This is a genomic window from Stenotrophomonas sp. YJH_SMC_105-26, from assembly GCF_059368915.1.
Genome location: NZ_JCAFSD010000003.1, coordinates 1 through 115,343 on the forward strand (window position 1 = coordinate 1; position 115,343 = coordinate 115,343).

Below are 115,343 nucleotides of genomic sequence, written 5' to 3' on the forward strand. Positions count from 1 at the left end.
CGCCAAGGAGATCAAGGGCCTGATCGACGACTCGGTCGGCAAGGTCAACGACGGCTCGGCGCTGGTGCACAAGGCCGGCGCGACCATGGGCGAGATCGTCGCCTCGGTGCAGCGCGTGACCGACATCATGGCCGAGATCTCTGCGGCCTCGCAGGAACAGTCGGCGGGCATCGAGCAGGTCAACCAGACCGTGGTGCAGATGGACGAAACCACCCAGCAGAATGCTGCGTTGGTGGAAGAAGCCACTGCTGCGGCACGCGCAATGGAGGACCAGGCCGGCCAGCTGGCTGACGCCGTGGCGATCTTCCGCCTCGACAACCAGGTGTCCGCCGCAGTGAAGGCCGTGGCCGCGCGCGCGGAGCCGGCCCGTATCACCACCGTGGCACGCCCGCAGCCGACCAGCACGCCCGCTCCGGTCCGCCGCAGCAGCAACGCCAGCACCTTCGCCGCCAGCGACAGCGACTGGCAGGAATTCTGAGACCCACCCGCGGCGGCTGCGGCCGCCGCCTCTGCCGATGGACACGTCCCCCGTGCAAAGTCCTACCCCCATCGTCACCGGCCCGCGCGAATTCGAGTTCGCCGACCGCGATTTCCGCCGCGTCTGCGACCTGATCTACCAGCGCGTGGGCATCGCCCTCGCGCCGGCAAAGCGCGACATGGTCTATGGCCGCCTGTCGCGCCGCCTGCGCACGCTGGGCATGCGCAGCTTCCAGCAGTACCTGGACCATCTGGAGCAGGAAGATGGTGACGAATGGCAGGCGTTCACCAACGCGCTGACCACCAACCTGACCTCGTTCTTCCGCGAACCGCATCACTTCGACAAGCTGCGCGAGGAACTCCAACAGCGCTCCAGCCGCGCCCCACTGCTGCTGTGGTCGTGCGCGGCGTCCACCGGCGAAGAGCCCTACTCGATGGCGATCACCGCCTGCGAGGCCTTCGGCACGTTGAAGCCGCCGGTACGCATCATTGCCACCGACGTCGATACCCAGGTGCTGGCCACCGCCGGCCGCGGCGTCTACAACATCGATCGCGTCGCCAGCCTCGATCCGGACCTGCGCCGCCGCTACTTCCAGCGCGGCAGCGGCCCCAACGAGGGCCAGTGCCGCGTGCTGCCGGCGCTGCGCGAACTGATCGAGTTCCGCCCATTGAACCTGCTCGCCCCGCGCTACGACGTCGGCGGCCCGTTCGACGCGCTGTTCTGCCGCAACGTGATGATCTACTTCGACAAGCCGACCCAGCGCGCCATCCTCGGTCGCCTGGTCCAGCACCTGGCCGATGACGGCCTGCTCTACACCGGCCATTCGGAGAACTACCTGCACGCCGCCGACCTGATCCAGCCCTGCGGCCGCACCCTGTACCGCCGTGCGGCAAAGGCCGGCGCATGAATGCCTCGCTGCGTACCGACGATGTGATGCGCTACCAGGATGCGCGCTTCCAGACCATCGCCGCCAAGCTGCTGCCGACCCAGTACCTGGTGGTCGATGACACCACTGCGCTGACCACCACGCTGGGCTCCTGCGTGGCGGCCTGCCTGCGCGACCCGGTGCTGAAGATCGGCGGCATGAACCACTTCCTGCTGCCGGAGGGCAACGCCGGTGACGGCGCACCCGCACGCTACGGCAGCTATGCGATGGAACTGCTGATCAACGACATGCTCAAGCGGGGCGCCCACCGCAAGCGCATCGAAGCCAAGGTGTTCGGCGGCGCCAACGTGCTCAAGGGCTTCACCAGCAATCCAGTGGGCACCCGCAACGCCGAGTTCGTGCGCCAGTACCTGCAGGCCGAGCACATCCCGATCATCGCCGAGGACCTGTGCGGCATCCATCCGCGCAAGATCTGGTTCTTCGCCGACACCGGCCGCGTGGTGGTGCAGCGCCTGCCGCATGCGCATGAGGCCGAAGTGGCCGCCACCGAATCGGCGGTGCGTGCGCGCCTGTCCAAGGCGCCGGTCACCGGTGGCGTGGAGCTGTTCGAATGACCTTTACCGGCAACGCCCCCTGCCGGGTGCTGATCGTCGACGACTCTGCCGTCGTGCGCCAGATGCTCACCGAGATCCTGTCCAGCGATCCCGCCATCGACGTGGTCGGCACCGCCGCCGACCCGCTGCTGGCCCGTGAAAAGATCAAGCGACTGGCCCCGGACGTGATCACCCTGGACGTGGAAATGCCGCGCATGGACGGGCTGGCGTTCCTGGAAAACCTGATGCGCCTGCACCCGTTGCCGGTGGTGATGATCTCCTCGCTCACCGAGCGCGGCGCCGACACCACCCTGCAGGCACTGGCGCTGGGCGCCGTGGATTTCGTGTCCAAGCCGAAGTTGGACGTGGCCCGCGGCCTGCAGGGCTACGCCGACGAGATCATCGCCAAGGTCAAGATGGCGGCGCGCTCGCGGGTACGTCCGCTGGTGCGCGCCGCCGCGCCGAAGCTCATGCTGGACGCCGCGCCCGCGATACGCCCGGCCGCGCCGCAGTTCCGCACCACCGACCGGCTGATCGCGATCGGTTCCTCGGCGGGCGGCACCGAAGCGCTGCGCGTGGTGCTGGAAGGCATGCCTGCCGACGCGCCCGCCGTGGTGATGACCCAGCACCTGCCGGCCAGCTTCAGCAGTGCCTTCGCCGAACGCCTGGACCGCCACTCGGCGATGGCGGTACGTGAGGCCAGCGACGGCGAAGCGGTGCTGCCCGGCCACGCCTACCTGCCGCCGGGCGGCAAGCACCTGCGGATCATCCGCGACGGTGCGCGCTGGCGCTGCCGCGTCGACGATGGCCCGGCAGTGAACCGCCACAAGCCGGCAGTGGACGTGCTGTTCCGTTCGGTCGCGCAGAACGCCGGTGGCAACGCCATCGGCGCCATCCTCACCGGCATGGGCGATGACGGTGCACGCGGCCTGCTGGAAATGCGCCAGGCCGGCGCGCCGACGTTGGTGCAGGACGAGGCCACCAGCGTGGTCTGGGGCATGCCGGGTGCCGCGTTCAAGCTGGGCGCGGCCGAGGAACAGGTGCCACTGGAGCGGATCGCCGAGCGGCTGCTCGCCCTCGCCCGCGGCTGACAGGCCCCTGTAGAGCCGAGCCCACGCTCGGCTCTGCACCCTGCTGGACACCTCCAAGAGACGTCAGGCTCCATTGCCGATCCGCCGCCAGCACTTTCGACCATTGATGTTTCAACGACGCTGATCGAGGTTTGATCCTGCCGCAAGCCATGCGCGCCAAACGGGAGGCCCGCAGGACACCGACTTGGAGCGCGGCTGGAGCGGGTCGTATAGTCAGGTATCGCACAGCAATGGAACGCCGATGAACGTTACCCCGCAAGGCCGCGCTGCTCGGGTACGCAGGGAGGGAGGTCCGGATAGCGGGCAATACCCACTGCGCAACCTGTCGCATTTGCCCGGATGCGGCGCCGTCGTTCGTGATGAGACCGCATGTTCCAGGGATCAAGGAAAATCCTGCAGCGACATGGACCGCTCATGCTGAAAGTTCTCCCGACCCTTGCTCACGTTGCGTTGATCGCCTCGATCACACTGGCCGTTCCGGGCTGCAACAAGGAACGCTCATACCCGGTCTATCGCGAGAATCCTGCACCCAGGGATGCGCTGCCTATTGTGATTCGGGTCCACGATGCACCCGTGGATGTCCCCGTTCCTTCGGTCTTTGTCACGTATGAGATAGACCCACTCTGTCTCCCTCCGGTCAACAATTGGGAGGGGGTGCAGTACGAGCCGAACCAGCACAAGGTTGAGCTTCAGGCACAGCGCCTCAGTGCCACTGAATTCAGCAGTGTTGTATTCAACGATGGCATGGAAGTTGCCGACTATTACGGTCGCGGCCCGTGCACTTGGACGCCCGTGCTCGTGGAAGCTTCATTCGCCTTCATCATCGATGATCGCCCTATCCAAGCAACCGCATGGACTTCATTCACAAAGCTTGAAACCGAGAAACTCGCTACTACCTACGTACATCGCGCCTTGCGCCCCATGACTTCAGGGGGATCGCCAGAGTGGACGCCTACCGAGCCTTCGACTTGGTACGAGAAGATGCCTCAAGATAAGCGAAAGGATTACTTCCCAATCGAAATCTCCACACGGACTGAAGGAACAGCCCAATGAATCCTGGAGCAAATGCAGCCCTCTCAGATCATGTCTACAAGGATCCGCTCCCTGCGCCCAAGGCCATTGTTACCATTGCCGGGACGGAATATCGTGTATTGGCCAGCCTAAACTCCGCCACCGGCTACCAAGGCGTCAAGAGTCAACGCACAACTCGGCGATGCCCTCGCACTCACCAAGCAGGCGATCGATCTGGCTAAAGAGAATGGGTATGGTCCGGTGTACGTCACCGGCCACTCGCTGGGCGGCGCGCTCGCCCAGATCACTGCACACCACTACAACCTCCCCGGCGACGCATTCAATCCTTACGGTGCTGCCGGGCTGGCGTATCGCCTTCCTGAGGGCCAGCCGGCCAACGCGGCGCCCTTCACCAACCATGTGATGGCAGGCGACCTGGTCAGTGCGGGCGGTCCTCATTACGGCAAGGTCGAGATGTATGCGCTGCCCAGGGAACTGGAGGTCCTGCGCAACGCCGAGCACGGCCAGCGCATCGCCTCGCTTGGAACACCTGGGATGAAAAGCGGCCATGTCATGTCCGCCGCGGTGGCGGTCCAGTTGGGCGACTCCCATCGATTGGTTCATTTCCTTGATCGCGTGACCGACAAGGGCCCGGTGCCGTCTGTACTGGACAATCCCCTGGCCCGGATCACGGATCCCGAAGACCTGCGCAGGATTGCCGACTACCGCAGTGATGTTCATCAGTTGCGCGCAGGCGCGACCGTGCTTGTCGGCGGCGGACCTGGCCTGCTGCGCGACGGGGTCAATTACCTGCGCGGTATTGAGGAAGCCGGTGCATATGCCCGCCGCGAGGCTGAAGCGGAGCAGCGGGCCCGGAATGCGCTCAGGCCGGGGGAGCAGCTGATCCAGGATGCAACCGACAAGGGCTCGCCCTCTCTCGGCAATCCCGGCTTCTCTCCCAGGAGTCCATTGCAGGAGAGCATTGAGTCAACCTTGGACAAGGCAGGCTTGGATCCCAGGAAGGAAGGCCATCCAGACCATGTGCTCTACCAGCAGATCCGCGATGGTGTATCCGCCGTGGATGCCAGGCACGGGCGCAGCTTCGATGAAACCAGTGAGCGCATGACGGCCAGCCTGCTTGCGACGGCCAAGAGCAGCGGCCTCGAACGCGTTGATCATGTGGTCCTGGGCAGTCCACCCAGCGATGGCTCGGGCCCTCGCCTGTTCGTTGTGCAGGGAGCACCGGGCAATCCGGCACACCTGCGGGCGTCGGTTCCGATCAGCGAGGCAATCAATACGCCGGTGGAGCAGTCGATCGCCAAGGCCGAACAGATTGCGCAGGCACAGCAGGTCGGTCAGCAAGACCACGTCCAGGAGCAGACCCGAACCGCGATGCGCATGGGCTAGGCCACCTGGCCGGGCACAATAGAAACCCGGCTTTCACCGGAGGTTCTTCGTTTCAACGGGTTGCCGGCCAGCGGCCGGCACTACCATGCGTCGTCCGCTCACAAAAAAACCCCCGGCGCGAGCCGGGGGTTTTCAGTTACCGCATCAGGCAGCGACCGTCTTGGCCACGTCCTGGTATTCCTCGATCTGGTCGAAGTTCATGTAGCGGTAGATCTCCGCACCATTGGCGTTGATCACGCCGATGTCCGCCATGTACTCCTCCTTGGTCGGGATGCGGCCCAGGCGCGAGCAGATCGCCGCCAGTTCGGCCGAGCCCAGGTACACGTTGGTGTTGCGGCCCAGGCGGTTCGGGAAGTTGCGGGTCGAGGTCGACATCGCGGTGGAGCCTTCGCGAATCTGCGCCTGGTTGCCCATGCACAGCGAGCAGCCCGGCATTTCCATGCGCGCGCCGGTAGCGCCGAAGGTGCCGTACACGCCTTCCTTGGTCAGCTCCGAAGCATCCATCTTGGTCGGCGGGGCCACCCACAGGCGGGTCGGCAGGTCACGCTTGCCTTCCAGCAGCTTGGCAGCGGCGCGGAAGTGACCGATGTTGGTCATGCACGAACCGATGAACACTTCGTCGATCTTGGCGCCGGCCACTTCGGACAGGGTCTTCACGTCGTCCGGGTCGTTCGGGCAGGCCACGATCGGCTCGTGGATGTCGGCCAGGTCGATCTCGATGACGGCGGCGTACTCGGCGTCGGCATCCGGCTCCAGCAGCTGCGGGTTGGCCAGCCAAGCTTCCATCTTCTCGATGCGACGCTGCAGCGAACGCGGGTCCTGGTAACCCTCGGCAATCATCCACTTCAGCAGGGTGATGTTGCTGGTCAGGTACTCGATGATCGGTTCCTTGTTCAGGCGCACCGAGCAACCGGCCGCCGAACGCTCGGCCGAGGCATCGGACAGTTCGAACGCCTGCTCGACCTTCAGCTCCGGTAGGCCTTCGATTTCCAGGATGCGACCGGAGAAGATGTTCTTCTTGCCAGCCTTGGCCACGGTCAGCAGGCCCGACTTGATCGCGTACAGCGGGATCGCGTTGACCAGGTCACGCAGGGTCACGCCCGGCTGCATCTTGCCCTTGAAGCGCACCAGCACCGACTCCGGCATGTCCAGCGGCATCACGCCGGTGGCCGCGGCGAAGGCGACCAGGCCCGAACCGGCCGGGAACGAAATACCCACCGGGAAACGGGTGTGCGAGTCACCACCGGTGCCGACGGTGTCCGGCAGCAGCATGCGGTTGAGCCAGCTGTGGATCACGCCGTCGCCCGGGCGCAGCGAGACGCCGCCACGGGTGGAGATGAACTCCGGCAGGGTGTGGTGGGTCTTCACGTCCACCGGCTTCGGGTACGCGGCGGTATGGCAGAACGACTGCATCACCAGGTCGGCCGAGAAGCCCAGGCACGCCAGGTCCTTCAGCTCGTCGCGGGTCATCGGGCCGGTGGTGTCCTGCGAGCCCACCGAGGTCATCTTCGGTTCGCAGTAGGTGCCCGGGCGCATGCCCTGGCCTTCCGGCAGGCCACAGGCGCGGCCGACCATCTTCTGCGCCAGCGAGAAGCCCTTGCCGGTGTCGACCGGCTGCACCGGCAGGCGGAACAGATCGGTCGGGGCCAGGCCCAGCGCTTCGCGCGCCTTGCCGGTCAGGCCACGGCCGATGATCAGCGGAATGCGGCCACCGGCACGCACTTCGTCGAACAGCACGTCGGACTTGACCTGGAACTCGGCGATCACCTCGCCGTTCTTCAGCGCCTTGCCTTCATACGGACGCAGCTCGACCACATCGCCGTGTTCCATCTTCGACACGTCCAGCTCGATCGGCAGCGCGCCGGCATCTTCCATGGTGTTGTAGAAGATCGGGGCGATCTTCGAACCCAGGCAGACGCCACCGGCGCGCTTGTTCGGGATGAACGGAATGTCATCGCCGGTCCACCACAGCACGCTGTTGGTGGCCGACTTGCGCGAGGAACCGGTGCCGACCACGTCGCCGACGTAGGCGACCAGATGGCCCTTGTCCTTCAGGTCGAGGATCTGCTGGATCGGGCCGCGCTTGCCGTCTTCTTCCGGGGTGAACGGCGCGTCGTCGCGCTTGTTCTTCAGCATCGCCAGGGCGTGCATCGGAATGTCCGGGCGGGTGGTCGCGTCCGGTGCCGGCGACAGGTCGTCGGTGTTGGTCTCGCCCGGCACCTTGAACACGGTGACGGTCAGGCTCTGCGGCACTTCCGGATTGCTGGTGAACCACTCGGCATCGGCCCAGCTCTGCAGCACGGCCTGGGCGTTGGCGTTGCCGGCCTTGGCCTTTTCCTGCACGTCATGGAACGCATCGAACACCAGCAGGGTCTTCTTCAGGCCGTTGGCGGCGATGGTGCCGACGCTGGCGTCGTCCAGCAACTGCACCAGCGGGGCGACGTTGTAACCGCCGAGCATGGTGCCCAGCAGTTCGGTGGCGCGCTCGCGGCTGATCAGCGGGTTCTGCTCGCTGCCCAGGGCGATCGCCGCCAGGTAAGAGGCCTTGACCTTGGCCGCGTCATCGACACCGGCCGGCACGCGATGGGTCAGCAGGTCGAGCAGGAACTCGGCCTCGCCCTGCGGCGGGTTCTTCAGCAGTTCGATGACATCGGCCGTCTGCTGCGCGCTCAGCGGCAGCGGCGGGATGCCAAGCGCAGCGCGCTCGGCGACGTGGTGGCGGTAGGCTTCCAACATGACAACTCCCGGGTAATGCGTAGGTTGAAATAACAAAGTGGGCTCAGGCGTGCGGCACGATCAGCTTCAGGCCCTTGAAGTAGTCGCGGTAAAACGTGTCGTTCCAGGTGATCAGGCCGTCACACTGCAGCAGTGCGTGGGCGCCGACCATGAATTCGTCCAGGCTGCGGCGGCTGCCGCCGCGCTGGCGATGACGGCGGTGCATCTCGCCGGCGCGCAGCGCCGACTTGGCTTCCATCGGGTTGAAGTGCACGCCCATTTCTTCCAGCGCTTCGAGCACCTCGGCGCCGCCGCGCAGCGATGCGCAGACCTCGGCCAGGGTCGCGCCACAGACCACCACGCGGCCACCGACCAGGCTCTGCCGGAGGATGGCTTCCACGGCATCGGCCTGCGGACCATTGCTGAGCAGCTCGACCAGCACCGGTGAATCGACGGCGATCATCACGGCTTATTCCTCGTCACGCACCGCGCGTACCGCTGCGTCGGACGATTCGAAGCCGTCCAGCGCAAACTTGCCGCGCGCCCGTGAAATGGCATCGTCAACACTCTTGCGCAGGATGATGCGGCTGCCGTCCAGCTCGACCTTCAGCAGCGTGCCCTTGGTCAGGCCGAGGGCATCACGCACCGCCTTGGGCAGGGTGATCTGTCCGCGTTCTGCAACAGTGGCTTCCATCGGTAGGCCCTCCAGAGTATGCACAAATTATACATACTTCCCCGGGCATACTTCCACCCTGAACAGGACCGGCGCCCCGCCAGCCCTTGCCTTGCAAAGGATCGGCCACAAACGTGACATACGCCATACACCTTCCCCTGTAGTCTGGAACCGATGCCGCAGGCCGGGACCCGGCCCGGATGAATCCATTCAGTCTGAGGTTCATACTGGGACGACCGGGGACGTCAGGCCCGCGGCGACCGCAAGCAGGCCCGCCCATGCGCGGGCCACTGCAAGCCATCCGCAAGAAGGAGTTACCCCGCATGAGCGATTCGTTCTCCACCCGCAGCCAGCTGAACGTCGGCGGCAAGACCTACGACTACTTCAGCCTGCCCACGCTGGGCCAGCGCTTCGATATCTCCCACCTGCCCTACTCGATGAAGATCCTGCTGGAGAACCTGCTCCGGCACGAGGACGGCGGTATCACCGTCGGCAAGGACCACATCGAAGCCGTGGCCCGCTGGAACCCGGCGGCCGAGCCGGACACCGAGATCGCCTTCATGCCGGCGCGCGTGGTCCTGCAGGACTTCACCGGCGTGCCCTGCGTGGTCGACCTGGCCGCGATGCGCGACGCGGTCGTCAAGCTGGGCGGCTCGCCGGAGCAGATCAACCCGCAGATCCCCTCCGAACTGGTCATCGACCACTCGGTGCAGGTCGATGTGTTCGGCAAGCCGGACGCGCTCGACCTCAACGGCAAGATCGAGTTCCAGCGCAACCAGGAACGCTACGGCTTCCTGCGCTGGGGCCAGAAGGCCTTCGACAACTTCAAGGTGGTGCCGCCGAACACCGGCATCGTCCACCAGGTGAACCTGGAGAACCTGGCCCGCGTAGTGATGACCGCCGACAAGGACGGCAAGGCGGTCGCCTACCCCGATACCGTGTTCGGTACCGACAGCCACACCACCATGATCAACGGCATCGGCGTGCTTGGCTGGGGCGTGGGCGGCATCGAAGCCGAGGCCGCCATGCTCGGCCAACCGTCGTCGATGCTGATTCCGCAGGTGGTCGGCTTCAAGCTGACCGGCAAGCTGCCCGAGGGTGCCACCGCTACGGACCTGGTGCTGACCGTCACCCAGATGCTGCGCAAGCTGGGCGTCGTCGGCAAGTTCGTCGAGTTCTACGGTGACGGCCTGCAGCACCTGCCGCTGGCCGACCGTGCCACCATCGGCAACATGGCCCCGGAGTACGGCGCCACCTGCGGCATCTTCCCGATCGACGCCGAATCGCTGAACTACCTGCGCCTGTCCGGCCGCAGCGAAGAGCAGATCGACCTGGTCGAAGCCTATGCCAAGGCACAGGGCCTGTGGCACGAACCGGGCAGCCCGCATGCCCAGTACAGCACCACGCTGGAACTGGACATGGGCACGGTGAAGCCGTCGCTGGCCGGCCCGAAGCGTCCGCAGGACCGCGTGCTGCTGGAGGACGTGCAGAAGAACTACCGCGAAGCACTGGTTGGCATGACCAGCAACCGCGACAAGCGCAGTGATGATGTTTCCTCGTTCGTCAATGAAGGCGGCGGCGCGGCGGTCGGCAACGAGCAGCTGGCCAAGGGCTTCGCCGACATCGAGATCGAAGGCCGCAAGGTGCGGCTGAAGGATGGCGCGGTGGTCATCGCCGCCATCACCTCCTGCACCAACACCTCCAACCCGGCGGTGATGATCGGTGCCGGCCTGCTGGCCCGCAATGCGGCCGCCAAGGGCCTGAACCGCCAGCCGTGGGTGAAGACCTCGCTCGGGCCGGGCTCGCGCGTGGTCACGGACTACCTGGAAAAGGCCGGCGTGCTGAAGGAGCTGGAGAAGATCGGCTTCTACGTGGTCGGCTACGGCTGCACCACCTGCATCGGCAACTCCGGCCCGCTGCCGACCGAAGTCAGCGCCGGCATCGCCACCGGCGACCTGGTGGTCACCTCGGTGCTGTCGGGCAACCGCAACTTCGAGGGTCGCGTGCACCCCGAAGTGAAGATGAACTACCTGGCAAGCCCGCCGCTGGTGGTGGCCTATGCCATCGCCGGCACCACCGACATCGACCTGACCACCCAGCCGCTGGGCACCGGCAGCGATGGCCAGCCGGTGTTCCTGCGCGACATCTGGCCGAGCAACAAGGAAATCGGCGATGTCATCGCCGCCACCATCGGCCCGGAGATGTTCAAGCAGAACTACGCCGACGTGTTCAAGGGCGACACCCGCTGGAACACCATCGCCTCGCCGGACGGCAACCTGTACGCGTGGAGCGATGCCTCCACCTACATCAAGAACCCGCCGTACTTCGATGGCATGACCATGCAGACCGGCAGCATCGACGACGTGCACGGCGCACGCGTGATGGGCCTGTTCGGCGATTCGATCACCACCGACCACATCTCCCCGGCCGGCAACATCAAGAAGGACTCGCCGGCGGGCCGCTTCCTGCAGGAACGCGGCGTGCAGCCGGCCGACTTCAACAGCTACGGCAGCCGCCGCGGCAACGACGACGTCATGGTCCGCGGCACCTTCGCCAACATCCGCATCAAGAACCTGATGTTCGGTGGCGAGGAAGGCGGCAACACCCTGTACTACCCCGCCGGTGGTGGCCAGCCGGAGAAGCTGGCGATCTACGATGCGGCCATGAAGTACAAGGCCGACAAGGTGCCGCTGGTGGTGCTGGCCGGCAAGGAATACGGCACCGGTTCGTCGCGCGACTGGGCGGCCAAGGGCACCCTGCTGCTGGGGGTGAAGGCGGTCATCGCCGAAAGCTTCGAGCGCATCCACCGCTCCAACCTGGTCGGCATGGGCGTGCTGCCGCTGCAGTTCCGCAAAGGCGAGAACGCGCAGAGCCTGGGCCTGGACGGCTCGGAAGTGATCGACATCACCGGCCTGCAGGACGGTGCCAGCAAGCGCGCCACGGTCACCGCGACCAAGGCCGATGGCACGAAGAAGACCTTCGAGGTCTCGGTGATGCTGCTGACCCCGAAGGAAGTCGAGTACTTCCGTCATGGCGGCCTGCTGCAGTACGTGCTGCGCCAGCTGGCAGCCAAGTAACGGAAAAGGGCCGGATCCTTGCGGGTCCGGCCCTTTCCGTCTGCGATGCCCCCCCTGTAGAGCCGAGCCTGCGCTCGTCTGCTTCTGCGCCAACAGCAGCCGAGCGTGGGCTCGGCTCTACAGAGGCGCTCAGCGGCGGGGTGCGTCCGGGTCGGTGCGCAGCGCCTTCAGCAGGCCCCACATGTAGAACGCCAGGGTGAACGAGAACGGCAGGCCACACAGCACCACCGCCGTCTGCATCGCACTGAAATTGCCCGCCAGCAGCAGGCCGACGCTGGCCACGGTAATGCCGGCCGCCCAGAACACGCGCAGCCAGATCGGCGCGTCATGGCCGTCTTCCACACCATCGTCAACGCGACGGGTGCACAGGTTGGCGATCATCAGCGTGCCCGAGTCGACCGGGGTCAGGAACAGCACGAAGCCGATCACCACTGCGGCACCGGCCACGTACGGCGCGCCGGGCAGGTATTCCAGCAGCTTGAACAGCGTCATCGCCGCATCGTGCTGGGCCACCTCACCCAGGATCGCCTGGCCGTGGTTGAGCACCAGGTCGATGGCGGTGTTGCCGAAGATCGACAGCCAGGCCAGGGTGAAGCCGAGCGGGATCAGCAGCACGCCCATGATCACTTCGCGGATGGTGCGGCCGCGCGAGATGCGCGCCACGAAAAGGCCGACGAACGGCGCCCAGGCGATCCACCAGGCCCAGTAGAACAGCGTCCACGAGCCCATCCACTCACGGCCCTTCGGGTCGTTGAGGTACATGTCGAAGCTCTTGCGCACGAACGCGCCAAGGTAATCGCCGGTGTTCTGGATCAGGCCGTCGAACAGGTGCAGGGTCGGGCCGGTGACCAGCACGAACAGCAGCAGGCCACACAGCAGGCGCACGTTGAGGTTGGACAGCCAGGCAATGCCCTTTTCCACACCGGCGACCACGCCGATGGTGGCCACCACCATCATCACCAGCACGATGGCCACCAGCACCTGCGGCGTATCCGGGATGTGGAACAGGTAGACCAGGCCGGACTGCACCACCAGCGCGCCGATGCCGAGGTTGGTCACCATCGAGATCAGCGTGGCCAGGATGCCGAAACCATCGACCATGTCGCCGATGCGGCCGTGGATGCGCTCACCGAAGATCGGGTACAGGGCCGAGCGCAGCGCCAGCGGCAGGTCGCGGCGGTACGCGAAGTAGCCCAGCGCCACGCCGACCAGCGCGTACAGCGCCCAGCCGTGCAGGCCCCAGTGCAGGAAGGTCAGCACCATCGCTTCGCGGCCGGCGGCCACGGTCCCGCCGGGTTGCCCGGGCGGATGCAGGAAATGGTCCAGCGGCTCGTAGGCACCGTAGTACAGCAGCGCGATGCCGATGCCGGCCGAGAACAGCATCGAGACCCAGGCAACGTAGCCAAACGCCGGTGACTCCTCGTTGTGGCCCAGGCGGATGCGGCCATACGGCGAGAACGCCAGCCACAGCACGAAGCCCAGGCACAGCACGATCAGCAGCATGTACCACCAGCCGAACGCGGCCGACACCTCGGCCTGCGCCCATTGCAGCCAGTGCTCGCTGCCTTCGGGATAGAGAACGGTGAGCAGCCCGAGGATGCCGATCGACACCGAGGAGCTGAGAAAGACAAAACGGTTCAAGCGCAGGGGCGAACGCTTGGGATGAGCCAGGGAAGACATGGGATCGTCTCATCAGTCCGGGGGAGCACATGGGCGGGGCCGGACCGGTAAACCGGGCCCATGGCGTGGGGCGCGAGCGCATCCTAGGGTTTATTGATTGAACGTTCAATCAATAAAAAGCATAATGGCGGGCAGCCGATCCTTCGGGTCGCAATCCGTGGAGAGACAATGCCGAAGAAAGGCGTGGAACCGGTACGGCGCGAACAGCTGATCCGGGCCACTTTCCAGACCATCGACGAGATCGGCATGGCCGACGCGACCGTCGCCACCATCGCGAAGAAGGCAGGGCTGTCCAGCGGCATCGTCGCCCACTACTTTGGCGACAAGGACGGCCTGCTCAATGCTGCAATGCGGCAGATCCTGCGCGAACTGAAGGACGCCGTCGCCCGCTACCGCGCCGAGGCCAGCGATGACCCCCGCGAGCAGTTGCGTGCCATCGTCGATGGCAACTTCGACGACAGCCAGATCAACGGTACGGCAATGCGCGTCTGGCTCACGTTCTGGGCCGCCAGCATGCACCAGCCGGAACTGGCCCGGCTGCAGCGCGCCAACGACCAGCGCCTGTTCTCCAACCTGTGCCACCAGTTCAACCGCCTGCTGCCCCACCCGCAGGCCCGCCTGGCCGCCCGTGGCCTGGCCGCGATGATCGACGGCCTGTGGCTGCGTGGCAGCCTGGTCGGCGGCCAGTTCAACGCCGACAAGTCGCGGCGCATCGCCTACGGCTACATCGACTTCCAGTTGCAGGCTGCCGCGCTATAAGCGCTTCAGCACCCGCCCCCTTCCAAGGAGTACGCCCCATGACCACCCTGCCCGTCCAACAGCTCTACATCCACGGCCAGCGCGTCGATGCCACCAGCGGCAAGACCTTCAAGACCGTCAACCCGGCCACCGGTGAGGTGATCGCCGAAGTGCAGGTTGCCAGCCAGGCCGACGTCGAGCGCGCCGTGCAGAGCGCGGCCGAAGGCCAGAAGGTGTGGGCCGCGATGACGGCCATGGAGCGCTCGCGCATCCTGCGCCGCGCCGTCGAGCTCCTGCGCGAGCGCAACGACGAACTGGCCCACCTGGAAACCCTGGACACCGGCAAGGCGCTGGCCGAGACCACCACCGTGGACATCGTCACCGGCGCCGACGTGGTCGAGTACTACGCTGGCCTGGCCACCGCCATCGAAGGCATCCAGCTGCCGCTGCGCGAATCGAGCTTCTTCTACACCCGCCGCGAACCGCTGGGCGTGGTGGCCGGCATCGGCGCCTGGAACTACCCGATCCAGATCGCCATGTGGAAGTCGGCCCCGGCCCTGGCCGCCGGCAATGCGATGGTGTTCAAGCCGTCCGAAGTGACCCCGTTGACCGCGATCCGGCTGGCCGAGATCTACACCGAAGCCGGCGTGCCGGCCGGCGTGTTCAACGTCGTGCAGGGCCCGGGCCGCGAGATCGGGCAGTGGCTGACCGAGCACCCGGTGATCGAGAAGATTTCCTTCACCGGCGGCGTCGCCACCGGCAAGAAGGTCATGGCCAGCGCGGCGTCCTCGTCGCTGAAGGAAGTGACCATGGAGCTGGGCGGCAAGTCGCCGCTGGTGATCTGCGATGACGCCGATCTGGACCGCGCCGCCGACATCGCGGTGATGGCCAACTTCTTCAGCTCCGGCCAGGTCTGCACCAACGGCACCCGAGTGTTCGTGCCGCGCAGCATGCTGGCCGCGTTCGAGGCCGCCGTTGTCGAGCGCGTCAAGCGCATCCGCATCGGCGACCCGATGGCCGCCGAGACCAACTTCGGCCCGCTGACCAGCTTCCCGCACATGGAAAACGTGCTGCGCTACATCGAAAGCGGCAAGGCCGAAGGCGCCCGCCTGCTGACCGGCGGCGGCCGTGCCACCGAAGGCGCGCTGGCCAATGGCGCGTACGTGCTGCCGACCGTGTTCTCCGACTGCCGCGATGACATGACGATTGTCCGGGAAGAGATCTTCGGGCCGGTGATGAGCATCCTCGCCTACGACGACGAAGACGAAGTGGTGCGTCGTGCCAACGACACCACCTTCGGCCTCGCCGCCGGCGTGGTCAGCAAGGACGTCAGCCGCGCCCACCGCATCATCCACCGCCTGGAAGCCGGCATCTGCTGGATCAACACCTGGGGCGAATCGCCGGCCGAAATGCCCGTCGGTGGCTACAAGGAATCCGGCGTCGGCCGCGAGAACGGCATCTCGACCCTCGGCCACTACACCCGCATCAAGTCGGTGCAGGTCGAGCTGGGCGACTACGCCAGCGTGTTCTGACCGGCGCGCCGCCAGCACGCCCCATCGTCCGGCCACCGCGCCGATCCGACATCCCGCCGGGACGCCTGCATGCAGCGCGCCCCGGCCTGCAGGAGACACCCATGAGCACCCACAACGAGTACGACTACATCATCATCGGCGCCGGTTCGGCCGGCAACGTGCTGGCTACCCGCCTCACCGAAGATGCCGATGTCAGCGTGCTGCTGCTGGAAGCCGGTGGCCCGGACTACCGGCTCGACTTCCGTACCCAGATGCCGGCGGCACTGGCCTTCCCACTGCAGGGCAAGCGCTACAACTGGGCGTACAAGACCGATCCGGAGCCCTTCATGAACAACCGCCGCATGGACTGCGGCCGCGGCAAGGGCCTGGGCGGCTCGTCGCTGATCAACGGCATGTGCTACATCCGCGGCAACGCGATGGACTATGACAACTGGGCCAGCATGCCGGGCCTGGAAGACTGGACCTACCTGGACTGCCTGCCCTACTTCCGCAAGGCCGAAACCCGTGATATCGGCCCCAATGACTACCACGGTGGCGACGGCCCGCTGCGCGTTACCACGCCGAAGGCCGGCAACAACGAGCTGTTCGCTGCGATGGTCGAAGCCGGCGTGCAGGCCGGCTACCCGCGCACCGACGACCTCAACGGCTACCAGCAGGAAGGTTTCGGCCCGATGGACCGCACGGTGACCCCGAAGGGCCGTCGTTCCAGCACCGCCCGCGGCTACCTGGACCTGGCCAAGCCGCGCCCGAACCTGACCATCGTCACCCACGCGCTGACCGACCGCATTCTGTTCTCGGGCAAGCGCGCCGTGGGCGTGCAGTGGCTGCACAGCGACCAGCCGCAGCGCGCCACCGCCCGCCGCGAAGTGCTGCTGTGCGGCGGCGCCATCGCCTCGCCGCAGATCCTGCAGCGCTCGGGCGTCGGCCCGGCCGACCTGCTGCGCAGCCTGGACATCGACCTGGTGCACCACCTGCCGGGCGTCGGCGCCAACCTGCAGGACCACCTTGAGATGTACCTGCAGTACGAGTGCAAGAAGCCGGTGTCGCTGGCGCCGGCACTGAAGCTGTACAACCAGCCGGCGATCGGTGCCGAGTGGCTGTTCCTGGGCACCGGCATCGGCGCCAGCAACCAGTTCGAGGCCGGTGGCTTCATCCGCAGCGACGCCGAATTCGACTGGCCGAACCTGCAGTACCACTTCCTGCCGGTGGCGATCAATTACAACGGCTCCAACCCGATCAAGGCGCACAGCTTCCAGATGCACGTCGGTTCGATGCGCTCACCCAGCCGCGGCCGCATCCACGTGCGCTCGAAGGACCCGCGCGAACATCCGAGCATCCTGTTCAACTACATGTCGCACGACCAGGACTGGCGCGAGTTCCGTGCGGCGATCCGCATCACCCGCGAGATCTTCGCGCAGCCGGCGCTGGCCCCGTACAGCGGCCGCGAGATCTCGCCGGGAAGCGCGCTGCAGACCGACGCGCAGATCGATGCGTTCGTGCGCGAGCACGCCGAGACTGCCTATCACCCGTCGTGCTCGAACAAGATGGGCCATGCCGACGATCCGATGGCGGTGGTCGATGGCCAGGGCCGCGTACACGGGCTGGAAGGCCTGCGCATCGTCGATGCCTCGATCATGCCGCAGGTGGTGACCGGCAACCTCAACGCGCCGACCATCATGATGGCCGAGAAGCTGGCCGACGTGATCCGCGGCCGCACCCCGCTCGCCCGTAGCACCGCGCCGTACTACAAGGCCAACGGCGCACCCGTTCGCAAGCAGGGTTGACGCAGCCGGCCCGCTTGGGGCCACGGTAGTGCCGGCCGCTGGCCGGCATCCATCGTATGGTCCGTCCAGCGCAGATGCCGGCCAGCGGCCAGCACTACCCAGCAAGGGGCCCTTCGGGGCCTCTTCGCGTTTTCCCTACGGCGGGGTATGCTGCAATGACCGGCCGTTGTCGATACGCTCAGGGCCGGACCTAATACATCACGATTCCTGGAGGGGGAATATGAGTCTGGATCGTCCCTGGCTGCAGAGCTATCCGAAAGGCGTTCCCGCCGAGATCGACGTCAACGAGTTCCATTCGGTAGCTTCGGTCTTCGACGCTTCCGTCGCGAAATTCCGCGACCGTCCCGCCTACTCCAGCTTCGGCAAGGTCCTCACCTACGGCGAGACCGACGCGCTGGTCGAACAGTTCGCGGCCTACCTGCTCGGTGAGCTCAAGCTCAAGAAGGGTGACCGCGTCGCCCTGATGATGCCCAACTGCCTGCAGTACCCGGTGGCCACCTTCGGCGTGCTGCGCGCCGGCCTGACCGTGGTCAACGTCAACCCGCTGTACACCGCCCGCGAGCTCAAGCACCAGCTGGTCGATGCCGGCGTGACCGCGCTGGTGGTGGTCGACAACTTCGGCGACACCGTCGAGCAGGTCATCGCCGATACGCCGGTCAAGCATGTGGTCACCACCGGCCTGGGCGACCTGCTCGGCGCCAAGGGCGTGATCGTCAACTTCGTGCTGAAGTACATCAAGAAGATGGTGCCCAACTACCATCTCAAGGGCGCGGTGCGCTTCCGCCAGGCGCTCAAGCTCGGCAGCCGCCACAGCCTGCCCAAGGTCGAGATCGACCACGACGACATCGCGTTCCTGCAGTACACCGGCGGCACCACCGGCGTGGCCAAGGGCGCGATGCTGACCAACCGCAACCTGATTGCCAACATGCAGCAGGCCTCGGCCTGGATCAGTGCGTCCGGCATCGAGATGGGCAAGGAGTGGATCATCACCGCCCTGCCGCTGTACCACATCTTCGCGCTGACCGCGAACGGCCTGGTCTTCATGAAGTTCGGTGGCTGCAATCACCTGATCACCAACCCGCGCGACATGAAGGGCTTCGTCAAGGAGCTCAAGTCGGTACGTTTCACTGCCATCACCGGCGTCAACACGCTGTTCAACGGCCTGCTCAACACCCCCGGTTTCGACACGGTCGACTTCTCCTCGCTGAAGGTCACCCTGGGCGGCGGCATGGCGGTGCAGCGCGCCGTCGCCGAGCGCTGGAAGAAGGTCACCGGCGTGACCCTGGTCGAGGCCTATGGCCTGACCGAGACCTCGCCGGCAGCCTGCATCAACCCGCTTACCCTGACCGAGTACAACGGCTCGATCGGCCTGCCGATCCCCTCCACCGATGCCTGCATCAAGGATGACAACAGTGCCATCCTGCCGCTGGGCGAGGTCGGCGAGCTCTGCATCAAGGGCCCGCAGGTGATGAAGGGCTACTGGCAGCGCCCGGAGGAAACGGCCAAGGCCATCGACGCGGACGGCTGGCTGCATACCGGCGACATGGCCAAGATGGACGAACACGGCTTCTTCTACATCGTCGACCGCAAGAAGGACATGATCCTGGTGTCCGGCTTCAACGTGTACCCGAACGAAGTCGAGGACGTGATCGCGATGATGCCGGGCGTGCTGGAAGTGGCCGCAGTCGGCGTCCCGGACGACAAGTCCGGCGAGGTGGTGAAGGTGGTCATCGTGAAGAAGGACCCGAACCTGACCGCCGAAATGGTCAAGGAGCATGCCCGGGCCAACCTGACCGGCTACAAGCACCCCAAAATCGTTGAATTCCGAAAGGAGCTGCCGAAGACCAACGTCGGCAAGATCCTCCGTCGCGAACTCCGCGATACGCCCGCCCAGTAAGGGTTTGCGGCAATCTGGACAGTGCAGGGCCCGGGGCGGAAACGTCCCGGGCCCTTTCGCATGCGACGCTGCTGAGGCGGTGTAGCATCGCCGCGTGTGTGGACCGTTCGGCCCGCCGGCCACCCACCTGACACTGCGGGCCGCATGCCGAGGACCCTTCCATGAGTACCATCGAAAAGCTGCCTTCAAGCGGCTCACCGTTCGCCACCATCCGTACCGAAGACAGCGCCGACGGCGCTGCCCACTGGCTGTTCATGCACGCCGATGCCGCCACCGGGATCCGTCCCTGCTGCCGCAAGGACATGCTCGACGAAATGTGGAGCTACATGGCGGCCATCACCCGCAGCCCTGCCGAACGCCACAACGGGACATTGCGGCATTTCGTGCTGGCCTCCGATGCCGTCGCCTACAACCTGGGCGGCGACCTGGACCTGTTCACCCGCCTGATCCGCGAAGGCAACCGCGACCTCCTGCTGAACTACGCCCAGCGCTGCGTGGAGGGCGTGCACCACCTGCACACCGGGTTCGGCGGCGACGTCCGTTCGATCGCGCTGATCCAGGGTGACGCCCTCGGCGGCGGCCTGGAAATGGCCCTGGCCTGCCACACCATCGTCGCCGAGGAAGGCAGCGGACTGGGCCTGCCGGAGGTGCTGTTCGGCCTGTTCCCGGGCATGGGTGCGTACTCCTTCCTGTGCCGGCGCGTGTCCCCCCACCTGGCCGAGAAGATCATCCTCGACGGCCGGGTCTACAGCGCCGAGGAGATGCACGCGATGGGCGTGGTCGACGTGCTGGTGAAGAAGGGCGAAGGCCGGGCGGCGGTGGAGGAACTGATCCGCCAGCAGCAGCGCACGCCGCAGTCCTATCTGGCGATGAACGCCGCACGCGCCATCGCCCAGCCGGTCAGCTACGACGAACTGCTGGAGATCACCAAGGTATGGGTCGATTCCGCCCTCGCACTCGGCGACCGCTCGCTGCGCACCATGGATCGCCTGATCAAGGCCCAGACCCGTCGCGCCAGTCTCGACGCGGCCTGATTCCTCCCCTCCCCCAGGATGGGTTCAAGCCCGGCTGGCCACCGGGCTTTTTTTGGGTTCACGCCACGCCTCAGCGCGCTTCACCATCATCGGCGGCGCCGCGCATGCGGCGTTCGGCCCGCGCGTCCAGCGCGCGCCGACCTTCCTTGATCGCCTCCTGCAGGATGCCCAGGCGCTGACGCCATTCGGTCTTGAGCTGCCAGTCGGCCATCCGCATCAGCTCGCCGGCACGGTTGGACGCGCGCATCAGGCCGAGGTTGCTGGCCACGCCCTTGATCGCGTGGGATTGTTCGCGGAACACATCCCACTGCGTGGCCTCGCCGGCCTGCTCGGCCTTGCCCATGCAGCTCGCCACGTCCTCCAGGCACTGGCGGATGAACTCACGTTCGAAGCCCTCGCCCATGCCCAGCGAGGCCAGTTCGTCCAGCACGCTGCTGTCGAGCACGCCATCCTGCAGCGGCGCCGCCGGTCGCACCACCGGTGCGGCCATGGTCTTCAGCTGGGCATTGCTGGCGATCTCGGCCAGCGTATCGAGCAGGCGCACCGCAACGACGGGCTTGGCCAGGAAGGCATGTGCGCCGGCCTGGGTACAGCGCTGGATCGCCTCGGGCGTTACATCTGCACTCAGTACCAGTACCGGCGTGCGCGGACCGCCGCCGGCCTGCATCACCCGCAGTTCCTTGAGCATGTCCAGCCCGCTCATGCCCGGCATGTGCAGATCGACGATGACCGCGTCGAACTCGCTGTCGGCCAGCGCATCCAGCACCGCCTCACCGCCGTCCACGCACAGCACGCGATGGCCGGCCTTCTGCAGCAGGCGCTGCAGGACCATGCGGTTGGCCTCGTGGTCGTCGGCCACCAGGATCTGCATGCTGCGCACGCGGGCGCGATGGCGCAGGAACGGATCGGCAAAAGCGATCACGTTGCCGCCCGGGCCCGCGTCTTCGTCGCCGCTCAGGCTCGGCACCGCGCCCGGCACCTGCGGCTGCGGCGGCGCGAACGGCAGCTCGACCCAGAAGTGGCTGCCGCGCGGCGGGTTTTCCAGATAGCCGATGTCACCGTCCATCGCCTCGACCAGGCCCTTGGCGATGGTCGTGCCCAGCCCCGTCCCCTCGTGGCGGCGCGCCATGCTGACATCGGCCTGCTCGAACGCGTCGAACAGCCGTGCACGCATGGCAGGTGGCACGCCGATGCCGGTGTCGAGGATGTCGAAGCGCAACCGCACCGCCCCGCTGGCGTCGGCCTGCACCACGCCGACACGTATCTCGACCCGGCCATGGTCGGTGAACTTGACCGCGTTGCCGGCCAGGTTCAGCAGGATCTGCCGCAGGTGCCCGACATCGCCGCGCACGCGTGGCGGCACACCATCGGCCACCTTCACCCGGTAATCCAGCCGTTTGGCCTTGGCCTGTGGCAACAGGATCAGACCGATCGCCTGGATCACGTCGGCCACGGCGAAGTCCTCGGCCACCACGCGCAGCTTGCCGGCCTCGATGGCCGAGATGTCCAGCACTTCCTCCACCAGTGCCAGCAGGCTGCGCGACGACGCCTGGATGGTGTTGAGGCACTCGCGCTGCTCGTCATCCAGGCGCGTGGTGGCCAGCACTTCGGTCATGCCGTTGAGACCGTTCAACGGCGTGCGGAACTCATGGCTCATGTTGGCCAGGAACCGGCTCTTGGCCTCGCTGGCGCGGCGCGCCTCGGCCATCGCTTCGGTCAGCTGCCGCAGCAATGTCGAGAAGTACAGCGGCACCGCTGCCAGGCCCAGCCAGAGGCCGATGGCCAGGCGGAAATTCTGTTGCCAGTAAGGCGTCAGCATCACGGTGCAGCCGAAGCTCACCATCGCCATGGCCACCGCCACGTACAGATAGTGGTTGCCAAAGCGCATGCCATTGCCGACCGTCACCCACATCACCACGATGTAGACCCAGGCCAGCGGCTCACCCATCTGCACCATGCCGGCAGCAATGAGGCCGTAGTCAGCCAGCATGCCCAGCACGCGGCGGGGATCGGAACGCGCCGGCCGCCACAGCAGCCAGCCGAACAGCAACAGTGACAGGCTCAGGCCGGTCAGCACGATCGCCAGCACACCGACGTACTGGGTATGCGGCAGATCGTGGCGCGGTGCCGGCAACAGTACGTAGGCCAGGATCAGGCTGATCAGCACGATGCGGACGATCTGCTGGCCGTGCTCGCTGTCCTGGCGCTGGGACAGGCGCAGCCGCAGCTGCGACAACAGGCGTTTCACGCGCCCAGCCCCGGGCGCGCGGACGCCATCGAATGCTCGGCGCAGATCTGGTCGAGCTGTTCGCGGCCGCGCAGCAGCGCGTCCACGCATCGGGGATCGAACAGGCGGCCACGCTGGGCGTAGAGATAAGCCAGGGTGGCTTCCATGGTCCATGCTTCCTTGTACGGACGGGGCGAAATCAGGGCGTCGAAGACATCGGCGACGGCCACGATGCGCGCTTCCAGCGGAATCGCGTCGCCGACCAGCCCATCGGGATAGCCACTGCCGTCGTAGCGCTCATGATGACGCAGTGCGATCAACGCGCCAACCTGGATGAAGCGATTCTGGCTGCCGCTCAGCAGTTCATGGCCAATCCGCGGGTGCCGGCGCATGATCGCCAGCTCTTCCTCGTTGAGCTTGCCCTGCTTGAGCAGCACCGCATCGGGAATGGCGATCTTGCCCATGTCATGCAGCGGCGCAGCCATTTCGATCAGGCGCACCTCCTCTTCGGGCAGCCCGAGCTGTTCGGCGATCAGTCCGGCCACGCGCGCCATGCGCTCCAGGTAGGCGCTGGTGCCGGCATCACGGAACTCGATCGCGCGTGCCAGCCGCGACAGCGTCTCGCGCTCGCGCTCTTCGACCTCATGCATGCTGGCCAGCAGGCGCTGCTCCAGCGACAGCGCCCGCTGCTTCACGTTCTCGGTCTGCTGGCGCAGCTGCAGCAGGTTGTAGCAGCGCGCACGCAGCTCGCGCGGGCGGATCGGCTTGACCAGGAAGTCGATGACGCCTGCTTCCAGTGCCGCTTGCCGGATCGGCTCGTCACCGACCACGGTGATCAGGATCACCGGAATGTCACGGTGCTTGGGCAGGCGACGGAAACGACGGGCGAATTCCAGCCCATCCATCTCCGGCATGCGGTAATCGAGCAGCAGCAGGTCGACCGGATGGGCTTCGCACCAGGCCAATGCGGTCAGCGGGTCTCCGAAGTCATACACGCTCAGTTCCGGCGCGATGTCTTCGATGACGTGACGCAGCATCGTCCGGGCCGAAGTCTGGTCGTCAACGATGACGATGTTCAACGCGTACTCTGCCTGGTTTCTCGACCACGCTGGATCATCAGCAGGCGAGGATACTCTGCCGCTGCGAACGCTCGCACCCTGCATCGGCCTGACTCCCGTGTCATGCGTCCCGATTCATGATCGTCATCACAATGTGAAGCGGACTCCCCACACCGTGCCCTCCCCCTGGCGCCGATCAAGCCATAACAGGCGTCAAGGTAGTGCAATTACGATACGCCGAGTGCGGGACGCGTCAATCGCGCCGTCTCGTTTCGGGACGGCGCGCACAATCGGGAGTCAAAAAGGCGACTTACTGCTCCGGACGCATGTACGGGAACAGCAGTACATCGCGGATCGAGCTGCTGCCGGTCAGCAGCATCACCAGGCGATCCACGCCGATGCCGAGGCCGCCGGTCGGTGCCATGCCGTACTCCAGCGCACGGATGTAGTCGGCGTCGTAGTGCATGGCCTCGTCATCGCCACCTTCCTTCGCCGCCACCTGGGCCTGGAAGCGCTGGGCCTGGTCTTCCGGATCGTTCAGCTCGGAGAAGCCGTTGGCCAGCTCCTTGCCGTTGACGAACAGCTCGAAGCGGTCGGTGTAGCCCGGGTCATTGTCGTTGGCACGGGCCAGCGGCGAGACCTCCACCGGATGGTCGGTGATGAAGGTCGGCTGGATCAGGGTGTGCTCGACGGTGGCCTCGAAGATCTCCAGCAGCAGCTTGCCCCAGCCGTAGGACGGCTTGACGCGGATCTTCAGGCGCTCGCAATGGCGCAGCAGCGCGTCGCGGTCGGTGCAGTCCGCCGCAGAGATTTCCGGGTTGTGGTGGCGCACCGCCTCGTCCATGCGCCAGCGGCGGAATGCCGGGCCCAGGTCGATCTTCGCGCCGTCCCATTCGACCTCGGTGCCACCGTTGACGGCCTTGGCCACGTCACGGATCACGCCTTCGGTCAGGTCCATGATCTCGTTGTACGTGGCATAGGCCTCGTACAGCTCCATCATGGTGAATTCCGGGTTGTGGCGGGTGCTGACGCCTTCATTGCGGAAGTTGCGGTTGATCTCGTACACGCGCTCAAGGCCACCCACGGTCAGGCGCTTGAGGTACAGCTCCGGCGCCACGCGCAGGTACAGGTCCAGGTCCAGCGCATTGTGGTGGGTGGTGAACGGCTTGGCCGCCGCGCCGCCGGGGATGTAATGCATCATCGGCGTCTCGACTTCCAGGAAGTCGCGGTTGTCCAGCCACGCGCGCATGGCGCGGATGATCTTCGAGCGCTTGATGAACACCGCGCGCGACTCCGGGGTCACGATCAGGTCGACGTAACGCTGGCGGTAACGCTGCTCGACGTCGGCCAGGCCATGCCACTTGTCCGGCAGCGGGCGCAGCGACTTGGTCAGCAGGCGGATCGATTCGGCCTTGACCGACAGCTCGCCGGTCTTGGTACGGGTCAGGCCGCCTTCGACGGCGATGATGTCGCCCACGTCCCAGCCCTTGAAGGCGGTATAGGCATCGCCCAGCACCGCGCCCTGCAGGAACAGCTGGATGCGGCCGGACTCGTCCTGGATCTGCGCGAAGCTGGCCTTGCCCATGATGCGCTTGGCCATCAGGCGGCCCGCCATCTTCACCTGGCGGCCGTTGCCTTCCAGGGCCTCGGCGGTCCAGGTTTCGGCATCTGCGAATTCTTCCTGCAGGCGGCCGGCGAAGTCCTCGCGACGGAAGTCGTTCGGGTACGCGATGCCCTGCCCACGCAGCGCTTTGAGTTTCTCACGGCGCTCGGCGATCAACTTGTTTTCGTCGACGGGGGGGGTATCGGTAGCTTCGCTCATGGATCTGCGGGAATCGTGTAGTGAGGGGGGATGCAGCGCCCGGCACAGCCGGTTGCCCAGCATACCAAAACCGCCCAGCCCCAGCCCTGGGCCGGGCCCGCCCCGGTAGCCGCCAACCTTGGTTGGCGCCGTGCGTGTCGACCAAGGTCGACACCTACCGGGCGGATCGGCCGGCCCTGCTCCGCCGCTACCTGTTGCCGGGGAACGCCTGGCGCAACTCATCCACCAGCACCCGCTGGTTCTCCGAATAGTCCACCGGCACCGACACCAGGTGCACCCCGCCCTCGTTGAAGGCCGCTTCCAGGGTCGGGATGAACTGCTCGATGGCCGTCACCTCGTGGCCCTTGCAGCCATAGGCCTCGGCGTACTTCACGAAATCGGGGTTGCTGAAGGTCATGCCGTAGTCGGTGAATCCGTCCACGGCCTGCTTCCAGCGGATCATGCCGTAGGCACCGTCGTTGAGGATCAGCACCACCAGGTTCAGGCCCAGCCGGCGGGCCGTCTCCAGCTCCTGGCTGTTCATCATGAAGCCGCCGTCGCCGCACACCGCCAGCACCCGCCGCTGCGGATACAGGATCGAGGCCATGATCGCCGACGGCAGGCCCGCGCCCATCGTCGCCAGCGCGTTGTCCAGCAGCAGCGTGTTGGCCACCTGGGTGCGGTAGTTGCGCGCGAACCAGATCTTGTACATGCCGTTGTCCAGCGCCACGATGCCATCCGGCGGCATCACCTGGCGCACGTCGTGCACCAGCCGCTGCGGGGTGAACCCGGCCTCTTCGGCCCGGTCGGCCAGGTGCTCGAGGATGGTCGCGCGCAGCGGCAGCAGCGCAGCGGCATCCGGCACCGCGCCCTCGATGCGGTCGGCCAGCTGGGTCAGCGAACGACCGATATCGCCGATCACCTCCACCTGCGGGAAATACACCTGTTCCACCGCCGCCTGCGAGTACCCGATATGGATCACCGTCGGCCCACCCGGGCGCATCACGAATGGCGGCTTCTCGGTGACCTCGTGGCCGATGGTCACGATCACGTCGGCCTGGTCGATCGCCATGTGCACGTAATCGCGCTCGGTCAGCGCCGCGGTGCCCATGTACAGGCCTGAACCACCGGCCACCGCGCCCTTGCCCATCTGCGTGGTGAAGAACGGGATGCCGGCGCGCAGCACGAACGCGGACAGCGCGTCGCTGGACTGCGGCCGCGAGGCCGCCGAAGCGATCATCAGCAGCGGCCGCTTTGCATTGCGGATGAGCTCTGCTGCCCGATCCAGCGCCTCCGGGCTGGCAATGGGACGGTCCACCGCGTGCGGCGGAATCAGCGCCACGCCCTCGACCTCATCGGCAGCAATGTCTTCGGGCAGCTCCAGCAACACCGGGCCCGGGCGCTCTTCCTGGGCGACACGGAACGCCTCGCGGACGATGGTCGGAATGGTGCGTGCCGAGACGATCTGCCGCGCCTGTTTGGTCAGCGGCTTCATCGTGCCGACGATGTCGACGATCTGGAAGCGCGCCTGCTTGCTGGCGACGATGCCCTTCTGGCCGGTGATCATGATCACCGGCCACGCACCCAGCAGCGCATAGGCGGCGCCGGTGGTGAAGTTGAGCGCGCCCGGGCCGAGCGTGGCCAGGCATACGCCCGGCTTGCCGGTCAGGCGGCCGTAAGTGGCCGCCATGAACACCGCCGCCTGTTCGTGGCGGGTGATGACCAGTTCGATGCTGGAATGGCGGAGCGACTCGACCACGTCGAGGTTTTCTTCGCCGGGAATGCCGAAAATGCGCTCGACGCCTTCGTTCTCAAGTGCGGCGACGAGCAGATCTGAACCCTTGGACATCGGATGCCGTCCTTTGTGCTGGACTGATGGTGGATCGTTGCAGGAAGGATGAGAGCCGCGCGTCAATGCTTGTCGAACCACACTGTCTGCGCGTTGACGAATTCACGGATGCCGAAGTGCGAGAGCTCGCGGCCGAAGCCGCTCTTCTTCACACCGCCGATCGGCACGCGAGGGTCGGAAGCGGAGAAGCCGTTGACGAACACACCGCCGGTCTGCAGCCGGCGCGCCAGCTGCATGGCCCGCGCGCGGTCACCGGTCCACAGGTTGCCGCTGAGGCCGAACTCGCTCTGGTTGGCCAGTTCCACCGCGTGGTCGGCATCGCGGGCGCGGCTGATCGAGGCCACCGGCCCGAACGTTTCCGTGTCAAAGGCCTGCATGCCCGGCTCCACGTCCGCCAGCACGGTGGGCGCATAGAACGCGCCCGGACGATCGAGCTGATGGCCGCCGACGAGCAGCTTCGCGCCTGCGTCCACCGAGGCGCGCACCTGCGCGTCCAACTGTTCCAGCAGGTCCTGGCGTGCCATCGGACCAATGCGATTGCCCGCTTCACGGCCATCACCGATGGTCAGCGCCTGCACTTTCTGGCAGAACTGCGCCACGAAGCGGTCGTACACCGCGTCTTCAACGATGATGCGCTTGCCGGCAATGCAGACCTGCCCGGTGTTCTGGAAGCGCGAGGTCACCGCCGCATCGACGGCCGCATCCAGGTCAGCGTCAGCCAGCACGATGAACGGATCCGAGCCGCCCAGTTCCAGCACCACCTTCTTCAGCGCCTGCCCGGCCTGGGCAGCGATGCTGCGGCCTGCGGCCACGCTGCCGGTCAGGGTGACGGCGGCGATGCGGTCATCGGAGATCGCACGGCTGGTACCCTCGCGGCTGATGTTGGCGGCGATGAAGGTGCCTTCCGGCAGCCCGGCATCACGCCAGGCGGCATCGAGCAGCTGCGCGGTGCCGACGATGTTCTCGGCCGGCTTCAGCAGGAAGCCGTTGCCGCCCATCAGGATCGGTACCGCCGCGCGCATCACCTGCCAGTACGGGAAATTCCACGGCATGATGCCCAGCACCACGCCCAGCGGCAGGTAGGACACGTAAGCCTTGTCGTCGGGCACCTGGGTCGGCTCGTCGCGCAGGAACTGCGCACCGTGGTCGGCGTACCAGTCGCACAGCACGGCACACTTCTCGATCTCGGCCAGTGCTTCGGCCTGCACCTTGCCCATCTCGGTGGTAGCCAGCGCGGCCAGCTTTTCACGGTCACGGCGTAGCACCGCGGCCATCGCACGCAGTACGTCTGAGCGCTGTTCGAGGCTCTTGACGCTCCAGGCCGCAAAGCCGACCTGGCCGCGATCCAGGATTGTTTCCAGCTCGGCGTCGGTAGCGAAGGGATGGCTGGCGATCTGCTGGCCGGTAGCCGGATCGCGGGAAATGGCGGTGGTGGGGGCAGCGGACATGCAGGTCTCCTGGTGTCTCGACGACGGGCGGCGGCCCGTCTCCTGCACAGGAATGTGGACCCGATTGGCGGAGGCAACAAGGCGTCTGCTTATCCTGTGACCTGCACTTACCTGTCTGAATGGGGGCTCTTGCAGGGCTGCGCCCTGCACCCGCAGAGGCAACGGCAACAGCCGAAGCAGCAGCAACAGCGGGCTATCTGTGGGATGGCGAGGTGGGTCCGGTTGCCGGAGACGCCGTAAACCCGTCCTTGGGGGCTTGGCCGCGGCATCCATGCCGCGGACACTCCCGCAACCGGACCCACCCCGCCTTCGACGGTTTTCCGCGATCTGTCGGGGCGGCGCTCTGCGTTGCTGTTGGTAGATGTCGACCTTGGTCGACACAGTAGACCCACGCCATCCGTGGATGACTCATTCGATATCTGAGAGAAAAATCGTGTCGACCAAGGTCGACACCTACCAACAGCCGCGCGGAACAAAGCCGCAGTTGCCAACAGCCGCGTGAACCTGTCGAAGGTGGGGCGGTGTCGGCGTGCGGGGTGTCAGCCGCATGGATGCGGCTGCCAAGCCTACACGGACGTACTTGCGGCGTCCCCGCACGCCGACACCGCCCCGCCGAACCACGGAACATAGCTCTGGCTCTGGCTTTGGCCGTTGCATTGAGCAGGTGCAGGGCTGCAAGCCCTGCCGAACACCCCTACTTTCGCGGCAGGTAAGTCACCAGGGAAAGGTCATGCCGGCTCTCCGGCACCAGCGCCACGTACTGCAGGTCCAGCAACCCGCGCGTGGGATGGTTCAGCTTCTTCGCCCCTTCATCGAACCGACGCACGTCGTGCTCCGGCCACCACTGGCGGAACTCCTCGCTGTGCGCCGCGATGTCCTCCACCAGCGCCAGGAACGGCGCCTTGTCCGGCGCCTGCGCCATCGCCGCACGGAAGCCTGCCAGCAGGCCGCGGGTCATTTCTTCCCAGTTGAGGATCAGCGTGCGGTACGGCGGGTACAGGAACATCAGCCGCAGCGTGTTGCGCTCATGCGGCGCCAGTTGGCTGTAGTCCACGAACAGATCGGCGATGGCCGGGTTCCAGGCCAGGATGTCGAAGCGGGTGTTGCGCACATAGGCCGGGATCGGCTGCATCGCCTCCACCAGCTGGCGCAAGCCGTCGGTCACGCTCTCGTCCGGTGATTCCAGCGGCACGCCGTAGCCGGACAGCGCGAACGCGTAGGCGCGTTCGTCGTCGCTCATGCGCAGCACCTGCGCCAGGCGCTCCAGAACCTCGGGCGAGGCGCGCACTTCACGGCCCTGCTCGATCCAGGTGTACCAGCTGACGCTCACCCCGATCGCCAGCGCGACTTCCTCGCGCTTCAGGCCCGGGGTACGCCGGCGCCCGGCCGGCAGGCCGAGCGTGGCAGGATCGACACGGGCGCGGCAGGCCTTGAGAAAGCCGCCGAGTTCCTTGCGTTCACTTTCGCTGCGCATCATCGCTACCGCCGTACCCGTTGTAGCGTCGAGCCATGCTCGACGCATCTGCTACTGCGCCAACAGCAGCCGAGCATGGGCTCGGCCCCACATCGGAAGCGTGATCAGCCACCCTCGGCGTTGCGCACGAGGGTGACGATATCCGCGCAGGCGCGCCGATCAGGCATCGACGCGCTTGGAGCCCACGGCCAGGCCGGCCTTCAGGCTGGCCTCGACGAACTCGTCCAGGTCGCCATCCAGCACCTTCTGCGTGTCCGACCGTTCGATGCCGGTGCGCAGGTCCTTGATGCGGCTCTGGTCGAGCACGTAGTTGCGGATCTGGCTGCCCCAGCCGATGTCGGACTTGGTGGCTTCCACCGCGTCCTTCTCGGCGTTGCGCTTCTGGATCTCCAGTTCATACAGCTTGGCGGCCAGCATCTTCATCGCGTTGTCGCGGTTCTGGTGCTGGCTGCGGCCGGTCTGGCAGGCCACGACGATGTTGGTCGGGATGTGGGTGATACGCACCGCCGACTCGGTCTTGTTCACGTGCTGGCCACCGGCACCGGACGAACGGTACACGTCGGTACGCAGGTCGGCCGGGTTGATGGTGATGTCGATGTTGTCGTCGATTTCCGGCGACACGAACACCGAGGTGAAGCTGGTGTGGCGGCGGTTGTCCGAGTCGAACGGCGACTTGCGCACCAGGCGGTGCACGCCGGTCTCGGTCTTCAGCCAGCCATAGGCATAGTCGCCTTCCACGCGCAGCGTGGCCGACTTGATGCCAGCAACGTCGCCGCCGGAGACTTCCATCAGCTCGGTCTTCCAGCCACGCGATTCACACCAGCGCAGGTACATGCGCAGCAGGATCTCGGCCCAGTCCTGGGCTTCGGTACCACCGGCACCGGCCTGGATGTCGACGAACGCGGCCGCATTGTCCATCTCGCCGGAGAACATGCGCTGGAACTCCAGCTTCTCCACGTGGGCCTGGTGCTTGTCCAGGTCGGCGACCACGGCCAGGGCGGTGTCCTCGTCCTGCTCGGACTCGGCCAGCTCCAGCAGCTCGGTGGCGTCGTTCAGGCCATCCAGCACCGAGGCGATGCCGCCCACGGTCTTTTCCAGGCTGGAACGCTCGCGGCCCAGGTTCTGGGCGTATTCGGCGTTGTTCCAGACGTCGGGGCTTTCCAGCTCCCGCGTTACTTCTTCAAGACGCTCTTTCTTGGCGTCGTAGTCAAAGATACCCCCGAAGCGACAGCACGCGATCGGTCAGATCGGTGATGCGCTGGCGGACAGGATTCAGTTCGATCATGTCGGCGGTTATGCATTCAAAAGATGACTGGTAATGATACCGCAGGCTGCGGGTGCCCGGAATGAGGGCCTCACCCTGCCCCCAGCGCCTGCCGCAGCAGCGGCAGCTGGCGCCGGCTGCACGGCACTTTCGCCCCGTCGGCCATGTGCAGCAGGGCCTCGCCACCGTCCAGCGGCTCGATCGAGCGCAGCTGGCCCCGATGGATCAGCCAGCTGCGGTGCGGGCGCAGGAACTCGCCCGGGTCGAGCCGCTGCTCCAGCACCGCCATGGTGATCCGCAGCGGATAGTCGTGGCCGCGTACCCGCAGGTTCACATAGTTCCCCGCGGCCTGGGCATACTCCACGTCCGCCGTGGCGACCAGGAACTCCTTGCCCAGCTTGCGCACCAGGAAGTGCTGGGGGCGCTCGACCGGCTCCACCGGCGGGCCGACGTCCGGCTCGGCCAGCAGGCTCGCCTCGCCCTGCCTGCGCCGGCCGAACCAGCTGGCAAAGTGCTCCAGTGCCACGAACATCGCAAACGTGCGTACATCCTTCAGGTATTCGTAGGCAAAACGCTCCAGCCAGCCGGCATCATCCTGGTAGCGATGGCCCAGCGACCCGTAGGCCAGGTGCCGCAGCAGCACCATCCCCACCACGTGCAGCAGCGACCAGCCGACGCTGGCCAGCAGATACAGCGGCAATCGCCGCTTCCAGGTATCGGCATGCAGCGGCCAGCGCTCGCAGCCCCACCACAGCAGCGGCAGGGTCAACAGGACCAGGCCGAGGCTGCTGAACTCCCAGATCATCGGCTCCCACAGCCCGAGATCGCCGCCGCGGCGACTGGCGTCCATCACTTCCACCAGCGCATTGGTCACTGCCGAGGCCGACAGGATCGCCGCCCATACCAGCAGCCGGGTTGAAGTACGCCAGCGCGATGGTCGGCCCTGAGTCATTGCTGCATCCATGTCGTTGCGGTGCTCCAGCCTGCCTCAAGGGACAAAGGGTAGCGGCTCCATTGATCCCACCACCCCCGCCATTGGTCACTGCGTCGGTTCCAGCGGCCCCTTGCCAGTCGCCGCACGGACCGGGCGGCGTCACCTTGGCTCGACTCTCCGGCACACCACCACCATGACCCGACGCTACGACATCGACGCCCTGCGCGTGTTCGCCTTCGCCCTGCTGATCCTCTACCACACCGCCATGGCCTACGTGGACGACTGGGGCTTTCACCTCAAGAGCGTGCATACCGCCGAATGGCTGCAGTGGCCGATGCTGTTCGTCAACCGCTGGCGGATGTCGCTGCTGTTCCTGATCTCGGGTATCGCCATCGCGCTGATGCGGCCGGAAGGCAGGTTGCTGCGCTTCGCCGGCCTGCGCACCTGGCGGCTGCTGCTGCCGCTGCTGTTCGGCATGTTCGTGATCGTGCCGATCCAGCCCTATTGCGAAGGCGTGGCCAACGGCCACGTGGCACCCGGCTTCGGCCAGTTCCTGCTGCGCTACTGGCAGGTGCGGCCGTGGCCGGAAGGCAGCTTCGCCGGCTGGCAGTACGGCATCACCTGGAACCACCTGTGGTACCTGGCCTATCTGTGGAACTACACGCTGGCCTTGGCCCTGTTGATGCCATTGCTGGGAACGGCGGTGGTTCGCCGCGCGATGGCGCTCTGCGCAGCATCGCCGATGCTGCTGATCGGCCTTCCGTCCGCCCTGCTGCTGGCCTGGGTGATCTGGCTGGAGCCGATCTACCCGTCCACCAATGCCCTGCTCGGCGACTGGTACCAGCACGCGAAGTACGCGACGGTGTTCCTGGCCGGCTACCTGCTGGGTCGTGAACCGGTGTTCTGGGAGCGCGTGGTCGCCCTGCGCCGCACCACGCTATGGCTGGCGCTGGCTGCCGTCGGCTGGTATCTGGGGTTGCGCATCCTCGGCCAGGTATTGCCCGCCGATTCCCCGCTGCGGCAATGGCCCGAACCGTTCTGGGACCTGCAGGGCCGGGCCAGCCAGTCGCTTTACGTATGGACCGCGCTGCTGGCCATCCTCGGCTGGGGAAAGGTCTTCCTCGGTCGCCCGTTCCGCTGGCTGCCGTACTGCACCGAGGCGATCTATCCCTGGTACATGCTGCACCAGAGCCTGATCATCGTGCTGTTGTTCTGGCTCAAGCCACTTCAGTTGGGCCCGTGGATGGAACCGGCCCTGCTGCTGGCCGGTACTGTCGGCGGCTGCCTGCTGATCCATGAGTTGCTGATCCGTCGCGTGCGTTGGCTGCGGCCCCTGTTCGGCCTGCGTGCGAATCCGCCGGCGGCGCCAATGGCGCGCACCGCAGTAGTGTAGAGCCGAGCCCGCGCTCGGCTGCTTCTGCCATGAGCCGAGCGCAGGCTCGGCTCTACATTGAGGCAGTCGAGCCAGCTCGACTCTACACGGGTGCCCGAGCGATCAACGCACCTCGAACTCGCCCACCAGCACGGTTTCGGCGCGATCCTTCAGCCGCATCGTCACCATCTGGTCCTTCTGCTTGGCCGTGCCCCAATGGGTGGTCAGGCGCAGCATCAGCGTCGTCGCACCGGTCACCAGCTGCTGGCGACTGCCGAAATAGTTCGCCTCGACCTTGTACTTGCCCGGCTTGGCGTTGCGCAGCGAGAACTGCTCGGGGCCATAGCCGCCGGTGAAGTCCTGCGACATCCGCCCGCCCTGGTAGGTCTGGCGGTTGCCGTAGTAGGCACGCTCGCCGTTCGGGTCGGTCACCCACAGGTCCATGTCGCTGTTGTCGGCATCCCACGACAGCACCACGCGCAGGTCCAGCGGCATCGCCTGCAGCAGGCGCGGGTCGATGCTGGTGGTGTCCAGCCGGGGCGCGCTGCGCGCCACCAGGTTGGTCAGCTCATCCAATGCGATCAGGGCGATGCCATCGAAGCGGCTGTCCCACGGCCGCACCACCACTTGGTACAGCGGCGCCAGCGCCTGCTGCGGCTTGCCGGCCGCTGCCAGCGCCAGGCCCAGGTCGCGGAAGCTCTGCGGTTCTTCCTGGCCCATCGCCAGCACCTGCTCGAACACCGGCACCGCCAGTGCCGGGGCATCAGCCTGCATCAGCCGGTAGCCGAGCACGCGCAGCAGATGCCGGTTGTCCAGATCCATCTCGGCCAGGTTCGACAGTACCCGCAGTGCCAGTTCGCGCTGGCCCTGCTCCAGCAGCAGGTCGGCCACATCGAGGAAGAACGCGCTGCTGTCGGCGTGGGCATCGCGCTCGGCCAGATAGCGGTCGTAGAGTTGCGACGGCGGGCCCTCGCGCAGGCGCCGGGCGATGGCCGAGTCCGGCTGCCAGGCCGCCAGCTGGATGCCGAGTTGGCCGTCGTTGGCGGCAGCAGATGCGTCGGCGAACCCACCGGTGACCGCGATCGCATCCAGCGCCTTGCTCGATGCAGGTGCGGAGCGGCGCGCGCGTGCGCTGCTGGCTTCCATGCGCTGCTCGGCGGCGGCCATCGGTGCCGGGGCGGGTGGTGCCGCCGGGGCCGGCGCGGCGAGCATCGCCACCGGCGCTGATTCCATCGCGTAGTCCGCGGAGGCCACTTCCAGTGCCCCGCCCTTTGCCTGCGGCGGCATTCCCTTCGGCCAGCTGCGGTTCCACCACTGCTGGCGCTCCTTCCAGCGTGCCGCCACCTCATCCAGGCGCTGGCGATCAGCAGCGGCGCGATCTCTTACCTGCACTGCGAACCTGGCGTCGTACTCGGCGCGCAGCGTGCCCGAAGGGCGGATCGCATAGCGCAGGTAGTCCTCCAGTGTCTCCAGCACGATCAGCGAGGTATCCGGCCCGACCAGGCCAAACTGCTGCGACAGGCGCTGCATGGCCTCGCGGTTGCCGCGGCGGTCGGCGGCCAGCTGCTGCAGGCGCGCCTGCGCCCACAGGCCGGCCAGCAGTTCGCCGTCATCGCTTTTCTGCGTGGCCGGCAGTGCCTGCCATTCGCCGCCACCCACGCGCACCCGCATCGGCACGCCGTCGGCCGCCAGTCGTGCATGCAGCCACAACCAGCCCTGGGCTTCACTGCGACGATCGATCACCACGTCCTGCACGCCGCGCCCTGCATCGACCTGCACATCCAGCGGCGACGACAGCAGCTCACGGGCGGCCAATTCGACATCCTTCCCCAGCGCTACGAAGCGACCACCATGCGCTTCGCTCCAGCCACGCAGTCGCACGGCATCGGTGCGCGCGCCGGCGCTGCTGACCGCAAACAGGCGTTGATCCGGCGCCATCGCCGGCAGCTGTTCCGGCCCATAGGTCAGCAGGCCATCGCTGAACAGCAGGTATTCCTTCACGCTCGATTGCGGCTGCCACTGCGCCAGCGCGCTGGCACCGTCCGGGCGCACGGCCTGCAGGGCTGCGCGCAGCTCGCTCCAGTTGCCGGCGCGGATGCGGAATCGACGCACCGGCTCGGCGCGATCCCGCAGTACGGTCAACGCCACGCTGCCGTCACCCAGCGCAGCGAAATAGCGATCCAGCAGGGCGAACTCACGCGAGCGATCGCGCTGTCCCGCCGATCCGGAGCCGTCCCACAGCAGGCCGATCTCGCTGGGCAACGTGCGCGGCATACTGCTGGCTTCCACCGGCAACTGTGCCAGCAGGTAGTGCCCATCCTGCCAGTGCGCCACCTGGACCTGCGCCTGACGTGCTGCCGGCAGGTTCCACTGCAGCTGCTGCGGCAACTGCGCGCCCTTGCCCTGCCACAGCAGTTGGCCCGCGCTGATGCGGAAGGGTGCCGTACCTGCAGTGGTCGCGCCGGGTGTCTGCAGTTTCAGTTCAACCGAGGCCGCGCCGGCGGCGAACTGCAGCGGCAGCGTCCACTGCCAGCCTTGGCCGGCGAAGGCCAACGGCTCGCGAATCACCAGCTCCACGCGCCGGCTGCCACCAGCCGGCAGCGGGTAGATGCGCAGCCGGAACTGGTTGCCGGCGGTCTGTTCCAGCAGGCCCGGGTCGACCCCGCGACGGGCGATCTCCTCGAACACCTGGCGGCCGCGATCCTTGGGCACCGGCACCGCGTCACGCATCTCGCCGTTGATATCCAGCGCGAAGCCGCTGATCTGCTGACCGTCGGCCAGCGGGAACTGCAGCTCGCCCTCCAGCACGCGCCGGTTCGGGTTGTGGAATTCCAGTGTGATCCGGGTCTGGGCGATGCCGGCCTGGACTTCGCCTTCGATGCGGGCGTGTCGCAGCTGCACCGCCTGCTCGGCGGCCGGGGCAATCAGCAGAGGCATGCTGGCCTGCGGCCGGGAGATCGGCGGCGACTGCGCGCCAGCGGGCCAGGCCGCGAGGGCCAGCAACAACACAGTGCAGCAACGGACGAAGACCATGAGCGGACTCCAGTGGGATCGTGAACCTTTGAACGCACCAGCAACCGTAATGGGGTTGGCGCCCCCAAAAAGGGGACGGAGGGGATTAAGTCGCAAGTGGCAAACAAGGCACAAGCGACTTAATCCCCTCCGTCCCCTTTTTTCATGCGGGCAGGCAGTGCTCCACGATCAGCTGGATGGCGCTGCCGCCGCGATAGTCGTCGCAGGCGAGGCGATAGGCGAGATGCACATGGCGACCGGGCGCGTTGCCGTGCCAGCCGCCGAAGTGGATCGCGTTGATGGTGCCGGGCACGCCCGGCAGGCGCAGCTCCAGCTTCAGGTGACGCTCCTTCAGCACGCGCCAGTTGGCCACTTCGAAGTGGCCGTCGAACAGCGGCTCGGGGAAGCCCTGGCCCCATGGGCCTGCCAGACGCAGCGCATCGGCATGGCGATGATCGAGTTCGTTGGCGGCCAGCTCACCGTCGCTGAGGACCTGCTGCTGCAGTGCCGCCGGATCGAGCATTTCCAGCACCACGGCGACGAAGGCGGCCTTGAAGTCGTCGACGTGGTCACGCCGCAGGCTGAGCCCGGCCGCCATGGCGTGGCCGCCGAAGCGTTCGATCAGGCCCGGATGGCGCGCGTCGACCAGCGCCAGGGCGTCACGGATGTGCAGGCCGGGAATCGAGCGCGCCGAGCCACGCAGGGTGTCGGCGCCCGGTTCGGCCGGGGCAAAGGCGATCACCGGGCGATGCAGGCGATCCTTCATCTTCGATGCGACCAGGCCAACCACGCCCGGATGCCAGTCGGCATCGAACAGGCAGGCCGCCACCGGTCGCTGCCCCGACATGTCGAGCACCACGCGGGTCAACGCCTGCTCGGCATCGTCGGTCATCGACTGCTGCACGGCGCGCCGTTCCGAATTGATCTGCTCCAGCGTCTGCGCGATCTCGCGCGCCTGGCGCGGGTCTTCGGTCAGCAGCAGCGCGATGCCCAGCGCCATGTCTTCCAGCCGGCCCGCGGCATTCAGGCGCGGGCCGAGCGCGAAGCCGATGTCGGTGGCTGTGAGCCGCGCGGCATCACGGCCGCTGGCTTCGATCAGCGCACGCAGGCCGACACAGCCCTGCCCCGCGCGCAGACGCCGCAGGCCCGCGCTGACCAGTGCCCGGTTGTTCGGATCCAGCGCCACCAGGTCGGCGACGGTGCCGACCGCCACCAGGTCCAGCAGCGTGGTCAGGTCCGGCCCCTTGCCATCGGCGAAGACGCCGGCCTCGCGCATGTGCCGGCGCAGCGCCATCAGCACGTAGAAGATCACGCCGACGCCGGCCAGCGACTTGCTGGGGAAGGCATCACCGTCGAGATTGGGATCGACGATGACATCGGCCGGCGGCAGCTGCGGCCCGGGTAGGTGATGGTCGGTGACCAGCACCTGCCAGCCCCGCGCCTTGGCCGCGATCACGCCCGCATGGCAGGCGATGCCGTGGTCGACCGTGACCAGCAGGTCCGGCTGCAGCTCGGCCAGCTCCTCCACCAGAGAAGGTGACAGGCCGTAGCCGTGCACCATTCGGTTCGGCACCGCGTGGAAGACATGCTGCGCGCCGAGCATGCGCAGGCCACGCACGCCGACCGCACAGGCGGTGGCGCCATCGCAATCGAAATCGCCGACCACCAGGATGCGCTTGTCATTGGCGATGGCCTCGATCAGCAGGCCCACCGCATCATCGATGCCGGTCAGCAGCTCGGGGGCGTGCAGATTGCCCAGTTTCGGCTGCGCCAACTCCGGTGTACCCGCGCCCCGGTTGGCATAGAGACGCGCCAGCAGCGGCAGCGTGCCCTCCGGCCAGCTGCCGGGCGCAACCGCATCGCGGCGGCGGATCGTCGGCGTATCAGGGAATGGCTGCACAGCATCGGCGGCAAGGGACATCGGCATCGCCGGGTTGCGGAAGACATCCCCATGATAGCGCGGGGTCGGATCTCTCTGCCCGCAGGAGGCTCCCCCCCTGATCGCGAGCATTTGGAATCTGCCAGCATATCTTCCATGCTTGTCGGCCCTGAAATGGACTTCAACGCATGCATCGCACGCTCCTTCCCGCGCTGCTGGGCCTCGCCCTGGCCCCGGCCGCCCACGCCGCCACGCCCGAACCGAAGGCCGGCGTGCAGTTCCAGCACAACGACTGGTCGCTGGCCTGTGACAGCACCCGCACCTGCCGCGCCGCCGGCTACAGCCCGGAAGAACCCGGCAATCTGCTCAGCCTGATGCTGGAACGCGCGGGCGGCCCGGCTACGAAGGTGCTCGCGCGGCTGCGCAATGGCGAGGATGGCGAAAGCCCGACGCCGACCGGGGCGCTGCGCCTGCGCCTGAACGGCAAGGACCTGGGCCCGGTGCACGACACCGGCGACGGGGACAACGTGTTGTTGCAGCAGGCACAGACCGATGCACTGGTCGCCGCACTGCCGCGCCAGGCACGCATCGAGATCATCGACGGCAAGGGCAAGGCGTGGCCGATCTCCGACAGCGGCGCAGCGGCCGTACTGCTGAAGATGGACGAGGCCCAGGGCCGGCTGGGCACGCCCGGTGCGCTGGTGCGGCGTGGCGACAAGCCCGAAGCGAGCGTGCCTGCGGCATTACCGGTGCCAGTGATCATGCGCGGCACGCTGGTGGCACCGCGCGCCTCGGACGCGGCGCTGGCCAAGGCAACGGGCCTGCGCAAGGCACTGATCGCCAGCCTGCCGAAGCCGGATGAGTGCGGCCGCCTGAGCGATGGCGGGACAGATGAGATCGAGATCCAGCGACTGGACGCCCAGCATGTACTGGCAAGCACCAGTTGCTTCGTGGGTGCCTACAACATGAGCAACGCCTACTGGGTGGTGCGAGACAAATCGCCGTACCAGGCGACCTTTGTCACCAACCTGGCCGAAGATTTTGACCGCGATGACGCTACGCTGCGAGGCCGCTCCCGAGGCCGCGGTGTCGGCGATTGCATCTCCGCCAATGACTGGGTGTGGGACGGGGAGCGCTTCGTGAAGAGCAGCGATTTCACGACGGGCCAGTGTCGCAATATGCTCGGCGGGCACTGGACACTGCCGACGGTGGTCAGCGAGGTCCGTTGAGGCGCCGCTACCTGCGGTAGTGCCGGCCGCTGGTCGGCAACCCCGACAAACCCTGGGGGTCAGAGCCGTTTTCCGATGGAAAACGGATCCGACCCCGATCGGTCGACCCCGATCAATCGTGAAGCTGCCGCGGCTTCTTCCAGAACTGCCAGCGCTGGCCGCGGTCCAGCTGGAACTGCAGGCCGTCCTCGAAATCGAGCACCAGCCGCTGCAGCTCGCCACGCTTGAGCGCGGCCAGCAGCGGCCGGATTGCATCATTGCCGAGCTGCTGCAGCGAACGCAGCTGGCGCAGGTCGACCAGTGCATCCACCGCCTGTTCGCCATCCACGGCTACGCCAGCCGCCAGGGCCAGGCCCTGCAGCAGGGCATCGCGGCTGCGCACCTGTGCGTGCGGCGTGCTGACCGACACCGGCATCACGCCACCGCCCCAGAACCACAGCGAATTGATCGGCTGTTGTCCCTGAGCGGCGCGCTGCTGGTTCCAGGAATGGTTGTGCAGCAGTACCTGCGCTTCGGTCATCAGCGCCCGCCAGCGACGGCCGCCCTCGCCCTCCGGCAGATGCGAGAACAGGTCATCGCCCAGCACCTCGTCCGGACTATTGAAGTCCGGCAGCACCAGGTCGATTGGAAGCCGCAGGTACCAGCGCGACGGGTCCGGTGCGTCAAGCACGAACCCGGCATCGGCAAACAAGGGCTGCAGCACCGGCAGCAGGGCCAGGCTGTCGGCCAGCGTCGGCCGCAGGGTTTCGCCGTAGGCCATCATCCGCGCGCCATGCATGTCCGGCACCATGCAGGCCGGATCGGCACGCAGCCAGCTGGCGCCGGCCGCATCGCCGACGTCGCGCTGGCGGGTCAACGCGGCCACCGGCCAGTGCGGCGCGGCAACCGCGAAATGGCGCGTCAGCTGCGCGCGTTCGCCCGGCGCGACCTGCACGGTCGTGGCACGGCCGAGCGCACGTGCCACATCGTCCGGCAACGCAGCCGCGGCAAAGCGGCTGCGGGCCGGCAACAGCAGGGTCGCCGTTGCCACCGTGTCAGTCCACGTAGCTGACGCTGACGATCTCGTACTCGCGCTGGCCGGCCGGGGCGTCGATCACGATCGAATCGCCTTCCAGCTTGCCGATCATCGCGCGCGCCACCGGCGAGGAAATCGCGATCAGGCCCAGCTTGATGTCCGCTTCCAGGTCACCGACGATCTGGTACTTCTTCTCTTCGTCGGTTTCCACGTCGGCCAGCGTCACGCTGGCGCCGAACACCACCTTGGAGCCGGCGTTGAGCTTGCTCACGTCGATGATCTCGGCGTGCGACAGCTCGCCTTCCAGCTGCTTGATGCGGCCTTCGATGAAGCCCTGTTCCTCGCGCGCGGCGTGGTACTCGGCGTTCTCCTTCAGGTCGCCATGCTCACGCGCTTCGGCGATGGCGGCGATCACCTTCGGGCGCTTGACCGACTTCAGGTGATCCAGTTCGTCGCGCAGCTTCTGCGCGCCCTTCATGGTGATGGGGGCTCTCATGCATTCAACTCCTTGTGCAGCTCCTGCAGCGACCAGACGGGACCGGTGCCGCGGAATTCCAGTGAATCCACCAGCGCCTTGGCGCCGGCAATGGTGGTCGAGTAGGTGACGCGATGCTGCAGCGCCTCGCGACGGATCGAGAACGAGTCGTTGATCGCCGAACGACCTTCGGTCGTGTTGACGATGTAGACGATCTCGCCGTTCTTGATCGAGTCGACGATGTGCGGACGGCCTTCGACCACCTTGTTGATGATCTCGCAGTCCATGCCGTGCTGCTGCAGCCAGGCGGCGGTGCCACGGGTGGCGACCAGGCTGTAGCCGCGCGCCAGCAGCGCCTTGGCCACCGGCAGCACGCGCTTCTTGTCCGGATCACGCACCGAGACGAAGGCCTTGCCAACCGGCGGGGCCTTGATGCCGCCGGCTTCCTGCGCCCGCGCGAAGGCGGCGTTGAAGGTGCGGCCCACGCCCATCACCTCACCGGTGGAGCGCATCTCCGGCCCGAGGATCGGGTCGACGCCCTGGAACTTGGCGAACGGGAAGATCGCTTCCTTCACCGAGTAGTAGTCCGGCACGATTTCCTTGGTCGCGCCCTGCTCGGCCAGCGTCTTGCCGGCCATGCAGCGGGCGGCGATCTTGGCCAGCGGCATGCCGGTGGCCTTGGACACGAACGGCACGGTGCGCGAGGCACGCGGGTTCACTTCCAGCAGGTAGATGGTGTCGGCACCCTCGTCGCTGGTCTGGATCGCGAACTGGGTGTTCATCAGGCCGACCACGTTCAGGGCCTTGGCCAGCTCCACCACCTGGCGGCGCAGCTCGGCCTGGGTTTCAGCCGACAGCGAGTACGGCGGCAGCGAGCACGAGGAATCGCCCGAGTGCACGCCGGCTTCTTCGATGTGCTCCATCACGCCACCGATCAGGACGTTGCCCTGGGCATCGGCAATGATGTCGACGTCGCACTCCACGGCGTTGTCGAGGAAGCGGTCCAGCAGCACCGGCGAATCGTTGGACACCTTCACCGCGTCGCGCACGTAGCGGGCCAGGTCGGCTTCGCCGTAGACGATTTCCATCGCACGGCCGCCCAGCACGTAGCTCGGGCGCACCACCAGCGGGTAGCCGATCTCGCGGGCCAGCAGCAGGGCTTCCTGGTCGTTGCGGGCGATGCGGTTCGGCGGCTGCTTCAGGCCCAGCGTGTCGACCAGCTGCTGGAAGCGCTCGCGGTCTTCGGCCAGGTCGATCGAGTCCGGGCTGGTGCCGATCACCGGCACGCCATTGGCTTCCAGCGCGCGCGCCAGCTTCAGCGGGGTCTGGCCGCCGTACTGCACGATCACGCCCTTCGGCTGTTCCAGTTCGACGATCTCCAGCACGTCTTCCAGGGTCAGCGGTTCGAAGTACAGGCGGTCGGAGGTGTCGTAGTCGGTCGACACGGTTTCCGGGTTGCAGTTGACCATGATGGTTTCATAGCCATCCTCGCGCAGCGCCAGTGCGGCGTGCACGCAGCAGTAGTCGAACTCGATGCCCTGGCCGATGCGGTTCGGGCCACCGCCCAGGATCATGATCTTGTCGCGGTTGCTCGGCGCGGCCTCGCACTCGTCCTCGTAGGTCGAGTACAGGTAGGCGGTGCCGGTGGAGAATTCACCGGCGCAGGAGTCCACGCGCTTGTAGACCGGGCGCACCTTGTGCGCACGACGCAGCGCGCGGATGGCGGCTTCATTGGTGCCGGTCAGCTGCGCCAGGCGCGCATCGGAGAAGCCAGCACGCTTCAGCTTGCGCAGGCGTGCGGCGTCCAGCGCGTCGATGCCACCGGCAGCGACTTCGCCTTCTGCAGCGATGATTTCCTCGATCTGGTCCAGGAACCAGTGGTCGATGAACGACAGTGCGTAGATCTCTTCCACGCTCATGCCGGCGCGGAACGCGTCGGCGACGAAGAACAGGCGCTCCGGGCCCGGCGCCTTCAACTCGCGACGCAGGGTCTGCAGGTCGTCTTCGTTGGCCAGGTCCAGGCCGGTCGGGTCGAAGCCGACCTTGCCGGTTTCCAGGCCACGCAGGGCCTTCTGCACCGACTCCTGGAAGGTACGGCCCATCGCCATCACCTCGCCCACCGACTTCATCTGGGTGGTCAGGCGGGCGTCGGCGGCCGGGAACTTCTCGAAGGCGAAGCGCGGGATCTTGGTGACGACATAGTCGATCGACGGTTCGAACGAGGCCGGGGTCAGGCCACCGGTGATTTCGTTCTTCAGTTCGTCCAGGGTGTAACCCACGGCCAGCTTGGCGGCGACCTTGGCGATCGGGAAGCCGGTGGCCTTGGAGGCCAGCGCCGAGGAACGCGACACGCGCGGGTTCATCTCGATGACGACCACGCGGCCGGTCTTCGGGTTGATGCCGAACTGCACGTTCGAGCCACCGGTATCGACGCCGATCTTGCGCAGCACGGCGATGGAGGCATCGCGCAGGCGCTGGTATTCCTTGTCGGTGAGGGTCTGCGCCGGCGCCACGGTGATCGAGTCACCGGTGTGCACGCCCATCGGGTCAAGGTTTTCGATCGAGCAGACGATGATGCAGTTGTCCGCGGTATCGCGGACCACTTCCATCTCGAATTCCTTCCAGCCCAGCACCGACTCTTCCACCAGCACCTCGGTGGTCGGCGACAGTTCCAGGCCGCGGCTGACGATCTCGACCAGCTCTTCGCGGTTGTAGGCGATGCCGCCACCGCTGCCGCCCAGGGTGAAGCTGGGGCGGATGATGGTCGGGTAGCCGACGCGGGTCTGGATCTCCAGCGCTTCGTCCAGGGTGTGGGCGACGGCGGCGGTCGGGCATTCCAGGCCGATCTCACCCATGGCCACGCGGAACAGCTCGCGGTCTTCGGCCATGCGGATCGCTTCGCGCTTGGCGCCGATCAGTTCGACGTTGTACTTCTCCAGCACGCCGTTGTCGGCCAGGTCCAGCGCGCAGTTCAGCGCGGTCTGGCCACCCATGGTCGGCAGCAGCGCATCGGGCTTTTCCTTGGCGATGATCTTCTCGACCGTCTGCCAGTTGATCGGCTCGATGTAGACGGCGTCGGCCATCTCCGGGTCGGTCATGATCGTGGCCGGGTTGCTGTTGACCAGCACCACGCGGTAACCCTCGTCACGCAGGGCCTTGCAGGCCTGGGCGCCGGAGTAGTCGAACTCGCAGGCCTGGCCGATGACGATCGGGCCAGCACCGATGATGAGGATGGTCTTGAGGTCAGTGCGCTTGGGCATTTTCTTCTCTAAGTCAGTACAGCGTGACAAGGGGGAGTGATCGCACGCTGTCGATCAGGAATCTTGATCCGCAGCGCCGCGCCGGGGGCAGCAGCGATGCGGGGTTTACGGTCCATCGCGACGCCACCGGGGGGCCGGCGGCGTACTGATCACGCCTTGGCCTGCTCCATCAGCACCACGAAGCGGTCGAACAGCGGACCGACATCGGTCGGGCCCGGCGACGCTTCCGGGTGGCCCTGGAACGAGAACGCCGGCACGTCGGTGCGGGCGACACCCTGGTTGGTGCCGTCGAACAGCGAACGGTGGGTCACGCGCAGGGTCGGCGGCAGGGTCGCTTCATCGATCGCGAAGCCGTGGTTCTGCGAGGTGATCATCACCCGGCCGCTGTCCAGGTCCTGCACCGGGTGATTGGCACCATGGTGGCCATGGCCCATCTTCATGGTCTGCGCGCCCGAGGCCAGGCCCAGCAGCTGGTGGCCCAGGCAGATGCCGAAGGTCGGGATCTTCACATCGATGAAGGTCTTGATCGCTTCGATGGCGTAGTCACACGGCTCCGGGTCACCCGGGCCGTTGGACAGGAACACGCCGTCCGGCTTCAGGGCCAGCACTTCGGCGGCCGGGGTCTGCGCCGGTACCACGGTCACTTCGCAGCCACGCTCGGCCAGCATGCGCAGGATGTTGGTCTTCACGCCGAAGTCGTAGGCCACGACCTTGAACCGGGCCGGCACGCTGACGAAAGCGTTGGCATCCAGGTCCAGCTGGCCCTCGGTCCAGGTGTAGGTCTTCTCGGTAGTGACGACCTTGGCCAGATCCATGCCCTTCAGCCCCGGGAACTTGCGGGCGGCTTCCAGTGCCTTTTCCACGTCGATGTCGCCGGCCATCAGCGCACCGTTCTGCGCGCCCTTCTCGCGCAGGATGCGGGTCAGCTTGCGGGTGTCGATGCCGGCGATGGCGACCACGCCACGCTGGATCAGCCAGTCCTGCAGCGACACCTGGCTGCGCCAGTTGCTGGGGCGGCGCGGAACGTCGCGCACGATCAGGCCGGCCGACCACACCTTGGACGCTTCGTTGTCCTGGTCGGTCATGCCGGTGTTACCGATATGCGGATAGGTCAGCGTGACCATCTGCCGGGCGTAGGACGGGTCGGTCAGCACTTCCTGGTAGCCGGTCATGGCGGTGTTGAACACCACCTCACCGACGGACAGGCCGGGCGCGCCTACGGATTCGCCCTCGAATACGGTGCCGTCTTCGAGGACGAGGATTGCGGCTTGGGTCACGGGAATCTCACTTTGGCTACCGAGGGGGCTGCCGAAGTCACGCCTGCGCTTCACGGAAATCCGGTTGCAAAAAAGCGCGGACGTACGGTCTGGGACCGGTCCGGCTTTCGTGATTCGGCGAGTGCGAATTGTAGCGCTGCCGGGGCGCTCGCGCCAGCGGTTATCGCGCTTCGGCGATTGCGCATTCATTTCAATCCGATGGCGTATGCGGGCCGGAGGCGGGGTCGGATCCATTTCCCGAATGGGAAAGGCTCTGACCCCAGGCGCCCTCGGATGGGGTCAGAGCCCTTTCCGCAGGAAAGGGATCCGACCCCAGGAATCAGCCCGCCCTACTGCAGCAGATCCCTTACCCGGTAGCTGCCCGGCGCCCGCCCCTGCAGCTGGCGGGCGGCGAACAGGGCGCCGCGGGCGAAGATGTCGCGGTTGGTGGCCCGATGCACCAGCTCGATGCGCTCGCCCAGACCGGTGAACTGCACCAGGTGCTCGCCCACGATGTCACCGGCACGCAGGCTGGCGTAGTGCGGCTCCGCCCCGCCCCGTTGCGCGGCCGCGCCCAGGGTCAGCGCGGTGCCCGATGGCGCATCCTTCTTCTGGGTGTGGTGCGATTCGACGATGTCGCAGTCCCAGCCGGCCAGCGCCTGCGCCGCGCGCTCCACCAGCTCGTCCAGTACCGCCACGCCCAGGCTGAAGTTCGAGGCCCATACCAGCGGGATCTTCGCCGCCGCGGCCTCCAGCGCCTGGCGCTGCGTGCTGGAGATACCGGTGGTGCCCGACACCAGCCCGGCACCCCGCTCCACGCACAGCGCCAGCATCGGGTCGAAGCCCTCCGGCAGGCTGAAGTCGATCGCCACATCGAACACCGGCGCGCCGGGCAGCTCACTGGCGCCGAAGAACGGCACGCCGTCGACCACGCGCTGTGCCGGCGCACGGCCGGTCACTGCGGCCACGATCTGCAGGGTTTCGGGATGTTCGGCGGCCAGCCGCAGCAGGGCCTGGCCCATGCGCCCGGAGGCACCGTGAATGAGCAATCGCAGAGGAGTCTGGTTCATGCCTGCAGGCTAGCGGCAGCACGCCCGCTCCGGCAAGCGCCATCGCTGCTACGCTGCATGCCCTTTCATGCAATGGATGGCAGCTCCCTCATGCAGATCAGCGAACAGCTGGTGCTGATCACCGGCGCCGGCCGCGGCCTTGGCCAGCACATCGCCCGCGCGTTCGCGGCGCAGGGTGCGCGCGTCATCGTCAACTACCACCGCAGCGAAGGCCCCGCACGGGCGCTGGCCGCCGAGCTGGGCGGACAGGCGATCGCGCTGCCGGCCGACGTCACCGACCGCAGCCAGGTCGATGCAATGCTGCAGCACGCCCTGGCCCACTTCGGCCAGGGTGTCACCACGGTGGTCAACAACGCGCTCGCCGCGTTCTCGTTCAATGGTGATGCCCGCGACGGCGCCGCCGATATCGGCTGGTCGGCGTTCCAGGCGCAGTTCGAGGGCAGCGTGCGCGGCGCGCTGAACACCGTGCAGGCCGCCCTGCCCGGCATGCAGGCCCGCCGCTTCGGCCGCATCATCAACATCGGCACCAACCTGTTCCAGAACCCGGTCGTGCCCTACCACGACTACACCGCCGCCAAGGCCGCGCTACTGTCCCTCACGCGCACGCTGGCCGGCGACCTCGGCCCACATGGCATCACCGTGAACATGCTGTCCGGCGGCCTGCTGCGCACCACCGATGCCAGCGCTGCCACGCCGGAGGCAGTGTTCGACTACATCGCCGCCAACACGCCACTGCGCAGCGTTACCACGCCAGCAGAATTCGCCGATGCCGCGCTGTTCTTCGCCAGCCCCTGGTCGCGCGCGGTGACCGGGCAGAACCTGGTGGTCGATGGCGGGCTGGTGCGGGACTGAGCCAATGCGCATTTCCGAGGTCAGCCGCCTGACCGGCGCCAGCGCCAAGGCCATCCGCCTGTACGAGGCGCGCGGACTACTGCCGCCGGTGCCTCGGCTGAACCGCTATCGCGACTACAGCGAACAGGATGTGGCCTGGGTGCAGCTGATCCGCCAGGCGTTGGCGCTGGGCATCACCCTGGCCGCGATCTCCCGCCTGCAGGGCCGCGACGGACGGCTCGACTGGCCCGCGGTGCTGGCCCTGCTTGAGCAACAACGCAGCCGCATCGCCAGCGAGCGGGCACGGCTGGCGCAGGTCGAGCTCGACCTGCAGCAGGTCAGCGACGAACTGCGGCAGTGGCTGCACTCCGGCAGCGGTGACTGCATCCTGGAACCCAGCGGCTGCGCCGCTGGTCGTTGACTCTGCCCCAAGGGCATAGCCCAACCTCGCGCACTTTCCATTGCCCGAGGTTGCCGTGTCCCGTTCCATCCTGATCCTGCTCGGCCATCCCGACCGCGACAGCCTGTGCGGTGCCCTCGCTCAGCGCTACGCCACCGCCGCCGAGAATGCTGGCCATCGGGTGCGCCTGATCGCACTGGGCGAACTCGAGTTCGATCCGGTGCTGCGCCATGGCTACCGCCAGATCCAGCCGCTGGAAGCCGACCTGCAGGACACTGCGGATGCGATCGAGGCCTGCGACCATCTGGTGCTGGTCTATCCCACCTGGTGGGGCGCGATGCCGGCGCTGCTGAAGGGCTTCTTCGATCGCGTGCTGCTGCCGGGGTACGCCTTCCGCTACCGGCGCGATTCAGTCTGGTGGGACCGGCTGCTGGCCGGTCGCAGCGCACGGGTGATCACCACGCTGGATACGCCGCCCTGGTATTACCGCTGGATCTACCGCGACCCGGGCATCACCCAGATCCGCGCCACTATTCTGGAATTCTGCGGCATCCGCCCTGTGCGGGTCAGCCGACTCGGTGCGGTGCGCAGCAACTCGCCGGAGCAACGCAACCGGTGGCTGGCGTTGGCAGCGGAGCTGGGCTCACGGGCCAACTAGCTAGAGGAGCGTGCGAACCAAGGTTCGCACCCACCTGGAGCGTTCGCACCCACCTGGGGCGCTCGTTGCGGGTGTCGCGTTTGCCAATTGACCGTCAGGCACTGCGCCTCAAGGCTGTGGGCCCTTGTTACGGCCCAGGCAAAGCCCATGAAATCCTCGACTGTCTTCAGCAAGTGCGCCAGGAAGACCGGCTTTGCCGGGACGTCGACGACCCGCTACCGCTTGCTGGACGCCGCGCTGCTTGTCGTGAATCACCAGCGCGCCAGCGAAAGCCGGGGCTTCTATGTGAATGCTGGACTCTACTTTCCGGAACTGCTCGCGTATCCCCTCGCGCCTGACGATCTTGAAACGGCTTTCCGGTACCGCTCCAGCATCCCCACGCCCCATGTCGACTGGCGGATCGAAGAAACGCCGGGCCTGCGCCGGACCTTCATCCAGCAGGATCTTGAAGATCTGCTGGAGGCCGGTAACCGCGACGCGTTGAAGGCCCTGCTGCTCGATGCCCTGGCCGACGTGGCGGGTTTCGCGGCAGCCCATGGGAACAGGGAATCGGTGCGGCGATTGAACCGGGACGGGAGCTTCCGGGCAATCATCCGCAGAGAAGTCTGAACCCCGAGAGCGTGCGAACCAAGGTTCGCACCCACAGGGCGAAGGTTCGCACCCACAGGGCGAAGGCCCGCACCCACCGGCCGAAGGTTCGCGCCCACCAGGCGGCCGCAGCCGAACAGGCTCGACGCTACTTCACTTCTTGCTCGGCCCGCAGCTGTCGCAACCGCCACAGGCACCACCACCGTCCGTTGCCGGCGGCGCGATCTTCCGCCCCAGCGCCTGCAGCCAGGCGGCGCGGCCCGGCTTCAACAGGGCCAACGCCAACGCACCGCGCAGCGTGCGCACGGTGCCCGGGAACTGCTTCTTCAGCACCACCCAGGCACTGACCAGCACAGCCACCGCGATGATCAGGTACTGGATCAGCAGGCCGGTATCCATCAGCCGCCTCCCAGCGCCCTGGTCACCTGGTAGGTGATCAGTGCGGCCACATAAGCCGCTGCGAACAGGTAGAACGCGGCAAAGCCCATCTGCTTCCACGAATTGGTCTCGCGCTTGATGGTGGCCAGCGTCGAGATGCACATCGGGGCGTAGATGTACCAGACCAGCAGCGACAGCGCGGTCGCCAGCGACCAGCCATCGCTGATCAGCGGGGTCAGCGCCTGGCTGGCGGCATCGTCATCGGCGGCCGACAGCGCATACACGGTGGCCAGCGAAGACACCGCCACCTCGCGCGCGGCCAGGCCCGGGATCAGCGCGATGCAGATCTGCCAGTTGAAGCCCAGCGGCGCGAAGAACACCGCCATCGCATGGCCGATCTGGCCGGCGTAGCTGTAGTCGATGGCTGGCATCGTGGCGTCGGCCGGTGCCGCCGGGAACGACAGCAGCACCCACAGCAGGATGGTCAGCGCCAGGATGATGCCGCCGACGCGCTTGAGGAAGATCATGCCGCGCTCGTACAGCCCCACCGCCAGGTCGCGCACATGCGGCAGGCGGTACGACGGCAGCTCCAGCATCAGCGGGTGCTCGCTCTTGTCGCGACGCCACTTCTTCATGATCCACGACATCGCCAGCGCGCTGAGAATACCCGCCGCATACAGGCCGAACAGCACCAGGCCCTGCTGGTTGAACACGCCCCACACCGTCTTCTGCGGAATGAACGCACCGATCAGCAGCGCGTACACCGGCAGGCGCGCCGAGCAGGTCATCAGCGGCGCCACCAGGATCGTGGCCAGGCGGTCACGCGGGTCCTGGATGCTGCGCGTGGACATGATGCCCGGCACCGCGCAGGCGAAGCTGGACAGCAGCGGGATGAACGAGCGGCCGGACAGGCCGGCGGCCGCCATCATGCGGTCGAGCAGGAACGCTGCACGCGGCAGGTAGCCGGACTCCTCCAGCACCAGGATGAAGAAGAACAGGATCAGGATCTGCGGCAGGAACACCACCACGCCGCCGACGCCTGCGATGATGCCGTCGGTCAGCAGGCTGGCCAGCGGGCCTTCCGGCAGCACGCTGCCAACAAAGGTGCCGAGCCAGGCGAAGCCAGCCTCGATGCCGTCCATCAGCGGCGTCGCCCAGGCGTACACCGCCTGGAAGATCAGGAACATCACCACCGCCAGGCTGACCAGGCCGAACACCGGGTGCAGCAGCCAGCGGTCCAGCGCGTCGTCGATCTTCGCGGTCCGTGCCGGCATCCGCACGGCGACCGACAGGATCCCGCGCACCTTGGCGTGGTAGTCGATGCCACCTTCCGGGCCCGGCACCGGTGCATCCAGGTGCGGCACCATCGCGTCCAGGCGCTCGACCAGGGCCTTGGCGCCCTGCTTGCGCACCGCCACGGTCTCCACCACCGGCACGCCCAGCTCGCGCTCCAGCGCGGCCACATCCACCTGGATGCCGCGGCGCTGGGCCGCATCGACCATGTTCAGGGCCACCACCATCGGCTTGCCCAGTTCGCGCAGCTCCAGCGCGAAGCGCAGGTGCAGGCGCAGGTTGGTGGCGTCGATCACGCACAGCAGCACGTCCGGCGCGGCCTCGCCCGGGTAGAAGCCCCGGCACAGGTCACGGGTGATCGCCTCGTCCAGGCTGGCCGGATGCAGGCTGTAGGCACCCGGCAGGTCAAGCACGGCGAATTCACGGCCGGACGGCGCACGCAGGCGGCCCTCCTTGCGCTCGACGGTGACGCCGGTGTAGTTGGCGACCTTCTGCCGGCTGCCGGTCAGCTGGTTGAACAGCGCGGTCTTGCCGCTGTTGGGGTTACCGACCAGCGCGATGCGCAGGGGGGCGGTGGCGGCGATTGCGGTCATGCACGTCGTTCCTGGCTGGCGGCGTCGACCACGACCCGCTTGGCTTCACTGATCCGCAGCGCGAACCGGGTGAACCCGACCTGCACCAGCAGCGGCTCGCCGCCCACCGGGCCCTTGGCCACCAAGCGCACTTCCTCGCCATTCACGAAACCCAGCTCGCGCAGGCGACGGGCAATGGCATCGTTGGCATGCAGGTCCTGCACGGACTCGACCACGGCCGAGGTGTGCAGCGGCAGTTCGGACAGCGTCATCTAGCGTGTTCTCTGCTGGATGTAAATGGTTCTCGATTCTAACATTCCCGCGTCGCGTCATGGCCCATGACCAATGGCCCGCTATGATCCATACAGGTATGGAGTGACCCTGGAATCCCATGAACGATGCTTTGCAGATCGAGCGCCGTGGCGCCGTCCTCACCCTCTGGCTGAACCGGCCGGAGCTGCACAACGCCTTTGACGCCAGCCTGATCGCCCGGCTGACCGCCGCGCTGGAAGCCGCCGGCCGCGATGATTCGGTCCGGGCCGTGGTGGTCGCCGGCCACGGCGCCTCCTTCTCGGCCGGCGCCGACATGCAGTGGATGCGCGGCATGGCGGCGGCCAGCGAGGCCGACAACCGCGAGGACTCGCTGGCACTGGCACGGCTGATGCGCACCCTGGACGAGCTGCCCAAGCCGACCCTGGCCCGGGTCCACGGCGCGGCCTTCGGTGGCGGCGTCGGCCTGGTTGCCTGCTGCGACATTGCCATCGCCAGCACCTCGGCCCGCTTCGGCCTGACCGAAAGCCGCCTTGGCCTGCTGCCGGCGGTGATCTCGCCTTACGTGATCGAGGCCATCGGCCCGCGCCAGGCGCGGCGCTGGTTCGCCACCGGCGAGCACTTCGACGCCGATACCGCACTGCGCATCGGCCTGGTCCACCAGCTGGTCGAGCCCGAGCGCCTGGACGAAGCGCTGGAGCGCCAGCTGGCCCTGCTCGACAAGGCCGGCCCGATCGCCTCGTCCACCGCCAAGCAGCTGGTCCGGCAGGTCCGCGACAGCCATGACCGCGACGCGCTGGATCGGGATAATGCCGCCCTGATCGCGCGCCTGCGGGTGTCCCCCGAGGGCCAGGAAGGCCTGGGCGCCTTCCTCGACAAGCGCGCCCCCCATTGGGTCACGGAAGCCTGAACATGCTCGATCATCTTGGTTTGACCAGCGCCGACCTGGCGCGCAGCAAGACCTTCTTCCTGCAGGCGCTGGCGCCGCTGCAGATCGGCGTGGTGATGGAAGTGAGCGCCGAACAGACCGGCGACCACGACCACATCGGCTTCGGCAGCGACGGCAAGCCGTTCTTCTGGCTCGGCAATGGCGGCACCGCCAGCCACGGCGTGCACGTGGCCTTCGCCTGCGCCAGCCGCGCGCAGGTGGACGCCTTCCACGCCGCCGCCCTCGCCGCCGGTGGCCGCGACAACGGCGCGCCGGGCCTGCGCCCGTGGTACCACCCGGATTACTACGCCGCCTTCGTGCTCGACCCGGACGGCAACAACATCGAAGCGGTCTGCCATCGCCCCGTCGGCGAGGTGGCTGCATGAGCGACTACGTCCGCATCGTCGAGGTCGGCCCGCGTGACGGCCTTCAGAACGAAAAGCAATCGGTGTCCACCGCCGACAAGATCGAACTGATCAACCGCTTGTCGGCCACCGGCCTGCGCAGCATCGAGGCGACCAGTTTCGTCAGCCCGAAGTGGATTCCGCAGCTGGCCGATGCCGCCGAGGTCTACGCCGGCATCCAGCGCCGCCCCGGCATCCACTACCCGGTACTGGTGCCGAACGAACAGGGCTACGACCGCGCCCGTGCGGTGGGCGTGGAGGAAGTAGCGGTGTTCACCGCCGCGTCCGAGGCCTTCAACCGCACCAACACCAATGCCGGCATCGACGAATCGCTGGCCCGGTTCGAGCCGATCCTGCGCCGCGCCGCCGCCGATGGCGTGCGCGTGCGCGGCTACGTCTCCACCGTGCTCGGCTGCCCCTACCAGGGCGAGGTGCCGCTGGCCGACGTGGTGCGGGTGGCGCGCGCGCTGCACCAGATGGGCTGTTACGAAATCTCGCTGGGCGACACCATCGGCGTCGGCACCCCACGCAAGGCACGGGCGATGCTGCAGGCGGTCGCTGCCGAGATCCCGATGGAAGCCTTGGCCGTGCACTTCCACGACACCTACGGCCAGGCCATCGCCAACATCGCCACCTGCCTGGAAGCAGGCGTGCGCGTGGTCGACAGTGCAGTCTCGGGCGCCGGTGGCTGCCCGTACGCGAAGGGGGCCAGCGGCAACGTCGCCAGCGAGGACGTGGTCTACCTGCTGCAGGGCCTGGGCCTGGACAGCGGCGTGGACCTGCCGGCACTGGCCGAGACCGGCCGCTGGCTGGCCGGCCTGCTCGGCCGCGCCACCGCCAGCCGCACCGGCCAGGCGCTCGCAGCGGCCGGCTGAGCACCCCGCTGCGCCGCTCCCCCTCGGGCGGCGCAGCGCACAACGGCGACGGTCGCCGCTTCCGTTAGAATCGGCGGTTCTCGAACCTGCAGGACCGTGCAATGCAGCTGTCTTCCGTACGTGCCGTGATCACTGGCGGCGTCTCCGGCCTCGGCCTGGCCGTGGCCCAGCACCTCGTCGCCCAGGGCGGCAAGGTGGCTCTGTTCGACCTCAACGACGACAAGGGTGCAGCTGCCGTTGCCGGGCTGGGTGCCGACAAGGCCCGCTATTTCAATGTCAATGTCAGCGATGAGGCGGCCGTGGCTGCAGCCATCGACCAGGCCCACGATTTCCTCGGCGGCCTGAACGTGGCGATGAACTGCGCCGGCATCCTCGGCGCCGGTCGCGTGCTCGGCAAGGAAGGCCCGATGCCGCTGGCCGGCTTCCAGGGCACGGTGATGGTCAACCTGGTCGGCAGCTTCAACGTCGCCAAGGCCGCGGCCAACCGCATGCAGCACAACGACGCCGGCGAAGACGGCGAGCGCGGCGTGATCATCAACACCGCCAGCATCGCTGCCTATGAAGGACAGATCGGCCAAGCCGCGTATGCCGCCAGCAAGGGCGGCGTGGTGTCGATGACGCTGCCGATGGCGCGCGAACTGTCGCGCTTCGGCATCCGCGTCAATACGATTGCTCCTGGCGTGTTCTGGACGCCGATGGTCGATGGCATGCCCGAAGCCGTGCAGCAGTCGCTGGCCGCCTCGATCCCGTTCCCGTCGCGCCTGGGCAAGCCGGAAGACTTCGCCAGCCTGGTCGGCTTCATCCTCGGCAACACCTACCTCAACGGCGAGACCATCCGCCTGGACGGCGCTACCCGCCTCGCTCCGAAGTGATTCCCCCCGGGCGCCGGGACGGCGCCCTCCCCCAACGACCTAGATCACCATGAAAGCCAACGACATCAAGAAGGGCAACGTCGTCGAGTACAACAACGGCGTGTACCAGATCCGCGACATCGAGCGCAGCTCGCCGCAGGGTCGCGGCGGCAACGTCCGCTTCCGCTTCATCATGTACAGCGTGCCGGGCGGCAACAAGCTCGACGCCAGCTTCGATGCCGACGACAACCTGGTCGAGGTCGAACTGCTGCGCCGCCAGTCCACCTATTCGTACAAGGACGGCGATGCCTTCGTGTTCCTCGATGACGAGGACTACACGCCCTACACCCTGGACGCGGACGTGATCGGCGACGACGCCGGCTACATCACCGACGGCCTGACCGGCATCTACGTGCAGGTGATCGACGAGCAGCCGGTGGCGATCCAGCTGCCGGCCTCGGTGGTGCTGGAAGTGATCGAGACCCCGCCGGAACTGAAGGGCGGCACTGCCACCAAGCGCCCGAAGCCGGCCAAGCTCAACACCGGCATCGAGATCATGGTGCCGGAATACATCGTCAACGGCGAACGCGTGCTGGTGAACACCGCCACCGGCGAATTCGCCGGCCGTGCCGACTAAGCGCCTTGCGCTGATCGGCTGCCTGTCCCTGCTTGCGGCGTGCTCGCCGCAGGCAGCGGGCAGCGCATCGGATGTAGCGATCGTGTAGAGCCGAGCGTGGACTCGGCTCTACAGAAGGCTTACGGCTTCTTCGCGCCGAAGTTGCCGCAGCCGTGGTACTGGCGGGTGCCGATGGTCAGGTTCACCTTGGCATCGAACGCCTCGCCGCTCATGTCGTCCTGGCAGGTGGTGCGCTGGAAGCTGAGCTTGACGTCGGTACCGTCGGACGCCTTGCCACTCCAACCGTCAGCACCTTCGGTGGGCGTGGCGACGTCGAAGCGACGCTCGCCATAGTCAACTTCCACCCGCAGGCCCGGCGCGTCGCCATCGACGACCGCCAACCAGCCCGGCTCGTTGCCCGTGGCGCGGAACGCGGCCGTGCCCGCGCTGCCATCGCCTTCGGTCGCTTCGACCGCATGGCACTCGCGGTCCGCCTCGCCCTTCAGGCTCAACAGGCCGTCATCGCTGCCCTTGGTCCAGAAGCTGTTGCCCTGGCCATCACCGTACCTGGCACCCGACGCTGCACGTTCGGAGGTCATGGCGAAGGTACGTTCGCCGATCACCACCGTGGCCGCATCCTCGCCATTGAAGGCCGCGCGCACGCTCAGATCACCACACCGGTACGTGGTCTCGCTGCCGGTACCGGCGCTGGTGCTGGCAGCCGGTTCGGGCGCCGCCGGCGGCGCGGCATCGGTGCCGCCCGCAGCGGGTGCCTGGGCCGGCTGGCACGCGGCCAGCACCAACCCGAGCGAGGCTGCCAACAGACTGGGAACTACACGCATGGCTCGACTCCTTGTCGACACTACAGAGACCTTCGACCCTACCACCTGCCGGTGAGCGCGGCCTGAAAGCGGCCTGACCGTACTCACGCGGCCAGTACCGCCATCGACAACAGCTGCGCACCGCTGCCGGCGGAACTGCAGGCCCAGACCCGCAGCAGGCGCAGCTTCACTTCACGCTCCCGGCCCTGCCGCCACACGGACAACCGCACGTCGCTGGACAGCAACGCCAGGCGGCCACACAGCAGCGCCTCCACCGCGTGCAGCTGCAGGCTTCGCACCTGCAGGCTGCCGGCCAGCCAATCGCCCAGCCCTGGCAGATCGAGCATGCGGCCGCCGTGGCCTTCCATCATGAACAAGGCCGGCGATACCAGCGCGTTCAACGCCTCGTGGTCATTTTCCAGCAGCGCCGCGCACAGGCGCTGCTCCAGCGCCATCAACTGTTGCTCATGCAGATCTTCAACGATGTTCCGTTCCATCCACGGTTCCTCCCGGCATCGGCCGGCGCCTGCGCAGGCGCTGCGCGATCCACTGCCGCGCGCCCTGCACCACTACATAGAAGACCGGCACGAAGAACACGGCCAGCACGGTCGCACTGACCATCCCGCCGAACACACCGGTTCCAATCGCCTGCTGGGTTTCCTTCGACGCGCCCTGCGCCAGCATCAGCGGCACCACGCCCAGCGCGAATGCCAGCGAGGTCATCACGATCGGGCGCAGGCGCAGCCTGGCCGCCTCCAATGCCGCCTCGACCAGGCCGCGCCCCTGCTGCTGCAGCTGCCGCGCGAACTCGACAATGAGGATCGCGTTCTTCGCAGACAGCCCGATCACGGTGATCATGCCGACCTTGAAGAACACATCGTTGGGCATGCCACGCAACAGCACCGCGGCGACCGCACCGAGCAGGCCGAGTGGCACCACCAGCATCACCGCCAGCGGAATCGACCAGCTCTCGTACAGCGCCGCCAGCACCAGGAACACCACCAGCATCGACAACAACAGCAGCCACGGCGCCTGCGCCCCCGACTCACGCTCCTGCAGCGACTGGCTGGTCCACTGCAGGGCAAAACCGGACGGCAGCTTCCCGGCCAACCGCTCCATCTCCGCCATGGCCTGGCCGGTCGACACGCCGGAGGCCGGTGCGCCGGACAGATTCAACGCCGGGAAGCCGAGGTAGCGCTGCAGCTGCAGCGGCGCCTCGGTCCAGTTCGGGGTCACCAGTTCCGACAACGCCACCATGCCGCCCTCGCTGTTGCGCACGTACAGTTTCAGCACGTCCTCCAGTTCCATGCGATGCGGCGCGTCGGCCTGCAGGATCACCTGCTGCAACCGGCCCTTGTTGGGGAAATCATTGACGTACTGCGAGCCCATCGCCGCTGACAGCGTGCTGCTGATGTGCTCGAAGCCCACGCCCATCGCCTCGGCCTTGGCGCGATCAATGTCCAGCCGCACGCTGATACCTGCCGGCAGGCCATCGGCATGCACCTCCGACAGCAGCGGACTGGCCTCGGCCAGCTTCAGCAGCTGCTGCAGGGCCGCGCGCAGCTCGGCCTGGCTCTGCCCGGTACGCGCCTGCAGGGCCAGCGAGAACCCGGACGAACGGCCCAGGCTGTCGATCGCCGGCGGCATCACGCTCATCACCTCACCCTCGGCAACCGTGGCCATCGCCTGCTGCGCGGCCTCCACCTCGCTGGCCGCGGTGGCGCCAGCACGCTCGCCCCAGTCCTTCAGCATGGTGTAGGTCAGCGCCGCGCTCGGGCCGGAACCGGAGAAGCTGTAACCGAGGATCGACTGGTTGGAGCCGATGCCCGGGCGCGAGGCCACGTGCCGTTCGTAGGCTTCGACCACCGCCAGCGTGCGTTCGGCGGTGGCTTCGGCCGGCAGCTGGATCGAGGTCATGAAATAGCCCTGGTCCTCTTCCGGCAGGAACGCGCCCGGCAGCCAGTGCAGGCCCAGCAGCAGCGCCGCCACCAGCGCGGCGAACACGCCCATCACCCGGCCGCTTCGCTGCAGCACGGAGGCCACGCCACGCTGGTAGCGCCCGGTCAACGCCTCGAAGCCACGATTGAAGGCGCCGAACAGCCCGCCACGACCATGATGGCCGTGGGTGTTCGGGCGCAGCAGGGTCGCGCACAGCGCCGGTGTCAGGCTCAGTGCCAGCAGCGCCGAGAACAGGATCGACACCGCCATCGCCACGGTGAACTGGCGGTAGATCGCGCCCACCGAGCCGCTGGCCAAGGCCATCGGAATGAACACCGCGGTCAGCACCAGGGTGATGCCGATCACCGCGCCGGTCAGCTCGCGCATCGCCTTGATGGTCGCCTCGCGCGGCGGCAGGCCCTCCTCGGCCATGATCCGCTCCACGCCCTCGACCACCACGATCGCGTCGTCGACGATGATGCCGATCGCCAGCACCATGCCGAACATGGTCAGCACGTTGATCGAGAAGCCCAGCACCAGCATCACCGCGAAGGTACCGAGCAGCGCGATCGGTGCGACCAGCGCTGGAATCAGCGTGTAGCGCCAGTTCTGCAGGAACAGGTACATCACCGCGAACACCAGCAGCATCGCCTCCAGCAGCGTCTGCACCACCTTCTGGATCGAGATCTTGACGAACGGCGCGGTGTCGAACGGAATGCTCGCCTCCACGCCGCGCGGCAACAGCGGCGCCAGTTCGGCCATGCGCTCACGGACCGCCGACGCCGTGCGCACCGCATTCGCGCCCGGCCGCAGCTGCACCCCGGCGGCGGTGGCTGGATGGCCATCCTCGCGGGTGCCCCAGGCATAGCTCTGCGCGCCCAGTTCGACGCGGGCGACATCACCCAGCACCACCCGTGAACCGTCGGCCCCGGCGCGCAGTACGATCGCCGCGAACTGTTCCGGCGTGGACAACTGGCCGTCGGCGCTGAGCGGCACGGTGATGCGCTGGCCTGGAACACCCGGCGAATCACCGATGCGCCCCGGCGAGATCTCCAGGTTCTGCTGCTCGATGGCAGTGGCCACATCGCCCATGGTCAGGCCGTAGCCGGTCAACCGGGTCGGGTCCAGCCACACGCGCATCGCCTGCTCGGCACCGAACAACTGCACGCGACCGACGCCATCGATGCGGCGCAGCTCTTCGATGATGTTGCGCGCCATGAAATCGCCCAGCGCGGCCTCGCTGACGCTGGCATCCGGCGAACGCAGGCCGACCAGCATCAGGAAGCCGGAATCGGCGGCCTCCACGAACAGGCCGTTCTGCCGCACGCTGCGCGGAAGGCGCGGCTCGATCGCCTTGATCCGGTTCTGCACGTCCACCTGCGCCAGTTCCGGATTGGTGCCGGGCTTGAAGGTGGCGGTGATCGAGGCTTCGCCGGAGGTGTCCACCGACGATTCGAAGTACAGCAGGTGCTTGACGCTGGACAGCTCGCGCTCGATCAGGCCGACCACCGCATCGTTCAACGTCTGCGGGCTCGCACCCGGGTAGCTGGCATAGATGCTGACGCTGGGCGGCGCGACCGCCGGATAGCGCTCCACGGCCAGGCGCGGAATCGCCAGCGCGCCGGCCAGGATGATGAAGATCGCCAGCACCCAGGCGAACACCGGGCGATCGATGAAGAAACGTGCCATGTTGGATTTTCCTGGAGGGGCTGTCCCGGGAAAGGCTCAGCCCTTGCTGCCGGCCTGCACCGCACCGGCGCTGGCGACTGGCTTCTGCCAGTCGCGCGCATCGACCACCACGCCTTCCTGCAGGCGCTCCTGGCCCTCGACCACCACTTTCTCGCCGGCCTTCAGGCCCGCGCGCACCAGCCACTGGCGATCGACGCTGCCTTCCACCTCCAGCGTGCGTATCACCGCCCTGCCCTCGGCGCCGATCACCCAGGCATAGGCCTGGCCACCGGCGCTGCGCAGCACCGCCTGCTGTGGCACGGTCATCGTGCTGGCCGGGGCACCCCGCGGCACCCTCGCGCGCACATACATGCCGGGCAGCAGCTGCCGCCGCGGGTTGTCCACCAGGATGCGCAGGATCACATCACCCGTCCGTGCATCGACATTGATACCGGAGAACAGCAGCTGGCCACGCTCGGGCAGCGGCTTGCCGGCGGCACCGATGATCGTCACCGGCAGCTTGTCGCCGCCGGCCGCACTGCGCTGCAGCGACTCCAGCTGCGCCGCCGGCTGGCGCACATCCACGTAGACCTGGTCGATCTGCTGTACCACGGCCATCGGCTCGGCATCGGCCACGCCGACCAGCGCACCTTCGGTCACCAATGCCTGATCGATACGACCGGCAATCGGTGCGCTGACCGTGGCATAGCGCAGGTCGAGCTGGCGACGGGACAGGATCGCGCGCGCTTCATTCACTGCCGCGCGTGCCTGCTCGTACTCGGCGCTGGCGTCGTCCCGATGCTGCTGGCTGACCGCCTGCGCGGCAGCCAGGGCGTGCAGGCGCTGCGACTGCACGCGACTGCGGCCCAACGCCGCCTCACTGCGCTGCAGTGCGGCCAGCGCCGAATCGACGTCGGCCCGGAACGCTGCCGGGTCAATCTGGAACAAGGCCTGGCCTGCACTGACTTCCGCCCCCTGGTCGAACAGGCGCCGCTGCACGATGCCGCCCACCTGTGCGCGGATCTGCGCGGTGCGCACCGCCGCGACGCGGCCTGGCAGTTCGTCGTCACGCTGCACCACCTGCGGGCCGACGCTGATCACGCTGACGCGCGGCGCCGCCTCGGGGGTGGCTTCGGGAGTGGAGCAGGCCGTCATGGCCAAGGCGAGGGCCGCGATCAACGCGACCGGAGTCCTGAAGGTTCTCATTGCTGTGCACAATGCCGCGCAGGCGGCGGATAGGTTCTGAAGCGCGCAGTCTGCGTGGCGATGATGGGGTTTCGATGGAGGAACTGTGGAGATACGATGGAGGCAAGCACCTTACGGCCCCGCCCCTGCATGCATGCCTCCCCTGCCCTCGCCGCCCTCGTCCTGATCGTCGAGGATGAGGCCGAGATCGCTGACATTCTCTGCGCCTACCTGGAACGCGAAGGACTGCGCACGCTGCGCGCCGCCGATGGCCACAGCGCACTGGACCTGCACCGCAGCGCCCGGCCCGACCTGGTCCTGCTCGATGTGCAGCTGCCGCGCCTGGACGGCTGGAGCGTGCTGACCCAGCTGCGCCAGCGCGGCGAGACGCCGGTGATCATGCTGACCGCACTGGACCAGGACCTGGACAAGCTGACCGCGCTGCGGATGGGCGCTGATGACTACGTGGTCAAGCCCTTCAACCCGGCCGAGGTGGCCGCGCGCGTGCGCGCCGTACTGCGGCGCACGCTGCGCGCCGCGCGCGTGGACGCACCCACCGCGTTGCGCGTCGGCCCGCTGCTGATCGACTCGGCCACCCACGCGGTGCACGTGGAGGGCGAAGGCTACAGCCACGAAGTGCTGCTCACCCTCACCGAGTTCAAGCTGCTGCACTGCATGGCGCTGGCGCCGACGCGCATCTTCAGCCGCAGCGAGCTGATGCACGAATGCCTGCCGGAAAGCGAAGCACTGGAGCGCACCGTCGACAGCCATGTCAGCAAGCTGCGCCGCAAGCTGGATGAAGTGGGCATGGTCAACGTCCCAGCCAGCGTGCGTGGCGTCGGCTACCGGCTGATGGCCGATCGCTGATGCCCTCCCTGCGCCGCTCCGGGCTGAGCCGCCACATCATCGTTTCGATGTCGCTGATGGTGATCGGCGTCATCGTGATGATGATCCTGTCATCGTGGCTGCTGTACGCGGTGCTGGTCGAGTTCTTCCCCGGCAGTGCCGAGGAGCCGGAAAGCTGGCTGCCGACCGGCCCGGAACTGGCATGGATGGTGGGCGTGATCCTGACCGGGCTGGCGCTGGCCATCGCCGCCTCGTTCCGCCTCGCCCACCGCATCCTGTCGCCGCTGAATTCGCTGGTGGACAGCGTGCGTGCGCTCGCGGGCGGCGACCTGGGTGCACGCGCCAGCGTCGAGGAAAATTCGCCGGGCGAAGTGGCGACCCTGGTCGAGGACTTCAATGCGATGGCGCGCCGCCTGCAGCACATGGAGAGCGAGCGCGCGATGTGGCACGCGGCCATCGCCCATGAGCTGCGCACACCGGTGACGATCCTGCGTGGCCGCCTGCAGGGGCTGGCAGAGGGTGTGTTCCAGCCAGACGAGTCGCAGTTCCGCAGCCTGCTGGCCCAGGTCGAAGGGCTGTCACGGCTGATCGAGGACCTGCGCGTGCTGAGCCTGTCCGACAACGCGCGGCTGGACGTGCGTCGCGCGCGCACCGACGTGGTGGCCGAGGTGCATTCGGTGATGACCCTGGTCGATCCACAGTTCCGCGCCGCCGGCTTCGTGCTTGAGCTGGAAACCAGCCGCGAGGAACACAACGCGCACTGCGACCCGACCCGCCTGCGCCAGGCATTGCTGGCGCTGCTGGAGAACGCGCGGCGCTATGCCAGCCCGGGCAAGGTGCGGATTGCAGTGCATGACACGCCCGGCCACGTGCAGGTGGCGATCGAAGACGAGGGTCCGGGCATCGACCCTGAACTGCACGCGGATATCTTCACCCCGTTCATGCGTGGCGACGGTTCGCGTTCGCGACAGGGCGGCGGCAGCGGGCTCGGCCTGGCGGTGGTCAAGGCCATCGCCGACGCGCACGGTGGCCGCGTCTACTGCATCCCGGGCAGCGCCGGCGGCAGCCGCTTCGTCATCGAACTGCCGCGCCAGTAGCCGGGCGGGCTGCCTGCGTACGCAGGTGTGCACCGAGTGCGGCCAGATTGGCGTCGATCGCATCCATTTCCTCGCGTTGGCGGATCGGCAGCTGCTGGCGCAGCTGGACGCGCAATGCCTGCCACGCCGGGACCGCCTGCGCACTGGCAGTGGCCACGGCCGCGGACAGCAGCGCCTGCTCGTCGCCCAGCGGCAATCCATAGCCGTCATCCTGCAGCAGCGTCCCCGGGCGCAGCCACTGCCCGCTCTGCTCCAGCAACCCGCGCAGGCTGCGCGTTTCAGCGCTGTCCGGTGCGGCCAGCAGCTGCCGCTTGAGCACATCGCGTGCGCGCAGCTCGGCGCGCCGCTGCGCGGCCTGTTCCAGCAGCAACAGGCCGGCACTGGCACGCAGGTCACCCTGCAGCAGCCACGGTGCGCGTTGCTGTGCAGGCAGCTTCAACCAGCCGCGCACATCACGAGCGGGCAAGGCCAGCTGGGCCGCGGCCACTGCGAACAACTGCTGGTAGTGGTCGCGCGCCGAGGCGAAGTAGTAGCCCTGCGCCTGCGCTGCAGTGCGGTCCGCCAGTACCCTCTCGTCGAGCACGTCCAGCCGCACCAGTCGCCGCTTCAGGCCGCGCGGGCTCAGCTGGGCCAGGCCCGCCTCGCCAAGGCGCGGCACCCCGGCCTGCAGCAGCTTGGCGGTTTCCACCGCGCAGTTGTTGCTGACGAAGTAATAGCGCCCGTCATAGCTCCAGTGCACCTGCGCGGTGCGCTCGAGCAGGCTCGCGATTTCGCTGCGGCCCAGCTGCAGCGGCAGCGACTGCAGCCCGCGCAGCTCGACCTTGGTGTACTCGTCCACCACCTGCTGCAGGGGCAGCACGAACAGCCGCGACGGATAGCCGCCGGTCAGGCCACGCCAGTTGGATATCTGCACGTCGCCCACGAACGCGCGGAACGACAGCACGCGGTGGTACTCCAGGTCCAGGCGGCAGTCCGGCCCAGGTACGCGGCCCGGCTTGCAGACCACCAGCCGCAGCATGCTGTGGCCCCAGCGACTCATCGGCTGCGCACTGCCTTCGGCGAACAGGTAGTCCACCGCGTAGACGCGCGCCGGATCGAGCTGCAGCAGCGATGCAGCGCCCTCCTCCGATTCGGCCTGCAGCAGGGGCAGCGTCGTGGCGCACCGCGGCCGTGGCAGCGACGGTGGCGTTCCGAAATGCGCCTGGTACCACTGCGCCAATGCGGGCCGCCGGCAGGCGAACTCGCCGTCGAGGACGAAATGCTCGGCATTCACGGCCAGGTACTCGGCCGGGTTCGTCAGTTCATAGACATCCGGGCTGCGATCACGGAAATCGTTGTCGCCCCGGCCGAGGTGCCAGGGCTTGCGCTGCCAGCCCGCAAGGTCACGCCATCGCACGCTCTGCGACCAGTTCGCACCGCCACGGTCGGCGACGTGGGTCAGTTCATGCACCAGCGCACTGCGGCGCGCACGGCGGTTGCCGGGCATGCCGTCATCCAGCAGGGTGCGGCGCAACGTAATGCGGCCGGCGAAAGCGCGCCCGTGCACCTCGGCGGGAAGGTCATCACTCCAGCGCACCTGCACCTGAGCCGGCAAAGCGCGCAGCAGGCCTTCCGGCAGCAGGGACTGCACGTCAGCCAGGGTCTGGCTGGCGAGCTGCTGCTGCGTCGGATCGAGACCGGAGGGATCGAGCTGCAGCCGATCAGCCGCATGGGCGGAAGGGATGAGCAGCCATGCCAATGCGGCCATCCACCCGCACCGCCCGCTGTGCTTCCGTAGAGCCGAGCCATGCTCGGCTGCTGTTGCGATCCGGGTGCGCCGGGCATCCAGCCGGGCATGGCTCGGCTCTGCAGAAAGCGATGGCGCCGAGGTCATGCAGCCCGCATCAACGCGCCAGCAGCGCGCGGGCCAGTTCCAGGTCGCTCTGTTGCTGTGCGGCAGCGCTCTGCTCGCGCAGGTGGACCAGCGCGGCCTGCAGGCGGGCGCCACGGATCTGGCCGTCGCTGGCGACGAACGCAGCGGCATCGTCGCGCGCGGCCTGCACCACCTTGTCGTCGCCCGAGCTGCTGCCCGAGGAACCGGAGGAGGCACCGGTCGCCGAACCGGCCGAGGTGCCAGCGAAGCTGGAAGCGAAGCCGGCCAGCGGCAGGGACAGCAGGGCGAGCAGCAGAAGCGGACGGGTCATCGGTTCGAAGCCGGTTGTGAAGGTGCGTGGAGCGTAACGGGTACGTGAAGGATTTGCCCGGCTCAGGCGTCGAACAGCTTGCCGGGATTCAGCCGCGCTTGGGGATCGAACGCGCGTTTGACCGCCTTCATGAGCGCGATCTCGGCGGGGCCGCGGGTGCTGTCCAGGTAGCCCTTCTTGACCAGTCCGATGCCGTGCTCGGCCGAGATGCTGCCATCGAAGCGGGCCAGCACCTGCGCCAGCAGCTTGGTCACGTGCTCGCACTGCGCCACGAAGTCGGCGTCGCTGGTGTCGTCCGGCTTGAGCACGTTGATGTGCAGGTTGCCATCGCCGATATGGCCGAACCAGACCACGTCGAAGTGCGGGTAGGCCTGCCCGATCAGTGCCTGGGTCTCGGCCAGGAACGCCGGCATCGCCGAGATCCGCACCGAGACGTCATTCTTGTAGGGCTTGTAGCGCGCCAGCGACTCGGTGATGCCTTCGCGCAGGCGCCACAGCTGGGCGGCCTGGGCATCGCTGGCACTGATCACACCGTCGCTGACCCAGCCGTTGCCCATGCAGTCCTCGAAGGCCGCCATCGCCGCGGCTTCCTGTGCCTCGTCGTTGGCCGCGAACTCGGTGACGACGTAGTACGGATGCACCTCGTCGAACGGTGCCTGCGCGCCATGCGCCAGCACGTGCTCCAGCGCCCGGTCGGTGAAGAATTCGAAGGCCTGCAGCTGCAGGCGCGCGCGGAACGCGGCGAACACCTGCATCAGCACCTCGAAGCTGGGCACGGCCAGCAGCATCACGTTGCTGGCTGGCGGCGGATCGGTGAGTTTCACTGTCGCCTCGACGATCACGCCCAACGTGCCTTCCGAACCGATCAGCAGCTGGCGGAAGTCATAGCCGCTGGAGTTCTTGATCAGGCCCTTGTTGAGTTCCAGCAGTTCGCCGCTGGCGGTAACCACCTTCAGCCCGGCGATCCACTCGCGGGTATTGCCATAGCGGATCACGCGGATGCCGCCGGCATTGGTGGCGATGTTGCCGCCGATCGTGCACGACCCGCGCGCAGCGAAGTCCACCGGGTAGATCAGGCCGTGGTCCAGCGCGGCGTTGTGCACGGCCTCCAGCGGCATGCCGGCCTGCACCACCAGGGTGCGATCGACCGCGTCGTAGGCCAGTGCCTTGTTCATCCGTTCCAGGCTGAGCACCAGCTCGCCGTTGGCGGCCACCGCGCCACCGGAAAGGCCGGTACGTCCGCCGGACGGCACCACGGCCACGCCCTCGCCCGCACTCCAGCGCATCACCGCCTGCACTTCCTCGACCGTGGCCGGCAGTGCGATCGCCAGCGGCGCTGGCGTCCAGCGCCGGGTCCAGTCGCGCCCGTAATGCTCCAGGTCAGCCGGGTCGATCTTCAGCTTCAGGCCGGGACAGGCCTGCTGCAGCGAGGCAATGCGGGAATCGGTCATGACGGTCCAACGCGGTGCGTGAAGACGGGCAAGCGTGCCAGCGGTACGCGCCAGCGTCCAGCCCCGCAGCGATACAGATAGCTACGGATGCAACCAATTGCGCACTGCACCATGGGCGCTTCGATCTGGCATAGTGGTCAGCCCCTGTCCCACTGGCCGTGTTGCCCCATGTCGCCGAAGAAGACCTCGTTCCCGAAGCAGGATATCCGCGTACTGTTGCTGGAGGGGGTCAGCCAGACCGCCGTGGAGGTGTTCAGCGCCGCCGGCTACAGCCAGATCGAGGCGCACACCAAGGCGCTGCCCGAGGACGAACTGAAGGCGCGCATCGCCGAGGCGCACATCGTCGGCATCCGCTCACGCACCCAGCTCAGCGCCGAGGTGCTGGCCGAGGCCAAGCGCCTGATCGCGGTGGGCTGCTTCTGCATCGGCACCAACCAGGTCGACCTGGACGCGGCCGAGCTGGCCGGCATCCCGGTGTTCAATGCGCCCTACTCCAACACCCGCAGCGTGGCCGAGCTGGTGATCGCCGAGGCGATCATGCTGACCCGTGGCATTCCGCAGAAGAACGCCGAGTGCCATCGCGGCGGCTGGTCGAAGTCGGCCAGCGGCAGCCATGAAGTGCGCGGCAAGACGCTGGGCATCATCGGTTACGGCCACATCGGCACCCAGGTCGGCGTGCTGGCCGAATCGCTGGGCATGCAGGTGATCTTCCACGACGTGGAAACCAAGCTGGCGCTGGGCAATGCCCGTGCCGCGGCGAGCCTGGACGATCTGCTGGCCCGCGCCGACATCGTCACCCTGCACGTGCCGGAGACCCCGGCCACGCAGTGGATGATCGGCAGCACCGAGCTGGCGAAGATGCGCAAGGGCGCGCACCTGATCAACGCCGCGCGCGGCACCGTGGTCGACATCGACGCGCTGGACGCAGCGCTAGCCAGCGGCCACGTCGGCGGTGCCGCGCTGGACGTATTCCCGGTCGAACCGAAGGGCAACGGCGATATCTTCGAGTCGCCGCTGACCCGCCACGACAACGTGATCCTGACCCCGCACGTGGGCGGCAGCACGCTGGAAGCGCAGGACAACATCGGCGTGGAAGTGGCGGCCAAGCTGGTGCGCTACAGCGACAACGGCAGCACGCTGTCGGCGGTCAACTTCCCGGAAGTGACCCTGCCCGAACACGAGGACAGCCTGCGCCTGCTGCATATCCACCAGAACGTGCCGGGCGTGCTGTCCAGGGTCAACGAGATCTTCTCGCGCCACAACGTCAACATCGACGGCCAGTTCCTGCGCACCGACCCGAAGGTGGGCTACGTGGTGATCGACATCACCGCCAGCGAGGCGCAGGCCGCCGCCGTCCGCGACGAGCTGGCCGCGATTCCGGGCACGCTGCGGACGCGCATCTTGTATTGAGCAAGGCGTCGCCGGGCATGCCCCGGCGGATTGCTTCCGGCGTCGCACCATCCACGCATGGCGTGGATCTACTGGCGTTTCGCGCTATCCCGCAGTAGATCCACGCCATGCGTGGATGGAACACCTCAGAACCTTACGGCGTGGAGGTTCTTGTAAAAGTCCCAATGGATCAGAACCCTGTCTTCCATCGACAGGAACAGCGTATCGACGAAATCCAGCTCCTCGGCATGAACCAGCCAGTCCTGCAGGCGGCTACCCAGCGAAGGTACCGCCCCATCCACCTGGACAACCGTCAACGCAGCCTCGCTTGGCAAGCCAACAGCATCTGCAATGGCGCTCAACTCCTGCGCCAGCCGCTCCCGCCCCACCCCGGGGACCTCCAGGCGCGATGGCACGCGCTCCCAGTCGATGGATGTGATGACTGGCAATGCAGCCTTGATCATCGCAAGGGCAGCATCGTGCTTCGCCTCGCCACAGGCATGAGCCGCAACAAACGCGGCACAGCCGTCCGAGAGCATCAACGTGCCAGCCAGCGGCGCGCCATGCGCTGCATGGATTCATCCGATTCCGGATCGGACGCGACCTCGGTCACCGGCCGCCACGCCAGGTCGAGCGATTCCTCGCTGAGCACGAAGGCCTCGCCCCCCAGCGCCCGGATCACGAAACGCACGTCGTAGTGCCAGTGCCCCGGCACGTCCTTGCGCTCCGGAATCCAGTGCTTGTCCAGATCGAAGATGGCCGGGTCTTCCAGCACCAGGCCGCTCAGGCCCGACTCCTCCTCGGCTTCCTTCAGCGCCACCCGGGCCAGGTCACGGTCGCCGTCGGCGTGGCCGCCCAGCTGCAGCCAGCGCTGCAGCTTGCGGTGGTGGGTGAGCAGCAGGCGCTGGCCATCGGCGCTGACCAGCCAGCAGCTGGCGGTGAAGTGGCCGGCCAGGCGCTCGCGGCGGAACGGATCTTCCGGATCATCCAGCAATGTGCCGAATTCGGCAGCCAGGGCGTCGTGGGCGGGTTCGCGGCGCGCGTAGTCCCGGAGCAGGCCGCGCAGGCGATCGTCAAGCGCGGCAAGGGTTTCGGCGGTCTGGCTCATGAATGGGGGCGGTTCGGAAAAATACTGCTCATTATCGCCGTTCATTGTTGCGATTGCGCTTGTGCGTTGGCTTCAGCTTTGGCTAAGGTACAGCGGGCCGTTCGCACGGCCTTCACCATTCAAGGCAGCCGGCAACGTATCGGCCGCCCACCCCATCCGATCACTAGGAAGTACTGCATGCTGAAAGCTCTGTTGAGGGTCAAGCCGGTCGAGCCGGCCGGGCACGTCGATGCCGGCGAACCCATCGAAGGCAGCCTGGACGGCGAAGCCACGTTGAAACGGACCCTCACGGCTAAACACCTCATCCTGCTGGGCGTGGGTGCGGTGATCGGCGCAGGCATCTTCGTGCTGACCGGCCAGGCCGCAGCCAACCACGCGGGCCCGGCGGTCATGCTGTCGTTCGTGCTGGCCGGTTTCGCCTGTGCGCTGGCAGGCCTGTGCTATGCCGAGTTCGCGGCGATGATGCCGGTCTCCGGCAGTGCCTACTCCTATTCCTACGCCACCCTCGGCGAAGGCATGGCCTGGTTCATCGGCTGGTGCCTGGTGCTGGAGTACCTGTTCGCCTCGGCCTCGGTCGCGGTGGGCTGGTCGGCCTACCTGATCAGCTTCATCACCACCACGCTGCACATGCCCTTCCCGGACATGCTCAGCGCCGCGCCCATCGCCTGGACCGGCAGCGAGTTCGTCTCCTCCGGCAAGCTGTTCAACCTGCCGGCGGTGCTGATCGTGGCGGCGGTGTCCGGCCTGCTGTACGTGGGCGTGACCCAGTCGGCGTTCGTCAACGCCATCATCGTGGCGATCAAGGTCACCGTCATCTGCCTGTTCATCGGCATCGGCGCGGCCCACATCGACCCGGCCAACTGGCACCCGTTCATTCCGGAAAACACCGGCGTGCCGGGTGAGTTCGGCTGGAGCGGCATCTTCCGCGCCGCCACCATCGTGTTCTTCGCGTACATCGGCTTCGATGCGGTCTCCACCGCTGCTGGCGAGACCAAGGACCCGCAACGCAACATGCCGATCGGCCTGCTCGGCTCGCTGGCCGTGTGCACGATCGTCTACATCATCGTCTGTGCGGTGCTGACCGGCATGATGCCGTACCACCTGCTGGGCACCGACAAGCCGGTGGCGACCGCGCTGGAGCCCTACCCGACCCTGTCCTGGCTGAAGACGTTCGTGGAAGTCGGCGCCATCGCCGGCCTGTCCTCGGTGGTGCTGGTGATGATGATGGGCCAGACCCGCATCGCCTACACCATCTCCCGCGACGGCCTGCTGCCGAAGTTCTTCGGCAAGGTCCACGCCCGCTTCCGCACCCCGTACGTGGCCACCATCGTGGTCGGCGTGATCGCTGCCGCGCTGGCCGGCCTGGTGCCCCTGAACGTGCTCGGCGAACTCGTCTCGATGGGCACCCTGCTGGCCTTCGCCACCGTCTGCGTCGGCGTGCTGGTGCTGCGCTATACCAAGCCGGACCTGCACCGCCCGTTCCGCGTGCCGATGGTCTGGATCATCTGCCCGCTCGGCGCGGCCACCTGCCTGTTCCTGTTCTGGCAGGCGTTCGTGGTGCACTGGCACCTGTTCGTTGGCTGGACGCTGCTCGGCCTGCTGATTTACCTGGGCTACGGCATCCGCAACAGCAAGCTCGCCAAGTCGCCCTGATCCGCCTTCGGGCCGGCCTCGCGCCGGCCCGTCCGTTTTCCCGCGCGCCGCCCATGGCGCGCTTCGACAAGACCACCACACATGTTCAAGCAACTGTGGGCCACCAAGCATCCGCATGCCGCCCATGAAGACGCCAACGGCCTGAGCCTGCGTCGCCACCTTGGCCCCTGGGGGCTGACCGCCCTGGGCATCGGCGCGGTGATCGGCGGCGGCATCTTCGTCATCACCGGCCAGGCCGCCGCCAACCACGCCGGCCCGGCGATCATGCTGTCCTTCGTGCTGGCCGCCATCTGCTGCGCCTTCTGCGCGCTGGCCTATGCCGAATTCGCCTCGATGGTGCCGGTCTCCGGCAGCGCCTACACCTACACCTACGCCACCTTCGGCGAGCTCTCGGCCTGGTTCATCGGCTGGATGCTGGTGCTCGAGTACGGCGTCTCCGCCTCGGCGGTGGCGGTCAGCTGGACCGGTTATTTCCTCAGCCTGCTCAGCCAGTTCGACATCCATCTACCGGCGGCACTGGTCAGCGCGCCACTGGACGCGCAGCTGCGCCCCACCGGCGCGATCGCCAACCTGCCCGCCGCCGCACTGGTGCTGCTGCTGACCTGGCTGTGCTACGTCGGCATCAGCAAGTCCTCGGCGATGAACATGGCGATGGTCGTGCTCAAGACCGGCCTGATCGTGCTGGTCATCGTGGTCGGTTGGAAATACGTGGACACCAGCAACTGGACCCCGTTCATTCCGGCCAATGAAGGCCCGGGCAAGTACGGCATGGAAGGCGTGCTGCGTGGCGCGGCGATGGTGTTCTTCGCCTACATCGGTTTCGAGGCGGTATCGGTGGCGGCGCAGGAATCGAAGAACCCGCAGCGTGACATGCCGATCGGCATGATGCTGTCGCTGGTGATCTGCACCGTGTTGTATATCGCAATGGCCGCAGTGATGACTGGCCTGGTGCCGTTCCAGCTGCTGGGCACCGACGAGCCGGTGGTGACTGCCGTGGCCGCGCACCCACAGCTGGGCTGGCTGCGCTGGGTGGTCGAGGTCGGTGCGCTGGTCGGCCTGTCTTCGGTAGTGCTGGTGATGATCATCGGCCAGCCGCGCATCTTCATGATCATGGGGCGCGACGGCCTGCTGCCACCGGTGTTCACCCGGATCCACCCGAAGTACCGCACGCCGCACATCAACACCGTGATCACCGGCATCGGCATCGCGCTGCTGGCGGCGCTGTTCCCGCTGGACATCCTCGGCGAGCTGACCTCGATGGGCACGCTGATCGCGTTCGCCGCAGTCTGCGCCGGCGTGCTGATCCTGCGCCGCACCCAGCCGGACCTGCCGCGCCCGTTCCGCATGCCGATGGCGTGGCTGATCTGCAGCCTGGGCGTGCTGAGCTGCCTGGCGCTGCTGTCGGCGATGACGATGCACAACTGGATGCTGATGGGTGTATGGACGTTCGTCGGCTTCGTGATCTATTTCTGCTACGGGTTCCGGCACAGCCGCCTGCGGGGTCAGTAAGGGGTTTTTGTATTGCAGGGCCTGCGGCCCTGCACCCGCCTTTGAAGCCGGAGCGACGGCAAGAGCTGGGCTGAGGGTTTGGCGGGGAGGGGGGAGATTGCGGGGGACGCTGCAAGTACATCCCTGTAAGCTCGGTCGCCGCATCCATGCGGCTCACGCCCCCGCAACCTCCCCCCTCGCCGCCTCCGACAGTCTCCTGGCACGTCCGGTAGATCCACGCCATGCGTGGATGAATTGCGTCTGAGAGATGAATTCTCTCCGGTCGATGAATCCCCTGTAGAGCCGAGCCATGCTCGGCTCCGAGCAAGCCCAGCGCCGCGACCCGCGTTTCGCTTTTCCTTCTTCACTCCGTGGCTGGCCGCACGCCGGAACCTGTCCGAGGCGGGTGGGTGGGCCGTGCAAGGGCGTTGGCGCCATGTATGGCGCCATCGAGCTTACAGGGACGTACTTGCAGCGTCCCCTGCACGGCCCACCCGCCCCGCCCGCCCATGAACCGCTCTACACGACCCGCCACGAGGGGCTCAGCCGTTGGCCGAATCCAGTAAAATCGCCGGCATGAACGCCCCCACCTTCCCGTACGACACCGCGCGCCTGAGCGAACTGGCCCAGCTGCTGATCGACAACGTCCGCGAACTGGCGCACGCCGGCTGGACCCCGGCCACCAGCAGCAATTTCTCCCACCGCCTGGATGACCGCCACGCCGCGATCACCGTGTCCGGCCAGGACAAGGGCCGGCTGATCGAGGACGACATCATGGTGGTGGACTTCGACGGCCTGGCCGTCGGTCGCCCGCTGCGCCCGTCCGCCGAGACCCTGCTGCACACCCAGCTGTACCGCCGCTTCCCGGAAATCGGCTGTGTGCTGCATACGCATTCGCCGGTGCAGACCATCGCTTCGCGCCTGTACGCGCCGCAGGGTCATATCCGCCTGGAAGGCTACGAGCTGCTGAAGGCCTTCGCCGGCAACAGCACCCATGAAATGGCCATCGACGTGCCGGTGTTCGCCAACACCCAGGACATGAACGTGCTCTCGGCGCAGGTCGACGACCTGCTCGACCGGCAGAACCTGTGGGGTTACCTGATCGACGGCCACGGCCTGTATGCCTGGGGTCGTGACATGGCCGAGGCGCGCCGCCACCTGGAAGCCTTCGAATTCCTGTTCCACTGCGAGCTCGAGCTGCGCAAGCTGCGCGGCTGAGCCTGCGCGCAGGTGCAGATGCCGATCCGGAATCTGCGCCTCGCCCCCACCCTGCTACCCTGTCTTCCCCCCGAGACGTTCAAGCTGCCGCCATGAGCCGACTGCGCATCTACGACGACACCCGCCCCGAATCGCCGCTGCTGGACACCCAGGACGGCGCGGTCATCGCTGCCGAGCTGCAGAAGATCGGCGTCACCTTCGAGCGCTGGCAGGCCACCGCGCCAGTCGCGCCGGGCGCCAGCCAGGAGGAAGTGTTCGCCGCCTACCGTGCGGACATCGACCGCCTGGTCGCCGAGCGCGGCTTCAAGAGCGTGGACGTGGCCTCGATCGCCCCGGACAACCCGAACCGCGCCGAGCTGCGCAAGAAGTTCCTCGACGAGCACTTCCACAAGGAAGACGAGGTGCGCTTCTTCGTCGCAGGCTCGGGCCTGTTCACCCTGCACGTGGGTGACAAGGTCTATGAGATCGAGTGCGTGAAGGACGACCTGATCGCCGTGCCCGATGGCACCACCCACTGGTTCGACATGGGCGATGAACCGAGCTTCGTGGCGATCCGCTTCTTCACCGAGCCGGACGGCTGGGTGGGTCATTTCACCGGCACCGACATCGCGCAGAAGTTCCCCCGTTACGTACCTACCCAGGCGTCCTGATCCATGCAGCCCCGCGTCATCCTGACCGACATCGAAGGCACCACCAGCAGCATCTCGTTCGTCAAGAACGTGCTGTTCCCCTATGCCCGCAAGGCCTTGCCCGCGTTCGTCGCCGAACATGGCCAGCAGCCGGAGGTCCGCCGCTGGCTGGACGCGGTGGCTACCGAGATCGGCGGCGCCTGCCAGGACAGCCTGGTGGCCGAGACGCTGCAGGGCTGGATTGACCAGGACCGCAAGCACACCGCACTGAAGGCGCTGCAGGGCCTGATCTGGGATGAGGGCTACCGTCGCGGCGACTACACCGCGCACTTCTACCCGGAAGTGGCACCGGTGCTGAAGGGCTGGCATGCCTCCGGCCTGCCGCTGTACGTGTACTCCTCCGGCTCGGTGCCGGCACAGAAGCTGTTCTTCGGCTTCAGCGATGCCGGTGACCTCAGCCCGCTGGTGTCGGGCTGGTTCGATACCGAGATGGGTGGCAAGCGTGAGGCCGACAGCTACCGCCGCATCGTGCAGGCCATTGGCGTGCCGGCCGGCGAGATCCTGTTCCTGTCCGATGTGGTCGAAGAACTGGATGCTGCCCGCGAAGCCGGCCTGCAGACCCGGCTGATCGACCGCCTGGATGACTACCCGATGCCGCGTACCGGCCAGTCCGCCAACGGCCACGAGCGGGTCGAGAACTTCCAGCAGATCCAGCTGTAAGCAAAATGGTAGAGGCCAACCTTGGTTGGCAGGCTCCTGGTGTGCCAACCAAGGTTGGCACCTACCAAAGCGGGATATCCCTCAACGCTCGTTGAGGGTCTTCACCCTCAGCGCCTCGCGCAGGGTAACCAGATCCACCGGGCCGCGCACCGCGATATCGCGGGTTTCGCCCGGCAGCAGATCCAGCAGGTTTTCTTCGACCTGCACGTCCAGCGCACCGAAGTCGATCCACGTCGCACGCACATACGCCGCGCTTTCCAGCCGCAGTCGATAGTGGTCGCCTTCGATGGACAAGGTGGCCTTGAGCTTCTGCCGCGGCAATACCTGGTCCTTGGCTTCGACGAATCCGACAACCTGCCGTGCGCTCACCGCCCCGTTCCGCAGCAGCTCAAACACCGCCACCGTGCGCTTCGGGTCGGCACCGGCCAGCAATTCGGCATCGCGGAAATCACCGATCGAGGTCACACCCGACGCCGCCAGCGTCACCGCATCCTCGCGACGGCGCAGCACCTTGCCGTCCATGTCGATCACCCGCAGCCGCCAACGTGCATCCAGCGCCGCACCGTCATTGATCAGGCGTACCCGCGTGCTGCCTTCATCGCGCAGCGCGGCTACCGTGACCGGCGCGAAGAAGCGCCGCGCGGCGAAGTGCAGCGCCTTCCAGCGGCCGAAGTAATCCACGCTGGACCACGAGGCGCCTGGCCAGACATCGTTGAGCTGCCAGTACAGCGAACCCATCGTGTATGGCCGGGAGGCGCGATGATGCAGCGCCGCCAGTGCGATGCCATCGGCCTGCATGACCTGGCTGAGGTAGACGAAGTCCTCGAAGTCCTTCGGCGTGCCATAGCCCTGTTCGATGTAGTGCAGCAGGCGGCTGTTGCCCTCGCCGGCCATGAATTTCTGGTGCGCGCGGATCACCGGGCTGTCGATGCGCTGCTCGGCGCGGGTGGCGATCTGATCCACCGTCGCCACCGACGGCCACGCCTGCAGCCCGTACTCGGACATGAAGCGCGGCGTCTCACGCAGGTAGGCCTGCACCGGCAGCGCCGGATTGCCCCAGACCTGCCAGTAGTGCTTGTCGCCGCGGGTCGAATCGTTGGCCTTCTCGTCCAGATCGTTGCTGGGCGAACTGGACCAGTACGGTACGCCCAGTCCTTCCTCGCCCACCACCTGGCGCAGGTCGTTGCCAAACAGGTCGACATAGCCCTGCCAGACCTTCGCCGCAAATGCCGGGTCGGCCGCCTTCAGGTCGCGGCCGTGACCCCAGTCCTTCCAGGCGGTTTCTTCCTCGTTGTTGCCACACCACAGCACGATGCTGGGGTGATGGCGCAGCCGGCGCACGTTGTCGCGCGCCTCGGCCACCACGCTGGCACGGAAGGCCGGATCGTAGCCCGGCTGCATGCCGCCGCCGAACATGAAGTCCTGCCAGACCAGCAGGCCCAGCTCATCGGCGATGTCGAAGAACGCGTCGTCCTCGTAGTAGCCACCGCCCCAGTTGCGCAGCATGTTCATGTTGGCGTCGCGCGCGGCGGTCAGCACCTGGCGCAGGCGTGCTGCGTCGACGCGTGCGGGGAAGGCATCGAACGGAATGACGTTGGCGCCCTTGGCGAAGATCGGCACGCCGTTGATGACGAAGGCGAAGCCCTGCCCGCCCTTGCCGTCCTCTTCGCGGCGCAGTTCGACCGTGCGTAGGCCGATGCGCTGCTCGCGCACCAGCGTTGCGTCGGCACCGCCATCCAGGCGCGCCTGCACGGTATAGCGATCCTGCGCACCATGGCCGACCGGCCACCACCGCTTCGGTTCCGCCAGTTCAATCGGTAGTTCAACACTGTTCTGCCCGGGCTTCAGCAGTACGGTGCGCTGCTGCTGGGCCACGCTGCGACCCTGCGGATCGAGGACTTCCACATTGACGACCGCAGAACCGGTGGCGCTGCCCTGCTCCACCTGCAGCAGCACCGCCAGCTTCGCCTGCTCCGCGCTCAATGCATCGGTGCGCACGGCAAGACTGGTCAGGCGGTGCGTATCCCAAGCCTGCAGGTCGACCCCGCGCCAGACCCCGGCGGTGACATAACGCGGGCCCCAGTCCCAGCCGAAGTGGTAGGCCGGCTTGCGCGCGAAGTTTCCGACCATCGCGTCCTTCGGCTCATCGCCATACGGCGACGGGTAGTTGCCAGCGATCTTGTGTGGCATCGCCTGTACGCCCGGAAGCAGCGTGCGGATCGGTGAGCGGAACACGATCTGCAGTTCATTGCCCCTTGCGCGCAGATGCCCTTCCACGCGCGCGCGCCAGGTCCGGTGCGCGTTGTCCGCGCGCAGCAGCGGCTTGCCGTTGAGGCTGACTTCGGCATAAGTGTCCAGCCCGTCGAAGCGCAGTTCGGCATGGGGCTTGGCCAGCATCGCCGCGTCCACGTCGAAGCGCGCGCGGTACTCCCAGGCCGCCAGGCCGATCCATTGCAGCTCCGCTTCGGGCGCACCCACGTACGGGTCGCGGATCAGCGCATGCGCCAGCAGCTCGGTGTGCACGCTGCCCGGCACCGTTGCCGCACGCCATTGCTGCAGGCCTGGGTGGGCGGCGCCCTGCGCGTCGCCGGGCAGCATGCGGAACTCCCACTGTGCCTGCAGAGGCGCTGCAATTGCCGGGAAGGCCGACGTTGCGACCAGCAGCAGGAGCAGACGGACAACGAGGGAAAGACGATGCACGCGGAGCTCCTGTTTCTCCGCCGGGCGTGGCCCGGCGCTACTGATTCCGATTCATCATGCGTATGGCGACACGCGCCTCAACGCACCACGTTCAACACTTCGTAGCACGCGCCCATGGTGTGGTAATCCACCTTGCCGGCCGGGCTCTTCTCGTCGCTGTACTTGCGGTTGTCGGCATCGAGGATGCGGAACCAGGCGCCGAACTGATGGTCGACGAAGTGTTCCCACGCGTACGCCCAGATGCGTTCGTACCACTGCCAGTAGCGGTCATCGCCGGTGCGCTTGGCCATCAGCGCGGCGGTCGCCAGCGTCTCCGCCTGCACCCAGAAGTACTTGTCGTCGTCGCAGACAAAGCTGTCGCCGCCGATCGGCGCGCCATCCATGCCCGGCTGCCGGCGCGATTCCGGTGCGAAGCCGTAGTACAGGCCGCCTCGCGCGTCGTCCCAGCTGCGCGCCACGGCCACGTCGAACAGGTGCTGCGCGGTCGGCACCAGCCAGTCGGCCTGCACGTGGCGATCGAGGATCAGCAGCAGCTTGGCCCACTCGGTCTGGTGCCCCGGTTGGAAGCCCCACGGGCGGAACAGGTGCTTGGGGTCGTCCAGGTTGTAGTCCCAGTCGATCTCCCAGTTCTCATCGTAGTGCTCCCAGACCAGCCCGCCGGCCTTGGCCGCCTGGCGGCGGGTCATGTTGTCGGCCAGCTGCAGCGCGCGCTCCACATAGCGCTGCTCGCCACTGGCCTCGAACGCGGCCAGCATCGCCTCGCACATGTGCATGTTGGCGTTCTGCCCACGATAGCCGGTGAAGTTCCACTGGCCGTCCGCTTCATCCTTGTAGAGCCCGTGCTGCGGCTCCCAGAAGCGCGCTTCCAGCAGCTGCCAGGTCTCGTCCATCCACGCGCGGGCCTGCTCGATACCTGCCTTCAGCGCGCAGCTGTAGGCCAGCAGCACGAAGGCCACGCCGTAGCAGTGGTTCATGTCGTCCTCGACCTTGCCATCACGAAGGGTCCAGGCATAGCCGCCGGTGGCCGGGTTGCGGTGCACCTCGCGCAGGTAGCGCACGCCGTGCTCGACCGCGTCGCGGTACTCGGCATTGCCGAACTCGCGGTAGGCCATCGCGTAGTTGAAGACGAAACGGGTACTGCTCACCAGGTGGCGATGGCTGGCATCGTAGATGCTGCCGTCATCACGGAAGTAGTGGAAGAAGCCACCGTTGGGATCGATGCAGCGCGGGTGGTAGAACGCCATGGTATCGGCGATGTGCGCGCGCAGGAACGCGGGCGAACGGAAATCGGGCGAGGTGCTCATGCAGTAATGTCCTGTGCCTGCAGCAGCTGCTGCACTTCATCGAGCGAGGGCATCGCGGCGAACGCGCCCTTGCGGGTAACAGCCAGCGCGCCGACCGCTGCGCCGAAGCGCAGCGTGGCGGTGATCGCCTCCGGGTCCTGGCAGAAGGCGGTAAAACCGGCACCGGCCCCGCCGCGCTCCAGCAGGCCAACCAGCACGCCACCGACGAAGGCATCACCGGCCGCCGTGGTGTCGACCGTGGCCACGCGGAAGCTGGTGACCGTGCCGTGGTTGTCGCGGGTGTACCAGTGCAGCGTGGCTGCACCATCGGTGACGATCACCCAGCGCGCCCGCGCGGCCAGCAGGCGCCGCAGCACCGCCGCCTCGCCATCGGCGCCCAGCGGCGCGGCCAGGTAGTCCAGCTCCTCGCGCGACAGCTTGACCAGGTCGGCGCGTTCCAGCGCCTGCCACAGGCGCGGCGCCGGGTCCTCGTTCGCCGGCCACAGGGCAGGACGCAGGTTGAGGTCCAGGCTGACCACCGCACCGGCAGCGCGGGCACGGTCCATGCCGGCAAAGGTCGCCTCGGCGATGGCCGGCTCGGTCAGGCTGTTGGAACAGACGTGGAAGCATTGCGCGCTGTCGAGGCACGCCGCCTGGAAGTCGCTGTCACGGAACAGCAGGTCAGCCGCCGGCGGGCGGTAGAAACTGAAGCTGCGCTCGCCATTGGCATCCAGGGCCACGAAGGCCAGTGCGGTCTTCGCCGCGTCGGTGCGCACGATGTAATCGGTACCCACGCCGTGCTCGACCAGGCTGTCGGCCAGGAAATCGCCGAACATGTCGCGGCCCAGCATGCCGACGAACTGGGTCTTCGCACCCAGCCGCGCAGCCGCCACCGCGACGTTGGCCGGCGCCCCACCGGCGTACTGCAGGAACGCACGCGGGGTGTCGGCCGAGGCCGGCGGCTGTGCTAGTAGATCGATCAAAATTTCGCCGAAGCAAACGATGGCACCCATTCCGGACTCAGCCTCCCTGCGTTGCGGAGGCCGGCGTACGCGCGCCGACCAGTCCGTAGAAAATGATGTAGCCGTAGCACAGCAGCGGCAGGATGAAGCTGGCCTGCACACCGATGTGGTCGGCCAGCACGCCCTGCAGGTACGGCACCACGGCACCGCCGACGATGGCCATGATCAGCAGGCTGGACCCCTTGTTGGTCAGCGGGCCGAGGCGCTCGATGCTCAGCGCGAAGATGGTCGGGAACATGATCGAGTTGAACAGGCCGATGGCCACCACCGAGTACAGCGCGACGTTGCCGGAGCTCAGCATGGTGGTGACCAGCAGCGCCACGTTGACCAGCGCGAAGATCGCCAGCAGACGGCTGGGCGAGAAGCGCGCCAGCAGCGCCGAACCGGCGAAGCGGCCGATCATCGCCATCGTCCAGTAGGCAGACACGTAATGCGTGGCCTGCTGCTCGCTGAAGCCACCGATGTTCGGCATCGACAGGTAGTTGACCAGGAAGCTGCCAATCGACACTTCGGCACCGACGTAGAAGAAGATGCCCAGCACGCCCAGCAGCAGGTGGCGCTTGCGCAGCGCATCCAGGTAGCTGTGGTGGTGGCCCTGGTCGGCCTGCTCGGTGGCGTCGCTCAGCGCCGGCAGGCGGAACAGGAATACGAACAGCGCCAGCAGCACCAGCGCCACCGCCAGGCCCACGTACGGACCCTGCACAGCCTGCGCCTCGGCGGCACGGTAGGCCAGCTGCTCGGCGGCCGGCAGCGCCGCGATGTCGTCAGCGCTCTTGACCGTGTTGGACAGGATCAGCATGCCGCCGAAGATCGGGGCGATGGCCGTGCCCAGCGAGTTCAGCGCCTGCGCCAGGGTCAGGCGGCTGGAGCTGGTCTGCTCCGGGCCCAGCAGCGCGACATAGGGGTTGGCGGCCACCTGCAGCACGGTAATGCCGGTGGCCAGCACGAACAGTGCGCCGAGGAAGGCGCCATAGACGCGCAGTTCGGCCGCCGGCCAGAAGCCCAGCGCGCCGATGCCGGCGATCACCAGGCCGGCGACGATGCCTTTCTTGTAGCCCAGCGCCGCCACCAGCCGCCCCGCCGGCAGCGACATCAGGAAATAGGTGCCGAAGAAGGTGAACTGCACCAGCATCGCCTTGGCGTAGTTCAGTTCGAACACCGCCTTCAGGTGCGGGATCAGGATGTCATTGAGGCAGGTCAGGAAGCCCCACATGAAGAAGATCGTGGTGACGACAGCCAACGCCTTGCCGTTGGTGACGGCGGGTGCGTTGCCCGAGGAACCCGATGGACGGGGCGTTGCGGAGATCGGCATGCGGTACGCGCCTCGATGCGCGGAAGGTCGTTGTTGCGTGGAAGGGGTGTATGAAAGGAATCAGTTCGGTCGCGCAGCACTGCTTTCGCGGATGCGCAGCTGCACCGGCGCGACCGTGCGCCGTGGCGGCGCATCCGGTTCGTCCAGCCGTTGCAGCAGCAGCGCGGCCGCTTGCCGGCCACGCTCGCGCGGGTCGGCAGTGAGCGTGGTCAACGGTGGCACCGCCACCGCAGCCTCGGAAATGTCGTCGAAACCAGTAACGGCAAAGTCGCCACCGGGACGGATGCCACGCGAGTTCAAGCCCAGCATCAGGCCCAGCGCGACGGTGTCGTTGTAGCAGACCGCCGCACTCGGACGATGGCCATCGGCAAACAGTTCATCGGTGCGCGCTGCTGCTTCCAGGCGGTTCGGCGCCGACTCGATCATCCAACCCGGCGGCAGCGACAGCCCGGCCTCGGCCAGCGCCTGCTGGAAACCGGCGCGGCGCTGGTGGCAGGAACTGGATGCGGCGTGGCCGCCGAAGAAGGCGATCTGGCGATGGCCGCGCTCGATCAGGTGGCGCGTGGCCAGATAGGCGCCGTGCTGGTTGTCCAGGGTCAGGAAGTCCCAGTCAGCCCCGGCCAGTTCGCGGTTGAACAGCAGCACGTTGGCATTGGCGCCCAGCGCCTGCCGCAACTGCGCGGTGTCGCTGCCCTCGGCCGGCGACAGGATCAGGCCGGCCGGGGTGTGCTCCATCAGCGTGGACAGCACGGCCTGCTGGCGCTCTGGCGATTCCCCGGTGCTGCCCAGCAACGTCACGTAACCGCGCCCGCCCAGCGCCTCGTCCACGCCTGACGCGAATTCGGCGAAGAACGGGTTGGACAGGTCGTTGATCACCAGCGCGATGCTCGACGAGGTGCGCCGGCGCAGGTTGGCCGCCGCGCGGTTGTAGACATAGCGCTGGCGGCGCAGCTCGGCCTCGACCTTGGCGCGGGTATCGACATTGACCAGCGGGCTGCCGCGCAGCACCAGCGACACGGTTGCCCGTGACACGCCGATCGCACGCGCGATGTCGGTCACCGTCACCGCCTTGCCGGCGCGCTTGCTGGGACTGCTGCCGTTGTCGTTCATCGTCTTCCCGGACTCCGCTGGAAGCTCAAGCCTAATGGATCAGGGCCGTGTCGTGCCGTGCCGTTCGCTGGGTCGCCGCGAACGGCACAGTCCGGCTCAGCGCAGCTGGCTGCCCGGTGCCGCGCACCAGGATACCGGCAGATCCTTCACCGCCGTGCCCCAGCCCTGCTCCGGCACCTTCGCATCCAGCGCAAAGCGCACGCGCGGGCCCTGCTGCAGGCGGTTCCAGTCCAGCCACACCGGTGCATGCGCCTGGCCATCGACCTGCACGCCCTGCACATACTGCAGGCGGCGGCCATCGGCGCCCGGCGCGTCGATGCGCAGGGTGCGGCCATTGCCCATGTCCACTTCCACCTTGCTGAAGCGCGGGGTGTGCAGCAGGAACTGGCCGCTGCCCGGCACCGCCGGGTACACGCCGATGGCACTGAACAGGTACCAGGCCGACATCGTGCCGAGGTCATCGTTGCCGGTCACACCGTTGGGGGCATTGGTGAACAGCTGCTGCGCCGCACGCACCACGGCCGCGGTCTTCCACGGCTGGCCGATCAGCGTGTACAGCCACGGCGAGTGCAGGTCCGGCTCGTTGTTCGGGTTGTAGCGGAACTGGTTGTAGTAGCTGTACGGCCCGACCACCCACGCCTTGCGGGCGGCATTGAGCGGGTCGGCCTGCAGCGCGTCCATCGCGAAGAACGCATCGAGGCGGCGGCCCGCCTGCTCGCGGCCGTCCATCGCTTCGACCAGGCCCGGCACGTCCTGCTGCGCCAGCCACTGGTACTGCCACGCCGTGCCCTCGTGGAAACCGTGGTGCGAACGCGGGCTGTAATGGCCGTCGGACGGGGTGTACCACTGGCCGTCCTCGTTACGCGGGCGCGGGAACCCGGTGAAGCCGGTCTCGGCGTCGCGCACCTGCGGGTCCCACACCTTGCGCCAGTTGCGGCCGCGCTCGCGCAGCGTCGCCGCATCCTGGGCATGGCCCAGGCCGTCGGCCATCTGCGAGAGCGCGCAGTCGGCCAGCGCGTACTCCAGCGTGGCCGAACCACCGTGGTGCGGATCGACGTCCATGCCCTTGGACGGGAATGCACGGTCATAGGCCACGTAGCCCTTGTCCAGGTAAGTCGGGTTGCCGGAGCGGCCGGCCATGCGCGAGTTCAGCGGCGGCGTGCCGAAGGCATTGCGGCGCAGCGCATCCCACGCCTGCGATTCACGGCCCTTGAGTGCACCGAACCGCCACAGGTCGACCATGAACGGGGTGACCGGATCGCCGGTCATGATGTTGGTTTCGAAGTTGGCATAGCCCCAGCGCGGCAGCCAACCGCCCTGCTCATCGATCGCCAGCAGGGTGCGGCCGATGTCGCGCGCCACGTCCGGGCGGGTCAGTGCCAGCCACTGGTTCTGCGCGCGGTAGGTATCCCACAGCGAGAAGTACTCGTAATAGGTCCAGCCTTCGGCACGGTGGATGCCATCGTCATAGCCGCGGTAGCGGCCATCGGCATCGTTGCCGGTCATCGGCTGCAGCAGCGCGTGGTAGACCGCGCTGTAGAACACGGTGCGGTCATCGGCGGTGCCGCCCTGCACGCGTACACGGCCAAGCTGCTCACGCCAGGCCTGCTGCGACAGCGCGCGCATGCGGTCGAAACCGAGCAGCGACCCACCCTGCATGCCCTCGGCACGCAGGTTGGTGCGCGCGCCTTCGGCATCCACGTGCGAGATCGCGCTGACCACCGTCACCGACCGGCCCTTGGCCAGGTCGAAGCTGAGCCAGGCACCGTTCGGCTTCTGCTCGCCTTCCATGCTGTGGCGCGCGCCCGGCAGGCCGCCGCCCTCACCCCAGGTGCCATGCGCCTTGAACGGACGGTCGAACTCGATGCGGAACCAGGTGGTGTACTGATGGCCGCCGCAGAAACTCTTGGTGACCAGCTTGCCCTCGACCACGCGGTCGCCGACCACATCGACCACGCTGCCGATCACCGAATGGCGCTCGTTGGCCTGGCCGACATTGACCAGCACGTGGCCATCGCCACTGCGCTGGCTGAAGGTGTAGCGCTCGGCCGCGGCACGGGTACGCGCGGTCGCCTCGGCATCGATGCCGCCGTAGCTGGTCAGCCGCACCTTGTAGTAGCCGGCCTGGCCGACCTCGCCATCGTGGGTGTAGGACGCGGCGTAGGCCTTGTGGTCGAACTGCTTGGCGTTGCCGGTATCGAAATCGCCGCCCGGACCGATCGAGCCCGTGACCGGCAGCACCGACACCTGGCCGCCCTGTTCCCAGCAGCCGGCACCGGAGATGAAGGAGTGGCCGAAGCCACGGATCTTCTCGTCGTCATAGCGCCAACCCGAATAGTGGCTGCCGATCGGGCTGACCTGGATCAGGCCGAACGGCGCCGACGCGCCCGGGAACGTGTTGCCGTCGTCCTTGCTGCCGATGAAGGTATTGACCTCGCGCTCCAGCGCTGCCGGCGCGGCCTGCAGCAGCATCGGCGCCGCCGACAGCGCAATCAGGCAGGCCAGGCGCACCAGCGGGCGCGAGGATGATGGGACGGCGGGAGCGGACGGCACTGGACGCATGTCGGGTTCCTGTAGTCGATGACGCAGAGACAGACGGCCCGGGCCTTCCGGCACCGTTCCGCTGAGCTCTGCCTGGACCGGCAGAAGGCTCCCCCTGGAATGACGCCCGACCCACGTGACCGTGGATTTAGATCGATTCAAGTAGAGCATGCAGTTTCAGCCGAATGCATTCTGCGGCGCAGCATGAGGGGGTTCGGCAGGGCTGCGCCCTGCACCTGCGGGTAGTGCCGGCCGCTGGCCGGCAACCTCAGAAGCAACAGCCGAAGCAACAGCAAAAGCCGGCGATCCGTGGAATGGCGGGGTGGGTCCGGTTGCGAGGGACGCCGTAAACCCATCCCTGGGGGCTTGGCCGCGGCATCCATGCCGCGGACACCCCCGCAACCGGACCCACCCCGCCTTCGACAGATTTCCGCGATCTGTGGATGGATCCACGCCATGCGTGGATGAATCTCTGTCAGATATCGAAATCAATCCGGGGTCAGATCCGTTTTCCAACGGGAAACGGATCTAACCCCATGACCCCATGTCGCTCCAGGATCAATCCAACCGTCACCGGGAAACTGTCAAAGGTGGGGCGGTGTGGGCTGGCAGGACCGTTGGCGCCATGGATGGCGCCATCGAGCCCCCATGGAAGGGTTTACGGCGTGTCCTGCCAGTCCACACCGCACCGCCAAACCCAGACAACCCAGAGCCGCTTTGGCTTTGGCTCTTGCCGGCCAGCGGCCGGCACCACCCGCAGGTGCAGGGCGCAGCCCTGCCGCCCCCCCTCCCTGCGCACGAAAACGATTTCACTGATTTCAGCAAACCGTCATCCCTACGCCACGCCAGTACCATATTGCGGAGCAGCATGCGCCCAAGGGCGACCCATGCTAAAAATCGCCCGCCCATCGCTTAGATCGATCCAAGACGACGCTGCGATGGCCGGGAGTTGGGGGAGCAGCAACAGGACGTACACCAGGCCACGCGTGCGGTGCTACTGCCACTGCATGGCGACAGCGACAAATTCACTTCAAATTAGATCGATTCAAGTTGTCCGTGCCACGTCACCGGATCAATCCAGGAGAGAGGGAGAGATGGGAATGAAGCATTCAACACGTACGCACGGCCAGGACGCATTGTCGCTGGCCATCGCGCTGGCCCTGGCTGCAGCCGTCATTCCGGCAGGCGCCGCCGCGCAGCAGGCCACGACCACCAGCTCGCAGGACGCCACGACTCTGGACAGCGTCCAGGTCACCGGCTACCGCTATGCCATTGAAAAGAGCCTTGAGCAGAAGCGCGATGCCAACGCCGTGGTCGAAGTGATCACCGCCGAAGACGTCGGCAAGTTCCCCGACAAGAACGTGGCCGACGCACTGCAGCGCGTGCCCGGCGTGGTCATCACCCGCAGCGGTGGCGAAGGCAAGAGCGTCAGCGTGCGCGGCCTTGCACCGGACCTGACCCTGACCCAGTTGAACGGCAACTTCGTCGCCTCCTCGGAAACCAACAACGAAGCCACCCGTTCCTTCAACTACACCCTGCTGCCGTCGAACATGCTGTCCAGCGCCGAGCTGTTCAAGTCGCCGGAAGCACGCATCGACGAAGGCGGCATCGGCGGCACGGTCATCCTGCATACCCGCCGTCCGCTCGACATGGAATCCAACTCCGGCTACGTGAACCTGGAGGGCACCACCTCCGACACCAGCCACGACGTCGACCCGCAGGTGTCGGCGCTGTATTCCTGGCACAGCAAGGACGACCGCTTCGGCGTGCTGGTCGGCGTGACCCAGCAGAAACGCACTACCCGCACCATGGAGGCCAGCACCGAGGACTACCAGTGGTACGGCAACGGCACCACCGCCCGCGATGCCAACGGCAACCTGCTGGAGCAGGATGGCATCCACTACTGGTGGGGCGAGTCCGGTTTCAACAACCAGACCGGCAAGAACTACAGTGAGTTCTTCATGCCGACCTCGGTGAACTTCGCGGTGAAGGAAGAGAAGCGCGAACGCAAGGGCGGGCAGCTGACCTTCCAGTTCAAGCCGGTCGACAACGTCACGATGACGGCCAACTACTTCCGCTTCGAGCTGCAGGGTGACTACACCCAGAACATGCTGAAGGTGCCGGAGTGGAACCTGGCCCGCTACAACCAGGACGGCAACTGGGCCGGCGGCCGCCTGCTCAATGGCCTGGACTTCGATCCGAGCGGCAGCATCGTCACCGGCGCGCAGTACCAGAAGCTGGCCGGTAAGACCTACTACTGCAGCGAGGATGAAGCGGCTGCCGCCGGCCTCAAGCCCGGTGGCTGGGGCCCGGACGACTGCACCATCCCCACCCCGCAGCTCACCGGCGGCTACAGCAAGGAAAAGGCACTGTCGCAGACCGCGGACCTGACCATTGACTGGGACATCAGCCCCCTCTGGAAAGCCTCGTTCACCGGCGGCCGCACCTGGTCCGAAGGTGGTCCGTCGATGAACTTCCGCATGTCGGCCAAGCCGCGCCGCAAGGTGGGCAACCAGTGGCAGTCCGGCAACCAGTACACCGCGTGGGACCTCACCGGCACGCCGTCGGTGCAGTTCTCTCCCGACCTGCAGCAGCAGCTGATGGCCGGCGTCGCCGAAGTCGATACCGGTTCCACCGACTCGTCGTGGATGCAGACCGAAGTCAAGCAGAACTACTTCCAGGCAGACGTCACCAAGCTGTTCGAGGCCGGCTGGCTGGACTCGATCCAGTTCGGTGCCAAGTACCGCGACGGCAAGGTCCACCGCAACACCGGCAACACCTACTGGGTGTGCCCGGGCCTGGACCCGTCCGACTATGACAACAACCGTTACCAGGCCGGTTGCGATCCGACCGCTGGCAACGCGCAGCCGGGCTTCTTCCTGTCCAACCCGATCAGCAACATCACCGGCGCCTTCAACGCCAATGTGTTCCCGGGCATCAACTACCCGGCCTACATCGATTACCTGAACAAGACCTACGGCGGCTCGCACAACCGCACCGAGGAAGACTTCGTCTACGACGTCAACGAGAAGATCTACTCCGGCTACTTCCAGGCCAACTTCCGCACCGAGCGCGTGCGCGGCAACGTCGGCGTGCGCGTGGTGCGCACCAAGCAGTTCGCCCAGTCCAGCGACTCGGTCGAGCGCTTCAACGACTACTTCGTCGACAACGCCAGCGGCGCGCCGATGAGCTGCGATGATCCGGCCGCCGATCCGAACCTGCGCTGCCAGGGTGGCTTCGTCCGCCTGCCCGACGCCCAGGTGCGCGACAAGGTGTACGCCCTGTCGTCGCTGGAGAAGACCTATACCGACGTGCTGCCGAGCTTCAACATTGCCTGGGACATCACCGACAACCTGGTGCTGCGCGGTGCGGCGTCGAAGGTGGTCGCGCGCCCGAGCTACACCAGCATCGCCTATCCCGGTGGCCTGCGTTACATCAGCGAGGAGTACGCCAACGATCGCCGTGTCACCGGCGGCACCGACACGCCCGGCTGGTACGGCTCGGGCAGCAACAAGGCGCTGGAGCCGTTCAAGGCGGTCCAGTTCGACCTGGGCCTGGAGTGGTACTTCCAGCCGGGCGCGGTCGCAGGTGTTTCGCTGTTCCGCAAGAACGTGGACAACTTCACCGTGCCGGTGGTGCGCGACCAGCAGATGAACGTCGGCGGGCAGTCGGTCACCGTGCAGAAGTACGAGACCCAGGCCAACGGCCGCGATGGCGTTTCGCAGGGCGTGGAGCTGTATGGCCAGTACACCTTCGACTTCGGTCTGGGCGTGCAGGCCAACTACACCTACAACGACACCAACCTGGCCTCGATCGTGCTGGACGGCGAGGAAATCGGCTCATCGCCGCTGGTCGGCAGCGCCAAGAACCAGGCCAACGTCACCGTGTTCTACGAGAACGACAAGTTCCTGGCGCGTGCCTCGTACAACCGTCGCGGTGAAGTGGTCGGCGGGCTGAACAATGGCATGACCACCTACACCAAGCCGTACAGCCAGCTTGACCTGAACGTGGCCTACAACCTGACCCCGGACTGGACGGTGACGGCTGCCGTGCTGAACGCCACCAAGTCCGAGCTGCGCAGCTACATCGGCAACGACAGCCAGGCCCGCCTGCTGTCCAACCTGTACGCCGGTCGCCAGTTGTACTTCGGCGTGAACTGGAAGTTCTAAGCCCGCACCGGGTTGGCCGGGCACGTCCCGGCGCAACCCATGCCCTGCCCTGGCGGGGACGTTCCTCCACGGCAGCCGCGCTGGTACAGGTGGCTGCCGTTTTTTTTGTCCGCGCCTTGTTCGTCGTTCAGCCCGACGCTTGACCCTGCCATCGTTGGAAGGTGCACACTGGTCCCATCCCAAGAGCAGCGAAGGAGCTACAGATGGAATTCCATGTCGACGGCATGACCTGCGGCGGCTGTGCGCGCAGCGTGACCCGTGCGATCCAGCAGATCGATCCGAACGCCAGCGTGGTGGCCGATCCGCCGACCGGGCTGGTCAAGGTGCAGACCACCGCGTCGCAGGAACAGGTGTTCGCCGCGGTGAACGATGCCGGCTTCCCGCCTCGCACTGCCTGATTCCCTGAACTGCATCCAGAACCAAGCCCGCCCCGTGCACTGTCACAGGGCGGGCTTTTCAGTGCACGCGATATCGATTCATTGCTTCTGTGCGCGTCGCCGCACCGCGCCGGTCTTGGCGGCGACGACCGGCACCGGGGCATCATGGTCTTCGCCCAACCGCTCCAGGATCGGGCATTCCGGGCGCTCGTCACCCGCGCAGCAGCTGATCAGCGACTTCAACGTGTCGGCCATCTGCCGCATGTGCTCGATGCGTTGCTCCAGGTCGGCAATGTGCTGTTCGGCCAGGTGCTTGACGTCGGCGCTGTGCCGCGAGGTGTCGTTCCACAGGCCCAGCAGATCGGTGATCTCGGCAACCTGGAAGCCGAGGTCGCGCGCGCGGCGGATGAAGCGCAGGCGGTGGATGTCCGCCTGCGAGTACGCCCGGTAGCCCGACTCGGTGCGATCAGCCGCAGGAATCAGGCCGATCTGTTCGTAGTAGCGGATCATTTTCGCCGACACGCTGGAGGCCTTGGCGGCTTCACCGATATTCATGCGGTTCTCCCTCAATGGATCGCGGCGGGGGCGTCCGCCATCGGCGGCTGGAAGCGGCGCAGGCGCAGCGCGTTGCCCAGCACGAACACGCTGGACAGTGCCATCGCACCGGCCGCGAACACCGGCGAGAGCAGCACGCCCCAGGTCGGATACAGCACGCCGGCCGCCACCGGAATCAATGCGGTGTTGTAAGCGAAGGCCCAGAACAGGTTCTGGCGGATGTTGCCCAGCGTCGCCTTCGATAGTGCAATGGCATTCGGCACGCCCTGCAGGTTGCCCGACATCAGCACGACATCGGCCGACTCGACCGCGATATCGGTGCCGGTGCCGATGGCCAGGCCGACATCGGCCTCGGCCAGCGCCGGCGCATCGTTGATGCCGTCGCCGACGAAGGCGACATGGCCATGTGTGGCCTTCAAGCGGCGCACCGCCTCGACCTTGCCTTCCGGCAGCACCTCGGCCACCACGTCGTCGATGCCGAGCTGGCGCGCGATCGCCTGCGCGGTACCAGCGTTGTCACCGGTGATCATCGCCACTTTAAGGCCAAGCTGATGCAGTGCCGCGATTGCGGCCGGCGTGCTCGGCTTGATCGGATCGGATACCGCGATGATTGCGGCCAGGCGGCCGTCGATGGCGGCATACAGCGGCGACTTGCCCTGGATGCCCAGCTCTGCCGCCAGCGTCGCAAACACAGTGATGTCCACGCCCAGGTCGCGCATGAAGCGATCGGCACCGACCTCCACGCGTGCACCCTCGACACTGGCCCGCACGCCCATGCCGGTGACCGATTCGAAGTCGACCATGCCCGGCAACGCGATGCCCTGGCCGGTCGCGGCATCAACAATCGAGCGGGCGATGGGATGCTCCGAGCGCGACTCCGTTGCGGCAACTGCCGCCAGCACCGTGTTGTGATCGAAGCCGGCAGCAATCTCCAGATCGGTCAGGCGCGGGCGCCCTTCGGTCAGCGTGCCGGTCTTGTCCACCGCCACCACCTGTGCATCCTTCAACAACTGGAGCGCTTCACCCTTGCGGAACAGCACACCCATCTCGGCGCCACGGCCGGTCCCGACCATGATCGAGGTCGGCGTCGCCAACCCCATCGCGCACGGGCAGGCAATGATCAGCACCGCCACCGCATTGACCAGCGCGAAGCTCAGCGCTGGCGAGGGCCCGAAGATCAGCCAGACTGCGAAGGTCGCCAGCGCGGCCAGCATCACCGCCGGCACGAACCACAGGGTGACCTTGTCGACCACCGCCTGGATCGGCAGCTTCGAGCCCTGCGCCTGTTCGACCATGCGGATGATCTGCGCCAGCATGGTCTGCGCGCCCACCGCCGTGGCACGTACCGTCAGTGCGCCCTTCTGGTTGACCGTACCGCCCACCACGCTGCTGCCCGGCTGCTTCTCGACCGGGATCGGCTCGCCGCTGATCATCGACTCGTCGATGTAGCTGCGGCCCTCGACCACCTCGCCGTCGACCGGCACGCGCTCGCCCGGGCGCACTTCCACCACGTCGCCGCTCAGCACTTCATTGACCGGGACATCCACCGTCCGGCCGTCACGGACCACGTGGGCAACCTTCGCCTGCAGATTGACCAGTCGCTTGATCGCCTCGGAGGTGCGGCCCTTGGCCCGGGCCTCAAGGAAGCGGCCGAGCAGGATCAGCGCAACGATCACCGCCGCTGCTTCGTAGTAGACGTTCACCGTGCCCGCCGGCAACAGCGTCGGCAGGAACGTGGCCACCACCGAGTAGCCAAACGCTGCGGCGGTGCCCACCGCCACCAGCGAATTCATGTCCGGCGCCAGCCGCAGCAGCGCGGGGATGCCCTTCTGGTAGAAGCGGCGGCCCGGGATGGCGAGCACCAGCGCGGTCAGCACGAACTGCAGGTACCAGCTGGCCTGCATGCCGATGGTGGACATCACCCATTCGTGCATGCCGGGGATCAGGTGCGCCCCCATCTCCAGCACGAACACCGGCAGCGCCAGCGCGGACGCCACGATCAGGTCGCGCTTCAGTTCGGCGCGCTCGGCATCCTTCTTTTCCGCGGCCTCGTCATCGGACTGCACGCCGGCTTCAATCACGCGTGCGTCATAGCCGGCCTTGTCGATCGCGGCGACCAGCGCTGCAACTTCCGCCACGCCACGCACCGTGGCGCGCTCCGTGGCCAGGTTCACGCTGGCCTGGCTGACGCCGGGCACGGCCAACAGCGCACGTTCGACTCGGCCCACGCAGGACGCACAGGTCATGCCCTCGACCGACAGCTCGGTGGTGGCAGCGGGCACGTCGTAGCCCACCCGCTCCACCGCCTGGATCAACGCGGCCCGATCGACCGGACCGGACGGGCGGATATCCGCGCGCTCGGTGGCCAGATTGACCGAAACACTGCCCACGCCTTCGACCCTGGACAGCGCCGCCTCGACCCGGCCGACACAGCTGGCACAGGTCATGCCCTCGATGGGCAGGCTGATGGTGGCAGGGCTTGCGGGGGCTGCAGTGGCGCGGGGCGTGCTCATGATCGGATTCCCGGGGCTCCTTCTGGATGCGGACAGGCTAAACCTTGCCATCGTGGGAAGGTCAAATCCAGCCTGTCCGCAGTTCCTGAATGGGCACCCGGGTGTCCATATCCACGCATGGCGTGGACCTACCGGCGGAGGCAGGTCACCTCAGAAGGTGAACACATACTCCAACGCGAACTCGCGGCCGACCGCGCCCAGCAGGCGGGTCGGAGCGAAGTCGTAATCCAGCTTGTACGGGTCCTTGTGGTTCCAGCTGGCGGCGTTGAAGGCGTTGTTGACGTACACGTTTACCTTCGCGTGTTCGGTCAGCTGGTAGCCCACGTTGAAGTTCCAGGTGATGAACGGCCCCACTCGACCGTAGTACCGCGCCGTCTGCTGCCCGGCGTTGGGGTTCGGGTTCACCGAACCATCCGGCAGCCGTGCCGGCTCCAGGCAGTTCAGCGACGGGCTGTCACTGGGCACGTAGCCATCGGCGAACGGCAGGCAGCCACCAGGGTTGTCCAGGCGGTCGGTACCCCAGTGGTAGCGCACGCCCGGCACCGAACCGATGCGGTCGGCATAGACATTGGCGTTCCAGTTGCCGCGCTGCCAGGCCAGGCTCGCGCGCAGCTTGCTGCGCAGGTCGCGATCGCGGCGTTCCGGATTCGGGTCGGCGGCGTAGCGTTGCTCCTTGGTCGAGATCTGGTTGGTGTAGTTCACGCCCAGCTGGAAGCTGCCCCACCGCGCGGTTTCCAGGCGATAGCGCGCGGTCAGGTCGATGCCGCGCACCTCGCGGCTGGCCAGGTTGAACGGGCCGCGCTCGATCGATACCAGGCGACCGTTGCTGTCACGGTTCACGCGGGCCAGGATGCCGGCGCAGTACTCGCCACCGGCCGGGTTGGCCCATGGCGTACCGTCCATGTTCTTGCCGGTCAGGCAGCCGGCCTCGCTGGCCAGCACCTCATCGGCGCCGACGTCGACGATCATGTCTTCCAGCTTGATCGCCCAGTAGTCGGCACTGACCGACAGGTTCGGCAGCACGTCCCAGACGAAGCCGACCGTCCACGAATCACCGGTCTCCGAGCGCAGCAGCGGCGTCCCACGCCGGTTCACGTCGAACGTGTACCAGACGTCGGTGTTGCCCACGCCACAGTTGTTGACCAGGTACGCGCCGCTCTGGATGCAGCGCAGGCGGTCATAGGTCTGCACTTCCGAACTGCTCGGCTGGCCCAGCAGGTAATGCATGTCCGGCGCATGGAAGCTGGTGGCGTACGAGCCACGCACCAGCAGCGATTCGACCGGGCGCCATTCCAGGCCGACGTTCCAGGTGGTTTCCTTCTGGCTGCCGATGTCCAGCGCTTCGCTGCTGTCGTCGGCCTTGTAGTTGCCATAGCGGTCGTAGCGCGCGGCCGCAGTGGCGGTCACGCTGTCCAGCAGCGGGATCTTGAACTCGACGCCGGCCGAGTAGCGGGTACGCTCACCGCCGCCGCGATCGACATTCTGCAGGTCGAAGTCGATGCCAGCGCGCGGGTCCGGACTGAGGTGATAGCCCTGCTGCGCGACTTCAGCCACCGCCGCAAACGAAATCGGGCCGGCCCAGCCCTGGAACAGCTCGCCGGTGATATCCGCCGACGCCTGGTTGACCCATGACGCCGCGCGGTTCTTCGCCACGGTCCCCATCTGCCAGTACTGGTCCGGCGTCAGCGGGTTCCACCAGCGCGATTCGTTCAACGCATAGATCGCCTCGCCATCGGCGGTGGTGCCCAGGCGCGGGCCAAGGAAGTAGTCATACGACTTCTGCTTGTCGACCACGTTCTGCCGTTCTTCCACGCGGTAATAGGAACGCCCCACCGTGGCACTCCAGTCAAAACGGTCGGCCAGGCGCCCGCGCAGGCCCGCGCTCCAGTCCCAGGACAGTTCGCGGTTGGTGTTGCGCAGCGTATCCAGGCCCCCGACTTCGTTCGGGGTGAACTGGCGCACGCCCAGGATCGGCCGGTTGCGGTTGGCATCCCAGTAATAGCCGTTGTCATCGTCGATCAGCGACACGCCGGGCGGATTGGTGCCCCAGATCGCTTCGGAGCGATACACCGCCAGGTTGGTCCAGGCCTGCAGGTCATTGCTGAAATCGAAGGTGGCGTACAGGTTTCCGGACACGTTCTCGGCGCCGCCGGTAAGCAGCCAGTTGGCGTAGTCGGCGCTCATGCCGCACAGGCGGCCGGTGTTGGTGATGCGGTTGGCGGCGTAGTTGTAGACCAATCGATCGGCGGTGTAATACTCGCCGTCGAATTTTTCGCAGGTGCCGGTGGGCGGCGCCAGGCGCTGGCCCGTGGTCGGATCGATCAGCGCCAGACCGGCGGTGGGACGGAAGCCGACCTTGCGTTGTTCCATGTTCCAGGACGGGTACGGCGCATCGTCGGCATCGTCCATCTGCGGGCGATCACGCCCGAACAGCGGGTCGCGCTTGGTGTACTGCAGCGCGTAGGTCACGCTCCAGTTTTCGCCGGTCTTGCCACCGGCCCAGGACAGATCCCAGGTATCACGTCCGCCTTCGCTGGAAGTGCCGCCGCGCACGCGCACTTCGTCGCCGTCGTAGTTGGTTTTGAGGATGACGTTGACCACGCCGGCGATCGCATCCGAACCGTAGATGGCCGAGGCGCCACCGGTCAGCACTTCAATGCGCTCCACCGCCGCGGCCGGAATGTTGCCGTAGTTGGAGAAGTTGGTTTCGCCACCGTAGGGCAGCGGGTAATCCGCTACACGACGGCCATTGACCAGCAGCAGCGAGCGGTTCGGGCCCATCCCGCGCAGGTTCAGGCCGCTGGCATTGGGCGTATGCGAGCCCCATTGCGATGCGGCTTCAACGGTGCCTGTGGCCTCGGTGAGGGTCTTCAGCGCGTCGTACACGCTGACAAAGCCTTCCTTCTGGATCTGCGCGGCGGTGATCACGTTGACCGGCGCCGGGCCCTCGACGCTGGCGCGCTTGATGCGCGAGCCGGTGACGGTGACCGCGTCCAGATCCTTGGTGGACGAACTGGCAGCTTCCTGCGCGCTGGCTGCCAGCGGCAACAGGGCCAGGATCAGGGCCTGGGACAGCAGGTGGCGACGCTTGTGGACGATCTGAGCCATGGGTGGTTGCTCTTCGAAGATGTGGACGCACGGGCGGACGGTGGCGCGGCACTACGACGGATCCAGGCGCTTGGATCGGTTCACGACCGATATGGCACCTCCCCTGTGGATCGATCCAAACTAAAGCACAGCTGAACCACGCCCGGCATGCGGCAACGCAGCAACAGCCGGCGAGATGCCGCTATCGGCTGCCGGTGTCCAGAACAATCAAAGAGTTGCGACGCATCGCTGACAGAACGGCGCACGAAGTAGTGACATGATCACGACAATCGCGCGCGGAACGGTTTTGTCCGTCGCGTGCCTGCGGCCGGGGTTGCGACAGGGGTCAGATCCCTTCGCAGAAGGGATCTGACCCCGGGCCATGCCCGACGGATTCGATCAGCCGTCCAGCGCCTGCCGCAGCGCGGCCACGGTAGCGGCGGCGGCCTGGCTCCAGTCCGGGTCCAGACCGCGCAGCGCCGGGTTCTGGAACTGCATCGCCGAGCGGCGCAGGCCTTTTGCGGAGGCGTGCAGTTCGGTACAGCCGGTCTGCCGCGCGACGGTTGCGATGTTGCCCGGGGCCAATCCGGCGCCAGCCATCACCGTGATGCGCCCCGCCGCCTGGGTGACCAGGCCCGCCAGCACATCGGCACCGGCCTCGGCGCTGGCCTGCCCGCCCGAGGTCAGCACGCGCTGGCAGCCCAGCCTGATCACCTGCTCCAGCGCCGCCGGCAGATCGCGGGCGGCGTCGAAGGCGCGATGGAAGGTCACCTGCAACGGCCCGGCGGCCTGCACCAGTTCCCGGCACAGCGCCAGGTCGATGCCGCCCTGCACGTCCAGCGCGCCGATCACCACGCCATCGCAACCCAGCGCGCGGCACTGCGCGATGTCACGCAGCATCAGTTCGGTTTCCAGCGCGTCGTAGTGGAAGTCGCCCGGGCGTGGCCGCACCAGCACGAACAGCGGAATCGACAGGCGCTCGCGGGCCATCGCGATGCTGGCGAACGACGGCGTGGTGCCGCCCTCGGCCAGGTTGTCGAACAGTTCGATGCGGTCGGCGCCGCCAGCCTGCGCGGCCAGCGCCGAGGCCAGCGAGTTGCTGGCGATCTCCAGGGTCAGCCGCGTACTCACGCCTGGGTGCTCGTGTAGATCGACGGCGAGTCACGCAGGTCATCCTGGCGCTGCGCATCGCACACCGCATAGACGAAGCCACGATGCAGCGCGTAGGCGCCGACCTCGCCCTGCTTGTTCATGGCCAGGAAGCACACCTGCAACGTTCTGCTCGCTTCCGGGCGCTTGCGCACCACGCGGTCGATGGCTTCACGGCAGGCCTGCGCCGGTGAACGCCCCTGGCGCATCAGCTCGACCACCAGGAACGAAGCCGCGTTGCGGATCATCTCTTCACCCACCCCCGAAGCAGTGGCCGCGCCGACGTCGTTGTCGACGTACAGGCCGGCGCCGATGATCGGACTGTCGCCAACGCGACCGTGCAGTTTCCACGCCATGCCGCTGGTGGTGCAGGCACCGGCCAGCTGGCCCTTGGCATCCAGTGCCAGCATGCCGATGGTGTCGTGGTTGTCGCTGTTGCCGGGAATGCCACGGCGCTCGGCATTGATCTGCGGCTGGTACTTCTCGGTCTTCAGCCACTCGCGCCAGGCCGCTTCGGCCTGCGGCGTCAGCAAATGCTTGCGCTCGAACCCCTGCTGCACCGCGAACTGCTGCGCGCCCTCGCCGACCAGCAGCACATGCGGGCTGTTCTCCATCACTTTGCGGGCCACCGACACCGGATGCAGGATGTCCACCAGCGCGGCCACTGCACCACAACGGCCATCGCCGTCCATGATGCTCGCATCCAGGCTCAGCACGCCGTCGCGATCCGGATTGCCGCAATGGCCAACGGTAGGGTTGCACAGCTCGCTCTCGGCCCAGCGTGCGCCCGCCTCCACCGCATCCAGCGCGCTGCCACCCTGCGCCAGCACCTTCCATGCGGCCTGGTTGGCCGGTACGCCGAAGTCCCAGGTGGAGACCACCCGGGCCCCACCCTGCGTGCGCGCCTGCACGCCCGGCAATGCCGCCATGCCTGCGGCCAGTGCACCGGCCTGCAGGAACTGCCTGCGATCCACCATTTTCTCCTCCCAGTCTGCAATGCACGGCCGGCCCGATGCCAACCCTGCCGATCAGTCGTGCGTGGGCTGCCGTGCGGCGTGCCAGACCGCTGCGCCGAGCACGCCCAGCTGGCCATGCTCCACGCGCCACACCGGCACCTGGCGCAGCACCTCGGTCAGCACGCCCTTGTTGAGGAAGCGCTCACGGAAGCGGCCATCGGCCAGGAAATCCTGCACATGCGCGGAAATGCCACCGGCCAGGTACACCGAGCGCGCGCCGACGGCGATCGCCGCGTCGCCGGCCAGGCTGCCCAGCCACGCACAGAAGACCTGCAACGTTTCCACCGCCAGTGCATCCTCACCGCCACGCGCGGCGCCGATCAGCGCCTCCGTACTGTTCCACACCGGGGTGACGCCGCGCAGTTCGCACAGGCACGGATACAGGTTCATCAGGCCGCTGCCGGACAGCACGCGCTCGTTGTCCACGTGCGGCCAACGCTGCAGCAGGCGGCCCAGCACCTGCAGTTCCAGCGCGTTGCCGGCGCCCAGCGCGGCATGACCGATCTCGCTGGCCAGCACCGGACGCTCGCCATCAGCGAAACGCAGCGCGGCGCCCAGCCCGGTACCCGCGCCCAGTACCAGCGCCGGGAAGGCCTGCGCCGGATCGGCGTCGCCGTTCAGTGGCACCAGGGTTTCCGGCTGCAGGTAGGGGATGGCCAGCGCCACCGCTTCGAAATCATTGATCAGCTGCAGTTCGTGCAGCCCGGACTGCGCGCGGGTGGCCGACAGCGAGACCGTCCACGGCAGGTTCGAGTTGATCAGCACATCGCCATCCAGCAGGCCAGCGATGGCGACCACCGCGGTCTGCACCGGTTGGCCGAGGCCGGCGGTGAAATCGGCCAGGATCGCGGCCAGGCTGGAATGCTCGGCACAGGCATAGGTACGGTGGCTGCCCAGCAGCGGCGTCTGGCCGGGTCGGGTTTCCGCCAGCGCGAGCCGGGCAAAGGTGCCGCCGACATCGGCGACGACCAGACGGCGCGGAAGACCGCCGCGGGCGGAGTCGGAGGAAACCGTTGACGCTGCTGCGATGGTCACGCTGGCCTGCTTGGATCGATTGAATCGCCCCGATTCTCAGGCATCGGGACGGCTTTGCCTAGCGCGCCGGTGGTTCAGGTGAACCTACATGCCTTCCTGTTCGGCCACCTGCACCCCATCCACCAGCACGCGCAGGCGCTGTGGGCGGAAGCCGGCGAACAACAGCGGCCGGGTGCGCTCGACCAGCACTTCGTGGCCGGCGATGTGGCGCAGCCACGACTGTACCAGCGAGAACGAGAAGTGGGTGCCCGGATGCAGCGGGTGCTGCACCCAGACCTTCTCGGTGGCGCTCTGCAGCAGCATCGCGCCGGTGAACCAGTGGCGGCTGAGGGTCACCGGTGTGGTGCCGGCCATGAAGCGGATATCCATGCGGGGTCCTTTCGCTGGAGCGCTGGTGCGCGGGGGTCAGGGCTGGGCAGTCTGCAGGCTGTAGCTGGTGGTGGCGGTGAACACTGCGCCATCAGGCTGGGTGGAGCGTACCTCGACCTTATGGCTGCCCACTGCAAGATCGGTCGGCAGCGCGCCACGCCACAGGTGCGGCGACGCAGTGGCCTCCGGCGAACGGTCGTAGCCGCGCAGGCTGCTGGCCAGATCATCGGCCACGTTCTCCACCATCAGGCGCGGGTCGGGCTGGCTGACCTGCTTCATCGGCTGCCAGGCGCCGCCATCGACACGGTACTCGACCACGCTCCGATCCTCGCCCATGTAGACGTTGGCGTAGACACCCCACGCCGGGTAGGCCCCCTGGCGCAGCACCTTCGGCGCGTGCAGGCCGATCTGCTCGCTGGCCGGCCTGCCGGCCACGCGGTACTGCAGGCGATAGCTGCCGTTGCCGGCCACGTCGAGCAATGCATAGCCCTTCGGCGTGCCGTCGCTCATGGTGCTGTCCGGCACGCCAGCGGCATTCTTCACGCCCGACCAGAACGCACCGCAGTTGGCACCGACGTTGTATTCGTGCAGTGGCTTGTCGCCGTTCCAGCCCTCGGCCTTGCCGTGGTAGACGTGCTGCTGGGTGTGGCTGTGGCCGCTGAGCACCAGTACGTTGCGGAAGTCCTTCAGCAGGTCGAACAGGCGCTGGCGGTCAGCATGGCGGAAGGTCTCGCGCCCCGGCGCCGCGTCGAACAGCGGGATGTGCATGCCCAGCACCAGCAGGCGGTCCTTGTGCAGGCCCTTCAGGTAGCTGGCGAGGAAGGCGAACTGGTCTTCGCGCAGGCCGCCGATGTACTTCGGCCTGGCCTTGGGGTCGTACACCACGTCGTCCAGGAACACGAAACTGGCGCCGCCCTCTTCCACCGCGTAGGTGTCCGGGCCGTAGATGTTGCGCCAGCTGTCCAGTGAGTGTTCGTCGCTGGCCGCATCGAAGTCGAGGTCATGGTTGCCCGGCACGTGGAACCACGGCACGCCGAGTTCGGTGGTGACCTTGTTGATCGCCGGGTACAGGGTCAGGTCGTCGTTGACGATGTCGCCCAGGGTGGTGCCCATGCGTGCCCTGGTCTGGCCGACCAGTGGCGCCACGATCGACTGCTGGTAGTAGCCGATGTCCTTCAGGCTGGCGGTCTGCGAATCGGTGAATACCAGCATCTGGAAACCACGACGGCTGTCATGCCGATCCGACTGCAGGGCGAAGTCCCAGTTGCGGGTGACGTCGCTGGTCGCGGCGATGCCGCCGTACTTCAGCGCCGGCGAGCCGTTCGGGCGGTAGTGGCGCCAGAACGAAGGCAGGCCGTCCGCCGCCTTCGGGAAGGCGTAGGCATCGGGCTTGATCACGAATACGGTCTGGCCGTCGCGCACCGGCAGGCTGTAGCTGCCGTCAGCGGCAGTCTTGACGATGGTCTCGCCGTTGGAAACCTGCACCCCGGCCAGGCCCGGATCGGTCGCACCGCGGCCGGGCTTGCCGTCACGCTCCAGATAGACCTTGCCGCTGACCACGGTGTCCGCGGCCCAGGCCGGCGAGGTCAGCAACAGGCAGCACAGCCAGGCGGCAGGCAGTTTCATGGGCGGTCCGGGAAAGAAGAAGACCACCTATTGTAGAGCCGAGCCATGCTCGGCTGCATTGCAGAGGTGGGTGCGGACCGTTGGTCCGTACGCCTTCCTCAACGATGGCGTTTTTCCAGCACCGCGCGCGCATCATCCAGCGACAGCCCGCGCGCGCGCAGCAGCACCAGCAGGTGGTACAGCAGGTCCGACGCCTCGCCCAGCAATGCCTCATCATCCTGCGCCACGGCGGCCAATGCGGTCTCCACGCCCTCCTCACCCACCTTCTGCGCGATGCGGCGGATGCCGCCTTCAAACAGGCTGGTGGTGTAGCTGCCGGGAGGGCGCTGCGCGTCACGCATGGCCACCAGCTGGCTCAGCCCACCCAGGAAATCCTTCGGCGCCTGGTCGAAACAGCTCTCGGCACCGGTGTGGCAGGTCGGCCCGGCCGGGCGCGCCATCACCAGCAGCGTATCGGCGTCGCAGTCGACACGGATCGACTGCACCACCAGCACGTTGCCGGACTGCTCGCCCTTGGTCCACAACCGCTGCTTGCTGCGGCTGAAAAAGGTCATGTGGCCGATGGCCAGCGTAGCCGCCAGCGATTCGGCGCTGACATAGCCCAGCATCAGCACCTGCAGGGTATCGGCATCCTGCACCACGGCCGGCAGCAGGCCGTCGCCCTTGCCCCAGTCCAGCGCCTGCAGCGCATCCAGCGATGGCCTCACTTCAATAGACATCCCGCACCTCGATCTGCTGTCCGCGCAGGTAGCGCTTCAATTCTGGAATGGCGATGGCGCCGCTGTGGAACACACTGGCCGCCAACGCACCGTCGACGTCGGCCTGGTCGAAGGCGTCGGCGAAGTGCTCCATCGCTCCGGCACCACCGGAGGCAATCAGCGGCACCTGGCACAGCGCCCGCGCCTGCTGCAGCTGCACGACATCGTAGCCACGGCGCACACCGTCGCTGTCCATGCAGTTCAGCACGATCTCACCGGCTCCACGCCGTTGCGCTTCGACGATCCAGTCGAGCGTGCGCAGCGGCACCGCCTGGGTCTTGTCCGGATCGCCGCTGAAACGACGCACCCGCCATTGCCCGTCGGCCTCGCGCACCGAATCGACCCCCACCACAACGCACTGCACGCCGAACTCGTCCGCCAGCTCGGTGATCAGCTCCGGCCGGCCCAGCGCCGGCGAATTGATCGACACCTTGTCGGCACCGGCGAACAGCACGCGGCGCGCGGTTTCCACGCTGTCGATGCCACCGGCCACACAGAACGGAATGTCGATCAGGCGCGCGATGCGCTCGATCCAGGCGACGTCAACCGACCGTGCCTCGGGACTGGCGCCGATGTCATAGAACACCAGCTCGTCCGCGCCCTGGTCGCGATAGCGCTGTGCCAACTCGGCGATGTCGCCCATGTCGACGTGATCGCGGAAGCGCACGCCCTTGACCACGCGGCCATCGCGCACGTCCAGGCACGGAATGATGCGGCGGCTCAACATGCCAACGCCTCGCTCAGGTCCATGCGCTGCTCCAGCAGTGCCTTGCCGAGGATGGCACCGCCGCAGCCGGCAGCACGCGCCTCGGCCACATCGGCCACGTCACGGATGCCACCGGACGCCTGCACCGCCACACCCGGCAACAGCGCCGACAGGTGCTGGTAGAGGCTGATGTTGGGCCCGGCCAGCATGCCGTCGCGGGCGATGTCGGTGCACAGCAGATGGCGCATGCCGGCGCGCGCGTAGCGCCGGGCCAGGTCATCCAGGGTCACCCCGGCGTTCTCGGTCCATCCGTGCACCGGCAGCTGCCACTGCCCCTGTGCGTCCTGGCGCGCGTCCAGCGCAATCGTGATGCGATCGGCGCCGAATTCCTCCAGCCAGCCGACCACTTCATCGGGACGACGCACCGCCAGCGAACCCACCACCACGCGGCCGGCGCCAGCGTCGAGGATGCGCGCCACATCGTCGCGGCCGCGCACGCCACCGCCGGTCTGCACCTGCAGCGGGGTCTGCGCACGAATGGATGCCAACAGCGGCGCCAGCGTGTAGCCACCGGCCCGTGCGGCATCCAGGTCGACCAGATGCATCCACTGCGCGCCCTGCGCGGCGAAGGCCTGCGCGCGCGGCAGAGGGTCATCCCCATAGGAGGTTTCCTGCGCGTAGTCGCCCTGGCGCAGCCGCACCACGCGGCCGTCGCGGATATCCAGCGCGGGGTAGACGATGAAACTCATGCAGCAGTGCCCTCGAGGAAGTTGCGCAGCATCAGCGAGCCGGTCTCGCCGGAGCGCTCGGGATGGAACTGTGCGCCGTAGTAGCGCCCCTGCTCCACCACGGCGGTGAACAGGCCACCGTGGTCGCAGGCAGCGACGGTGTGGGTATTGAGCGGCGCCGCATAGCTGTGCACGAAGTAGGCGCTGGCGCGTTCCGGCACGCCCTGCAGCAACAGCGATTCGCGCAGCGGCAGCAGGCGGTTCCAGCCCATGTGCGGCACGCGGATGCCACAGGCCGGCACCAGCTTGCGTACCACGCCCGGAATCAGTCCCAGTGTCTCTACGCCCGCTTCCTCGGAGCGTTCGAACAGCAGCTGCATGCCAAGGCAGATGCCCATCAACGGCACCTCAAGTCGCTGCAGCGGTTCCACCAGGCCCTGAGCGTGCAGGCGCTGCATGCCGGGACCGGCGGCGCCGACGCCGGGCAGGATCACCCGCCGCGCACCAACCAGGCCGTCCGCATCGCGCACCAGCCGCACCGTCGCGCCCAGGCGCTCCAGTGCGTAGCGCACCGAGCCCAGGTTGGCGCCACCGGCATCGATCAGCGCAACATCGCTCACAACGCCCCCTTGGTACTCGGCAGTGCTGTGCCCTGCCGGGCCAGCGCCGGACGCAGCGCGCGCGCCAGCGCCTTGAAGCAGGCCTCCACCTTGTGGTGATCGTTGTCGCCGCGCACCTGCAGGTTGAGGTTCAAACCGCTGGCATCGCACAGCGAACGGAAGAAGTGCGGCACCAGCTCGGTCGGCATATCGCCCACGCGCTCGCGCTTGAACTCGCCCTCGAACACGAAATAGGGACGGCCGCTGAAGTCCAGCGCAGCGCTGGCCAGGGTCTCGTCCATGGGCAGGGTGAAGCCGTAACGGCCAATGCCGCGCTTGTCGCCCAACGCCTCGCGCAGGGCCTGGCCCAGGGCCAGCCCAGTGTCCTCGATGGTGTGGTGCTCGTCGATGTGCAGGTCACCCTCGGCCTGGATGTCCAGCGCGAAGCCGCCGTGCTTGCCGATCTGCTCCAGCATGTGGTCGAAGAACGGCAGGCCGGTGGCAATGCGTGCATCGCCCGCGCGGTCCAGGTCCAGCTCAACGCGGATCTTCGTTTCTTTGGTGTTGCGCTGGACAACGGCGGTGCGCGGCGCGTCGGCCAGCGCATGGGCGATGCCCGGCCAGTCCCACTCCCCACCAAACTGCGCGGTGCGCAGCTGGAAACCACGGATGTTGAGGTTGGCGGCAAACTGCAGGTCGGTGATCCGGTCACCGACCATGCCCGAGCGTTCCCAGTCGATGCTGCGGTCCTGCAGGTAGGCGGTCATCAGGCCGATGCCCGGCTTGCGGGTCGGCGCATTGTCCTGCGGCCAGCTGGAATCGATCAGCACGTCACGGAAGGTGATGCCCTGGCTCTCGAAGATCTGCAGCATCAGGTCGTTGGGGCCATCGAAGCTGGCGCGCGGGTAGCTGTCGCTGCCGAGGCCGTCCTGGTTGGTGACGATCACGAACTGGTAGCCGGCATCACGCAGCTTCAGCAGCGCCGGGATCACCTGCGGCACGAAGCGCAGCTTTTCGTAGGCGTCGATCTGGAAGTCGGACGGCTCCTCGATGAGGGTACCGTCGCGGTCAATGAACAGGATCGGGGTCATGCTGCGGCCCTCCGCGCCGACAGGGCCGCAAGCACGCGGTCATTCTCTTCGGGGCTGCCGATGCTGATGCGCAGCGCATCACCCAGCTGCGGCGCAGCGCGCTGGTCGCGCACCACCACGCCCGCAGCCAGCAGCGTATCGAACGCGGACTGGGGATCGGCGAAGCGGACCAGCAGGTAGTTGCCGGCCGAGGCATACACCCGGCACACGCCGGGCAGGCCGACCAGGGCTGCACGCAGGCGCTCGCGCTCGGCGATCACCGTGGTCACGCGCTCGGCGGTGCGCGCCAGCGCGGCCGGCTGCAGTGCCTGCACGGCCAGTTCCGCGCACGGCGTCGGCACCGGGTACGGCGCCTGGCAGCGACGCAGCAGGGCAATCAGCTCCGGGGCAGCAATCAGCGTGCCAACGCGGGCGGCCGCGAGCGCGTGCGCCTTCGACAGCGTGCGCAGCACCGCCAGATTGGCGTGCGCGGCCAGCAACGTGGTCGCCGACGGCCGTTGTGCATACTCGACATAGGCCTCGTCCACCACGACCAGCGCCTGCCCGCGCAGCGCAACCGCCACGCGCTCGACCTCATCCAGGGCGATGTCACTGCCGGCCGGGTTCGACGGCGCACACAGGAACACCAGCTTGGCACCCTGCGCCTTGGCCGCGTCGATCACCGCATCCAGATCGGTGCGCAGTCCATCCTCGCTGTCCACCAGCGGCACTTCAATCAAGGCGGCACCCTGCAGGCGTGCGCAGACGGCGTACATGCCAAACACCGGCGGCGTGACCAGCACGCCATCGCGACCCGGCACGCACAGCGCGCGCACCAGCAGATCAATGGCTTCGTCGCTGCCGCGACCGATCAGCAGCTGCTGTGGCGTCACGCCGTACAGCGCCGCCAGTCCCTCGCGCAGCGCGAGCGGCTGCGGCTCCGGATAGCGCCGGCTGCTGCCTGCGGGATCGGCCGCATTGGCCCAGGCCGACTCATTGGCATTCAACCAGACCTCGCCCTGCACCGCCGCGCTGCGTGCCGAGCTGTAGCCGGCGAAGGCCTGCAGGTCCGGGCGCACCAGTGCCAGCACCTCATCGATCGCCGCGCTCATGCCGCCACCTCCATGCGCAACGCAACGGCACGCTCGTGCGCATCCAGGCCTTCGGCACGGGCGATGATGCGCGCGCAGCCGCCGATCGCGGCCAGGCCGGCGGCGCTGGCGCTCTGCACGCTGATCAGGTTCTGGAAGCTGGCAACGCTCACGCCGCTGTAGGCACGCGCGGCACCGGCGGTGGGCAATACGTGGTTGGTGCCGCTGCAGTAGTCACCCAGTGCTTCGGGGGTGTAATCGCCCAGGAACACCGAGCCGGCCGCCTGCACCTTGTCCAGCCATGCGCGCGGATCACGCAGGGCAAGGATCAGGTGCTCTGGTGCATAGCGGTTGCTGATCGCGAACGCCTCGTCCAGCGCATCGACCTGCACCAGCCGCGATGCCGACAGTGCCTGGCGCGCGATCTGCTGGCGCGGCAGCAGGGCCACCTGGCGCTCAACCTCGGCTTCGACCGCCGCCAGCATCACGGCGTCGTCGGTCAGCAGCAGCACCTGAGAATCCGGACCGTGCTCGGCCTGCGACAGCAGGTCGGCGGCGACGAACGCCGGATTGGCGCCAGCATCGGCAATCACCAGCACCTCCGAAGGACCGGCAGGCATGTCGATGGCGGCGGCGCCGTCCTGTGCGACCTGCTGCTTGGCTTCGGTAACGAAGCTGTTGCCCGGCCCGAACAGCTTGTCGCAGGCCGGAATGCTGGCCGTGCCATAGGCCATCGCCGCGATCGCCTGCGCGCCGCCCAGCTTGAACACGCGCTGCACGCCGGTCAGGCGGGCGGCTACCAGCACTGCCGGATCGGCACTGCCGTCGGCGCGCGGCGGGGTGCACAGCACCACCTGCGGGCAACCGGCCAGCTGCGCCGGAACGCCCAGCATCAACGCGGTGGACGGCAACGGCGCGCTGCCAGCCGGTACGTACAGGCCCACCCGGCCGATCGGGCGCAGCATGCGTTCGCAGACCACGCCCGGCGCGGTTTCAACTGCATAGCCTTTGCCCATGCCAGCGGCGTGGAAGCGCGCAATGCGTTCGGCGGCGTCCACCATCGCCTGTCGCAGTTCGGCGGGCACGGCGGCTTCGGCAGCGGTGAATTCGGCTTCGGAAACTTCAAACGAGGCCAGCTCGACGCCATCGAAACGCGCCGTAATCGCACGCAGCGCATCGTCGCCCTGTGCACGCACCTGCGCGATCAGGGCCGCTACGGCATCGCGGGTCTGCTGCGCCACGGCCTGCACCGGGCGGGTCAATGCCGCGCTGCGCGCGGCCTCATCAAGTCGGGACCAGATCAGACGGTTCATGCCAGCGATCGCTCCACGCTCAGTACCATCAGGCCCTGCGCGCCCGCGCGCTCGAGTTCTTCCATGCGCTGCCAGCTCAGCGGGCCGGGGCACATGGTCTGCAGGCGCAGCGCGCCACCATCGGCCGGCAGCCGCACCAGCGGCTCGGCATCGGCCAGCAGCTGCGCCAGCGCGTCGACGCGATCTTCGCTGGCACGGAACATCAGCAGCTTGCGGTCCTGGCGCTGCACCACGCCGTCGAGGCGGCGCAGCAGCATCGCGCGCAGCGATGCACGTGCGTCATCCGGCACGCGCATCGCACCAGCCAGCACCGCCTCGCTGTCGAGCAGGTTGTGTACCGGGGTCAACTGGTTGGCACGCAGCGTGGCGCCGCTGGAGACCAGATCGCAGATCAGGTCGGCGGTACCCAGGCGCGGGGCGATTTCCACCGACCCGGACAGCTCGACCACCTGCGCGTCCACGCCCTGCTCCGCCAGCCACTGCTTGAGGATGGCCGGGTAGCTGGTGGCGATGCGGGTGCCGGCCAGCTGCGCCGGACCCTGCCACTGCCATTCCTCGGGCACCGCCAGCATCAGCCGGCACTGGCCGAAGCCCAGCCCGCGCAGCGCCTGGTAGGCGTCCGGCAGGCCGATCTGGCGACGCGCTGCGGCCTGCTCGTCCAGTTCATTGCGACCGACGATGCCGAGGTCGCAGACGCCATCGGCGATCAGGCCGGGGATGTCGTCGTCGCGCACCAGCAACAGGTCCACCGGCAGCGATTCGCCGTAGCAGAACAGCTTGTCGCGGCTTTCGCGCCAGCTCAGACCACAGGCGCTGAGCAGGTTGCGGGCGGGCTCGGCCAGCCGGCCACTCTTCTGGATGGCGATACGCAGCCGGTCTCGTGCCGGCGCTGCCTGGGTTGCACTCATGGGGGAGGTCTCGAAGTTCGGAACGGGGCGCGGATCAGCGCGAAGCAAGGCGGTCGATGGCGGCGGCATAGCCTCGATGGCCATGCTCGAGCGTGCGTGCCACCCGTCCGGTGGTGGTCACGCTGACGCCGGTGCGCTCGTGGATCTCGCGGTACGGCACGCCCTGCTGCAGCAGCGGCACCACCTTCCAGCGGTCGGCCATGGCCTCCAGCTCGGCCGGGGTGCACAGGTCGCGCAGGAATGCCTCGACCTGCTCCGGCTCGCGCAGCGCGGCAAAGGCCCGGGCCAGGGCTTCCAGGTCGGCCTTCGGGTCTTTGGCGGCAATCTCGGGGCGGGCTTTCACGGGGTCGGGTCCATGCATCAATGTAATAGCGCGTTAGTACATTAGCGCATTCTTGCGCAGTGCGTCAAATCGGAGCCTCATGGGGTCAGATCCGTTTTCCAAAGGAAAACGGATCTGACCCCTGGACCGGATGCCGGAAATGCAGAACGCCCACCAAAGGGCGGGCGTTCTGCTTTCAAATCAACAACCTGGCTCGACTCAGGGCAGGCAACGCACCTCCGCCTGCAGCGTCCCGCGCCGCAGGCACTCCCCGAACAGGCTGCCCTGCCGGCTCGGCAGGGACTGGATGTTCTGCAACGCCCCTGCACCCGCCGGGCACTTCCGCGAGGCCAGGGCCCGCAGGTCGCCCTCAAGCTGCGCGCGGTCGATCACGTGACAGCGATCAACCTGCAGCCGGTACTGCGCCGGGCCCAGCCGATCACTGCGCAGCACTAGGTCACTCTGGCAGCCCGCCAACAGGAGCACGGTGAGTACCCCTGCGACGGCCGGCTTCACATCATCGCCCTGGACTGTTCCAGCTCCACCAGCAGAGTGCTGGCCAGCTCGTCGCGCGACACTTCGAACTGCTGCTCACGCAGCAGGTCCTTTACCGCCACCACGCCGCGCGCGAGCTCGTCTTCACCCGCCAGCACCACGAAGCGGATGCCGGCCTTGGCCGCGTACTGGAACTGCTTGCCGATCTTCTTCGGCTCCATCTGCACTTCGGTATTGATGCCACCGGCGCGCAGGCGGCGCGCGATGTCCAGCGACTGCGGCATGCCCTGCTCGTCCATCAGCGCCACCAGCGCCTGCACGCTGCTGGCTTCGATGCCGTCGATCAGGCCCGCCTCGCGCAGCTGCCAGAACAGGCGCGACAGGCCGATGGAGATACCCACGCCCGGCAGCTTCGACTTGCTGTAGTGGCTGGCCAGGTCTTCGTAACGGCCGCCCGAACAGATCGAGCCGATCTGCGGGTGGTCGGTCAGCGTGGTCTCGTAGACGGTGCCGGTGTAATAGTCCAGGCCGCGCGCAATGGAGAAGTTCAGGCAGTATGCGGTTTCCGGCACGCCCAGCGCCTGCACCAGCTGCAGCACTTCGCGCAGTTCGGCGACGCCGGTACGCAGGATCTCCGAAGAACCGGCGTCGGCTTCCAGCGTGGCCAGCTGCGCCAGCGCATCGGCATGGCCCTGCGAACGCACAGCGACGAAGGCCAGGATCTTCTCGACCTGTTCTGCCGGGATGTTGAAGCCCTCGCCCACCAGCGTCTCGCGAACGTAATCGGCGCCACGCTTGTCCAGCTTGTCCACTTCGCGCAGCACCGCCAGCTGGCGCTCGCCTTCAGCCACGCCCAGGCTCTCGAAGAAGCCGCGCATCAGCTTGCGGTTGTTCAGCTGGATGCTGAAGTCACCGATGCGCAGTTCCGAGAACACCGCATGGATGACCGCCAGCACTTCAGCGTCGTACCGCACGCTCAGGCTGTCCTTGCCGATCACGTCGATGTCGCACTGGTAGAACTCGCGGAAACGACCGCGCTGGGCACGCTCGCCGCGGTACACGCGCTGCATCTGGTAACGGCGGAACGGGAAGGTCAGTTCGTGTTCGTGCTCGGCCACGTAGCGTGCCAGCGGCACGGTCAGGTCGAAGCGCAGCGCCATTTCCGGCAGCGAACGGTCGCCCGACTCGGCCGCGTTGGCCAGCGCGCCGGTGGACTGCACGAAATACACCTGGCGCTCGGTCTCACCACCGGACTTGGTCAGCAGCACGTCGGACAGCTCGAACACCGGCGTCTCCACCGGCAGGAACCCGAAGCGCTCGTAGTTGCGGCGGATGACGTCCAGCATGCGCTGGAACGCAATCTGCTCGCGCGGCAGCAGCTCAAGGGTGCCGGGCGGGGTACGGGGCTTGATCACGGGCGGAACTCCTGCTGGAACGGGACGTGGGAGGGGGCAACATTCTAGCGCCCCCGCCTCCGGCAGGGTCGAACGGCCGCTTGAAGTATCATAAGGCCCTCCCCGCCCGCGATACGCCCCCCCCGCAACATGTCACGGCCTTCCGGCGCTCCGCCCGCCACCAACGATCCCGCCTCGCCGTCCTGCACCACGCTGGACTGCCTGCACTGCTCGGTTCGGCACCTTGCGGTGTGCTCGGCGCTGTCGCCAGACGAAGTGCAGGCGCTGGAACAGGTCACCGTCTCGCAGCAGGTCAGCATGGGCAGCACGCTGGCACGCACCGGCGAAGAGCGCGACCATGTCTATACATTGACCGCAGGCGCACTGCGCCTGGTGCGCACCCTGGCCGACGGCCGGCGCCAGATCAACGGTTTCGTGCTGCCCGGCGACTACCTGGGCCTGAGCGGCAGCGACCACCATCGCTACGACATCGAGGCCATCGCCGACAGCCGCGTGTGCCGTGTCGCGCTGCCACAGATGAAGGCCCTGCGCAGCCGCTTCCCGCACCTGGAGCGCAAGCTGCTGCAGCGCGCCTGCCAGGAACTGGATGCCGCACAGGATGCTGCGCTGGCGCTGGCACGCCTGCAGCCGGCCGAGAAGCTGGCCGATTTCCTGCTGCGCCTGGCCGCGCGCGAGGCCAAGCTGGGGGGCGACGGCCTGCGCGTGTCGCTGCCGATGGGGCGCGGCGATATCGCCGACCATCTGGGCCTGACCATGGAAACGGTCAGCCGCACCTTCACCAAGCTGCGCCAGCAGGGGCTGATCGCCCTGCCCCACCTGAACGTGGTGGAGATCCTCGACGAGGATGGGCTGCGCACGCTGGCCGGTGAAGGGTTGATCTGACCGTATCGCGGTTGGTTGGGTTGCCGGCCAGCGGCCGGCACTAGCGGAAGGATGCAACACGGGTAGTGCCGGCCGCTGGCCGGCAACCGCCTCCATCTGCGATCAACGCAGCAACACCTCGCGCAACGCCGCGTAATCTGCCGCCAATGGTTCGGCGTGCGCCGGTCGCTGCAGCAAGGCATCCAGCGCAGGTGGCACCGCCACCGTTTCGCCGATCAGCGGCTCGACCACAGCCTCGAACTTGGCTGGATGCGCCGTAGCCACCGCCGCCCAGTCGCCCTTGGCACCGCGCGCGCGCAGATCCTGCAGCACCTTCACCGCCGTCGCCGTGTGCGGGCAGAACAGCTCGCCGCGGCTGGCATGCGCTGCGGCAATCGTCGCGCGGATGGTCACGTCATCCACTGCGAACGCGCGGAAAGCTGCACGCAGTTCTGCGTCGTCGCCGTGGTAGAGCCAGCGCAGTCGCTCGAAGTTGCTCGGCGCACCCACGTCCATTGCATTGGCCACCGTCGCCACACTGGCCTGCGGCTGGTAGTCGCCACCATTGAAGTACGCCGGCAGCACGGCATTGGCATTGGTGGCCAGCACGATCTGGCCGATCGGCACGCCCAGCGCGCGCGCCAGCACGGCCGCCATCGCGTTGCCCAGATTGCCGGTCGGCACCACCAGGTTGAGCCGGCGACGATGCGCGGCGTAGTGGGTCAACGCTGCATGCGCGTAGTAGCTCATCTGCGGCAGCAGTCGGCCCAGGCTGATGCTGTTGGCCGAGCTCAACGGCACCTGCGCCTGCAGTTCGCGGTCGGCCAGCGCCTGCTTGACCATCGCCTGGCAATCGTCGAATGCGCCCGTCACGTGCAGGGCCTGGATGTTGTCGCCGAAACAACCGAGCTGATGCGCCTGGCGCGGAGACACGCGACCCTCCGGATACAGCACCACCACGCGCACGCCCGGCTGGCGGTGGAAGGCCGCCGCAACGGCGGCACCCGTATCGCCGGACGTGGCGACGACGATCGTCAGATCGCGATCCTTGCCGACCTGCAGCCGCGACAGCGTACCGGCCAGGAAGCGCGCGCCGATATCCTTGAATGCCGCCGTCGGCCCATGGAACAGCTCCAGCACATGGTCACCCTCGCCGAGCGCACGCAGCGGCACCGGGAAGTCGAACGCTTCGCGGCAGATCCCCGGAAGCGCAGTCTCGAGTGCATCGCCCGCAAAGAACGGTGCCAGCAGATCGGCGGCGGTATCGGCCAGGGTCGCCCCGGCCTGCAGCTCGCGCGCGGCCGGCAGAAGCGCGGGAACATACAGCCCGCCATCGGGCGCCAATCCGGCGGCGATCGCCGCGCTGAGGCCAACGGCGGGCGACTGGCCGCGGGTCGAAACAAATTGCATGGGATCGGTTTCCAGAGAAGGGGAAGGATTCAGCACAGCCGGGCTCCCGGCGCATCCAGCGGCGATACCCAGGCGTCACTGTCGAAGCCGGCCGCAGCGAACGCTGCCTGCACCGGCGCCACGGCGGCGCGGGCCTGGTCGGCATCCTCGAACCAGGCGAACACACTGGGTCCGGCACCGGAGATGCCCGCACCCATTGCATGGGCCGACAGCGCTGCATCACGGGCGGCCTCGAAGCCGGCAATCAATCCGGCCCGTCGCGGTTCGACCAGCACGTCGCGCAGTCCCGCGCGTACCAGCGTCGCATCACTGTGATGGCAACCACTGAGCACCAGCGCGAGGTTCGCGCTCTGGGCCACGAACTCGCCCAGCGCATAGCTGCCCTGCAGGGCCTGGCGGGCACGGCGCGTTTCCAGCACCGCATGCGGATGCACCAGCAGGCTGTGCCAGCTGGCAGGCACCGGGACCGGCAACAGGCGATCGGCCGTACACAGCGCCAGGCCACCCAGCAGCAGCGGGCCGACGTTGTCACCGTGACGGCCACCACTGGCCACCGCCTCACCGTCCAGCGCGTAGGGGTACAGCGCCTCGCGCGGCAACGGGGCCTGCAGCAGCGCATTGGCGGCGACCAGCGCCGCGACACTCGACGCTGCCGAACCGCCCATGCCGGAACCGAACGGGATGCCCTTGTCGATCTCGACTGCGAAACCGAAATCCAGGCCCAGGCCTTCGCGCAGCGACATCAGCGCAGCCCCGGCGGTGTTGCCGGCGGCGTCCAGTGGCAGCGCGACGGCACTGCCACGGATCGCATCGATCCGCACCGCCGGCTCGTCGATGCGGCGCACGCTCACGGTATCGCCGATACCGGCAATGGCATGGCCGAGAATGTCGAAGCCCACTGCCACGTTGGCCACCGAGGCAGGCGCGAACGCACGTGCGATCACAGCCGCGCTCCTTCACCGGCGGCGACCCGCAGCAGGTCCGCGAACACACCCGCTGCCGTCACCTCCGGACCCGCACCCGGCCCCTGCACCACCAACGGGTTGTCGCAGTAGCGACGGGTGCGGAACTGCACCACGTTGTCGGTCAGCCGCAGGTTGGCGAAGGCATGATCGGCCGGCAGTTCCTGCAGCCCCACCGAGGCGCCGTCGGCACCCAGCTGTGCCACATAGCGCAGCACCGCACCACGCGCCCGCGCATCCTGCAGGCGTTGCAGCAGGCTGGCGTCGGACTCGCCCAGCCGCGCCATGAAGTCATCCACGCTGCCCTCGCGCAGCAGCGCCGGCACCAGGCTTTCCACTTCCACCTGCTCAAGACTGAGCGCGTGGCCGGCTTCGCGGGCCAGGATCACCAGCTTGCGCGCCACGTCCACGCCCGAAAGATCGTCACGCGGGTCCGGCTCGGTGTAGCCCATCGACCGCGCCTGCGCGACCAGCTGCGAGAATGGCTGGCTGCCATCGAAGCGGTTGAACAGCCAGGCCAGCGTGCCGGAGAAGATGCCTTCGATGGCCAGCACCTCGTCACCGGTATCGACCAGGTCACGCAGCGTGGTGATCACCGGCAGGCCCGCGCCCACCGTGGCCTCGTAGCGGAAACGCGCACCACTGGCCGCCGCCGCGGCGCGGATGCGCTGGTAGCGCGGCAGCGGCCCGGCGCCGGCCTGTTTGTTCGGGGTGACCACGTGGATGCCGGCTGCCAACCAGCCCTCATAGCGCTCGGCCACCTCGGCACTGCCACTGCAGTCGATCACCACCGCATGCGGCAGGTGCGCGGCCAGCAGGTGTTCGGTGAAGCGATCCAGATCGCTGGGCTCACCCGCCTGCTGAAGGGCTTCGCGCCAGTCGGCATGCAGCCCATCCGCATCCAGCCGCATGCGCGAACGCGAGGCCAGTGCGCGCAGGCGCAGGTCGACATTGGCCTTGGCCAGCAACTGCGGGCGCGCGGCCAGCAGCTGGTCCAGCAGCGCGGCACCGACGTTGCCAGGCCCGATCACGCCCACCGCGAAGGTCTGCGGCGACAGCCAGAAGCCGGCATGCGCGGCGCGCAGGGCGCGGGTGGCATCGGCACTGTCCACCGCCACCGAAATGTTGCGCTCGGACGAGCCCTGCGCGATCGCCAGGATGTTCACCTGCGCGCGGCCCAGCGCCTCGAACAGGCGCGCCGCCACGCCAGGTTGGCCGGCCATGCCGTCGCCCACCGCCGCCAGGACGCTGACGCCCTCGCTGACCTGCACGCGCTGCACCTGGCCCACCGACAGCTCATGCGCAAACGCATGCAGCAGCGCCTCGCGGCCACGTGCAGCTTCGGCGGCGCGCACCACGCAGCAGATCGAATGTTCCGACGAACCCTGCGAGATCATCACCACCGACACCTGCGCCTGGCGCAGGGCAGCGAATACGCGCTCTGCAGTGCCTGGCACGCCGATCAGGCCGGTGCCTTCCAGGTTCAACAGGGCCAGGCCCGGGCTCAGGGTCAGGCCCTTTACCGGCCCACGCGGCGAGCGCTCGGCACTGATGCGCGTACCCG

The 115,343-nt window shown here is 67.3% G+C and carries 93 protein-coding genes (1 of these 93 running past the window's edge); 34 read left to right on the forward strand and 59 right to left on the reverse strand.

Features of this window, described 5'->3' with window-relative positions; genetic code table 11:
* The 6 genes from AC5P7F_RS09895 to AC5P7F_RS09920 form a co-directional block, all read left to right on the forward strand.
* Positions 1-478, forward strand: a 478-nt coding sequence (locus AC5P7F_RS09895; RefSeq protein ID WP_495204151.1) for a methyl-accepting chemotaxis protein, incomplete at its 5' end; no start/stop codon positions are given.
* Between the two features lie 37 nt (positions 479-515).
* Positions 516-1,385 carry a CheR family methyltransferase gene (locus AC5P7F_RS09900; RefSeq protein WP_049407415.1) on the forward strand — a complete coding sequence of 290 codons (870 nt, stop codon included), beginning with the start codon at positions 516-518 and terminating at the stop codon, positions 1,383-1,385.
* Entirely contained in the window at positions 1,382-1,978 is a 597-nt protein-coding gene (gene cheD, locus AC5P7F_RS09905; protein ID WP_014037083.1) for a chemoreceptor glutamine deamidase CheD, read from the forward strand. The genes AC5P7F_RS09900 and cheD overlap by 4 nt, the downstream gene beginning before the upstream one ends.
* The gene (locus AC5P7F_RS09910; RefSeq protein WP_014647016.1) at positions 1,975-3,048 is read left to right on the forward strand and encodes a protein-glutamate methylesterase/protein-glutamine glutaminase; all 1,074 of its coding nucleotides are present in this window, start codon (positions 1,975-1,977) and stop codon (positions 3,046-3,048) included. Before cheD ends, AC5P7F_RS09910 begins: the two co-directional genes overlap by 4 nt.
* A 414-nt stretch (positions 3,049-3,462) precedes the next feature.
* Positions 3,463-4,101, forward strand: a complete 639-nt coding sequence (locus AC5P7F_RS09915; protein ID WP_075076504.1) for a hypothetical protein — start codon at positions 3,463-3,465, stop codon at positions 4,099-4,101.
* A 219-nt stretch (positions 4,102-4,320) separates the two neighbouring features.
* The gene (locus AC5P7F_RS09920; RefSeq protein ID WP_239510531.1) at positions 4,321-5,466 is read left to right on the forward strand and encodes an XVIPCD domain-containing protein; all 1,146 of its coding nucleotides are present in this window, start codon (positions 4,321-4,323) and stop codon (positions 5,464-5,466) included.
* Between the two features lie 144 nt (positions 5,467-5,610).
* On the opposite strand, the gene acnB is transcribed toward AC5P7F_RS09920, so the two are convergent.
* The 3 genes from acnB to AC5P7F_RS09935 are packed head-to-tail and all read right to left on the reverse strand — an operon-like array spanning position 5,611 to position 8,875.
* Entirely contained in the window at positions 5,611-8,202 is a 2,592-nt protein-coding gene (acnB, locus tag AC5P7F_RS09925) for a bifunctional aconitate hydratase 2/2-methylisocitrate dehydratase (RefSeq protein ID WP_014647014.1), read from the reverse strand.
* Between the two features lie 43 nt (positions 8,203-8,245).
* Positions 8,246-8,644, reverse strand: coding sequence for a type II toxin-antitoxin system VapC family toxin (locus AC5P7F_RS09930; protein ID WP_005416402.1), 399 nt, complete (start codon positions 8,642-8,644; stop codon positions 8,246-8,248).
* 6 nt (positions 8,645-8,650) lie between these two features.
* Positions 8,651-8,875, reverse strand: a complete 225-nt coding sequence (locus AC5P7F_RS09935; RefSeq protein WP_005409505.1) for an AbrB/MazE/SpoVT family DNA-binding domain-containing protein — start codon at positions 8,873-8,875, stop codon at positions 8,651-8,653.
* A gap of 302 nt (positions 8,876-9,177) precedes the next feature.
* Between AC5P7F_RS09935 and acnA the strand changes: the two genes are divergently transcribed.
* A complete protein-coding gene (gene acnA, locus AC5P7F_RS09940; RefSeq protein ID WP_134808828.1) occupies positions 9,178-11,931 on the forward strand; it encodes an aconitate hydratase AcnA in 2,754 nt (917 codons plus the stop codon).
* A 129-nt stretch (positions 11,932-12,060) separates the two neighbouring features.
* Here acnA and AC5P7F_RS09945 read toward each other — a convergent pair whose 3' ends face one another.
* Positions 12,061-13,611, reverse strand: a complete 1,551-nt coding sequence (locus AC5P7F_RS09945; protein WP_014647012.1) for a BCCT family transporter — start codon at positions 13,609-13,611, stop codon at positions 12,061-12,063.
* A gap of 168 nt (positions 13,612-13,779) precedes the next feature.
* On the opposite strand from AC5P7F_RS09945, the gene betI reads away from it, so the two are divergent.
* The 5 genes from betI (at position 13,780) to AC5P7F_RS09970 (ending at position 20,596) form a co-directional block, all read left to right on the forward strand.
* Positions 13,780-14,370 carry a transcriptional regulator BetI gene (betI, locus tag AC5P7F_RS09950; RefSeq protein WP_014647011.1) on the forward strand — a complete coding sequence of 197 codons (591 nt, stop codon included), beginning with the start codon at positions 13,780-13,782 and terminating at the stop codon, positions 14,368-14,370.
* A gap of 38 nt (positions 14,371-14,408) precedes the next feature.
* Positions 14,409-15,881, forward strand: a complete 1,473-nt coding sequence (gene betB / locus AC5P7F_RS09955; protein WP_014647010.1) for a betaine-aldehyde dehydrogenase — start codon at positions 14,409-14,411, stop codon at positions 15,879-15,881.
* Positions 15,882-15,982: 101 nt separating this feature from the next.
* Positions 15,983-17,665, forward strand: coding sequence for a choline dehydrogenase (gene betA / locus AC5P7F_RS09960; protein ID WP_014647009.1), 1,683 nt, complete (start codon positions 15,983-15,985; stop codon positions 17,663-17,665).
* 220 nt (positions 17,666-17,885) lie between these two features.
* Entirely contained in the window at positions 17,886-19,562 is a 1,677-nt protein-coding gene (locus AC5P7F_RS09965; RefSeq protein WP_014647008.1) for a long-chain fatty acid--CoA ligase, read from the forward strand.
* A gap of 161 nt (positions 19,563-19,723) precedes the next feature.
* On the forward strand, positions 19,724-20,596 hold the full coding sequence (locus AC5P7F_RS09970; RefSeq protein WP_014647007.1) for a crotonase/enoyl-CoA hydratase family protein: 873 nt from the start codon (positions 19,724-19,726) through the stop codon (positions 20,594-20,596).
* A 70-nt stretch (positions 20,597-20,666) separates the two neighbouring features.
* Here AC5P7F_RS09970 and AC5P7F_RS09975 read toward each other — a convergent pair whose 3' ends face one another.
* The 8 genes from AC5P7F_RS09975 to AC5P7F_RS10010 all read right to left on the reverse strand — a co-directional run bounded on the left by AC5P7F_RS09975 (position 20,667) and on the right by AC5P7F_RS10010 (position 32,669).
* Complete coding sequence (locus tag AC5P7F_RS09975) at positions 20,667-22,844, reverse strand: response regulator (protein ID WP_046430396.1); 2,178 nt, start codon at positions 22,842-22,844, stop codon at positions 20,667-20,669.
* Complete coding sequence (gene rpfG, locus AC5P7F_RS09980; protein WP_032959453.1) at positions 22,841-23,986, reverse strand: cyclic di-GMP phosphodiesterase response regulator RpfG; 1,146 nt, start codon at positions 23,984-23,986, stop codon at positions 22,841-22,843. Before rpfG ends, AC5P7F_RS09975 begins: the two co-directional genes overlap by 4 nt.
* A gap of 205 nt (positions 23,987-24,191) precedes the next feature.
* Positions 24,192-25,703: a lysine--tRNA ligase gene (gene lysS / locus AC5P7F_RS09985; protein ID WP_012480078.1), complete on the reverse strand. Its 1,512-nt coding sequence runs from the start codon at positions 25,701-25,703 to the stop codon at positions 24,192-24,194.
* Between the two features lie 187 nt (positions 25,704-25,890).
* Positions 25,891-27,531 (reverse strand): acetolactate synthase large subunit, encoded by a 1,641-nt coding sequence (locus AC5P7F_RS09990; RefSeq protein WP_142234669.1) that lies wholly within the window; start codon positions 27,529-27,531, stop codon positions 25,891-25,893.
* Between the two features lie 62 nt (positions 27,532-27,593).
* Positions 27,594-28,979, reverse strand: a complete 1,386-nt coding sequence (locus tag AC5P7F_RS09995) for an aldehyde dehydrogenase family protein (RefSeq protein ID WP_164077787.1) — start codon at positions 28,977-28,979, stop codon at positions 27,594-27,596.
* Positions 28,980-29,673: 694 nt separating this feature from the next.
* The gene (locus tag AC5P7F_RS10000) at positions 29,674-30,456 is read right to left on the reverse strand and encodes a helix-turn-helix transcriptional regulator (RefSeq protein WP_019661470.1); all 783 of its coding nucleotides are present in this window, start codon (positions 30,454-30,456) and stop codon (positions 29,674-29,676) included.
* Between the two features lie 156 nt (positions 30,457-30,612).
* Positions 30,613-31,738, reverse strand: a protein-coding gene (gene prfB, locus AC5P7F_RS10005) for a peptide chain release factor 2 (RefSeq protein WP_014037064.1) whose coding sequence is annotated in 2 segments (ribosomal slippage) — positions 30,613-31,662 and positions 31,664-31,738 — 1,125 coding nt in all. Because the reading frame shifts where the segments join, the coding sequence is not laid out codon by codon here.
* 70 nt (positions 31,739-31,808) lie between these two features.
* On the reverse strand, positions 31,809-32,669 hold the full coding sequence (locus AC5P7F_RS10010; protein ID WP_069118454.1) for a LytTR family DNA-binding domain-containing protein: 861 nt from the start codon (positions 32,667-32,669) through the stop codon (positions 31,809-31,811).
* 175 nt (positions 32,670-32,844) lie between these two features.
* On the opposite strand from AC5P7F_RS10010, the gene AC5P7F_RS10015 reads away from it, so the two are divergent.
* Positions 32,845-34,044 (forward strand): acyltransferase family protein, encoded by a 1,200-nt coding sequence (locus AC5P7F_RS10015; RefSeq protein WP_164077675.1) that lies wholly within the window; start codon positions 32,845-32,847, stop codon positions 34,042-34,044.
* A 102-nt stretch (positions 34,045-34,146) separates the two neighbouring features.
* On the opposite strand, the gene AC5P7F_RS10020 is transcribed toward AC5P7F_RS10015, so the two are convergent.
* Both AC5P7F_RS10020 and recJ read right to left on the reverse strand, forming a co-directional pair.
* Entirely contained in the window at positions 34,147-37,056 is a 2,910-nt protein-coding gene (locus AC5P7F_RS10020) for a DUF2135 domain-containing protein (RefSeq protein WP_164077674.1), read from the reverse strand.
* 142 nt (positions 37,057-37,198) lie between these two features.
* Positions 37,199-38,956 (reverse strand): single-stranded-DNA-specific exonuclease RecJ, encoded by a 1,758-nt coding sequence (gene recJ, locus AC5P7F_RS10025; protein WP_164077673.1) that lies wholly within the window; start codon positions 38,954-38,956, stop codon positions 37,199-37,201.
* Positions 38,957-39,102: 146 nt separating this feature from the next.
* Here recJ and AC5P7F_RS10030 point away from each other — a divergent pair, with 146 nt between their 5' ends.
* Positions 39,103-40,143, forward strand: a complete 1,041-nt coding sequence (locus AC5P7F_RS10030; RefSeq protein ID WP_164077672.1) for a DUF1176 domain-containing protein — start codon at positions 39,103-39,105, stop codon at positions 40,141-40,143.
* 112 nt (positions 40,144-40,255) lie between these two features.
* On the opposite strand, the gene AC5P7F_RS10035 is transcribed toward AC5P7F_RS10030, so the two are convergent.
* The 5 genes from AC5P7F_RS10035 to dapB all read right to left on the reverse strand — a co-directional run bounded on the left by AC5P7F_RS10035 (position 40,256) and on the right by dapB (position 47,219).
* Positions 40,256-41,173: a Regulatory protein, RpfE type gene (locus AC5P7F_RS10035; RefSeq protein WP_014646995.1), complete on the reverse strand. Its 918-nt coding sequence runs from the start codon at positions 41,171-41,173 to the stop codon at positions 40,256-40,258.
* A gap of 4 nt (positions 41,174-41,177) precedes the next feature.
* Positions 41,178-41,642 carry a transcription elongation factor GreA gene (greA, locus tag AC5P7F_RS10040; protein WP_026347191.1) on the reverse strand — a complete coding sequence of 155 codons (465 nt, stop codon included), beginning with the start codon at positions 41,640-41,642 and terminating at the stop codon, positions 41,178-41,180.
* A gap of 8 nt (positions 41,643-41,650) precedes the next feature.
* On the reverse strand, positions 41,651-44,893 hold the full coding sequence (gene carB, locus AC5P7F_RS10045; RefSeq protein ID WP_014646994.1) for a carbamoyl-phosphate synthase large subunit: 3,243 nt from the start codon (positions 44,891-44,893) through the stop codon (positions 41,651-41,653).
* A gap of 149 nt (positions 44,894-45,042) precedes the next feature.
* Positions 45,043-46,170, reverse strand: a complete 1,128-nt coding sequence (carA, locus tag AC5P7F_RS10050; RefSeq protein WP_014646993.1) for a glutamine-hydrolyzing carbamoyl-phosphate synthase small subunit — start codon at positions 46,168-46,170, stop codon at positions 45,043-45,045.
* A gap of 329 nt (positions 46,171-46,499) precedes the next feature.
* A complete protein-coding gene (gene dapB, locus AC5P7F_RS10055; RefSeq protein ID WP_080052982.1) occupies positions 46,500-47,219 on the reverse strand; it encodes a 4-hydroxy-tetrahydrodipicolinate reductase in 720 nt (239 codons plus the stop codon).
* Between the two features lie 90 nt (positions 47,220-47,309).
* Here dapB and AC5P7F_RS10060 point away from each other — a divergent pair, with 90 nt between their 5' ends.
* From AC5P7F_RS10060 to AC5P7F_RS10075, 4 genes are all read left to right on the forward strand, one after another.
* Positions 47,310-48,071, forward strand: a complete 762-nt coding sequence (locus AC5P7F_RS10060; RefSeq protein ID WP_414615663.1) for a 3-oxoacyl-ACP reductase — start codon at positions 47,310-47,312, stop codon at positions 48,069-48,071.
* Between the two features lie 4 nt (positions 48,072-48,075).
* Entirely contained in the window at positions 48,076-48,471 is a 396-nt protein-coding gene (locus tag AC5P7F_RS10065; protein WP_046429960.1) for a MerR family transcriptional regulator, read from the forward strand.
* Between the two features lie 55 nt (positions 48,472-48,526).
* Positions 48,527-49,108, forward strand: coding sequence for an NAD(P)H-dependent oxidoreductase (locus AC5P7F_RS10070; RefSeq protein ID WP_164077671.1), 582 nt, complete (start codon positions 48,527-48,529; stop codon positions 49,106-49,108).
* Positions 49,109-49,255: 147 nt separating this feature from the next.
* Entirely contained in the window at positions 49,256-49,717 is a 462-nt protein-coding gene (locus AC5P7F_RS10075) for a DUF4304 domain-containing protein (RefSeq protein ID WP_032959471.1), read from the forward strand.
* A gap of 132 nt (positions 49,718-49,849) precedes the next feature.
* Here AC5P7F_RS10075 and AC5P7F_RS10080 read toward each other — a convergent pair whose 3' ends face one another.
* From AC5P7F_RS10080 to AC5P7F_RS10090, 3 genes are read right to left on the reverse strand one after another with little or no spacing between them, the layout of a single operon-like run.
* On the reverse strand, positions 49,850-50,095 hold the full coding sequence (locus AC5P7F_RS10080; protein WP_164077670.1) for a DUF6587 family protein: 246 nt from the start codon (positions 50,093-50,095) through the stop codon (positions 49,850-49,852).
* Entirely contained in the window at positions 50,095-51,960 is a 1,866-nt protein-coding gene (feoB, locus tag AC5P7F_RS10085; protein WP_032959475.1) for a ferrous iron transporter B, read from the reverse strand. The genes AC5P7F_RS10080 and feoB overlap by 1 nt, the downstream gene beginning before the upstream one ends.
* Complete coding sequence (locus tag AC5P7F_RS10090; RefSeq protein WP_005416370.1) at positions 51,957-52,211, reverse strand: FeoA family protein; 255 nt, start codon at positions 52,209-52,211, stop codon at positions 51,957-51,959. The genes feoB and AC5P7F_RS10090 overlap by 4 nt, the downstream gene beginning before the upstream one ends.
* Before the next feature lie 119 nt (positions 52,212-52,330).
* On the opposite strand from AC5P7F_RS10090, the gene AC5P7F_RS10095 reads away from it, so the two are divergent.
* From AC5P7F_RS10095 to yeiP, 5 genes are all read left to right on the forward strand, one after another.
* A complete protein-coding gene (locus AC5P7F_RS10095) occupies positions 52,331-53,119 on the forward strand; it encodes an enoyl-CoA hydratase-related protein (protein WP_164077669.1) in 789 nt (262 codons plus the stop codon).
* Between the two features lie 2 nt (positions 53,120-53,121).
* On the forward strand, positions 53,122-53,523 hold the full coding sequence (locus AC5P7F_RS10100; RefSeq protein ID WP_032959476.1) for a VOC family protein: 402 nt from the start codon (positions 53,122-53,124) through the stop codon (positions 53,521-53,523).
* Positions 53,520-54,416, forward strand: coding sequence for a hydroxymethylglutaryl-CoA lyase (locus AC5P7F_RS10105; protein WP_005409470.1), 897 nt, complete (start codon positions 53,520-53,522; stop codon positions 54,414-54,416). Before AC5P7F_RS10100 ends, AC5P7F_RS10105 begins: the two co-directional genes overlap by 4 nt.
* A gap of 101 nt (positions 54,417-54,517) precedes the next feature.
* A complete protein-coding gene (locus AC5P7F_RS10110; protein WP_014646983.1) occupies positions 54,518-55,288 on the forward strand; it encodes an SDR family oxidoreductase in 771 nt (256 codons plus the stop codon).
* Positions 55,289-55,337: 49 nt separating this feature from the next.
* Positions 55,338-55,904 (forward strand): elongation factor P-like protein YeiP, encoded by a 567-nt coding sequence (gene yeiP / locus AC5P7F_RS10115; RefSeq protein ID WP_005409468.1) that lies wholly within the window; start codon positions 55,338-55,340, stop codon positions 55,902-55,904.
* Between the two features lie 119 nt (positions 55,905-56,023).
* On the opposite strand, the gene AC5P7F_RS10120 is transcribed toward yeiP, so the two are convergent.
* The 4 genes from AC5P7F_RS10120 to AC5P7F_RS10135 form a co-directional block, all read right to left on the reverse strand.
* Positions 56,024-56,725, reverse strand: coding sequence for an MliC family protein (locus tag AC5P7F_RS10120; protein WP_164077668.1), 702 nt, complete (start codon positions 56,723-56,725; stop codon positions 56,024-56,026).
* Positions 56,726-56,808: 83 nt separating this feature from the next.
* The gene (locus AC5P7F_RS10125; protein WP_164077667.1) at positions 56,809-57,201 is read right to left on the reverse strand and encodes a DUF4440 domain-containing protein; all 393 of its coding nucleotides are present in this window, start codon (positions 57,199-57,201) and stop codon (positions 56,809-56,811) included.
* Entirely contained in the window at positions 57,182-60,331 is a 3,150-nt protein-coding gene (locus AC5P7F_RS10130; RefSeq protein WP_164077666.1) for a multidrug efflux RND transporter permease subunit, read from the reverse strand. The genes AC5P7F_RS10125 and AC5P7F_RS10130 overlap by 20 nt, the downstream gene beginning before the upstream one ends.
* A 36-nt stretch (positions 60,332-60,367) precedes the next feature.
* On the reverse strand, positions 60,368-61,516 hold the full coding sequence (locus tag AC5P7F_RS10135) for an efflux RND transporter periplasmic adaptor subunit (RefSeq protein ID WP_197637166.1): 1,149 nt from the start codon (positions 61,514-61,516) through the stop codon (positions 60,368-60,370).
* Positions 61,517-61,645: 129 nt separating this feature from the next.
* Between AC5P7F_RS10135 and AC5P7F_RS10140 the strand changes: the two genes are divergently transcribed.
* Together AC5P7F_RS10140 and AC5P7F_RS10145 are read left to right on the forward strand one after the other, a co-directional pair.
* Positions 61,646-62,362: a response regulator gene (locus tag AC5P7F_RS10140; protein ID WP_014646978.1), complete on the forward strand. Its 717-nt coding sequence runs from the start codon at positions 61,646-61,648 to the stop codon at positions 62,360-62,362.
* On the forward strand, positions 62,362-63,438 hold the full coding sequence (locus AC5P7F_RS10145; RefSeq protein ID WP_014646977.1) for an ATP-binding protein: 1,077 nt from the start codon (positions 62,362-62,364) through the stop codon (positions 63,436-63,438). Before AC5P7F_RS10140 ends, AC5P7F_RS10145 begins: the two co-directional genes overlap by 1 nt.
* Here the strand turns inward: AC5P7F_RS10145 and AC5P7F_RS10150 are convergent.
* From AC5P7F_RS10150 to AC5P7F_RS10160, 3 genes are all read right to left on the reverse strand, one after another.
* Positions 63,416-65,185, reverse strand: a complete 1,770-nt coding sequence (locus AC5P7F_RS10150) for a DUF7844 domain-containing protein (protein ID WP_164077664.1) — start codon at positions 65,183-65,185, stop codon at positions 63,416-63,418. The genes AC5P7F_RS10145 and AC5P7F_RS10150 overlap by 23 nt on opposite strands.
* A 136-nt stretch (positions 65,186-65,321) precedes the next feature.
* Complete coding sequence (locus AC5P7F_RS10155; protein ID WP_049408767.1) at positions 65,322-65,621, reverse strand: DUF2388 domain-containing protein; 300 nt, start codon at positions 65,619-65,621, stop codon at positions 65,322-65,324.
* A 62-nt stretch (positions 65,622-65,683) separates the two neighbouring features.
* Positions 65,684-67,072: an FAD-linked oxidase C-terminal domain-containing protein gene (locus AC5P7F_RS10160; protein ID WP_164077663.1), complete on the reverse strand. Its 1,389-nt coding sequence runs from the start codon at positions 67,070-67,072 to the stop codon at positions 65,684-65,686.
* Between the two features lie 168 nt (positions 67,073-67,240).
* Here AC5P7F_RS10160 and serA point away from each other — a divergent pair, with 168 nt between their 5' ends.
* The gene (gene serA, locus AC5P7F_RS10165; RefSeq protein WP_005416356.1) at positions 67,241-68,482 is read left to right on the forward strand and encodes a phosphoglycerate dehydrogenase; all 1,242 of its coding nucleotides are present in this window, start codon (positions 67,241-67,243) and stop codon (positions 68,480-68,482) included.
* A 125-nt stretch (positions 68,483-68,607) separates the two neighbouring features.
* On the opposite strand, the gene AC5P7F_RS10170 is transcribed toward serA, so the two are convergent.
* Both AC5P7F_RS10170 and AC5P7F_RS10175 read right to left on the reverse strand, forming a co-directional pair.
* On the reverse strand, positions 68,608-69,000 hold the full coding sequence (locus AC5P7F_RS10170; RefSeq protein ID WP_053495366.1) for a hypothetical protein: 393 nt from the start codon (positions 68,998-69,000) through the stop codon (positions 68,608-68,610).
* A complete protein-coding gene (locus AC5P7F_RS10175; RefSeq protein ID WP_164077662.1) occupies positions 69,000-69,614 on the reverse strand; it encodes an NUDIX domain-containing protein in 615 nt (204 codons plus the stop codon). Before AC5P7F_RS10175 ends, AC5P7F_RS10170 begins: the two co-directional genes overlap by 1 nt.
* A 132-nt stretch (positions 69,615-69,746) precedes the next feature.
* On the opposite strand from AC5P7F_RS10175, the gene AC5P7F_RS10180 reads away from it, so the two are divergent.
* The 5 genes from AC5P7F_RS10180 (at position 69,747) to mtnC (ending at position 75,277) form a co-directional block, all read left to right on the forward strand.
* Entirely contained in the window at positions 69,747-71,222 is a 1,476-nt protein-coding gene (locus tag AC5P7F_RS10180; RefSeq protein WP_164077661.1) for an amino acid permease, read from the forward strand.
* A gap of 81 nt (positions 71,223-71,303) precedes the next feature.
* Positions 71,304-72,731, forward strand: a complete 1,428-nt coding sequence (locus tag AC5P7F_RS10185; RefSeq protein ID WP_014646971.1) for an amino acid permease — start codon at positions 71,304-71,306, stop codon at positions 72,729-72,731.
* A 555-nt stretch (positions 72,732-73,286) separates the two neighbouring features.
* Positions 73,287-73,928 (forward strand): methylthioribulose 1-phosphate dehydratase, encoded by a 642-nt coding sequence (locus AC5P7F_RS10190; protein ID WP_164077971.1) that lies wholly within the window; start codon positions 73,287-73,289, stop codon positions 73,926-73,928.
* Between the two features lie 92 nt (positions 73,929-74,020).
* Positions 74,021-74,578 carry a 1,2-dihydroxy-3-keto-5-methylthiopentene dioxygenase gene (locus tag AC5P7F_RS10195; RefSeq protein ID WP_005409451.1) on the forward strand — a complete coding sequence of 186 codons (558 nt, stop codon included), beginning with the start codon at positions 74,021-74,023 and terminating at the stop codon, positions 74,576-74,578.
* A 3-nt stretch (positions 74,579-74,581) separates the two neighbouring features.
* Complete coding sequence (mtnC, locus tag AC5P7F_RS10200) at positions 74,582-75,277, forward strand: acireductone synthase (protein WP_014646969.1); 696 nt, start codon at positions 74,582-74,584, stop codon at positions 75,275-75,277.
* 81 nt (positions 75,278-75,358) lie between these two features.
* Here the strand turns inward: mtnC and AC5P7F_RS10205 are convergent, their stop codons facing one another.
* The 6 genes from AC5P7F_RS10205 to AC5P7F_RS10230 form a co-directional block, all read right to left on the reverse strand.
* Positions 75,359-77,977, reverse strand: a complete 2,619-nt coding sequence (locus AC5P7F_RS10205; RefSeq protein WP_164077970.1) for a glycoside hydrolase family 2 protein — start codon at positions 77,975-77,977, stop codon at positions 75,359-75,361.
* Positions 77,978-78,054: 77 nt separating this feature from the next.
* Positions 78,055-79,281: an AGE family epimerase/isomerase gene (locus tag AC5P7F_RS10210; RefSeq protein WP_049408762.1), complete on the reverse strand. Its 1,227-nt coding sequence runs from the start codon at positions 79,279-79,281 to the stop codon at positions 78,055-78,057.
* Positions 79,278-80,273 (reverse strand): carbohydrate kinase family protein, encoded by a 996-nt coding sequence (locus tag AC5P7F_RS10215; RefSeq protein ID WP_046430385.1) that lies wholly within the window; start codon positions 80,271-80,273, stop codon positions 79,278-79,280. The genes AC5P7F_RS10210 and AC5P7F_RS10215 overlap by 4 nt, the downstream gene beginning before the upstream one ends.
* Before the next feature lie 7 nt (positions 80,274-80,280).
* A complete protein-coding gene (gene fucP, locus AC5P7F_RS10220) occupies positions 80,281-81,594 on the reverse strand; it encodes an L-fucose:H+ symporter permease (RefSeq protein ID WP_032957977.1) in 1,314 nt (437 codons plus the stop codon).
* 60 nt (positions 81,595-81,654) lie between these two features.
* Positions 81,655-82,704, reverse strand: coding sequence for a LacI family DNA-binding transcriptional regulator (locus AC5P7F_RS10225; protein WP_014646964.1), 1,050 nt, complete (start codon positions 82,702-82,704; stop codon positions 81,655-81,657).
* A gap of 96 nt (positions 82,705-82,800) precedes the next feature.
* Positions 82,801-85,266: a GH92 family glycosyl hydrolase gene (locus AC5P7F_RS10230; protein ID WP_164077969.1), complete on the reverse strand. Its 2,466-nt coding sequence runs from the start codon at positions 85,264-85,266 to the stop codon at positions 82,801-82,803.
* Positions 85,267-86,339: 1,073 nt separating this feature from the next.
* Here AC5P7F_RS10230 and AC5P7F_RS10235 point away from each other — a divergent pair.
* Both AC5P7F_RS10235 and AC5P7F_RS10240 read left to right on the forward strand, forming a co-directional pair.
* Positions 86,340-89,414: a TonB-dependent receptor gene (locus tag AC5P7F_RS10235; protein WP_164077856.1), complete on the forward strand. Its 3,075-nt coding sequence runs from the start codon at positions 86,340-86,342 to the stop codon at positions 89,412-89,414.
* 203 nt (positions 89,415-89,617) lie between these two features.
* Positions 89,618-89,812, forward strand: a complete 195-nt coding sequence (locus AC5P7F_RS10240) for a heavy-metal-associated domain-containing protein (protein ID WP_008267227.1) — start codon at positions 89,618-89,620, stop codon at positions 89,810-89,812.
* Between the two features lie 78 nt (positions 89,813-89,890).
* On the opposite strand, the gene cueR is transcribed toward AC5P7F_RS10240, so the two are convergent.
* The 19 genes from cueR to hisS all read right to left on the reverse strand — a co-directional run bounded on the left by cueR (position 89,891) and on the right by hisS (position 110,546).
* Positions 89,891-90,346 (reverse strand): Cu(I)-responsive transcriptional regulator, encoded by a 456-nt coding sequence (gene cueR, locus AC5P7F_RS10245; protein ID WP_134808815.1) that lies wholly within the window; start codon positions 90,344-90,346, stop codon positions 89,891-89,893.
* Between the two features lie 11 nt (positions 90,347-90,357).
* The gene (locus AC5P7F_RS10250) at positions 90,358-92,859 is read right to left on the reverse strand and encodes a heavy metal translocating P-type ATPase (RefSeq protein ID WP_197641397.1); all 2,502 of its coding nucleotides are present in this window, start codon (positions 92,857-92,859) and stop codon (positions 90,358-90,360) included.
* 150 nt (positions 92,860-93,009) lie between these two features.
* Positions 93,010-95,967 carry a TonB-dependent receptor domain-containing protein gene (locus tag AC5P7F_RS10255; protein ID WP_164077858.1) on the reverse strand — a complete coding sequence of 986 codons (2,958 nt, stop codon included), beginning with the start codon at positions 95,965-95,967 and terminating at the stop codon, positions 93,010-93,012.
* A gap of 378 nt (positions 95,968-96,345) precedes the next feature.
* Positions 96,346-97,077 carry a copper homeostasis protein CutC gene (locus tag AC5P7F_RS10260; protein ID WP_164077859.1) on the reverse strand — a complete coding sequence of 244 codons (732 nt, stop codon included), beginning with the start codon at positions 97,075-97,077 and terminating at the stop codon, positions 96,346-96,348.
* A complete protein-coding gene (locus AC5P7F_RS10265) occupies positions 97,074-98,072 on the reverse strand; it encodes a glycosylasparaginase (protein WP_041863371.1) in 999 nt (332 codons plus the stop codon). Before AC5P7F_RS10265 ends, AC5P7F_RS10260 begins: the two co-directional genes overlap by 4 nt.
* A 51-nt stretch (positions 98,073-98,123) precedes the next feature.
* Positions 98,124-99,146, reverse strand: a complete 1,023-nt coding sequence (locus AC5P7F_RS10270) for a glucokinase (RefSeq protein WP_032957988.1) — start codon at positions 99,144-99,146, stop codon at positions 98,124-98,126.
* Between the two features lie 84 nt (positions 99,147-99,230).
* Positions 99,231-99,515 (reverse strand): hypothetical protein, encoded by a 285-nt coding sequence (locus tag AC5P7F_RS10275; RefSeq protein ID WP_005409434.1) that lies wholly within the window; start codon positions 99,513-99,515, stop codon positions 99,231-99,233.
* Between the two features lie 36 nt (positions 99,516-99,551).
* On the reverse strand, positions 99,552-101,141 hold the full coding sequence (locus AC5P7F_RS10280; protein WP_032957989.1) for a calcineurin-like phosphoesterase C-terminal domain-containing protein: 1,590 nt from the start codon (positions 101,139-101,141) through the stop codon (positions 99,552-99,554).
* A gap of 98 nt (positions 101,142-101,239) precedes the next feature.
* Positions 101,240-101,860 (reverse strand): bifunctional phosphoribosyl-AMP cyclohydrolase/phosphoribosyl-ATP diphosphatase HisIE, encoded by a 621-nt coding sequence (gene hisIE / locus AC5P7F_RS10285; RefSeq protein WP_164077860.1) that lies wholly within the window; start codon positions 101,858-101,860, stop codon positions 101,240-101,242.
* Positions 101,850-102,626, reverse strand: coding sequence for an imidazole glycerol phosphate synthase subunit HisF (hisF, locus tag AC5P7F_RS10290; RefSeq protein ID WP_014646953.1), 777 nt, complete (start codon positions 102,624-102,626; stop codon positions 101,850-101,852). Before hisF ends, hisIE begins: the two co-directional genes overlap by 11 nt.
* Positions 102,620-103,354, reverse strand: coding sequence for a 1-(5-phosphoribosyl)-5-[(5-phosphoribosylamino)methylideneamino]imidazole-4-carboxamide isomerase (gene hisA / locus AC5P7F_RS10295; protein WP_014646952.1), 735 nt, complete (start codon positions 103,352-103,354; stop codon positions 102,620-102,622). Before hisA ends, hisF begins: the two co-directional genes overlap by 7 nt.
* A complete protein-coding gene (gene hisH / locus AC5P7F_RS10300; RefSeq protein WP_032957991.1) occupies positions 103,351-103,953 on the reverse strand; it encodes an imidazole glycerol phosphate synthase subunit HisH in 603 nt (200 codons plus the stop codon). The genes hisA and hisH overlap by 4 nt, the downstream gene beginning before the upstream one ends.
* Entirely contained in the window at positions 103,950-105,023 is a 1,074-nt protein-coding gene (gene hisB, locus AC5P7F_RS10305; protein ID WP_164077861.1) for a bifunctional histidinol-phosphatase/imidazoleglycerol-phosphate dehydratase HisB, read from the reverse strand. Before hisB ends, hisH begins: the two co-directional genes overlap by 4 nt.
* Complete coding sequence (gene hisC / locus AC5P7F_RS10310; protein ID WP_049440829.1) at positions 105,020-106,114, reverse strand: histidinol-phosphate transaminase; 1,095 nt, start codon at positions 106,112-106,114, stop codon at positions 105,020-105,022. Before hisC ends, hisB begins: the two co-directional genes overlap by 4 nt.
* Positions 106,111-107,406, reverse strand: a complete 1,296-nt coding sequence (hisD, locus tag AC5P7F_RS10315; protein WP_164077863.1) for a histidinol dehydrogenase — start codon at positions 107,404-107,406, stop codon at positions 106,111-106,113. Before hisD ends, hisC begins: the two co-directional genes overlap by 4 nt.
* Complete coding sequence (hisG, locus tag AC5P7F_RS10320; protein WP_032957997.1) at positions 107,403-108,314, reverse strand: ATP phosphoribosyltransferase; 912 nt, start codon at positions 108,312-108,314, stop codon at positions 107,403-107,405. Before hisG ends, hisD begins: the two co-directional genes overlap by 4 nt.
* Before the next feature lie 34 nt (positions 108,315-108,348).
* Positions 108,349-108,657: a YerC/YecD family TrpR-related protein gene (locus AC5P7F_RS10325; RefSeq protein ID WP_005416326.1), complete on the reverse strand. Its 309-nt coding sequence runs from the start codon at positions 108,655-108,657 to the stop codon at positions 108,349-108,351.
* A 198-nt stretch (positions 108,658-108,855) separates the two neighbouring features.
* Positions 108,856-109,122, reverse strand: coding sequence for a hypothetical protein (locus AC5P7F_RS10330; protein ID WP_239510538.1), 267 nt, complete (start codon positions 109,120-109,122; stop codon positions 108,856-108,858).
* 26 nt (positions 109,123-109,148) lie between these two features.
* Positions 109,149-110,546, reverse strand: a complete 1,398-nt coding sequence (gene hisS / locus AC5P7F_RS10335; RefSeq protein WP_049420211.1) for a histidine--tRNA ligase — start codon at positions 110,544-110,546, stop codon at positions 109,149-109,151.
* Positions 110,547-110,675: 129 nt separating this feature from the next.
* Here hisS and AC5P7F_RS10340 point away from each other — a divergent pair, with 129 nt between their 5' ends.
* Positions 110,676-111,428: a Crp/Fnr family transcriptional regulator gene (locus AC5P7F_RS10340; protein WP_010482595.1), complete on the forward strand. Its 753-nt coding sequence runs from the start codon at positions 110,676-110,678 to the stop codon at positions 111,426-111,428.
* Between the two features lie 102 nt (positions 111,429-111,530).
* On the opposite strand, the gene thrC is transcribed toward AC5P7F_RS10340, so the two are convergent.
* The 3 genes in view from thrC to thrA are tightly spaced (at most 29 nt apart) and all read right to left on the reverse strand, a layout consistent with a single transcriptional unit that may run on beyond the window.
* Complete coding sequence (thrC, locus tag AC5P7F_RS10345; protein WP_164077555.1) at positions 111,531-112,817, reverse strand: threonine synthase; 1,287 nt, start codon at positions 112,815-112,817, stop codon at positions 111,531-111,533.
* 29 nt (positions 112,818-112,846) lie between these two features.
* The gene (locus tag AC5P7F_RS10350; RefSeq protein WP_164077556.1) at positions 112,847-113,761 is read right to left on the reverse strand and encodes a homoserine kinase; all 915 of its coding nucleotides are present in this window, start codon (positions 113,759-113,761) and stop codon (positions 112,847-112,849) included.
* Positions 113,758-115,343, reverse strand: partial view of a bifunctional aspartate kinase/homoserine dehydrogenase I gene (thrA, locus tag AC5P7F_RS10355; protein WP_164077557.1) — the 3' portion only. 919 nt of this gene lie beyond the right edge of the window; the window shows 1,586 of its 2,505 coding nt (coding positions 920-2,505); its start codon lies off the right edge, out of view — the gene reads right to left on this strand; it ends in the stop codon at positions 113,758-113,760. Before thrA ends, AC5P7F_RS10350 begins: the two co-directional genes overlap by 4 nt.

Excerpts from the sequence above, each read along its gene's own strand:
- AC5P7F_RS09900 (WP_049407415.1), top strand. The coding sequence starts at position 516 with ATGGACACGTCCCCCGTGCAAAGTCCTACCCCCATCGTCACCGGCCCG.
- cheD (WP_014037083.1), top strand. The coding sequence starts at position 1,382 with ATGAATGCCTCGCTGCGTACCGACGATGTGATGCGCTACCAGGATGCG.
- AC5P7F_RS09910 (WP_014647016.1), top strand. The coding sequence starts at position 1,975 with ATGACCTTTACCGGCAACGCCCCCTGCCGGGTGCTGATCGTCGACGAC.
- AC5P7F_RS09915 (WP_075076504.1), top strand. The coding sequence starts at position 3,463 with ATGCTGAAAGTTCTCCCGACCCTTGCTCACGTTGCGTTGATCGCCTCG.
- acnB (WP_014647014.1), bottom strand. The coding sequence starts at position 8,202 with ATGTTGGAAGCCTACCGCCACCACGTCGCCGAGCGCGCTGCGCTTGGC.
- AC5P7F_RS09930 (WP_005416402.1), bottom strand. The coding sequence starts at position 8,644 with ATGATCGCCGTCGATTCACCGGTGCTGGTCGAGCTGCTCAGCAATGGT.
- AC5P7F_RS09935 (WP_005409505.1), bottom strand. The coding sequence starts at position 8,875 with ATGGAAGCCACTGTTGCAGAACGCGGACAGATCACCCTGCCCAAGGCG.
- acnA (WP_134808828.1), top strand. The coding sequence starts at position 9,178 with ATGAGCGATTCGTTCTCCACCCGCAGCCAGCTGAACGTCGGCGGCAAG.
- AC5P7F_RS09945 (WP_014647012.1), bottom strand. The coding sequence starts at position 13,611 with ATGTCTTCCCTGGCTCATCCCAAGCGTTCGCCCCTGCGCTTGAACCGT.
- betI (WP_014647011.1), top strand. The coding sequence starts at position 13,780 with ATGCCGAAGAAAGGCGTGGAACCGGTACGGCGCGAACAGCTGATCCGG.
- betB (WP_014647010.1), top strand. The coding sequence starts at position 14,409 with ATGACCACCCTGCCCGTCCAACAGCTCTACATCCACGGCCAGCGCGTC.
- betA (WP_014647009.1), top strand. The coding sequence starts at position 15,983 with ATGAGCACCCACAACGAGTACGACTACATCATCATCGGCGCCGGTTCG.
- AC5P7F_RS09965 (WP_014647008.1), top strand. The coding sequence starts at position 17,886 with ATGAGTCTGGATCGTCCCTGGCTGCAGAGCTATCCGAAAGGCGTTCCC.
- AC5P7F_RS09970 (WP_014647007.1), top strand. The coding sequence starts at position 19,724 with ATGAGTACCATCGAAAAGCTGCCTTCAAGCGGCTCACCGTTCGCCACC.
- rpfG (WP_032959453.1), bottom strand. The coding sequence starts at position 23,986 with ATGCAGGGTGCGAGCGTTCGCAGCGGCAGAGTATCCTCGCCTGCTGAT.
- lysS (WP_012480078.1), bottom strand. The coding sequence starts at position 25,703 with ATGAGCGAAGCTACCGATACCCCCCCCGTCGACGAAAACAAGTTGATC.
- AC5P7F_RS09990 (WP_142234669.1), bottom strand. The coding sequence starts at position 27,531 with ATGTCCAAGGGTTCAGATCTGCTCGTCGCCGCACTTGAGAACGAAGGC.
- AC5P7F_RS09995 (WP_164077787.1), bottom strand. The coding sequence starts at position 28,979 with ATGTCCGCTGCCCCCACCACCGCCATTTCCCGCGATCCGGCTACCGGC.
- AC5P7F_RS10000 (WP_019661470.1), bottom strand. The coding sequence starts at position 30,456 with ATGATGCGCAGCGAAAGTGAACGCAAGGAACTCGGCGGCTTTCTCAAG.
- AC5P7F_RS10010 (WP_069118454.1), bottom strand. The coding sequence starts at position 32,669 with ATGACTCAGGGCCGACCATCGCGCTGGCGTACTTCAACCCGGCTGCTG.
- AC5P7F_RS10015 (WP_164077675.1), top strand. The coding sequence starts at position 32,845 with ATGACCCGACGCTACGACATCGACGCCCTGCGCGTGTTCGCCTTCGCC.
- AC5P7F_RS10020 (WP_164077674.1), bottom strand. The coding sequence starts at position 37,056 with ATGGTCTTCGTCCGTTGCTGCACTGTGTTGTTGCTGGCCCTCGCGGCC.
- recJ (WP_164077673.1), bottom strand. The coding sequence starts at position 38,956 with ATGTCCCTTGCCGCCGATGCTGTGCAGCCATTCCCTGATACGCCGACG.
- AC5P7F_RS10030 (WP_164077672.1), top strand. The coding sequence starts at position 39,103 with ATGCATCGCACGCTCCTTCCCGCGCTGCTGGGCCTCGCCCTGGCCCCG.
- carB (WP_014646994.1), bottom strand. The coding sequence starts at position 44,893 with ATGCCCAAGCGCACTGACCTCAAGACCATCCTCATCATCGGTGCTGGC.
- dapB (WP_080052982.1), bottom strand. The coding sequence starts at position 47,219 with ATGAACCAGACTCCTCTGCGATTGCTCATTCACGGTGCCTCCGGGCGC.
- AC5P7F_RS10060 (WP_414615663.1), top strand. The coding sequence starts at position 47,310 with ATGCAGATCAGCGAACAGCTGGTGCTGATCACCGGCGCCGGCCGCGGC.
- AC5P7F_RS10065 (WP_046429960.1), top strand. The coding sequence starts at position 48,076 with ATGCGCATTTCCGAGGTCAGCCGCCTGACCGGCGCCAGCGCCAAGGCC.
- AC5P7F_RS10075 (WP_032959471.1), top strand. The coding sequence starts at position 49,256 with ATGAAATCCTCGACTGTCTTCAGCAAGTGCGCCAGGAAGACCGGCTTT.
- AC5P7F_RS10080 (WP_164077670.1), bottom strand. The coding sequence starts at position 50,095 with ATGGATACCGGCCTGCTGATCCAGTACCTGATCATCGCGGTGGCTGTG.
- feoB (WP_032959475.1), bottom strand. The coding sequence starts at position 51,960 with ATGACCGCAATCGCCGCCACCGCCCCCCTGCGCATCGCGCTGGTCGGT.
- AC5P7F_RS10090 (WP_005416370.1), bottom strand. The coding sequence starts at position 52,211 with ATGACGCTGTCCGAACTGCCGCTGCACACCTCGGCCGTGGTCGAGTCC.
- AC5P7F_RS10095 (WP_164077669.1), top strand. The coding sequence starts at position 52,331 with ATGAACGATGCTTTGCAGATCGAGCGCCGTGGCGCCGTCCTCACCCTC.
- AC5P7F_RS10100 (WP_032959476.1), top strand. The coding sequence starts at position 53,122 with ATGCTCGATCATCTTGGTTTGACCAGCGCCGACCTGGCGCGCAGCAAG.
- AC5P7F_RS10105 (WP_005409470.1), top strand. The coding sequence starts at position 53,520 with ATGAGCGACTACGTCCGCATCGTCGAGGTCGGCCCGCGTGACGGCCTT.
- AC5P7F_RS10110 (WP_014646983.1), top strand. The coding sequence starts at position 54,518 with ATGCAGCTGTCTTCCGTACGTGCCGTGATCACTGGCGGCGTCTCCGGC.
- yeiP (WP_005409468.1), top strand. The coding sequence starts at position 55,338 with ATGAAAGCCAACGACATCAAGAAGGGCAACGTCGTCGAGTACAACAAC.
- AC5P7F_RS10120 (WP_164077668.1), bottom strand. The coding sequence starts at position 56,725 with ATGCGTGTAGTTCCCAGTCTGTTGGCAGCCTCGCTCGGGTTGGTGCTG.
- AC5P7F_RS10125 (WP_164077667.1), bottom strand. The coding sequence starts at position 57,201 with ATGGAACGGAACATCGTTGAAGATCTGCATGAGCAACAGTTGATGGCG.
- AC5P7F_RS10130 (WP_164077666.1), bottom strand. The coding sequence starts at position 60,331 with ATGGCACGTTTCTTCATCGATCGCCCGGTGTTCGCCTGGGTGCTGGCG.
- AC5P7F_RS10135 (WP_197637166.1), bottom strand. The coding sequence starts at position 61,516 with ATGAGAACCTTCAGGACTCCGGTCGCGTTGATCGCGGCCCTCGCCTTG.
- AC5P7F_RS10140 (WP_014646978.1), top strand. The coding sequence starts at position 61,646 with ATGCATGCCTCCCCTGCCCTCGCCGCCCTCGTCCTGATCGTCGAGGAT.
- AC5P7F_RS10145 (WP_014646977.1), top strand. The coding sequence starts at position 62,362 with ATGCCCTCCCTGCGCCGCTCCGGGCTGAGCCGCCACATCATCGTTTCG.
- AC5P7F_RS10150 (WP_164077664.1), bottom strand. The coding sequence starts at position 65,185 with ATGGCCGCATTGGCATGGCTGCTCATCCCTTCCGCCCATGCGGCTGAT.
- AC5P7F_RS10155 (WP_049408767.1), bottom strand. The coding sequence starts at position 65,621 with ATGACCCGTCCGCTTCTGCTGCTCGCCCTGCTGTCCCTGCCGCTGGCC.
- AC5P7F_RS10160 (WP_164077663.1), bottom strand. The coding sequence starts at position 67,072 with ATGACCGATTCCCGCATTGCCTCGCTGCAGCAGGCCTGTCCCGGCCTG.
- serA (WP_005416356.1), top strand. The coding sequence starts at position 67,241 with ATGTCGCCGAAGAAGACCTCGTTCCCGAAGCAGGATATCCGCGTACTG.
- AC5P7F_RS10170 (WP_053495366.1), bottom strand. The coding sequence starts at position 69,000 with ATGCTCTCGGACGGCTGTGCCGCGTTTGTTGCGGCTCATGCCTGTGGC.
- AC5P7F_RS10175 (WP_164077662.1), bottom strand. The coding sequence starts at position 69,614 with ATGAACGGCGATAATGAGCAGTATTTTTCCGAACCGCCCCCATTCATG.
- AC5P7F_RS10180 (WP_164077661.1), top strand. The coding sequence starts at position 69,747 with ATGCTGAAAGCTCTGTTGAGGGTCAAGCCGGTCGAGCCGGCCGGGCAC.
- AC5P7F_RS10185 (WP_014646971.1), top strand. The coding sequence starts at position 71,304 with ATGTTCAAGCAACTGTGGGCCACCAAGCATCCGCATGCCGCCCATGAA.
- AC5P7F_RS10190 (WP_164077971.1), top strand. The coding sequence starts at position 73,287 with ATGAACGCCCCCACCTTCCCGTACGACACCGCGCGCCTGAGCGAACTG.
- AC5P7F_RS10195 (WP_005409451.1), top strand. The coding sequence starts at position 74,021 with ATGAGCCGACTGCGCATCTACGACGACACCCGCCCCGAATCGCCGCTG.
- mtnC (WP_014646969.1), top strand. The coding sequence starts at position 74,582 with ATGCAGCCCCGCGTCATCCTGACCGACATCGAAGGCACCACCAGCAGC.
- AC5P7F_RS10210 (WP_049408762.1), bottom strand. The coding sequence starts at position 79,281 with ATGAGCACCTCGCCCGATTTCCGTTCGCCCGCGTTCCTGCGCGCGCAC.
- AC5P7F_RS10215 (WP_046430385.1), bottom strand. The coding sequence starts at position 80,273 with ATGGGTGCCATCGTTTGCTTCGGCGAAATTTTGATCGATCTACTAGCA.
- fucP (WP_032957977.1), bottom strand. The coding sequence starts at position 81,594 with ATGCCGATCTCCGCAACGCCCCGTCCATCGGGTTCCTCGGGCAACGCA.
- AC5P7F_RS10225 (WP_014646964.1), bottom strand. The coding sequence starts at position 82,704 with ATGAACGACAACGGCAGCAGTCCCAGCAAGCGCGCCGGCAAGGCGGTG.
- AC5P7F_RS10230 (WP_164077969.1), bottom strand. The coding sequence starts at position 85,266 with ATGCGTCCAGTGCCGTCCGCTCCCGCCGTCCCATCATCCTCGCGCCCG.
- AC5P7F_RS10235 (WP_164077856.1), top strand. The coding sequence starts at position 86,340 with ATGGGAATGAAGCATTCAACACGTACGCACGGCCAGGACGCATTGTCG.
- AC5P7F_RS10240 (WP_008267227.1), top strand. The coding sequence starts at position 89,618 with ATGGAATTCCATGTCGACGGCATGACCTGCGGCGGCTGTGCGCGCAGC.
- cueR (WP_134808815.1), bottom strand. The coding sequence starts at position 90,346 with ATGAATATCGGTGAAGCCGCCAAGGCCTCCAGCGTGTCGGCGAAAATG.
- AC5P7F_RS10250 (WP_197641397.1), bottom strand. The coding sequence starts at position 92,859 with ATGAGCACGCCCCGCGCCACTGCAGCCCCCGCAAGCCCTGCCACCATC.
- AC5P7F_RS10255 (WP_164077858.1), bottom strand. The coding sequence starts at position 95,967 with ATGGCTCAGATCGTCCACAAGCGTCGCCACCTGCTGTCCCAGGCCCTG.
- AC5P7F_RS10265 (WP_041863371.1), bottom strand. The coding sequence starts at position 98,072 with ATGGTGGATCGCAGGCAGTTCCTGCAGGCCGGTGCACTGGCCGCAGGC.
- AC5P7F_RS10275 (WP_005409434.1), bottom strand. The coding sequence starts at position 99,515 with ATGGATATCCGCTTCATGGCCGGCACCACACCGGTGACCCTCAGCCGC.
- AC5P7F_RS10280 (WP_032957989.1), bottom strand. The coding sequence starts at position 101,141 with ATGAAACTGCCTGCCGCCTGGCTGTGCTGCCTGTTGCTGACCTCGCCG.
- hisIE (WP_164077860.1), bottom strand. The coding sequence starts at position 101,860 with ATGTCTATTGAAGTGAGGCCATCGCTGGATGCGCTGCAGGCGCTGGAC.
- hisF (WP_014646953.1), bottom strand. The coding sequence starts at position 102,626 with ATGTTGAGCCGCCGCATCATTCCGTGCCTGGACGTGCGCGATGGCCGC.
- hisA (WP_014646952.1), bottom strand. The coding sequence starts at position 103,354 with ATGAGTTTCATCGTCTACCCCGCGCTGGATATCCGCGACGGCCGCGTG.
- hisB (WP_164077861.1), bottom strand. The coding sequence starts at position 105,023 with ATGACCCCGATCCTGTTCATTGACCGCGACGGTACCCTCATCGAGGAG.
- hisC (WP_049440829.1), bottom strand. The coding sequence starts at position 106,114 with ATGAGCGCGGCGATCGATGAGGTGCTGGCACTGGTGCGCCCGGACCTG.
- hisD (WP_164077863.1), bottom strand. The coding sequence starts at position 107,406 with ATGAACCGTCTGATCTGGTCCCGACTTGATGAGGCCGCGCGCAGCGCG.
- hisG (WP_032957997.1), bottom strand. The coding sequence starts at position 108,314 with ATGAGTGCAACCCAGGCAGCGCCGGCACGAGACCGGCTGCGTATCGCC.
- AC5P7F_RS10340 (WP_010482595.1), top strand. The coding sequence starts at position 110,676 with ATGTCACGGCCTTCCGGCGCTCCGCCCGCCACCAACGATCCCGCCTCG.
- thrC (WP_164077555.1), bottom strand. The coding sequence starts at position 112,817 with ATGCAATTTGTTTCGACCCGCGGCCAGTCGCCCGCCGTTGGCCTCAGC.